Source organism: Pseudomonas sp. P1_C12, from assembly GCF_056406435.1.
Genome location: NZ_JBFUAE010000002.1, coordinates 287054 through 400700 on the forward strand (window position 1 = coordinate 287054; position 113647 = coordinate 400700).

Here is a 113647-nt window from a genome sequence, read left to right on the forward strand (position 1 = left end):
GCGCCCATCAGCAACAACCCCAACAGCGTGGTGTATCCAGCGGTCGCTGCAGCATGCCTTCCAGCGACTCGCTCATGGCGACGCGGGTGATCACCACCTGGACTTTGCGACAGTCGCCAGAGATCTCCAGCATCTGGTTCTCATTCGGGGAAATGATCCCCCCTTGATCGCGGTTGGATCTCACCACGCTGCCGTTCTTGCTCAGTTCCTGCTCGCCCACCAACGGCAAACTCAGGCTGTAGCTGCTGAAGTGTTCGGCGTCTTCGATATCGATGGTGACATCGGTGCCATATGAGAGAGTGCCCAGGGTCGTAGCCATCGACTTGAACACATTGGCGCTGTGATGAAAGCGGATCCGCTCAGGCGTCGAAGTCTGGAGGCGGTGCGGCCCGCAGATACCAGACATCCAGTTCCTTGCACCCTCGAGGTCATAGTGATCGATACAAATGTCGCGAAACTGCGGATCAGCGTTGCTACTCATCACGACGCACCCACGGCAATATTTTTCAGCGCGCTCTGATAGCGCGTATCAGGCTTGAAAAGAGCAAGTTCCACGCCACAAAACGGCTGTTTTGTCAGTTTAAAAAGCCCCGTAACTCATTGAATGTCGGGGCTTTTGTCAGGGGAAGGCTATTGAACCACCGGCAAGGCCCTATCCTTGGCCATACGCATCCGGTAAAAGCCGAAGATGATCAACATCCACACCGGTATGGCGAAGACTGAAGCACGTATCCCTGGAATCATCAGCATGACGCAGACGATCATGGCCATGAAGGCCAGGCACAGGTAATTACTGTAGGGGAACCAGAACGCTTTGAAACCCGGCACGATGCCTTGCTGGCCCATGACTTTGCGAAATTTCAGGTGCGTCAGGCTGATCATCGCCCAGTTGATCATCAGCGATGCGACCACCAGTGCAAAGAGCAACTCAAGCGCTTCATGCGGGGCGAGGTAGTTAACCAGCACGGACAGCATGGTGATCAACGCAGATACGCCCAGCGCCAGTAGGGGCACGCCCTGCTTGTTCAGTTTCATCAGCGCCTTGGGCGCGTCGCCCTGTTCGGCCAGACCATAGAGCATGCGGCTGTTGCAGTAGACGCCACTGTTATAGACAGAGAGCGCCGCGGTGAGCACCACGAAGTTGAGGATGTGCGCTGCGGTGTCGCTGCCGATCAAGGAGAAGATCTGCACGAACGGGCTGCCGCTATAGGCATCGCCCGAAGCGCCCAGTGTCTGTAGCAGTTGATCCCACGGATACAGCGATAGCAACACGGTGAGTGCGCCGACGTAGAAGATCAGCACGCGATAAACCACCTGGTTGATCGCCTTGGGAATCACTTTTCCCGGCTCGCTGGCTTCAGCGGCGGTGATACCGACCAGCTCCAGACCGCCGAAGGAGAACATGATGAACGCCATGGACATCAGCAATCCGGTGGTGCCGTTGGGAAAGAAGCCGCCGTGACTCCACAGATTGCTGACTGAGGCCTGCGGGCCGCCCGTTCCGCTGAACAACATGTAACAGCCCAGGGCAATCATGCCAATGATCGCTACGACCTTGATGATTGCAAACCAAAACTCCATCTCGCCGAAGACTTTGACGTTCATCATATTGATCAAATTGACCAGGACGAAGAACACCGCCGCGCTGACCCAAGAGGGGATTTCCGGCCACCAGAACTGCACGTACTTGCCGACAGCCGTCAACTCGGCCATGCCCACCAGCACATACAGCACCCAGTAGTTCCAGCCGGACAGAAAGCCGGCATAGCCGCCCCAGTACTTGTGGGCAAAATGACTGAAGGAGCCGGCTACCGGTTCCTCGACTATCATCTCGCCCAGCTGGCGCATGATCAGAAAGGCAATGAAGCCGGCAATCGCATAGCCGAGGATCATCGACGGCCCGGCCGATTTGAGTACTCCGGCAGAGCCGAGAAACAACCCGGTACCTATCGCTCCGCCCAATGCGATCAGCTGAATATGACGATTTTTCAGCCCTCGCTTGAGCTCGCCTTGTCGCAAGATTTCATCCGCCATCTGGTTACCTTCTAATTGTTATGGTCAGGCATGGTTTGAATGCATCAATTTATTCAATTGCCGCTCGGTTTAAGCGTTCAGACATTACTCTCGGTAAATTAGAGAGTTGAGCGCACTCGCCACAACTCCGGGAACAACACGGTATCGAGCATCTTGCGCAGATAACCGACACCTTCTGTGCCGCCAGTCCCTGGTTGAAAGCCGATGATCCGCTCGACTGTGGTCACATGCCGGAAGCGCCATTGACGGAACGAATCCTCAAGGTCGATGAGTTTCTCCGCCAACTGATAGAGATCCCAATAACGCGAAGGGTCGGTGTAGACCTCGCGCCAGGCTGCTTCGACTGACGCGTCATGCGCCGTCGGACTGGTCGGATCGCGCTCGAAACGCTGTGGGTCGATGGTCAAGCCAGCGCGGACCATCAAGCGAATCGCCTCGTCATACAGCGACGGTGTGGCAATCGCTTTTTCAAGCGACTGCAACAGTTCCGGCCGATGCGCATGGGGGCGCAACAGGGTCGCGCTTTTATTGCCCAGAATGAATTCGATCTCGCGGTACTGGAACGACTGGAAGCCCGATGACTGCCCCAGAAAGGGCCGTATCGCGTGGTACTCGGTGGGTGTCATGGTGGCCAACACCGTCCAGGCATGCACCAGTTGATCAAAAATCCGCGAGACCCGCGCCAGCATCTTGAAAGCGGGTGGCAACTCTCCCAGTCGAATGTGTTCACGGGCGGCTTTGAGCTCGTGCAGCATCAGCTTCATCCACAGCTCTGACGTCTGATGCTGGATGATGAACAGCATCTCGTTATGGTCCGGAGATAACGGGTGCTGTGCGCTGAGAATGCGCCCCAGATCCAGGTAGTCGCCGTAGCTCATGGAGTCGGAAAAATTCAGCTCGGCGTTATGCCATTCTTCCGTCTGGTTTGCAGGTGAATAGGGGCATTGGCTCATTGAGTCGGCTCCTCAAGTTGCAGTTTATTCAGTGGATTATTCAGTGGACGCAAAATCGCCCTGACCGGACTGGCGTCCAGATGGGCAAAACGCAGCGGCAGCGCGATCAATTCATAGTCCCCTTCCGGGACGTCATCGAGCACGATGCCCTCGAGGATGGCCATGCCATGTCGGGCTACGGCATTGTGCGAATCCATGGTTTTGGATTGCTGAGGGTCCAGCGACGGCGTATCGATACCGATCAAGCGCACGCCGAGGCTCGCCAGCAGGTCGACGGTTTCTTTGGCGACTGCGGTGAAATCCGGATCCCAGGAGCTCAACGGCGCTTGTCGCCAGGTGCGCAGCAGCACCCGTTCAGGCAGGTCTTGCAAGCGACCTTCAAGCTGCTCGGGGTGCACCAGCCGGCCGCTGTTCAGGCAATGCAGCACACGGCAAGGCCCCATATAGACATCGAGTGACACATCGCCAATGGCCGCGCCATCAGCGCTGTAATGCAGCGGCGCGTCGACATGGGCACCCGTGTGAGGCGACAGGGTGATACGCCCGACATTCACCGGACACTCGGGTCCGAAGCTCCACACACGCTCTTCCTGAAAAGGTGTGTCACCCGGCCAGGTAGGTGTAGCGGTGCTCAAAGGCGGGCTGATATCCCACCACGATAGTGTTGTTTTCATTGCAAAGCTCTCGGCTTGTTCCGAGAGAATGATACGAGTGATACCTGTGAATATTCTTGCGAAAATATTCGGCAATACCCAAATGTTTCGCACAAAATTCTAAAAAACAGGAATTTACCGGATGGAAATTTCAACGGGAAAAGCAGGCAGCTAAAAAGCTGTTCTGGGGCGAAAGTGCGGAGGAAAGTAGTTCGCGAATGGCTGCGCGAAATGGCGCAGACTTTCAGCTGGATGAGTCTGGGAGATTGCTTTCGCGAGCAAGCCCGCGAAAGCGGTAAATCAGACGCCGAAGATCAACCAGCCACCCCCGCATCTGCCTTCAACCCCTGCCCCTCGATCGCGCGGATCGCACATTGCTCGTCAACATCTGACAGATCCCCGCTGATGCCCACCGCCCCCAATACAGTCCCGTCCTGATCCCGAACCAACACGCCGCCCGGCACCGGCACGACGCTGCCCTGCCCCAGGCTGTTCAACGCGGCGATGAACGCCGGGCGTTGCTGGGCGTCCAGTGCCAGCAGGCGTGAACCCTTGCCCAGCGCGATGGCGCCCCAGGCTTTGCCGATGGCGACATGCGGGCGCAGCAGGCTGGCGCCGTCTTCACGTTGCAGGGTGATCAGATGCCCGCCGGCATCCAGTACCGCAATGGTCAAGGGCGCCGCGGATATTGCACGCCCTGCGGTGATGGCCTCGTTGACCAGGTTGACTGCGACTTTCAAGGTTAAAGCGCTCATGGTGCCGTCCTCATTTTGTTTTTCGGAAAGCCGGTGGGCTGCGCGGCAGCCCGATGCAACAAATAGAACACAATGAGTTATTTTTTTGTATACAATAATTATCGAAAGGCGCCACATGCGACGAAAAGCCACAGTAGATTGGCCTTCCGACGAATGAAACAAGCGCTTGAGAAAATGGATTGACCTGCGCCGTCCGCCGTGAATACACTCTGCGCAAAGCCACTTGTATACAATTACAAAACGTAAAGAGGCACAAAACCATGAGCAAAATGAGAGCAATCGAAGCCGCCGTTCTGGTGATGCGCCGTGAAGGGGTCGATACCGCTTTTGGCATCCCCGGTGCCGCCATCAACCCGCTGTACTCCGCCTTGCAAAAGGTCGGCGGCATCGATCACGTACTCGCTCGCCACGTTGAAGGCGCCTCGCACATGGCCGAGGGCTACACCCGCACCAAGGCCGGCAACATCGGCGTGTGCATCGGTACTTCCGGCCCTGCCGGCACCGACATGGTCACCGGGCTCTACAGCGCCTCGGCCGACTCGATTCCAATCCTCTGCATTACCGGCCAGGCACCCCGCGCCCGTATGCACAAGGAAGACTTCCAGGCTGTCGATATCACCACCATCGTCAAGCCAGTCACCAAGTGGTCGACCACCGTCATGGAACCGGGCCAGGTGCCTTACGCGTTCCAGAAAGCCTTCTACGAAATGCGCTCCGGCCGTCCAGGCCCGGTGCTGATCGATCTGCCGTTCGACGTGCAGATGGCTGAAATCGAATTCGACATCGACGCTTACCAGCCACTGCCACTGGCCAAGCCGAGCGCTACCCGCGTCCAGGTTGAAAAAGCCTTGGCCATGCTGGATCAGGCCGAGCGTCCATTGCTGGTGGCCGGTGGCGGCATCATCAATGCCGATGCCAGTGACCTGCTGGTGGAGTTCGCCGAGCTGACCGGCATTCCGGTGATCCCGACCTTGATGGGCTGGGGCACCATCCCGGACGATCACCCGCTGATGGTGGGCATGGTTGGCTTGCAGACTTCGCACCGCTACGGCAATGCCACGATGCTCAAATCCGACGTCGTGCTCGGCGTGGGCAACCGTTGGGCCAACCGCCACACCGGCTCCGTTGACGTGTACACCGAAGGCCGCAAGTTCATTCATGTTGATATCGAACCGACCCAGATCGGCCGCGTGTTCACCCCGGACCTGGGCATCGTTTCCGACGCCGCTGCCGCGCTGACCGTGTTCATCGAAGTCGCTCGCGAATGGCAAGCCGCCGGCAAGCTGAAGAACCGCAGTGCCTGGCTGCAAGACTGCCAGCAGCGCAAAGCCAGCCTGCAGCGCAAGACTCACTTCGACAACGTGCCGGTCAAGCCGCAACGCGTTTACGAAGAAATGAACCAGGTGTTCGGCAAAGACACCTGCTACGTCAGCACCATCGGGCTGTCGCAGATTGCCGGCGCGCAGTTCCTGCACGTCTACAAGCCACGTCACTGGATCAACTGCGGTCAGGCAGGCCCGTTGGGCTGGACCATTCCGGCAGCGCTGGGCGTGGTCAAGGCTGATCCGAGCCGTAAAGTCGTGGCCCTGTCGGGGGACTATGACTTCCAGTTCATGATTGAGGAATTGGCGGTCGGCGCGCAGTTCAAGCTGCCGTACATACATGTTGTCGTGAACAACTCGTACCTGGGCCTGATCCGTCAGGCGCAGCGCGGTTTCGACATGGACTACTGCGTGCAGCTGTCCTTCGACAACCTCAACGCTCCGGAACTCAACGGTTACGGTGTCGACCACGTCGCAGTGGCCGAAGGCCTCGGCTGCAAGGCACTGCGTGTGTTCGAACCGGCTCAGATCCAGCCTGCCCTGCGCAAGGCCCAGGAGCTGATCGAAGAGTTCAAGGTTCCAGTGATCGTCGAGATTATCCTGGAGCGTGTGACCAACATTTCCATGGGCACCGAGATCAACGCCGTCAACGAGTTCGAAGACCTGGCGCTGGTTGGCGACGACGCACCGACTGCGATTTCGTTGCTCGATTAACTGCTGACCGCTCCCCCTGTGGGAGCGGGCTTGCTCGCGAAGACTGCTTCACATCCAACAGAGATGTTGACTGACCCACCGCTTTCGCGAGCAAGCTCGCTCCTACAAGGGGCCTTCACACATTTACGGGAGACCACCATGCCGCGTTTCGCAGCCAACCTGTCCATGCTGTTCACCGAACAGGACTTTCTTGCCCGTTTCGAAGCGGCCGCCAAGGCCGGCTTCAGTGGTGTCGAATACCTGTTCCCGTACGACTTCAGCTCCGCCGAAATCAAGGCCAAGCTCGACGCCAACGGTCTGACCCAAGTGCTGTTCAACCTGCCGGCCGGTGACTGGGCCAAGGGCGAACGCGGTATCGCGTGCCTGCCGGACCGGGTTGAAGAGTTCCGTGCCGGTGTCGACCTGGCTATCGCTTACGCGCAAGTGCTGGGCAACACCCAGGTCAACTGCCTGGCCGGTATTCGTCCTCAGGGCTTTGACGATGCCACCGTGGAAAAAACCTTCGTCGCCAACCTCAAGTACGCCGCCGACAAGCTGCAAGCGGCGGGTATCAAGCTGGTGATGGAAGCGATCAACACCCGTGACATTCCAGGCTTCTACCTGAACAACACGGCGCAAGCCCTGTCGATTCGCGAGCAGGTCGGCAGCGCCAACCTGTTCCTGCAATACGACATCTATCACATGCAAATCATGGAAGGCGATCTGGCCCGCACCCTGCAATCGCACCTGGACGAGATCAACCATGTGCAGCTCGCGGACAACCCGGGACGCAACGAACCAGGTACCGGTGAAATCAACTACCGCTTCCTGTTCGAACACCTGGACCGCATCGGTTATCAGGGTTGGGTCGGTTGCGAATACAAGCCGCTGACCACCACTGAAGCGGGCTTGGGTTGGCTCAAGACCCACAACGCAATCTGATAGAACACGGTCATCACTGTAGGAGCTGCCGCAGGCTGCGATCTTTTGATCTTCAGCTTTAAAGTCAAAAGATCGCAGCCTGCGGCAGCTCCTACAGGGACCACATAAATACAAGAGAGGATTTTCTCATGGCTAAAATCGGATTTATCGGCACCGGCATCATGGGCCACCCAATGGCGTTGAACCTGCAGAAAGCCGGTCACAGCCTGTTCCTGTCGGCACACCACGACGCCGCCCCTGCCGACCTGGTCGCCGCTGGCGCCGTTGCCCTGGCGAACCCGAAGGAAGTCGCCCAGGAAGCCGAGTTCATCATCGTCATGGTGCCGGATACCCCGCAGGTCGATGACGTGCTGTTCCGCGCCGATGGCATTGCCGCCGGTGTTGGCAAAGGCAAAGTGGTGATCGATATGAGCTCGATCTCGCCGACCGCCACCAAGGCTTTCGCCGCGAAGATCAACGAAAAAGGCGCGCAATACCTCGACGCCCCGGTGTCCGGCGGTGAAGTCGGCGCCAAGGCGGCGACCCTGAGCATCATGGTCGGCGGCGATGCCGACGCCTTCGAACGCGCCCTGCCGCTGTTCCAGGCCATGGGCAAGAACATCACCCTGGTCGGTGGCAACGGCGACGGTCAAACCGCCAAAGTGGCCAACCAGATCATCGTGGCCCTGAACATCCAGGCCGTGGCTGAAGCCCTGCTGTTCGCTTCGAAAAACGGTGCCGATCCGGCCAAGGTGCGTGAAGCGCTGATGGGCGGTTTCGCGTCCTCGAAGATCCTCGAAGTGCACGGCGAGCGCATGATCAAAGGCACCTTCGATCCAGGCTTCCGCATCAGCCTGCACCAGAAGGACCTGAACCTGGCCCTGCAAGGCGCCAAGGAGCTGAACATCAACCTGCCGAACACCGCCAACACCCAGCAAGTGTTCAGCACCTGCGCGGCCATCGGTGGCAGCAACTGGGACCACTCGGCGCTGATCAAGGGCCTGGAACACATGGCGAACTTCTCGATTCGCAAGTAGGAGCTGCCGAAGGCTGCGATCTTTTGATCTTTCGTCCACACGCACACCGCGTTATCCGCAACAAGATCGCAGCCTGCGGCAGCTCCTACAGGATCCGGTTCATCCCACCAAATGGGTAACCGATCCAGAGTTGCCGCAGGTTGCGTTCCCCCCAATAACAAGAATTCCGGGAGCCCGCCATGTCGGTCGATCCGCAACAATTGCTGCGCGAGCTGTTTGCCACAGCCATCGACGCGGCGCATCCGCAACAAGTCCTCGAAGCCCATTTGCCTGCCGACCGCAGCGGTCGCGTGATCGTCATCGGTGCCGGCAAAGCCGCCGCTGCCATGGCCCAAGTGGTCGAGCGCTGCTGGCAGGGTGAAGTCTCTGGCCTGGTGGTGACCCGCTACGGTCACGGCGCACCTTGCGAAAAAATCGAAGTGGTCGAAGCCGCGCATCCGGTGCCGGACGCTGCTGGCCTGGCCGTGGCCAAGCGTGTGCTGGAACTGGTCAGCGACCTGAGCGAAAACGACCGCGTGATCTTCCTGCTCTCCGGCGGTGGCTCTGCCCTGCTGGCACTGCCCGCCGAAGGCATCACCCTGGCCGACAAGCAGTCGATCAACAAAGCCCTGCTCAAGTCCGGCGCGACCATCGGCGAGATGAACTGCGTGCGCAAGCACCTCTCGGCGATCAAGGGTGGCCGCCTGGGCAAAGCCTGCTGGCCGGCCACGGTCTACACCTATGCGATTTCCGATGTGCCGGGCGACCTCGCCACGGTCATCGCCTCCGGCCCTACCGTAGCCGACCCGAGCACGTCGGCCGAAGCCCTGGCGATCCTCAAACGCTACGCCATCGAGGTTCCGGCCTCGGTACGCAACTGGCTGCAAAGCCCCGAATCGGAAACCGTCAAACCCGGTGACCCGAGCCTGGCACGCAGTCATTTCCAGTTGATTGCCCGCCCGCAGCAATCCCTTGAAGCGGCGGCGGTGAAATGCCGTCAGGCCGGGTTCAGCCCGCTGATCCTCGGCGACCTCGAAGGCGAATCCCGCGAGGTGGCGAAAGTCCACGCCGGCATCGCGCGGCAGATCGTCCTGCACGGTCAGCCGCTGGCGGCGCCCTGCGTGATTCTCTCGGGCGGTGAAACCACCGTGACCGTGCGCGGCAATGGCCGTGGCGGGCGCAACGCCGAGTTCCTGCTGAGCCTGACCGACAGCCTCAAGGGCCTGCCCGGCGTCTACGCGCTGGCCGGTGACACCGACGGCATTGACGGCTCCGAAGACAACGCCGGCGCGATCATGACCCCGGACAGCTACGCCCGTGCTGCGGCAAAGGGCCTGAGCGCCAGTGACGAGTTGGACAACAACAACGGCTACGGCTACTTCGAGGCGCTGGACGCCCTGATCGTCACCGAGCCGACCCGTACCAACGTCAACGACTTCCGCGCCATTCTGATCCTTGAGAGCACTAAACATGACGCCTGATAAAAAGGTCAAAATCCTCGCCACACTCGGCCCGGCCACCGATGGCATCGACGCCATCCGTGAGCTGGTGCTGGCCGGGGTCAACATCTTCCGCCTGAACTTCAGCCATGGTGATCACGCCGACCACGCCCAGCGTTTTCAGTGGATCCGTGAAGTCGAGCGCCAGCTCAATTATCCATTGGGCATTCTGATGGACCTGCAAGGCCCGAAACTGCGGGTCGGCAAGTTTGCCGAAGGCAAGGTGCAACTGGTGCGCGGCCAGGCCTTGCGCCTGGACCTCGATGCCACGCCGGGTGATGAGCGCCGGGTCAACCTGCCGCACCCGGAAATCATCGCCGCACTGGAGCCAGGCATGGACCTGCTGCTGGACGACGGCAAATTGCGCCTGCGGGTAGTGACCAAGTACGCCGACGCCATCGACACCACCGTGCTCAATGGTGGCGAACTGTCTGACCGCAAAGGCGTGAACGTGCCGCAAGCGGTGCTCGACCTGAGCCCGCTGACCGCCAAGGATCGCCGCGACTTGACCTTCGGCCTGGAACTGGGTGTGGACTGGGTGGCGCTGTCGTTCGTGCAACGTCCCGACGACATCCGCGAAGCCCGCTCCCTGATCGGCGACAAGGCGTTCCTGATGGCCAAGATCGAGAAGCCCTCGGCCGTCGAACAACTGCGCGAGATCGCCGAACTGAGCGACGCGATCATGGTCGCCCGGGGTGACTTGGGCGTGGAAGTGCCGGCCGAAAGCGTGCCGCAGATCCAGAAGAACATCATCAGCACCTGCCGCCAGCTCGGCAAACCGGTGGTGGTGGCGACGCAGATGCTCGAGTCGATGCGCTTCTCACCGGCGCCAACCCGCGCCGAAGTCACCGATGTGGCCAACGCGGTGGCTGAAGGTGCGGACGCGGTGATGCTGTCGGCGGAAACCGCGTCCGGCGAATACCCGCTCGAAGCCGTGCAGATGATGAGCAAGATCATCCGCCAGGTGGAAAACGGTCCGGACTATCAGACTCAACTCGACGTCAGCCGACCGAAAGCCGAGGCGACCGTTTCCGACGCGATCAGCTGCGCCATTCGCCGCATCAGCAACGTGCTGCCGGTGGCGGTGCTGGTCAATTACAGCGAGTCCGGCGCGTCGAGCCTGCGCGCGGCGCGGGAGCGGCCGACGGTGCCGATCCTCAACCTGACACCGAACCTGCAAACCGCCCGTCGCCTGAGCGTGGCGTGGGGTGTGCACTCGGTGGTCAACGATCGCCTGCGTCAGGTCGATGAAGTCTGCTCGACGGCACTGGAGATCGCGCAGGCCCAGGGCATGGCACAGCGTGGCGACACGTTACTGATCACCGCCGGTGTGCCGTTTGGGCAGCCGGGATCGACTAACTCTTTGCGTATCGAGACATTGATCTAGCGCCCATACCGGCCTCTTCGCCGGCAAGCCGGCTCCTACAGAGACAGCGTATTTCTGTAGGAGCTGCGATGCGGCGATCCGACTTGCCAGCGAAACAGGCAACTCGGTCCCACTGACTTTCAGAACTGCCATGCCTGCCAACCATTTCAACACCCACTGCCCCGACTGGGCCGAAGCCTTGCTCAACGGCTTCAGCCAGATCTTTCTCCAGCGCAACCCGCTGTGCGGCCTGCTGTGCGTCCTGGCCATTTTGTTCACTGCACCCGCCTTGCTCGGCGGCGCCTTGCTCGGTGGTGTCGCCGGGCTGCTCACCGCGCAACGCCGCAACTATGCCAAGGCTGATCGTCAGGCCGGGTTGTTCAGCTACAACGGCGTCCTGCTCGGATTGTTACTGAGCCTGTATTTCCCCTGGTCGGCGATGATGCCGCCACTGATTCTGGCCGCCGGTGGCCTGAGCGCGATGATCACCCAGCAGTGGCTCAAGCGCGTCCGGTTCAGCCAATGCCTGCCTGCCTACACCGCCCCCTTCGTCGGGCTGGGCTGGTTGCTGCTGTGCTTCGCCACGCCCTCGACAGAGCCGCACCTGATCGAAGTCAGCACCCTGAACATGCTCGCCGCACCACTCAAAGGCCTCGGCCAGGTGATGTTCCTCGGTCATCCGCTGGCCGGTGCGATGATTGCCGCCGGTTTGCTGATCGCTGATCGCCGCGCATTCTGCTGGGCGTTGTTGGCGTCTGTCGCGGGCATGGGCTGGAGCCTGCTGAACCACGACTTCTATACCGCACTGCTCGGCCTCGGTGGCTATAACGCCGTGCTGGCCGCCCTCGCCTTCAGCTCGCAGCGTCGCCAACCGTGGCTGCCGCTGCTTGGCATCGGCCTGGCACTGTTGCTGACGCCGGTGTTTGCTGCCATCGGCCTGCCCACGCTGACCGCGCCGTTCATTCTTGCCGGCTGGCTGATTCGCAGCGTTGTGCAAATGCTCGGCAAAGCCACGGTCGAAAGCGCGTCTTGCGCTCCCGGGGAGAATCAACCTAGGCTGCGCTGATTTGCGGCCAAGGCGATGTGCATGAACAGCAACGACACGTGGCGTAATCGCCTGTACGTGATTATTTTCCAAACCGACACCGTTGCCGGTCGACGCTTCGACTCCACATTGCTGCTGATCATCCTCGCCAGCCTGGTGGTGGTGATCCTGGACAGCATCGATGACGTCCACCAGAACTACGCCAGCGTGCTTGCGTACATCGAGTGGGGCTTCACGATCATCTTCCTCGGCGAGTACATCCTGCGCCTGTACTGCTCGCCCAAACCGCTGCACTACGCGTTCAGTTTCTATGGGCTTGTGGACCTGCTGGCCATCGTGCCCGGCATCCTCGCGCTGTACTACAGCGATGCCCAGTACCTGCTGATCATCCGGGTGATCCGGATGCTGCGGATCTTCCGCGTGCTCAAGCTCGGTCCGTACCTCAAGCAAGCCCATTACCTGCTCGATGCCTTGCGCGGCAGCAAGCAGAAAATCCTCGTGTTCCTGCTCAGCGTCTGCACGCTGGTGATAGTGTTCGGCACCCTGATGTACGTGGTCGAAGGCCCGCAAAGTGGCTTCACCAGCATTCCCAAGGGCATCTACTGGGCGATCGTCACCCTGACCACAGTCGGTTATGGCGACATCGTGCCCAGGACCGCACTGGGCCAGGTCATCTCGTCGATGGTGATGATCACCGGTTACTCGATCATCGCCGTGCCCACCGGGATCTTCACCGCCGAACTGGCCACGGCCATGCGTGGCGGCCAGTTACAGCACGACTGCCCGGTGTGTGCGAAAGACAGCCACGAACAGGAAGCCTCGTTCTGTTCCCGTTGTGGCAATGCATTGTTCAAAAAACTGGAATAAGTAAAGAGCTTTTTAATCTTTAAAGGACTATACGAGCCCGGCTATAGTCGACACCTCATTGATAACTAATAAATAACCCGTAGGCTGCGATCTTTGGATCTTGAAAATCAAAGTCAAAAGATCGCAGCCTCCGGCAGCTCCTACATAGAACAGGGAATGCGCAGTGAAAAAACTCTTTGGCGCCTCACTTCTCGCCGCTGGCCTGGCCCTGGGCAACATCGCCCAGGCTGCACCGACGCTGCTCAACGTTTCCTACGACGTGATGCGAGATTTCTACAAGGACTACAACACTGCGTTCCAGAAACACTGGCAAGCCGAGCACAACGAAAACATCATCCTGCAAATGTCCTTCGGCGGCTCCAGCAAACAGGCACGCTCGGTGATCGACGGCCTGCCGGCCGATGTCATCACCATGAACATGGCCACCGACATCAACGCCCTGGCGGACAACGGCAAACTGGTCCCGGACAACTGGGTCACGCGCCTGCCCAACAACAGCGCGCCCTTCACTTCGGCCACCGTATTCATCGTGCGCAAGGGCAACCCGAAAGCCCTGAAAGACTGGCCGGACCTGCTCAAGGACGGCGTTCAGGTCATCGTCCCGAACCCGAAAACCTCCGGCAACGGCCGCTACACCTACCTCTCGGCCTGGGGCTACGTGCTGAAAAACGGCGGTGACGAGAACAAGGCCAAAGACTTCGTCGGCAAGCTGTTCAAGCAAGCGCCAGTACTCGACACCGGCGGCCGTGCCGCCACCACCACCTTCATGACCAACCAGATCGGCGACGTGCTGGTGACCTTCGAGAACGAAGCGGAAATGATCGCCCGCGAGTTCGGCCGTGATCAGTTCGAAGTCATCTACCCAAGCGTTTCCGCCGAAGCCGAGCCACCGGTGTCGGTGGTCGACAAGACCGTCGACAAGAAAGGCACCCGTGCGGCGGCCGAGGAATACCTGAAGTACCTGTGGTCACCGGAAGGCCAGGAGATTGCCGCGGCGAACTACCTGCGCCCGCGCGACCCGGCCGTGCTGGCCAAGTACACCGACCGCTTCCCGAAAGTGGACTTCCTGTCGGTGGAGAAGACCTTCGGCGACTGGCGCACCGTGCAGAAGACCCACTTCAATGATGGCGGGGTTTTCGACCAGATCTACAGCGGTCAGTGATGACCGGACGATAACGAAAAAGGCGACTGGTGCAGGTCGCCTTTTTTGTACGGATCAGAATTCACTGCAAATCCATTGTGGGAGCGAGCTTGCTCGCTCCCACAGGTTCTGCGACCTCCTGCTACATCGGCGGCGTCACGCCGTCCTTGCCCGCCGAGATGGATTGAGCGGTGAGCGTGCCATCAGCGCCCTGCGTGACAAAGGTCACGATCTTCACGCCCACCTTCAACAGGCTGCGATCGGCCGGCACCAGGTTGACGATGGGTACGTCCTCCGGCACCAGAATCTTCTGTTGGCCGCCCTTGTAATTGACGGTCAGCACTCGACCGTTGCTCACCACCAGGTCGCCAACGCTGCCGTTGGTCATGCTGCTGCCTTTGACCAGATCGAAGGGCCGATGACCGTCGCCACTGCCGGCCAGCTCCGGCGGGAAAACATGAACTTCAAGGGCCTTGAGGGTGCCATCCTCCTGGGGAATGGCCGCAGAGCCGATGTAGCTGCCGGGCTTGATGTCTTCGATGTTGGCCAAGGTCACGGCGCGGACCTTGGTGTCCTTGGTCAAATTGATCACCACGTTGTCGCCGCTGTTGGCGTGGACTTTCAGAACGTCCGGACTGACGCCGGTGATCTCGCCGCGCACACCGATGCGCGTGCCCGGTGCGTCTTCGGCCTGGGCCAGGCCAGCGTTGAATACACTGATCAAGGAGACGACTGAAACCCAGCGAATCAGCTGACGAAACTTCACATACATGGAGAGGCCCTCCGGTGACGGGACGTGGAGTGAGAACATAAGCACGCTATCGAACAGGATGTAAGTGAATGTATCATCTACCCTCGATGTTCTGATGCAAGGCACTTCGACACACACGTCCGTCAGTCATTCCGCAATGGAATGATTGCTATCACACCAATCTCACTTCCGCCGTTTCAGTCAGCCCATTAGCCTGCGCGCATTCCTTTCCGTACAGCGAGACCCGTTATGAACCCAGCGACCCAGGTGCCCCACGGCACTGCGACAATGACCCCAGGGATGGTGCTGCTGTTCGCCTTCTGCTGCGGCGCTATTGTCGCCAACATCTACTACGCGCAGCCGATCATCGGCCTGATCGCGCCGGACATCGGCCTGACCAACACCTTGGCCAGCCTGATCGTTTCCCTGACTCAGATCGGCTATGCGCTGGGGCTGTTTTTCCTGGTACCACTGGGGGATTTGCTGGAGAACCGCCGGTTGATGATCATCACCACGCTGGTGGCAATCGGCAGCCTGCTGGGCGCGGCGTTCACCGATCAGCCGAATGTGTTTTTGCTGATTTCGCTGTTGGTGGGGTTCAGTTCGGTTTCGGTGCAGATCCTGATTCCGCTGGCCGCGCACCTGGCGCCGGAAGAAACCCGTGGCCGTGTGGTGGGCGGGATCATGGGCGGTTTGTTGCTCGGTATTCTGCTGGCCCGGCCGGTGTCCAGCGTGGTGGCCGACCACTTCGGCTGGCGGGCGATGTTTGTGATTGCCGCCGTCTTGATGGCAGCCATCAGCATCGTGCTGGCAGTGACCATTCCCAAGCGTGAACCTGATCACAGTGCTTCCTATGGCCAATTGCTGGGCTCGCTGTGGACGCTGTTGCGCAAACAACCGGTGCTGCGCCAGCGTGCGTTTTACCAGGGGTGCATGTTTGCCACCTTCAGCCTGTTCTGGACCGCAGTGCCGTTGGAGCTGGCGCGCAACCATGGTTTGTCGCAAAGCGAGATCGCGATTTTCGCGCTGGTGGGCGCCATCGGCGCCATTGCCGCCCCTATCGCCGGACGCCTGGCCGATGCCGGTCACACCCGCATCGCATCGTTGCTCGCCCTGCTGTTCGCCAGCCTGAGTTTTCTGCCGGCGTTTATCCATCCGGCCTGGAGCGTCATCGGCCTGGCTGTGACCGGTGTGGTGCTCGACTTCTGCGTGCAGATGAACATGGTCCTCGGCCAGCGTGCGGTGTACGCCCTCGACGGCAAAAGCCGCAGCCGCCTGAATGCGCTGTACATGACCAGTATCTTCATCGGCGGCGCCTTCGGCTCTTCGGTGGCCAGCGCGGTGTACGAACAGGGCGGCTGGTTGTGGATCGTGATCGTCGGCAGCGCATTTCCGTTGCTGGCGTTGTTGCGGTTTTTGAGTGTTTCGCAGAAGGCTTCGTTAGCGACGGCATAGATCGCTAAAAGCTTCGTCGGATCGCCGCCCGGAGCAAGCCCGCTTCTACAGGTTATTCGCTAACCTTGTGGGAGCGAGCTTGCTCGCGATTGCTGCCACTCACTGCCGAACCAGCTTCTCCATCGCCGCATCCGCCAGGAAGGACGAGCGGCTTTTTACATTGTGCTCACGCACATACCGATCGATGCGTTGGATCACGTAGCCGGGTAGCGTGACATTGACCTTCTCGGTCTTGCCCATATACGGCGAAATATCTAGCTCGAGCATTCCCCAGCCCATGTCGGCGAACTCCGGATTACCACGATGCACCGCTGCTGAAGTCGGCATTGGAATCGTCTCTCCATCTGCCGCGATCTCTTGCAGCATGACGTGGGCAATTTCGACAGCAGCGTTATAGGCATCTTCAAAGGTATCCCCGGCGGTTACCGCGCCAGGAATATCGGGGATCTGAATACCGATGGCGGTGTGCTCATCGCCCCATTCGATACAGATTGGATATTGCATTATGGATCTCCTGCGTAACTGGCTGGCGGGCAGTACAGCCCGGCGCGCCTCCTGATGCTCTTGACCGTCCCGATCGGCAAATCCTTTTTCGGATGGGGGACGGGGATCGTGTATGGGTTGTATCGGTGAGTGAAGATGTGATGACTGCCAGTGACCCTGTCCAAAGTCCAACCTGCCTCCATCAATTCCTTGATCAATAGCCTGCTCTGCACCACCAGCCTCCTTGCTCCGGCCCAACAAAAGGTAACCCTAGAGTTATCTTTACTCAAGCACAAAATCTCGCAGTACGACGCTCGGTTGTTTTACAGAGTGTGATGCTGTCCATGCCGGGGCGTTATGTGACCGGCCGAGATGGTGTGATCCGTTACGCCGAGGTCAACCCGGATTACACTCAGCGTCCCGAGCCTGAGGCGATGCTGGATACAATTCGCGGTTCGCACTGACACCATTCATCAATTGTGGGGGCGAGCAGGCTCGCTCCCACAATTGATCTCTACAAGGACTTCCGATGGACCGCCTCGGCGCAATGGAAACCTTCGTCTACGTGGTGGAAACCGGCTCGTTTTCCGCTGCCGCCCGGCGCCTGAAGATCGGCCAGCCGGCCGTGTCGAAAACCATCGCGCAACTTGAATCGCGGCTGGCGGTGCGGCTATTGCTGCGTTCGACCCGGGGCCTGACGCCCACCGAGGCCGGGCAGGCCTTTTTCTAACGGGCCAAGCGCGCCATCGAAGAAGCCGACGAGGCCGATAACGCCGCGCGCGGTGCGGCCAGCGGGCTGACCGGCAACCTGCGCATCTGCGCGGCGGTCACCTTCGGCCGGCTGCACATCGTTGCGCACCTGGGCCCCTTCCTGGAGCAACACCCGGCGCTGAACATCGACCTGATGCTCGACGATCGCAACGTCAACCTGGTGGAAGAAGGCGTCGATATCGCCCTGCGCATGGGCGCCTTGAGCGACTCTGGCCTGACCGCCAGCAAGATCGCCGAATGCCGGCGCATGGTACTGGGCACTCCCGCCTACTTCGAAAAACACGGCGAACCCACCAGCCCCGCCGACCTGTGCAAGCATCAGGCAATCGTCTACAGCCTTGGCAGCGGCGCCAATTGGCAATTCAACAAGGCCGGCGAAGAGCAATCTGTGATCATCAGCGGCCGGATCCGCGTCAATGCCGCTGAAGGCCTGCGTGAAGCCGTGCTGGCTCATCAAGGCCTGACCATGGCCTCGCAATGGATGTTCGCGCCGGAACTGGCCGACGGCTCGGTCCGGGAAGTGATGAAGGACTGGGCATTGCCGAACCTGGATCTGTGGGCGGTGTTCCCCACGGGGAGAATGGCCAGCGCCAAGGCTCGGGCGTTTGTGGAGTATATGCAGGGGTTGTTGGCCTGACAGGCAGCTCAATCAAGATCAAGGATCGCAGGCTGTGCCAACTCCTGCATTGACCGCCTATGAAGGTAATTCCTCGTCGTTCGTTCCCGGCAATGTCAGACACATGGAGGTTGCTCGTCAAAGCAGGCCAGCAAACGTTCGACCGTTTGCTCAAGTTGTCCGGAGTTGTCAAGCAGGTGCACGGTCGGGTCTTGCGCCAGCAGTTGCTCGCTGAATCGGGCATTGCGTGCCAGGCGCTGATCGATTTCGACCAGCGATTCTCGCCCACGCTCCAGCAAGCGATGGCGCAGTACTGCTTGATCCACAGTCAACAACAGCACTAACACGTTCGGATAGCGCGAACGCGTGTTCTGCAAATGCCCCCGCGAGCCATTGACCAGCACGTCCTGCCCGGCGGCCAGCCAATCGTCGATTTCCCGCGGGATGCCATAGGACAACCCATTGGCGTGCCAGCTCAAGGCAAATGCGCCCTGGGCCTCCATATCGGCGAACTGCTGCGCACTGACACCCAGCGCCGCTTCGCCCACGGCTTCGGCCGAGCGAGTGATGACCCGCCGCACAATGCGGCAGCCGCGATCGGCCAACCGTGTTCGTGCAGCATCCAGCAGGCTGTCCTTGCCCGAACCTGAAGGCCCGATGAGATAGATCAACCTGCCTGACATCAAAACACCCTCGTTGCTTGTCGCCATACTTGCTGGACCACCGGCAGACCCTCTGCGGTCAGATCTGCGGCGGCCACGTTACCCGAGTGCGACTCGCCGCGCACGATGTTCGGTGTGCCCATCAATACATTCATGCCGCGCTCCCGGTAACCACGCCTCGACGGTCGTCGGGAACTCGGCGATGGTCATGCCGCAGCGTGATGAGTTCGTCCATCTGAGTCGTGGTCAGGTGGTACTTGCTGATGTAGCACTCACGGTACTTGGATTCCAGTACTAACTGGCGCTGTCCCGGCGAGTGGTCCATCACCGACACCAACTGCACCAGCGGGTTCTCCACCCGATCGCGGAACACGCTGAAAATGTCCGGGTGGCACAGCTCGCGGCGCAGGTGCAGGCGGTGTTCGGCTCGGGTCAGTTCGGCGTCGGAGGCTGTGGGAAGGTGGCTTGCCCGCGATGACTATGTGTTGGGCGCATCTGTTTTGATTGTGTACATATCCGTTTTAGCGGTAATGGCCACTATTGGTTCCGCCCTTACGGCGGGTCACTTGGAAAAGCCCCAAGTAACCAAGGGCTCTTGCCCCTGACATTCGGCCTCACGAGGGGGCGTACACCGCAACAGCGCCCGAGGCGGCCTTACCGGCCGGCCTGGTTCTGATGCGTGCGTGTTTCCCTGTAGGAGCTGTCGAGTGCAACGAGGCTGCGATCTTTTGGCCTTATTTTTTACAAACAAGATCAAAAGATCGCAGCCTTCGGCAGCTCCTACGGATTGATACATCCGCGAAACCAGGTCGGCTGGCAGGCCGTCATCGCGAGCAAGTCGGATCGCCGCACCGTCGCGCCTACAGAAGAGCAAAGGCAGACCGGCGTACACCCACGCTCCTCACCACTCAACAGGCCGAGCGTTAGCTCGCCTGCAGCTCTTGATCTTGATCCACCCGCCCCCTCGGGAGGCTGAGTGGAGGTGTTCATCCGGGGATTGGCGCGCAGCGCCGTTCGACGCAGTCGAACTCATTGCATGTAGGTCGAAGCGAAGCCGACCGGAGGGCAATGCCCCCGGATGAATACCGGAGCGAAGGAACCCCGAGCCTTAGCGAGGGGCCGGACGTTCGGGGCGAGACCTTTTGGTTCCTTTGGGCTGGGCCGGCACTCCGGCGTTTGCCAAAAGGGACTCGCCGTAAGGGCGAAACCATAAGCCGCCGTTACCGCAGAAACGGATATGTACACAATCAACAAAAGACAGGCCGGCTGTCAGGCCGCCTTCGCTGGCAAGCCAGCTCCTACAGGGATTGGGGGTTGAACCGGATTATTCAGCAGGCACAAAAAAGGCGACCCGAAAGTCGCCTTAGTGCGTTACTGCCCGAATTGCCGCCCCAGGCCACCCGGTACACCGTGAATATCCGTCTCCTCCCACGGCCCCTTCGGACTGATCGACCGGCTCCAGCCGTTATCCCAACGGTAATAGGTACGCTGGCGATAAAAGGTATTGGGCTGATCATCGAGCACATAGACCCCAAGCTTCGGATCCCAATGGCTGTTGCCCCCAGGTGGTGGCGCGAAGCTCGCAGAAGTGCGTGGCAACGGCTTGGAGGGTTTGGCCGGGATGCTCGGCTTGCTCGGTACAGGCGAAGTCGATGGCGTAGGGCTGGGCTGCGACGGCGGGAACGGTGGTGGTGCCTGTTGTTCCGGTGGTTGCTGGACCGCACAAGCGCTTAACCCCATAACGACGCTGAGCAGGGTGATACGAGCGAATGCGGTCATGATTGCGTTTTCCTGTTATTTGTCCGGGCTGTCGATGGTCAGTGTTTGCGGCGCGGTGGTGCTGCTGGCCAGGGGCTGGCTGCGACCGATCCATTCGCCGGCGGTCGGTTTGCCGGCGCGGGAAATGCGCGCAACCAGTTGGACTTCAGGGAAGTTCGACAGTTTCAATTGCGGCATCATCGCGTCGGCATCACCCAGTTCGACGGTCACCGGCAGGTCGGCCACCGTCATGCGCTTGACCGCCAGCGGGGCCGGAGGACCGGAGATCGCACGGGCGAAGATGAACACGCTGTCGCCAGGCTGGACCTTGGTCTTGAGGTCCGCTGCCAGATCGACGCTGACCTTGAGCAACGCCGAGGCCTTGGCCGCCGGTGCCTGCGCAACCTTGCCGCCACTGGCCACCAGTTTCTCCGTGGCCCGGGCAATCCCGCCTTGCAGCGCCTCGCGGGACTTGTCTTGCGGCGGCAATTGCGCCAACAGGCGATTCCAGTAATCGATGGCGTCCTGATAACGCTCGCTTTCAAACGCGGCAATACCGAGCAGGCCAAGGCTGGTGACTTCTTTCGGATCGGTCTTGAGCGCTTCGTCGGTCAGGGCCTGGACCTTGTCCGACCACTTCTTGTCATCGGCGAAGTACTGGGCCTGGGCCCATTGGCCGAGCAGCTCGGGCTGACGACCGGCCAGGTTCACCGTGCGTTCGAACATCTTCGCCGCGTCCGCCGGGCGATCCTGAGCCATGTAGGTGCGACCGAGGAAGTACATGCCTTCGGCGGAATCCGGTTGTGCGGCAACCGCGCGCTCCAGGCGTTTGGTCATCTCTTCCATCGTCTGCGGCGCCTGGGCGAACTCGCGGGTCAGCTCAACCTTGTCGCTGGCGCCGTAATGCATGTACAGCCCCAGGCCCAGCACCGGCACCAGAACGGCCGCCAGCAATGGCAAGGGTTTGCCTAGGCGCGAGACCTGCGGCGCTTCAGCGCCTTCGGTGTCCGCCAGCAACTCACGGGCAGCTTCCGCGCGACCGGCGTCCATTTGCGCCGCATCGAGCACGCCCTCTTCCTGCTGAGTCTGCAACTCAGCCACGCGTTCCTGAAAAAGCGCGACGTTCAGGGCGGTACGATCCTCTTCGCGCTGGGCGCGACGGCTGCGCAGCACCGGGATCAACAGAAAACTCAGGGCCACCAGAAGCAGCAGACCTGCAGCGAGCCAGAAATCAATCATTCTTGGTTTTATCCAACAGGTGGTCGAGGCGCGAGCGCTCCTCGGCAGACAGCGAGCCCGAGGTGCCGGCGCGTTGCACGCGACGACGGCGGACGATCACCGCGATGATCACGACACCGCCCAGCAACAGACCGGCGGGGCCGAACCAGAGCAAAGCGGTCTTGGCATTCAGGGCCGGTTTGTAGCGGACGAAATCACCGTAGCGATCGACCATGAAGTCGATGATCTGCTGGTTGTCCTTGCCCTCGCCCAGCATGCGGAAAATCTCTTTGCGCAGGTCGGCGGCAATCGGTGCGTTGGAATCGGCGATGTCCTGATTCTGGCACTTGGGGCAACGCAGCTCCTTGGTCAGCTCGCGGAAACGTTCGCGGTCACCTTCCTTGGCGAACTCGTAAGTGTCGATGGCCGCGTGGGCCACGCCCGCCAGGCTCAAGCCCAGGACAACGGCAGCAATCCAGCGCTTCATGGCTTGGCCTCGTCGACCAAGGCCTGGTACTTGGCCGCCAGTTTTTCGCGCCAGACCTGTTCGTCGATCACGCCGACGAACTTGTCACGGATGATGCCCCTGGCGTCGATGAAGAAGGTTTCCGGCGCGCCGTACACGCCGAGGTTCAGGCCCAGCGAGCCTTCGTCGTCACGAATGTCCAGTACATACGGATTGTGGAAGTCCGTCAGCCACTTCAAGGCATCGGCGTTGGTGTCCTTGTAGTTGATGCCGTAGATGACCACGCCCTGCTGGGCCAGCTTGTTCAACACCGGGTGCTCGACCCGGCAGGAAATGCACCAGGTGCCCCAGACGTTGACCAGCGCCGGTTTGCCCAGAATGTCAGCCTTGGTCAGGGCCTTGTCGCCCTGCACCGTCGGCAGGGAAAACTCCGGGAACGGCTTGTTGATCATGGCCGAAGGCAGCTCGGCCGGATCCAGGTACAACCCACGGTAAAGGAATACAGCAACCACCAGAAAAATCGCCAGTGGCAACAACATCAACCAACGCTTCATGCAGTGGCTCCCGACATGCCCAGTGCTTCGCGCACGCGGCTTTTGACCTTGACCCGATAACGCCGATCCAGCGCCGCCAGCAATCCACCGAAACCTGTCAGCAAACCACCGAACCAGATCCAGCGCACAAACGGTTTGACGTGCACGCGCACAGCCCAGGCGCCGTTACCCAAGGGTTCACCGAGGGCGACGTAGAGGTCGCGGGTGAATCCGGCGTCGATGCCCGCTTCGGTCATCACCGAGTTCTGCACGGTGTACAGGCGTTTTTCCGGGTGCAGCACGCTGACTTCCTTGCCGTTGCGGATCACCCGGACGGTGCCCTTGTCGGACGTGAAGTTCGGGCCTTCGAAGTGCTTGGCACCTTCGAAGATGAAGTGATAACCGGCCAGGTCCATGGACTCGCCCGGCGCCAGACGCAGGTCACGCTCGGCACTGTTCTGGCTCGACAGCACGACACCCAGCGCACACACGGCGATGCCCAGGTGCGCAACCTGCATGCCCCAGTAACTGCGGGTCAGGGTCGGCAGGCCCTTGATCAGGCCTTTGTGGCGGGTCTTGTCGAAGATGTCTCGCACACCGGCCAACAGCACCCAGGCAGCGAGCATGAAGGTTGCGAGCACCGCCCAGTTGAAATCGCCGTAGGCGACGCCGGCCACTACTGCCAGCGCGGCGCTGCCGAGCAAGACCGGGGTGAGCATGCTCACCAGCCATTTCACCGGGGTGTCTTTCCAGCGCACGATCACGCCGACCGCCATCACCATCATCAGCAACGCCATCAACGGAATGAACAGCGCGTTGAAGTACGGCGGGCCGACGGACAGCTTGGCGCCGGTCATGGCGTCCAGAATCAGCGGGTACAAGGTACCGAGCAGGATCATCGAGGCCGCGACCACCAGCACCAGGTTGTTGCCCAGCAGCAAGGTTTCCCGGGACCAGAGGTTGAAGCCGACCTGGCTCTTGACCACCGGCGCGCGCAGGGCGAACAGCGTCAACGAACCACCGACCACGAACAGCAGGAAAATCAGGATGAACACCCCGCGCTCCGGATCGGAGGCAAAGGCGTGCACCGAGGTCAGCACGCCGGAACGCACGAGGAAAGTACCGAGCAGACTCAAGGAGAATGCGGCGATGGCCAACAACACGGTCCAGCTCTTGAACACGCCACGCTTTTCCGTGACCGCCAACGAGTGAATCAGTGCAGTGCCCACCAGCCATGGCATGAACGAGGCGTTTTCCACCGGGTCCCAGAACCACCAGCCGCCCCAGCCGAGCTCGTAGTACGCCCACCAAGAACCGAGGGTGATGCCGATGCCGAGGAACGCCCAGGCAACAATGGTCCACGGACGCGACCAACGCGCCCACGCGGCATCCAGGCGACCGCCCATCAGCGCGGCGATGGCGAAGGCGAAGGCCACCGAGAAACCGACGTAGCCCATGTACAGCATCGGCGGGTGAACGATCAGGCCGATGTCTTGCAGCAAGGGGTTGAGGTCGGCACCGTCGCTGGGCACTTGCGGCAGGATGCGCTTGAACGGGTTGGAGGTCATGATAAGGAACAGCAGGAAACCGGTGCTGATCATGCCCATCACCGCCAGCACGCGGGCCAGCATGACCTGTGGCAACTGCCGGGAGAATACCGACACCGCGAAGGTCCAGCCGCCGAGAATCAAGGCCCACAACAACAAGGAACCTTCGTGGGCACCCCACACGGCGCTGAACTTGTAGTACCACGGCAACGCGCTGTTGGAGTTGTTGGCCACGTAGGCCACGGAGAAGTCATCGACCATGAAGGCGTAGGTCAGGCAACCGAAGGCGAACAGCAGAAAGGTGAATTGCCCCCAGGCGGCCGGCTGGGCCAGGCTCATCCACAGGCGGTCACCGCGCCAGGCACCGAACAGCGGCACCACGGCCTGAGCCAGGGCGAAGCACAGGGCCAGGATCATCGCCAGGTGGCCAAGCTCGGGAATAAAGATGCCGGATGTCATGGATCAACCCTCCTTCGCGGGCGTTGGAGCCGATTGACCGCTGTCTTTCAACGCCTTGGTCACTTCCGGCGGCATGTACTTCTCATCGTGCTTGGCCAGCACTTCATCGGCCACCACCACGCCATCGGCATTGAGCTTGCCCAGAGCGACGATGCCCTGCCCTTCGCGGAACAGGTCCGGCAGGATGCCGCGATAAGTGATGGTCACGGATTTGTTGAAGTCGGTGACGACGAACTTCACGTCCAGGGAATCACTGGAACGCTCCAGCGAGCCCTTCTCGACCATGCCGCCGGCACGAATGCGCGTGTCTTGTGGGGCTTCACCGTTGGCGATCTGGGTCGGTGTGTAGAACAGATTGATGTTCTGCTGCAGGGCGCTCAGGGCCAGGCCGACGGCAGCGCCGACCCCGACCAGGATCGCGAAAATGATGATAAGACGCTTTTTGCGCAGCGGATTCACTTGCCGTTCTCCCGGCGCAAACGACGCGCCTCTTGTTGCAGATACCGCTTGCGGGCCAGGATCGGCGCCGCCACGTTGAGGACCAACACCGCCAGGCAGATGCCATAGGCTGACCAGACATACAGGCCATGATGACCCATGGCGATGAAGTCGCCGAATGAAGCAAAACTCATCGAGCGACCTCCAGGCTGTTTTCCACTTCGGCTTTGACCCAACTGGCCCGGGCTTCGCGCTTGAGCACTTCAAGGCGCATGCGCAGCAACAGGACCGCGCCGAAGAAACAGTAGAAACCCAGCGCCGTCAGCAGCAATGGCAGCCACATCTCGGCAGGCATCGCCGGTTTTTCGGTGAGGGTGAAGGTCGCGCCCTGGTGCAGGGTGTTCCACCACTCCACCGAGTATTTGATGATCGGGATGTTGATCACACCGACAATCGCCAGCACCGCGCAGGCCTTGGCCGCGCTGTCACGATTGCTGATGGCGTTGCCCAGCGCAATGAGACCGAAGTACAGGAACAGCAGGATAAGCATAGACGTAAGGCGTGCATCCCAGACCCACCACGAGCCCCAGGTCGGTTTGCCCCAGATCGCCCCGGTGACCAGCGCCACCGCGGTCATCCACGCGCCGATAGGCGCCGCGCATTGCAAGGCGACGTCGGCCAGTTTCATCTTCCACACGAGGCCGACGATACCGCACACGGCCAGCATCACGTAGATGGACTGCGCCAGCATGGCGGCCGGGACGTGGATATAGATGATGCGAAAGCTGTTGCCCTGCTGATAGTCCGGCGGCGCGAAGGCCAGGCCCCAGACCACGCCAACACTGATCAGCAGCAACGCCGCGACGCTCAGCCAGGGCAACATTTTGCCGCTGATGCCGTAAAACCATTTGGGCGAGCCGAGCTTGTGAAACCACGTCCAGTTCATACTGTTTCCATCACGGTTGCTCTTTGCTATGAAGAGCTTGGGTCTTTACTGATCAAAAAATGACCAGACCTCATTATTCGCCGACGCTGATCTTCAGGCCAGCAGCTATTGCAAAAGGTGTCAGGGTTATCGCCAGGGCGGTCAGGCTACCAAGCCACAACAGATAACCGGTCGCCGGCATCCCCTGCAAGGCAGCCTGCAAGGCGCCACTGCCAAGGATCAATACCGGGATGTACAGCGGCAGAATCAGCAGTGCCAGCAATAGGCCACCGCGCTTCAAGCCCACCGTCAGCGCCGCGCCCACCGCACCGAGCAGGCTCAGTACCGGTGTACCGAGCAACAACGAAAGCAGCAACACCGGCAGACAGGCGGCAGGCAAACCGAGCATCAGCGCCAGCAAGGGCGCGAGCAAAACCAGTGCCAAGCCGGAAAAAGCCCAGTGTGCCAGCACCTTGGCCAAAACCAGAAGAGCCAGGGGGTGCGGCGAAAGGACCCACTGTTCAAGGGATCCGTCTTCGAAATCACTGCGGAAAAGCCCGTCCAGCGAGAGCAGAACCGATAAAAGTGCCGCGACCCAGACCAGCCCCGGAGACAAGGTTTGCAACAATTGAGACTCGGGACCGACCGCCAGCGGGAACAGGGAAACGACGATGGCAAAGAACACCAGCGGATTGGCCAGTTCCGCCGGACGGCGGAACAGCAGACGAGCCTCGCGGGCGACCAACAGGCCGAAAACACTCATACGGCCCAGCTCCCCAGATCGATGTCGCGATAACCGGCCGGCATCCGGCTCAGCGTGTGATGAGTGGTCAACACCACCATGCCGCCACGTTCGCAGTGGCCGGCCAGATGAGATTCAAGCTGTGCCACGCCCTGCTTGTCGAGGGCGGTAAAGGGCTCATCGAGGATCCACAGCGGCGGACTGTCCAGATATAGACGTGCCAAGGCGACACGGCGCTGCTGGCCAGCAGACAAGGTATGACAGGGAACATCCTCGAATCCGCGCAGCCCGACCGCGGCCAGCGCCTGCCAGATCGCCTCATGGGTCGCCGGATGGTGCAAGGCACACAGCCAGCTCAGGTTCTCTTCCGGCGTCAGCAAATCCTTGATCCCGGCCGCGTGGCCGATCCACAGCAGGTTGCGCGCCAGTTCGCCGCGTTGCTCGTTCAGCGGCTGGCCGTTGAGCAGCACTTGACCGGCGGTCGGCTGCATCAGCCCCGAGAGCAGGCGAAGCAGGCTGGTCTTGCCACTGCCGTTGGGGCCGCTGATTTGTACCATTTCGCCACTGGCCAGTCGCAAATCGAGATTTTCGAAGAGCAGCCGAAGGTCTCGCTCACAGGCAAGGGCAACGGTTTGCAGGACAGGACTGGTCAAGGGTTCACGGGCCTTATACGGTTCAAGTCGGCACTGGCGCGGCCGTTAAAGAGATGCAGCATAGATGCAATGACGTCTTGTTCTAGAGAGCTGCGTCAAACAATTGCAAAATTTTCGCCATTTTTGGATACAACGGCGCGGCATTATACATGCCAGCCCTTACTCCAAAGAGTGGATTTTCCTCAGGTTGTGACCGCGTATGACAGGCGAAATGAACATCCTCCCGCTACCGCAAGCCCTCCCGGCGACTTCGCGCCCGCCGGTGGTCAGCGGTGAGTTGCTCAAGTTGCTGACGCCGGTGGAGGGGCTGATCAGCATCGGTCAAACCGCCCAGGCCGAAGTACTGTCGCTCAAGCAGGCGGATCAGACTTTCCAGATGCTGCTCAAGGTCACCCTCGACAGCGGCCGCCAGACCACGGTCCAGACCACCAGCAATCAACCGCTGGCCCAGGGCACCACCCTGGTCGTCAGCCAACCCTCGGCCGGCAGTCTGGCCGTGACGGTGCAACAGGCCATTGCCGCCAGCGTTGCCACCCTCACCCGCCTCGACACCGCGCAACTGCCCGTCGGCACCCTGCTGCAGGGCAAAGTGCTGACCTCGCAAGTGCTGCCGCAGGTGCCCGGCCAACCCATGGTGTTTCGCTCGATGGTGGGTCTGCTCAATACCGCACTGAGTGGCAGCACCCTGAGCATCGACAGTCCGCAACCCTTGCGCATCGGCACTTTGTTGAGCGCGCAGGTGCAGGACGCCCAGACCTTGAAGTTCGTACCGCTGAGCAGCCGTCAGGAACAACTGGCGGTGACCCGGCAACTGGTCGACCAGCAAAGCCGCCAGGGTTCGCTGGATGGCTTGCTCAAGCTCCTGCAAAACCTGCCGGCTTCGGACCAGACATCCGTTGAGCTGCGTAGCGCCGCGAGCAGGCTCCTCGCCGGCCTGCCGGATGTTCAACAATTGAGCACCCCCAAGGGCCTGGTCCAGGCCCTGGCCAGCAGCGGTGTGTTTCTCGAAAGCAAACTGCTGACCGGGCAAAACCCGACACTCGCACCGGACATGAAAGGTGACCTGCTGAAACTGGTTGCGCAATTGAGTCAGGGGTTGCCGGCCAACACCAGCCTCGGCGCGATCATCGCCGCCAATACCCTGGCCCAGGCCATGCCGAATTTTGTCCGCAACGCCCTGGGCATGCTCGGTCAGGTCAGTGCCAAACCATCACCGACCGGTTTCCCGCTGCCCGAACGCCTGTTGCAAAGCGCCGACGCGGAAAACGACCTCGAACACCTGCTGCACCTGGCCGCCGCCGCAGTTTCACGCCTGCAAAGCCATCAACTGTCGAGCCTGGAACAAACCGGTGTAACCGCCGACGGACGGCTGATGAGTACCTGGCAACTGGAAATCCCGATGCGCAATCTGCAGGACATCGTGCCATTGCAGGTCAAGTTCCAGCGCGAAGATGCGCCCGAAAAAGAACAGCCAAAGGAGCGCCGCGAAGAACGCGAGCCCAAACAACAGCTGTGGCGTGTGGAACTGGCCTTCGCCATGGAGCCTTTGGGGCCGCTGCAAATTCAGGCGCAACTGATCAAGGGCAGCCTCTCCAGCCAGCTCTGGGCAGAACGGCCTTACACCGCCAGCCTGATCGAAAGCAACCTGAGCGGGCTGCGTGACCGCTTACTCTCCGCCGGCCTGAACGTCGGCGACCTCGATTGCCACCTCGGCACGCCACCCCAAGGCCCGCAAACCCGCCTCGAACAACGCTGGGTCGACGAAACCGCATGAAAAACCCCAACGCCCCACGCCAGGCCATCGCTCTCAAATACGACGGCAGCCATGCTCCTACCCTCACGGCCAAAGGTGATGAGGAACTGGCGGAAGAAATTCTGAAGATTGCCCGCGATTATGAAGTGCCAATCTACGAAAACGCCGAGCTGGTGAAGCTGTTGGCGCGGATGGAGTTGGGGGACAGCATTCCGCAGGAACTTTATCTCACGATTGCCGAGATCATTGCGTTTGCCTGGAATCTGAAGGGCAAGTTTCCCGAGGGGCAGAATCCGGATGCTCCGAGGGTGGAGAAGGATGTCACCGAACGCGGGGATGATTATTGAATCTGCGATCTTTTGATCTATTCAGTTTTTGTGCAACTTACTCATCAACTCTGCCGGCGTCACGTCATCAGACCTGAAAATGCGCAAAAGCTTGAGACTGCGACCAATAATCAATCCATTGATAAGGCCAGCCCCCATTGCCGACCCTGCCGTCATCGGCAATTCATTGGCCAGTTCCGGATACATCGCTGCCTGATAGCCAAGGTAGTAACGCCATGCAAAGAAGCCCCAATACACCATCAGAACCTTGATTGTGCCAGGCAGAACCAGATGTTCCCCTTCGCGCTGCACATTGCTGTACGAGAAAAAGCGCAGTGCCAGCAACCATCCCGCCAATAACCCGATTACATAGGCCGAGAGTGGAACGACTACACCTTGGGAGAGATTCAGCGAAGCCAGGGACAGGGTCACGAATATCACTGGTGTGATCTGCAATGACCTTTTCGACACGTGATTCTTGAAGCTGGCAATGACACCGTAATAAGTCAAGATCAGAAAAACCGCATAAACCCACAGCGGTGTACCGCGCAAAATGTCGATCATAAGCCTCCTTGGCACTGCATATTTTGAACAAGATGATCAAACTACTGATGGCGGGTTGCGATCACAAGATAGCGGGATCTGAAAAAGCTATAGGCAGGAGACTACGACGGCGTAGTACCCGTCTGAGGATAGAGAGGAATGCGTCGGATCGCGGGGAAGACTACTGAAATTTCGAGGATGCCTTCGCTGGCAAGCCAGCTCCTACAGTTCGGTATCGGCGCGAACCTGTAGGAGCTGGCTTGCCAGCGAAAGCGACTTCAGCCAGATCGCAAAACTCAGTTCTTGTGAAGCTTACTCATCAACTCCGCCTCAGCCTGGGTCAAGCCGCAGGACTGAGTCAGTTCGTCGACGCTGGCGCCCATCCCGACCAGCCGCGCTGCCTGGGCAAACGACAGGCTTGAAGGATCACGCTGTTCCAGCTGGGCGAGTTTGTCCGGCAATGGCGCGACTGTCGCGCGAAGCTCATGCAGGTCTTCACCCATGCGCACGTTGCCGTTCTGGTAATCGTCGACGCGCTTGCCCAGGTCCTTGATGCGCTGATCTCGCTGCGCATCACCCTTGGCCTGTTGCGCGGCGATCTGCTTTTGACCGCGAATGTACGCCAGGAACATCGCCAGCGTGCCTGCCCAGAACAGGAACAGGACAATGACCGCAACCTCGAGAATCAATCAGATACTCTCCAGTTCCGACCATTCTTCTTCGCTCATCATCTTGTCGAGCTCGACCAGGATGAGCAGTTCGTTGTTCTTGTTGCACACGCCTTGAATGAACTTGGCGGACTCTTCGTTACCCACGTTCGGCGCGGTTTCGATTTCCGACTGACGCAGGTAAACCACTTCGGCCACGCTGTCGACCATGATCCCGACCACTTGCTTGTCGGCTTCGATGATGACGATACGGGTGTTGTCGCTGATCTCGGCATTCATCAGGCCGAAGCGCTGGCGGGTGTCGATCACGGTGACGACGTTGCCGCGCAGGTTGATGATGCCCAGCACGTAACTCGGGGCACCCGGGACCGGGGCGATTTCGGTGTAACGCAGGACTTCCTGGACGCGCATCACGTTGATGCCGTAGGTCTCGTTGTCCAGCTTGAAGGTGACCCATTGCAGGATCGGATCTTCGGAACCCTTTGCCGCCGTCGCCTTGTCATTCATACCCTGATCCCCTCAAGAAACCGCCCTGGCGGTGTTGTTCTGTTATGTAGTTTTGTGGGTCGGCTTGTGGCCGTCCATGTGCTTTGCGCCGCCGCTGGCGATCAACTCGGCCAGCGCGGAAACGTCGAGCAACGCACACATGTGTTCAATCACCGTGCCCGCCAGCCATGGCCGTTGACCACGGTGACTGCGCCACTTGATTTCGTTCGGATCCAGGCGCAACGAGCGGCTGACCTGATGCACCGCCAGCCCCCACTCGTAGCCCTGGACGGAAATGACGTATTGCAGACCCTGCTTGAAATCGTCGCGGTAACGGTCGGGCATGACCCAACGTGCGGTATCCAGCACTTTCAGGTTGCCCGACTGACTCGGCAAGATGCCGAGGAACCACTCCGGCTGACCGAACAACGGCGTCAGTTCATGACCGGCCAGGGAGTAAATCGAACCCAGGCACACCAGCGGCACCGCCAGGGTCAAACCGGCGACATCGAACAGCAGGCATTCGAAGGGTTCGGCAGCCCAGGACGGACGACCATCGGTTTCCACCGGTGGCGGCGTATTGCTTGACGGCAGATGCACTTCGACGACGGGAGGCACCAGCGCCTGAGGCACCTCGATAACCAGCGTCACCGGCGCTGCAGGCTCTTCAATGGTTGGAACCACCAGGGTTTGCAACAGCGGTGCAAGGGTCGACACCGCTGCCAGAACGGGCTCCAGCGCTTCGGCCAAGGCAACCTGAGCCTTGGCCACCGGTGCTACCGGCGTAACCAACGGCGCGGTGTTCTGTGCATCCCGGGCCTGCTCTTCGAGCACGGCGGCCTGGAACTCGTCCAGCACGGCTTGCTCTTCGATGACATTCACCGTTTCGACAACCTCGGCCAGCGCCTCGATCTCCGGCGCCATGTCCTCGGTTGCTTCTTGCAGCAGGTTGTCCAGATACGACTGCAACGCCAGTTGCGGGCGCGATGAGAGCTTCAATGGCCGATTCATCGGCATCCCCCTGTAGGAGCTGCCGCAGGCTGCGATCTTTTAGCGATATCAAGGGTGCCGCCAAGCAAGATCAAAAGATCGCAGCCTGCGGCAGCTCCTACAGGAATTGGGCTCATGTCACGCCACCTGCGGAACAAGTTGTGCCGCCAGCAGATGCTTGAGCAACGCACGGTAAGCGAGAACGCCACGGCTCTTGCCGTCGAATTGCGAAGGCGTTAGACCGGCCCGACTGGCATCGCGCAGGCGCGTGTCCACCGGGATGTAGCCTTGCCAGATTTCGTCGGGGAATTTGTCGCGCAGCACGCGCAACGTGCCGAGGGACGCCTGGGTCCTTCGGTCAAACAGCGTCGGTACGATGGTGAACGGCAACGCCTGTTTGCGCGAGCGGTTGATCATCGCCAGGGTGTTGACCATGCGCTCAAGGCCCTTGACCGCCAGGTGTTCGGTCTGCACCGGGATCACCAATTGCTGGCTCGCCGCCAAGGCATTGACCATCAGCACGCCGAGCAAGGGCGGGCTGTCGATCACCGCGTAATCGAAGTCCTGCCACAGTTGCGCCAGGCTCTTGGCAATCACCAGGCCCAAACCACTCTGCCCCGGCGACTGGCGCTCAAGGGTGGCCAGCGCGGTGCTGGAGGGCAACAGGGAGATGCGTTCGTCGCTGGTCGACAGCAGCAGTTGACCCGGCAGGCCTTGCGGCACGTTGCCCTTGTGCAGGAACAGGTTGTAGCTGCTGTGCTCCAGGGCGTCGGGATCGTAGCCGAAGTAGCTGGTCATCGAGCCGTGGGGGTCGAGATCGACCACGACCACGCGCTTGCCCGCCTCCGCCAGTAAACCGGCTAAAGCGATGGAGGAAGTGGTTTTACCGACACCACCCTTTTGATTGGCGACTGCCCAGACTCTCATTCGGATTGTTCCTCCCGGCCGAATGGATCGACCGAGAAATAGCTCATCGTGTTAATGCGGGTGACGGAGAATTGACGGCGCTCTCTCGTACCGGCGACTTGACCGGGGTCGGTGCAGTTTGTGTGCCAGCACGCTTCAATGCGGCATCCGGTTGCGCATGGGCGGTTCCGGTGCCGGTCAGGCTGCGGCGCACATCGAGGTTGCGCGACACCACCAGCACCACGCGACGGTTGCGGGCGCGGCCTTCAGCGGTGGCATTGTTGGCCATCGGCTGAAACTCGCCGTAGCCCACCGACGCCAGGCGACCGGGGTTCACCCCCTGCATCGCCAGCATGCGCACGATGCTGGCCGAGCGGGCCGAAGACAGTTCCCAGTTGGTCGGGTACTGCGCGGTGCGGATCGGTTGGTCGTCGGTGAAGCCTTCGACATGAATCGGGTTGTCGAATGGCTTCAGGATCGCCGCAACCTTGTCGATGATGTTGAACGCGATGTTGCTGGGCATGGCGTCGCCGCTGCCGAACAACAGGCTGGAATTGAGCTCGATCTCGACCCACAACTCGTTGCCGCGCACGGTCATCTGGTTGGAGCTGATCAGGTCACCGAACGCCGCACTGATGTCGTCGGCGATGCTTTTGAGCGGATCGCTGGCGCCGGCGACACCGGCATCGACCAGGTCACTGTCCTTGACCAGCGGCTTGGCCGGGGTCACGGTCTTCGGCCGCTCATCCCCGATCGGGATCGGCTTGAGCGAACGATCGGAATCGGTGAAGACGCCGATCAGCGCTTCGGAAATGACCTTGTACTTGCCTTCGTTGATCGAAGAGATCGAGTACATCACCACGAAAAAGGCGAACAGCAAGGTGATGAAGTCGGCGTAGGACACCAGCCAGCGTTCGTGGTTGACGTGTTCTTCATGCTGGCGACGACGTGCCATAGTCAGGGCCTGCTCACAGTAAATGATGCAGCGCGTTGGCGCTGTGATTGTGCCAGGCAAGGCGCGTGACGCCGAGAATGGCTTCTCCCTTCTCAAGTCGCGCAACGCAGCCTGGCGCAATCACAGCGCCAACCCGGAGGGCAGCGCCCTGCGAGCCGCAATACGTCGTTACTCGTCGTTCATTTGAAGCAACCAAACCTCTCTCCTCGTGCCTAGTCTTGCGGCTCGCAGGGCGCTGCGCGCTCCATCATTTACTGTGAGCAGGCCCTGCTACCCCCATCAATCCATGAAGCCCTGAAGCTTCAACTCAATGGAGCGAGGGTTTTCACCTTCGGCGATCGACAGCAGCCCTTCCAACAGCATTTCGCGATAACGCGACTGGCGCAGCGCGATGGATTTGAGTTTGGCGGCGATCGGCAGCAGCACCAGGTTGGCACTGGCCACGCCGTAGATGGTGGCGACGAAGGCCACGGCGATGCCGTTACCCAGTTGCGACGGATCGCCCAGGTTGCCCATGACGTGAATCAAGCCCATCACCGCACCGATGATGCCGATGGTCGGCGCATAGCCGCCCATGCTTTCGAAGACCTTGGCCGCTTCGACATCGCGGCTTTCCTGGGTGTAGAAATCCACTTCCAGAATGCTGCGGATCGCCTCCGGCTCGGCACCGTCAACCAGCAGTTGCAGGCCTTTGCGCGCGTAGTTGTCGGGCTCGGCGTCGGCGATACCTTCAAGGCCCAGCAGGCCTTCCTTGCGGGCGGTCAGGCTCCAGTTCACCACGCGGTCGATGCCACCGGCCAGGTCGACACGGGGCGGGAACAGGATCCAGGCAAGGATCTGCATGGCGCGCTTGAAGGCGCTCATCGGCGATTGCAGCAGCGCGGCGCCAATGGTGCCGCCGAGCACGATCAGCGCTGCCGGGCCGTTGGCCAGGGCGCCGAGATGACCGCCTTCAAGGTAGTTGCCGCCGATGATGGCGACGAAGGCCATGATGATGCCGATCAGGCTTAGAACATCCATCAGATGCAGGCCTCGACCAGGTGCTTGCCAATGTCGTCGAGGCTGTACACCGCGTCGGCGAGTTCAGCCTTGACGATGGCCATCGGCATGCCGTAGATCACGCAACTGGCTTCGTCCTGTGCCCAGATCGAACTGCCGCCCTGCTTGAGCAGGCGCGCGCCTTCACGGCCGTCGGCGCCCATGCCGGTCAGGACCACCGCCAGAACTTTGTCGCCGTAGGACTTGGCTGCCGAACCGAAGGTGATGTCCACGCACGGCTTGTAATTCAGACGCTCGTCACCCGGGAGGATTCTCACCGCGCCACGGCCGTCGATCATCATCTGCTTGCCACCCGGCGCCAGCAGCGCCAGGCCCGGCCGCAGGATGTCGCCATCCTCGGCTTCCTTGACGCTGATGCGGCAGAGCTTGTCCAGGCGCTCGGCGAAGGCCTTGGTGAAGGCGGCCGGCATGTGTTGGACCAGCACGATCGGGGCCGGGAAGCTGGCCGGCAATTGGGTCAACACCCGTTGCAGCGCAACCGGGCCGCCGGTGGACGTACCGATGGCCACCAGTTTGTAGGCTTTGCGTTTCGGCGCGGGCGACGACGCAGTGGCCGCATGCGTACGCGCAGGGATCGGTGCCGGTGCCGGACGCACGGGCGCGCTGCTGCCAAAACTGCCAACGCTGGAAGGCGCAGGCGTCGGGGCTGGTGCAGCGACAGGCGTCGGAGCGCTGTAGGCGCTGACTCGACGATTGCTGCGCGCAATGCTGAGGATCTTCTCGCACAGCAGTTGCTTGACCTTCTCGGGGTTGCGCGAGATGTCTTCGAAATTTTTCGGCAGGAAGTCCACCGCGCCGGCATCCAGCGCATCGAGGGTGACGCGGGCGCCTTCGTGGGTCAGCGAGGAGAACATCAAGACCGGGGTCGGGGAGCGTTGCATGATGTGCCGCACAGCGGTGATGCCGTCCATCATCGGCATCTCGTAGTCCATGGTGATCACGTCGGGCTTGAGGGCCAGCGCCTGATCGATCGCCTCTTTGCCGTTGGTCGCCGTGCCGACGACCTGGATATTGGAATCCGCTGAAAGAATTTCCGAGACGCGGCGGCGGAAAAACCCCGAATCGTCCACCACCAGGACTTTGACTGCCATAAACACTCCATTAGATGGAGCGAGGCCAGGCGCCCCGCTCCACCAGAATCAAATACGCCGTGTGGCGTAACGCTTGAGCATGCTCGGAACATCGAGAATCAGCGCGATGCGGCCGTCACCGGTGATGGTGGCGCCGGACATGCCCGGCGTTCCCTGGAGCATTTTGCCCAATGGCTTGATGACCACTTCTTCCTGGCCCACCAGTTGATCGACGACAAAGCCGATCCGCTGCGTGCCCACCGAAAGGATCACCACATGGCCTTCGCGCTGCTCTTCGTGAGCGGCGGAGCTGACCAGCCAGCGTTTGAGATAGAACAATGGCAGTGCCTTGTCCCGCACGATCACCACTTCCTGGCCGTCCACAACGTTGGTGGTCGACAGGTCGAGGTGGAAGATCTCGTTGACGTTCACCAGCGGGAACGCGAATGCCTGGTTGCCGAGCATGACCATCAGCGTCGGCATGATCGCCAGGGTCAGCGGCACCTTGATGACGATCTTCGAACCCTGGCCCTTGGTCGAGTAGATGTTGATCGAGCCGTTGAGCTGGGAAATCTTGGTTTTCACCACGTCCATGCCCACACCGCGACCCGATACGTCGGAGATCTCGGTCTTGGTCGAGAAACCCGGGGCGAAGATCAGGTTGTAGCATTCGGTGTCGCTCAGGCGGTCCGCCGCATCCTTGTCCATCACACCGCGCTTGACCGCGATTGAACGCAGGACGTTCGGGTCCATGCCTTTGCCGTCATCGGAAATCGACAGCAGGATGTGATCGCCTTCCTGCTCGGCCGCCAGGATGACCTTGCCGCCACGAGCCTTGCCCGAGGCTTCGCGTTCTTCCGGCGATTCGATGCCGTGGTCGACTGCGTTGCGCACCAAGTGGACCAACGGATCGGCCAGGGCCTCGACGAGGTTCTTGTCGAGGTCGGTTTCTTCGCCGACCAACTCCAGGTTGATCTCTTTCTTGAGCTGGCGAGCCAGGTCGCGAACCAGGCGCGGGAAACGCCCGAAGACTTTCTTGATCGGCTGCATCCGGGTCTTCATGACCGCGGTTTGCAGGTCGGCCGTGACCACGTCGAGGTTCGACACGGCCTTGGACATGGCTTCGTCGCCGCTGTTGAGGCCCAGGCGGACCAGGCGGTTACGCACCAGCACCAACTCGCCGACCATGTTCATGATCTCGTCGAGACGCGCGGTATCGACGCGCACGGTGGTCTCGGCTTCACAGGCCGGCTTTTCCGCCGGTGGAGCGGCCGGGGCGCGGGCGGCAGCAGGTGCAGCGGCAGCAGCCGGCGTTTCGGCTTTTGGCTCGGGTGCCTTGGCCACCGGTTTCGGTGCCGCAGCCTTCGCGGCCGGCGCGGCAACGGACGTGTTCGATCCGCTGGCAACCGTCGCCTTGCCGACTTCGCTGAACTTGCCTTTGCCGTGCAACTCATCGAGCAGCGATTCAAATTCGTGATCGCTGATCAGATCGCTGCCGGCCGCTGCAGCGGTTGGCGCGGCAGCAGCCGGTACGGAAGCAATGGCCGACTCCAGCGCATCGACAGCGAAGTTACCCTTGCCGTGCAGTTGGTCGAGCAGTGCTTCGAATTCGTCGTCAGTAATATCGGAGCTGTCGCCGGCCGCTTTCGGGGCCTCTGGCGCAGCTGGCGCCGGGACCACCGCGTCAACGGCGAACTGGCCCTTGCCGTGCAGTTGATCGAGCAACGACTCGAACTCGGCGTCGGTGATTTCATCGCTGACCGGCGCAGAAACAGCCGCCGGCGCCTCGGCCTGGGCCTTGACGGCGTTCAGCGAGTCCAGCAGTTGTTCGAATTCATTGTCGGTGATATCGCCCGATTCGCTTTCAGCCACAGACGCTTCGACCACGGCGGCGACAGGTGCAGCAGCCACCTCGTCAGCCGATTGCGGCTCGGCCAGACGGGCCAGCGCCGCGAGCAGTTCAGGTGTCGCAGCCGTGATCGGGCTGCGTTCGCGGACTTCGCTGAACATGCTGTTCACCGCGTCCAGCGCTTCGAGAACCACGTCCATCAGTTCCGAGTCGACGCGACGCTCACCCTTGCGCAGGATGTCGAACACGTTCTCGGCGATATGGCAGCACTCCACCAGCTCGTTGAGCTGGAGGAAGCCGGCGCCCCCTTTTACAGTGTGAAAACCGCGAAAAATTGCATTGAGCAAATCCGCATCATCCGGACGGCTTTCCAGCTCGACCAGTTGCTCGGACAGTTGCTCTAGAATCTCGCCGGCCTCAACCAGGAAATCCTGAAGGATCTCTTCATCGGCGCCGAAGCTCATTAAGGGGGTGCTCCTACAGGTCTAAAAACCCAAAAAACCTAAAATTCTAAAATTTAGAATCCCAGGCTGGATAGCAAATCGTCCACATCGTCCTGACCGGACACAACGTCTTCTCTTTTATCGGCATGAATCTGCGGACCTTCACCCTGAGAGAGATGTTTTTGTGGATCTTTTTCAGCAAGCATCGCTTCACGGTCATGTTCGATGCCCGCAAAGCGGTCTACCTGACTGGCCATCAGCACGAGCTTGAGCAGGTTGCTTTCGACTTCGGTGACCAGCTGGGTCACTCGCTTGATCACTTGCCCCGTGAGGTCCTGGTAATCCTGGGCGAGCAGGATGTCGTTGAGGTTGCCCGACACCGCGCGATTATACGTGCCGCTGCGCACCAGGAAGCCGTCGACCCGGCGGGCCAGTTCACGAAACTCTTCGGCGCCGACTTCGCGACGCATGAAGCGTCCCCAGTCCGTGCTCAAGGCCTGGGCTTCATCCGCCAGGCCATTGACCAGCGGCGTGGCACTTTCCACCAGGTCCATGGTGCGGTTGGCCGCAGCCTCGGTCAGCTTGACCACATAGCCCAGACGCTCAGTGGCGTCGGTGATCTGGGACACTTCTTCGGCTTGCGGCATGTGCGGGTCAATCTGGAAATTGACGATCGCGCTATGCAGTTCGCGAGTGAGCTTGCCCACTTCCTGATACAGGCCGCGGTCACGGGTCTGGTTGAGCTCATGGATCAATTGCACCGCGTCGCCGAACTTGCCTTTTTCAAGGCTCGCGACCAATTCGACGGCGTGTTTTTTCAGGGTCGACTCAAAGTCGCCCAATGAAGTTTCGTTATTGCCCATAGCTCCCCCGTGGCGCACTCATCAACCGATGCGTTCGAAAATCTTCTCGATTTTTTCTTTCAACGCCTGGGCCGTGAAGGGTTTGACCACATAGCCGTTAACGCCGGCCTGGGCCGCTTCGATGATCTGCTCGCGCTTGGCTTCAGCGGTCACCATCAGCACCGGCAGGTGCTTGAGCTTTTCATCGGCACGCACGTGGCGCAGCAGATCGATACCGGTCATGCCAGGCATGTTCCAGTCCGTTACCAGAAAGTCGATGCTTCCGCTGTTGAGCACCGGAATGGCGGTAGTGCCATCGTCGGCCTCGACGGTGTTGGTGAACCCAAGGTCACGCAGCAGGTTCTTGATGATCCGCCGCATCGTTGAGAAGTCATCAACGATGAGGATTTTCATGTTCTTGTCCAATTCGACCTCCAAGCAGTCTTAAACGCGCCCAGCACCTGGACGCGCCATTTCAATCAATCCGGCAAAGCACTCAATGACTGTCTGGAGCACAACAGATCGCGACCGGCGCAGTTCAACACCACACCGGCCTCGTTCGCAGTGTCCCCCACACTGCCTTCAGCGCGCTCGCCACTCCCCCAAACGCCCCCGCAAACGGGCCGCGCACTGGCTGTGTAACTGGCTGACCCGAGATTCGCTGACCCCCAGGACCTCACCGATTTCCTTGAGGTTCAACTCTTCGTCGTAGTACAGCGCCAACACCAGTCGCTCACGCTCCGGCAAATTGGCAATCGCCTCCGCCAGCGCAGCCTGGAAGCGTTCATCTTCCAGATCGCGTGACGGCTCGATATGAGCACTCGCGCCATCCTCGTGCAGACCTTCGTGTTCGCCGTCCTGCAACAGATCGTCGAAACTGAACAGCCGGCTGCCCAGGGTGTCGTTCAAAATCCCGTAGTAATCGTCGAGACTCAATTGGAGTTCGGCCGCAACTTCGTGATCTTTAGCGTCACGGCCGGTTTTCGCTTCAATCGAGCGAATGGCGTCGCTGACCATGCGCGTATTGCGGTGAACCGAACGTGGCGCCCAGTCCCCCTTGCGCACCTCATCGAGCATGGCGCCGCGGATTCGAATGCCCGCGTACGTCTCGAAACTGGCGCCTTTGCTGGCGTCATATTTGGTCGACACCTCAAGCAGGCCGATCATCCCGGCCTGGATCAGGTCTTCGACCTGGACACTGGCCGGCAGGCGCGCCAACAAGTGGTAGGCAATGCGTTTAACCAGCGGCGCGTAACGCTCGATCAGCTCGTACTGCGCATCACGCGCCGATTTTTTGTAGAGGTTGTAACCGCTTGCTGTCATAGAACCGGTCCTGCTGTCTGCTGCACGAGGCGCTCGACGAAAAACTCCAGGTGCCCGCGCGGGTTGGCAGGCAGCGGCCAGGTATCGACCTTCTGTGCGATCGCCTTGAATGCCAGCGAGCACTTGGAACGCGGGAACGCCTCGTAGACAGCGCGCTGCTTTTGCACGGCCTTGCGCACGCTTTCGTCGTAAGGCACAGCGCCGACGTATTGCAGGGCGACGTCGAGGAAGCGATCCGTGACCTTGGTCAACTTGGCGAACAGGTTGCGCCCTTCCTGCGGGCTCTGGGCCATGTTGGCCAGGACGCGGAAGCGGTTCATGCCGTAGTCACGGTTAAGCAATTTGATCAATGCGTAGGCGTCAGTGATCGAGGTCGGCTCGTCGCACACCACCAGCAGCACTTCCTGGGCTGCGCGAACGAAACTGACTACCGAGTCACCAATGCCCGCCGCGGTATCGATCACCAATACGTCGAGGTTGTCGCCGATATCGCTGAAGGCCTGGATCAGGCCGGCGTGTTGCGCGGGGCTCAGATGCACCATGCTCTGAGTGCCGGATGCGGCCGGAACGATACGGATGCCGCCGGGTCCCTGCAGCAGTACATCGCGCAGTTCGCAGCGGCCCTCGATCACGTCGGCCAGGGTACGTTTGGGTGTCAGGCCCAGCAGAACGTCGACGTTCGCCAGCCCCAGGTCGGCGTCCAACAGCATGACGCGCCGGCCAAGCTCAGCCAGAGCCAGGGACAAGTTCACTGACACATTAGTTTTCCCGACGCCACCTTTGCCGCCGGTCACCGCGATCACCTGTACGGGATGCATGCTGCCCATGTTATTTCTTTACCTTGTCTTGCATAGACGGAGGCCACATTACTGGCTGCGCGTTCACAAACGGAACAATGCATGGCAGACCATCGATGTAGGTACAAAAACTGTTCATTACTACCTTAGCCAACCTGCTTGGTTTGGCTGTGGTAAATATCAGCGAACATGTCAGCCATGGCTTCTTCGCTGGGTTCTTCCTGCATTTGCACGCTGACGGCGCGACTGACCAACTGATGACGGCGCGGCAGATGGAGATCATCCGGAATCCGCGGGCCATCGGTCAGGTAGGCCACCGGCAGCTCATGACTGACGGCCAGGCTCAACACCTCGCCCAGACTAGCCGTTTCATCCAGTTTAGTCAGGATGCAGCCCGCGAGCCCGCAACGCTTGTAACTATGATAGGCGGCGGTTAGAACCTGTTTCTGGCTGGTGGTTGCCAGGACCAGATAATTTTTTGAGCGAATGCCGCGACCGGCCAGGCTTTCGAGTTGCATGCGCAGGGCCGGATCGCTGGCCTGCAGGCCGGCGGTATCGATCAGCACCACGCGCTTGCGCAGCAAGGGTTCCAGCGCCTGCACCAGGGACTGGCCCGGATCGACGTGGGTCACCGACACATTGAGAATGCGCCCCAGGGTCTTGAGCTGCTCCTGGGCACCGATGCGGAAGCTGTCCATGCTCACCAGCGCAATGTTCTGCGCGCCGTACTTGAGCACGTAACGGGCCGCCAGCTTGGCCAGGGTGGTGGTCTTGCCCATGCCGGCAGGGCCGACCATGGCGATCACACCGCCCTCCTCCAGCGGCTCGACTTCGGGGGTAACGATCATGCGCGCCAGGTGCGCCAGCAACATGCGCCAGGCCTGACGAGGTTCTTCGATTTCGCTGATCAGCGCCAACAGGTCGCGCGACAGCGGGCCTGACAGGCCAATGCGTTGCAGGCGACGCCAGAGGTTGGCCTGGTCCGGACGGCTGCCCTGCAGCTGATTCCAGGCCAGGGAGCCCAGCTGGACTTCCATGAGTTCGCGCAGGCTGTTGAGTTCGAAACGCATCGAGTCGAACGCGCGCGGGTCCACGCCAGTGGAGGCTGGTGCAGCGGCCGGTGCGGGGCGACGGGGTTCGGCGTAGGTCGGCTCGATCAACGGCTCGGCTGCGGTGAGCGGCAAGCCGGCGAACAACTGGCGATTGGTCGCATTATCGCTCTCGCCGACGCCACGCAGGCTCAGTTCGGCCTGGGCAGTGACGATCCGCGACTGAGTCTTGCGCAGCTCGTCTTCGAGTTCCATGTTCGGAACCCGCGGCGCCAGCGCCGACAACTTGTAATCCAGCGCTGCCGTCAGCTCGACACCCCCGGCGATCCGGCGGTTGCCAATGATGGCGGCATCAGCGCCCAGCTCATCGCGAACCAGCTTCATGGCCTGACGCATATCGGCGGCGAAAAAACGCTTAACTTGCATAAACCACTACCTCAGCCGTTGGGCCCTACTGTCGCAACGATGGTCACTTGCTTGTTGTCAGGGATTTCCTGGTAAGCCAACACGTGCAAACCCGGGACTGCGAGCCGGCCGAATCGCGAGAGCATCGCGCGAACCGGACCGGCCACCAGCAGAATCACCGGCTGACCTTGCATCTCCTGGCGCTGCGCTGCGTCGATCAACGAACGTTGCAGCTTCTCAGCCATGCTTGGCTCCAGCAGAACGCCCTCTTCCGAGCCTTGCCCGGCCTTTTGCAGACTATTGAGCAATATCTGTTCCAACCTTGGCTCCAGCGTGATGACTGGCAGCTCCGACTCAGTGCCTACAATGCTTTGCACGATTGCACGGGATACGCCAACACGCACGGCAGCCACCAGCGCGGCGGTATCTTGACTCTTGGCGGCATTGTTGGCGATGGCCTCGGCAATGCTGCGGATATCGCGCACCGGCACTTGTTCGGCCAACAGCGCTTGCAGCACCTTGAGCAGCTGCGACAGCGAAACCACGCCCGGCACCAGCTCCTCGGCCAGTTTCGGCGAGCTTTTGCCCAGCAATTGCATGAGCTGCTGCACTTCTTCGTGACCGATCAGTTCACTGGAATGCTTGTAGAGAATCTGGTTCAAGTGGGTAGCCACTACGGTACTGGCATCGACCACCGTATAACCGAGGGATTGCGCCTGGGCGCGCTGGCTGATTTCAATCCAGACCGCCTCCAGACCGAAAGCCGGATCTTTGGCGGTAATGCCGTTGAGCGTGCCGTAGACCTGTCCCGGGTTGATCGCCAGTTCGCGATCCGGGTAAATCTCTGCTTCGGCCAGGATTACCCCCATGAGGGTCAGGCGATAGGCACTGGGCGCCAGGTCGAGGTTGTCGCGGATATGCACGGTCGGCATCAGGAAGCCCAGGTCCTGGGACAGCTTCTTGCGCACCCCCTTGATCCGCGCAAGCAACTGGCCACCCTGGTTGCGGTCCACCAGCGGAATCAGGCGATAACCCACTTCAAGGCCGATCATGTCGATGGGCGTCACGTCATCCCAGCCAAGCTCCTTGGTTTCCTGGGCGCGGGCAGGCGACGGCAGCAACTCCTGCTGGCGCTTGACCTCTTGCAGGGCCTGCACCTTGGCGACGTTCTGCTTTTTCCAGAACAGGTAAGCGCCACCGGCCGCCAGGGCCGCCATGCTCAGGAACGAGAAGTGCGGCATGCCGGGCACCAGGCCCATGACCGCCATCAAGCCTGCCGCCACCGCCAGCGCCTTGGGCGAGGCGAACATCTGGCGATTGATTTGCTTGCCCATGTCTTCCGAACCGGAAGCACGGGTCACCATGATCGCGGCGGCTGTCGATAACAGCAGTGATGGCAATTGCGCCACCAAACCGTCACCGATGGTCAACAGCGCATACACCTTGCCGGCGTCGGCGAAGTTCATGTTGTGCTGGAAGATACCGACCGCCATGCCGCCGATCAGGTTGATGAACAGGATCAACAGGCCGGCGATGGCGTCACCACGGACGAATTTGCTGGCACCGTCCATGGAGCCGTAGAACTCGGCTTCCTGGGCCACTTCCGAACGGCGGGCTTTGGCCTGGGCCTGATCGATCAGGCCGGCGTTGAGGTCGGCGTCGATCGCCATTTGCTTGCCGGGCATCGCATCGAGGGTGAAACGCGCGCTCACCTCGGAAATCCGCCCCGCGCCCTTGGTCACCACGACGAAGTTGATGATCATCAAGATCGCGAAGACCACGATACCGACCACGTAGTTACCGCCGATCACCACCTCGCCGAACGCCTGGATCACCTTGCCGGCCGCCGCATGACCGTCCTGACCGTGGAGCATCACCACCCGCGTGGAGGCCACGTTCAACGCCAGGCGCAACAGCGTCGCCACCAGCAGAATGGTCGGGAACACCGCGAAATCCAGCGGCCGCAAGGCGTAGACGCACACCAGCAGCACGACGATGGACAGGGCAATGTTGAAGGTGAAGAACACGTCCAGCAGGAACGGCGGCACCGGCAACATCATCATCGCCAGCATGACCAGCAACAACAGCGGCACGCCCAGATTGCCTCGACTGAGGTCGGCAATGTTGCTGCGGGCACTGTTGATTAACTGAGAGCGATCCACCGATTTTCCCCGTTCCTTTAAAGCAAACTTTTGACGCCCGAAGCAGGCGCAGAGCGGCTACTGCAAGAAGCTTTCCAACTTTTGCAAGGGATTGGGATAGAGAGTTTCATTGCGCAATTCGATTGCCTGGACGGGCCTCTTCGCTGGCAAGCCAGCTCCTACAGGGTTATCGCCAAACCTGTAGGAGCTGGCTTGCCAGCGAAGAGGTCGGCAGAGACAACGCGAAATCAGGAATCGCGGCGCAGATCCGGCGGAATCGGCAGGTCATCCTTGAGCGGATCCGGTCGCTTGCCCTTGCCCGCCCGGTACTGTCGAATCTGATAAACGTAAGCCAGCACCTGCGCGACCGCCAGGTACAGCCCGCCGGGAATTTCCTGCTCAAGCTCGGTGGAGTAGTAGATCGAGCGCGCCAGCGCCGGCGACTCCAGCAGCAGGATCTCGTTGGCCGCCGCGATCTCACGGATCTTCAGGGCCAGGAAGTCGCTGCCCTTGGCCAGCAATACCGGCGCATTACCCTTTTCCGGGTCGTACTTGAGGGCCACGGCGTAGTGCGTCGGGTTGGTGATGACCACGTCAGCCTCGGGAATGGCGGCCATCATCCGGCGCTGGGACATCTCGCGCTGCAGCTGTCGAATCCGCTGCTTGACCTCCGGCCGCCCCTCTTGATCCTTGTGCTCGTCACGCACTTCCTGCTTGGTCATCAGCAGTTTCTTGTGGCTTTCCCAGAGCTGCACCGGCACATCCACCACAGCGATCAGGATCAGCCCGCACGCCATCCACAAGGTGCTCCAGCCCACCACTTGCAGGCTGTGAATGATCGCCCTGTCCAAGGGCTCATGGGCGATGCGCAGCAGGTCATCGATGTCCGATGACAACACCGCCAGCGCCACGAACAGGATGATGATGAACTTGGCCAAAGCCTTGAGCAGTTCGATCAGCGACTTGGTCGAGAACATGCGCTTGAGGCCGGGACCGGGGTTCAAGCGGCTGAATTTGGGCGCCATGGAACTCGCCGCGAACAGCCAGCCACCCAGGGAAATCGGACCGATGATGGCGGCCAGCACCAAGGTGATCATCACGGGCTGGATCGACCACAGGGCAATTTGCCCCGAGCGCATCAGGTAGGTGGCCATGGAGCGCTGATCCAGAATCACTTCCCGCGGCAGCGAGAAATTGATGCGCATCAGCTCCATCATGTCCTGCGCCATGGCGCCGCCAAAAATCAGCAGCGCCGAGGCACCGACCAGCATGATCGCCAGGGTGTTGAGTTCCTTGGACCGGGCTACCTCACCCTTTTCACGGGAGTCCTGCTTGCGCTTCTCCGTGGGGTCTTCTGTTTTGTCCTGACCGCTTTCGCTCTCAGCCATGACTCAGCTCGCCCGCGCCATTTCGCGTAATAACTGCAAGGCCTCGGAGGCCAGCGGTTGATACTGGTTGAGAATGTCCGCCAGCCCGACCCAGACGATGAACAGCCCAAGCACCAGGATCAGCGGGAAGCCGACCGAGAAAATATTGAGTTGCGGCGCCGCCCGGGTCATGACGCCAAACGCGATGTTGACCACCAGCAGCGCGGTGATCGCCGGCAGCACCAGCAACAACGCCGAACCGAGCACCCAGCCGAGCTTGCCGGCCAGTTCCCAGTAGTGATTGACCATCAAGCCGCCACCCACCGGCAACGTGGTGAAACTCTCGGTGAGGATCTCGAACACCACCAGATGACCGTTCATGGACAGGAACAGCAGCGTCACCAGCATGGTGAAAAACTGCCCGATCACCGCCGTCGATACGCCGTTGGCCGGGTCGATCATGGAGGCGAAGCCCATGCCCATCTGGATGGCGACGATCTGCCCGGCCACCACAAAGGCCTGAAAGAACAGCTGCAAGGAGAAGCCCATCACCGCACCGATGAGAATCTGCTCGGCAATCAGCAACAGCCCGCTCAGATCCAGGGCATTCACCGGCGGCATCGGCGGCAGGCCCGGCGCGATGACCACGGTAATGGCCAAGGCGAAATACAGGCGAATGCGCCGCGGCAGCAAGGTCGTGCCGAACACCGGCATGACCATCAGCAAGGAGCCGACGCGAAACAGCGGCAACATGAACGTCGCCACCCAAGTGCTGATCTGCGTATCGGTCAGCGCAAGCAGTGACATGGTTTAGCCGATGACCTGAGGAATGCTGCCGTACAACTGCAGGATGTAATCCATGAAGGTCTGCACCATCCATGGACCGCCGACGATCAGCGTCACCAGCATCACCAGCAGGCGCGGCAGGAAGCTCAGGGTCTGTTCGTTGATCTGGGTGGCTGCCTGGAACATCGCCACCAGCAAGCCCACCAGCAAACTTGGAATCACCAGGATCGCCACCATCATGGTGGTCAGCCACAGTGCTTCGCGAAAGATGTCGACTGCGACTTCTGGCGTCATGGCGAGACACCGCCGAAGCTGCTGGCCAGCGTGCCGATGATCAGCGCCCAGCCATCCACCAGCACGAACAACATGATCTTGAACGGCAGGGAAATGATCAGCGGCGAGAGCATCATCATCCCCATGGCCATCAACACACTGGCCACGACCAGGTCGATGATCAGGAACGGAATGAAGATCATGAAGCCGATCTGGAACGCCGTTTTCAGCTCGGAGGTCACGAAGGCCGGTACCAGGATGGTCAGCGGCGCCTGATCCGGCGTCGCGATGTCAGTGCGCTTGGACAGGCGCATGAACAGCTCCAGATCGCTGGTGCGGGTCTGGGCGAGCATGAAGTTCTTGATCGGCACCTGCGCCTTGGCGACCGCATCCTGGGCCGTCAGTTTTTCCGCCAGATACGGCTGCAAGGCGTCCTGGTTCACCCGGTCGAATACTGGCGCCATGATGAACAGGGTCAGGAACAGCGCCATGCCGGTAAGGATCTGATTCGACGGTGTCTGCTGCAAGCCCAGGGCCTGGCGCAGGATCGAGAAGACAATGATGATCCGGGTGAAACTGGTCATCAGCATGACAAACGCCGGGATAAAGCTCAGCGCGGTCATGATCAGCAGGATTTGCAGGCTGACCGAGTACTCCTGCGCCCCCTGCGCATTGGTGCCCAGGGTGATGGCCGGGATCGACAGCGGATCGGCGCCGAATGCCAGTGGCGCGGCCAGCATCAGGGCCAGCGTCAAGACGATGCGTAGCGCACCCATTACTTCTTATCCTTCTGATCTTTACCCAGCATCTCCAACAGGCGCTGGGCAAATTCCGGCGTCGGCTTCTCGGTACTCGGCACTTGCACCGGCTCCTTGAGCACATGCAGCGCAGCAATGTTGCCTGGGCTCAGGCCGAGCAGAATCTGCTCGTTGCCGACCTGCACCAGCATCAGCCGGTCGCGCGGCCCCAGCGCGCGGGAGCCGACAATCTCGATCACCTGCCCCTTGCCGGCCGGACCGGCCTGCTGGACCCGACGCAGCAACCAGGCGAGGAGAAAGATCAGCCCCAGCACCAGCAGCAAGCCGAACACCAGTTGCGTCAGTTGCCCAGCCACACCACTGCTCACCGCCGGCGCAGCAGCCGTGGTCGCCGTTGCGACCGGTTCGGCCGCCAGCACGCTGAACGGCATCGCCAGCAGCGATCCCAGCAAAGCTCCCAGAACCTTTTTCACTCAGCGCAGCTTCTTGATGCGTTCGCTTGGGCTGATCACGTCCGTCAGGCGGATGCCGAACTTCTCGTTGACCACCACCACTTCGCCGTGGGCGATGAGCGTGCCGTTGACCAGCACGTCCAGCGGCTCGCCAGCCAGGCGATCGAGCTCGATCACCGAACCCTGGTTCAGTTGCAGCAGGTTGCGGATGTTGATGTCGGTGCTGCCCACTTCCATGGAAATCGACACCGGGATATCGAGGATCACGTCCAGGTTCGGGCCTTCGAGGCTGACCGGGTCGTTGTTTTTCGGCACGCTGCCGAACTCTTCCATTGGCAGGCGGTTGGACGCGGAGCTGCCGGAGTCAGCGGCCAGCAAAGCGTCGATGTCGGCCTGCCCGGCATCGCCGGTTTCTTCCAGGGCCGCAGCCCATTCATCGGCCAGTGCCTGATCGTCCTGCATGTTCATATTGTCAGTGTCCTCGGCGAACAAAAATTCAGAATTCGGTTAATCGCGAATGGGTACGAGCGCCGGTCAACGGCGCTCGATCGGCTCGATCACTTGCAACGCCAGGTTGCCCTTGTGCGAGCCCATCTTGACCTTGAAGGCCGGCACGCCGTTGGCGCGCATGATCATTTCTTCCGGCATCTCGACCGGGATCACATCCCCCGGTTGCATGTGCAGGATGTCGCGCAGGCGCAACTGACGACGGGCCACCGTGGCACCGATCGGCACGTCGACGTCCAGCACGTCCTGGCGCAGGGCGTTGACCCAGCGCTCGTCCTGGTCGTCGAGGTCCGACTGGAAGCCGGCGTCGAGCATTTCGCGCACCGGCTCGATCATCGAGTACGGCATGGTCACGTGCAGGTCGCCGCCACCGCCATCGAGTTCGATGTGGAAGGTCGACACCACAATGGCCTCGCTCGGGCCGACGATGTTGGCCATGGCCGGGTTCACTTCCGAGTTGATGTACTCGAAGTTGACTTCCATGATCGCCTGCCAGGCTTCCTTCAAATCGACGAACGCCTGCTCCAGCACCATGCGCACCACACGCAGTTCGGTCGGGGTGAATTCACGCCCTTCGATCTTGGCGTGCCGGCCGTCACCGCCGAAGAAGTTGTCCACCAGCTTGAACACCAGCTTGGCGTCGAGGATGAACAGCGCGGTGCCGCGCAGGGGTTTGATCTTGACCAGGTTGAGACTGGTCGGCACATACAGCGAGTGCACGTATTCGCCGAACTTCATCACCTGCACGCCGCCGACCGCCACGTCCGCCGAGCGACGCAGCATGTTGAACATGCTGATGCGGGTATAGCGGGCAAAACGCTCGTTGATCATTTCCAGGGTCGGCATGCGTCCACGGACGATGCGATCCTGGCTGGTCAGGTCATAGCTTTTGACGGTGCCGGGTTCGGCAGCGTTTTCGGTCTGTACCAGACCATCGTCGACGCCATGCAACAGCGCGTCGATCTCATCCTGGGACAGCAGGTCCTGCACGGCCATGTCGTGTTCCTACTGCAGTACGAAATTAGTGAAAAGCAACTGTTCGATCACCACTTTGCCGAGCTCTTTCTGCGCCACTTCCTGGACGCTGGCGGTGGCTTTCTGCCGCAGCATTTCCTGTCCGACCGGCGAGGCGAGGGTCGCGAAGTCCTGCCCGGAAAACAGCATGACCAGGTTATTGCGGATCACCGGCATGTGGACCTTGAGCGCATCCAGGTCTGCCTGGTTGCGCGCGAGCATGGTGATGCTCACTTGCATGTAGCGCTGGCGACCGTTCTGGTTGAAGTTGGCGACGAAAGCCGGCGCCATCGACTCGAAAATCGCTGGCTGTTTGCCGATGGCAACGGTTTCCACCACGGCGGCGGCAGGCTTGCTCTGAGCGCTGTGCATGAAGTACCAGGTCGCCCCCACGGACACACCGATCGCCAGCAGCAGGGCCACCACGATCACGATAATCAGCTTGAGTTTGCCTTTGGTTGCGGGGTCTTTTACTGCTGCGTCGCTCTTCGCCATGCCAATAATCCGTCACTATTCGGGTTTTCACAGTCGCACGGCAAGGCAAGAGCAAGTGTTATGCCATGTAGGAGCGAGCCTGCTCGCGAAAGACGTGAGAGCGCCGCGTTTATTCAGATGGCCCTCGTCATCGTTTAACTCCATCGCGAGCAGGCTCGCTCCTACAGAGGGTTCGTTCCCATGCCATGGGAACGATTGGAGTGATGGCTTTGATCAGGCGTAGTAATCGACCACACTGGAGCCGATCACGCGGGTGGTATTGGCAGCCACTTCAGCGACGCCCGGGGCCACGTCGTCATCCATTGAATCGAGGCGACCGCCGCTGGCATTGGTCCGCCCGCTCTGGCTTTGCCGGGCCTGTTCCTGCCCTTGCTGCGAACCACGGGACTGGTCCGAAACGTTGACATCGACCTGCCCCATGCCCTGTTGCGCGAACATATCGCGCAAGCGATGGACCTGGCCATCCAGCGCCTCACGGACACCCGGATGCGCACTCATGAACGTAACCTGGGTCTGTTGATCGGGAACCATGTTCACCCGAATGTCCAGACGCCCGAGTTCAGCGGGCTGCAACTGGATGTCCGCCGCCTTGAGATTAGCGCTGGACAGGTACATGACCCGGTTCACCACCTCTTCGGTCCACCCGCTCTGATGCATGGCGATCGGCTGGTTCACCGGCAAGGCATTGGCGGTCTTCGGTGTGGCCGCCTGGGTCAGCGCGGCCAGACGGTTGGCGAAATCATCGACACGGGTGTCGCTGCTGGCGGACTTGAGATCCTTCAGGCCGTCATCGAGCAACCCGCTGAAAGCCTTGTCGTCGCCTTGACCGGTGCTGTTCTTGTCGGCCTGAACATCCAGCAGGGTCGCCATGCCGGCGGCAAAGTTTTGCGCCGATGTCAGCTCACCGTCAGTCTGGGCTTGAGTCTGTGTCGGTGCAGTCTTGGGCTGCGCCTGGCTGGAAGCCGATACGTGACCGCTCTGCTCCATTGCCAGGCGCACCGCTGGCAAGGCGTCGAGCGGATCGGTCTCGGGATCGAAATCGCCGTCAGTGCCGGTCGGCGCTGGAGCGTTTGTCGCCATGATCGCCGCCGCAACCGGCGCTTCAGCCGCTGGCTGCGCCGCATCGGCCACGGCAGGCGTTGTCGGTGCCGACGCAGGCGCAGGCGCTACTGGCTGTATGACTTGCAGCAGTGAGGGATCAAGCGCCGGATCGAGCGGTGCGGTATCGACGACCGGAGCACGGTCGACATCTGACGCCTCATTGTCGGCGGTCTTGTCGTCAGCCTGCACCGGCGTATCGGAAGGCAAGGATTTGCCGCCATCGGCAACCACCGGCTCCCCGGCGGCAGACTTGTCGTCGCCAGCGTCTTTTTCTCCTGCGACATCGGAGCTTTTTTCGCGACTCGGCTTGACCGAGGCATCCGCCGACGCATTGGGCTTGTTCTGGGCCTGATTGGCATAGACATGAGCGAAGCTTGCGGCCTTGTCCCCAGGCTCAGCGGTCAGCGCCGGAGGATTGGCGCAGGCCGCTTGAATCTTGGCCTGCCTGGAGGCCTGAAGCAGAATATTGGGGGTAACGGGCATGAAACAGTCTCCGCTGCACGGGGCTCGTAAGTACAGTTGGACGAGTTAAGTGCAAAGGTCGAGCCAGTTTCACTCGAAGGAGACAAAATGCAGCGCATGCTCAGATTTTCGCTGGGCAACGCTGTCGTTCAGCTTCGTACAGAGGCCGGATAGCGGCGAATTCGCGGTCGATTTCGCCGACCAGTTCCTGAACGGCGGCACATGGCAAATCTTTGGCCCGCTGTTCAAGTTGATGGCAGAGCTCGGTCAGCCTGACTGCACCCATATTGCTGCTGCTGCCCTTGAAGCTATGGGCGGTTGCAACGAGCAGTGCAGTACTGTCAGTCGTTCGCAAGACGTTAATGCGCTCTTCGGAGTCCGCAAGAAAGATATCCAGCAAATCCGCATAGCCCTCTTCCATCACTTCCTGCAATGCACTCAGCACGCCGCGATCCACATGTTTGTCGTTTTTGTCGTTCATTTGCTCACTCCTTGATCAAGAATGCGCGGATTACTGCGCAGCCTTCCAGATAAACTCCACACGTGCACTTCGACCATCGTCGGTCCAGCGGGCATTACGCCCCAACTGGCGGATCAGACTGACTCCACGTCCCGACAGGCGGATGTCATCCACAGGTCTTTTCATCACCCGCTCGACATCGAAACCCTTGCCGCTGTCTTCGATGTGAATGGTCAGGCAACCGCCGTCGTCTGTTGGCGTCACCTGCAAATGCAACCGTACATAGCCTTCCTGGAGTTCGTCCAGACGGGTATTACGCTGCTGATAATAACGCGCAAAACCCGATGCATCGCGCTTGAGGCTCGAGTCCAGCCCCAGCACGCCATGCTCCAGCGCATTGGAATAGAGTTCCGCCAGCACACTGTAGAGCGCACCGCTCTGGCCCCGCAGACCATGCACCTCAAGCAGCAATTGCAACAGATAGGGCAAGGGGTTGAAACGCTTCAGTGTGGCGGCGCGAAACTCGAAACTCACCGACCAGTCCAGCGGGCACGACTGGCCGCTGTCGGAGTAGACCAACGCCGGCGGCGTGATCTGCGCCGGCTCCAGCAGGCTGATTTCGACCATGCTGACATCGTCGCGCGCTTCACCGCCAAACTGTCGCAGCGCATGCTCGATCTCTTCGAACAGCACATCCGGCTGGCGATTGGCGGCGAACACCTGCTGCAATCGCTGCACGCCAAACAACTGATCATTGGCGTCGCAGGTGTCGATCACCCCATCAGACAGGAGAAACACGCGATCCCCGAGCACCATGGGAAACACCTCGGTACGCTCATCGAAGGACTCCGGACTCAGCACCCCCAAAGGCAGGTGCCGCGCCGACAGAGGCGTTCGCTCGCCACTGGCAATGCAATGCAGATAACCGTCGGGCATGCCGCCGTTCCAGACCTCCACTGAACGACGCTGAAAACTCAGGCACAGCAACGTGGCACAGCAGAACATGTCCACCGGCAGAATGCGCTTGAGCTTGGCATTCATCTCGCGCAGGGTTTCCGCCAGGCCATAGCCCTTGGCGGTCATTCCGTAGAAGACTTCGGCCAGGGGCATGGCGCCCACCGCCGCCGGCAGACCGTGGCCGGTAAAGTCGCCCAGCAGCACGTGCATGTCGCCGGCCGGGGTGAACGCGGCCAGCAACAGATCGCCGTTGAACAGCGCATAGGGCGATTGCAGATAACGGATATTCGCAGCGGCATTCAGGCAGCCGGAGTGCGCCACCTTGTCGAAAACGGCCTTGGCCACGCGCTGTTCGTTGAGCAGGTAGTCGTGGTGCCGGGCAATCTGGTCACGCTGTTGCAGCACGGTGTCCTGCAAGCGCCGCAAGCGATCCATCGCCTTGATCTTGGCGGCGAGAATCACCTGGTTGTACGGCTTCGCCAGAAAGTCGTCACCGCCGACTTCCAGGCAACGGGCCAGGGCTTCGCTTTCGGACAACGAGGTGAGGAAGATGATCGGCACCAGGGTTTCCCCGGCCAGGGCCTTGATTTGCCGGGCCGCCTCGAAGCCGTCCATCACCGGCATCATCGCGTCCATCAATACCAGGTGTGGTTGCTGCTGGCGAAACGTGTCGACCGCTTCGGCACCGTTGGCCGCAGTCAGCACATCGTGCCCCAGGCGGCGCAGGATGCTCGACAGCAACAGGCGATCGGCGGCGCTGTCCTCGGCAATCAGGATCTTCAGCGGCTGCATGGCAATCAACTGATGTCGAACAGCTTGTCGAAGTTGGAGATGGCGAGGATTTTGCGCACGTCGGTATTGCTGTTGACGACGCGCACATCGGAGTCGTCGCCGCCGGCGTGATCGCGCAGCAACAGCAGCATGCCCAACGCAGAGCTGTCGAGGTAAGTGGCCTCTTTCAGGTCGACCACAACCGCCGATAGCTGTTTATCTTCGTAGGACTCACGAAACTCCTGATGCTTGGCGAAATCGAATCGTCCTTTGACTGATATCGTCAACTTTTGCCCATCAGGGGACACTTCGGCAACGACTGGCATTCAATGGCTTCCTTGTCTTTGGAGAACGTACGTGTAGAAGGTTTAGCACTTGGTGGGAATAGGAGCAAGATCAAAAGATCGCAGCCTGCGGCAGCTCCTACATGAGAATGCAATCCCCTGTAGGAGCTGCCGCAGGCTGCGATCTTCTAATACGGATCCTGACGCGGCAAGCGCTGGGACAACTCATCCAGCAGCTTCTGCTCGCGCTTGTCCTCCAGCCGTCGCGCCTCATCGGCATAGCGTTCGACCAATTTGCGCAAACCTTCGACCCGGGCAAACGCCTGCTGCCAGGTTTCCCGAGCCTTGTTCAGGTTGTTCTGATGCCAGGCCAGGCTTTGCCGCTGCTGGTCGATGGCCGTGCCCAATTGCGCGAGAAAGCCCTGATAGCCCAGCAGCCATTGGCCCGAGACGCCGCCGCTGCCGCGTACGATCCATTGTTCCTGATAGTCGAGACGGAAGGCTTCAAGGTCGGCGAGTTTGCTTTGTGCCAAACGCACTTGCCCCTGAAAGTGCCCCAGGCGCTGGACCGCGGTTTTCTCGGCCTTTTCGGCCATTTCCACCACCGGCGCCAGCCTTCCTGCCCGACTCAGGGCCATGATCGCTTAACCGCCCGCCGCGGGCGCGAAGATCGAGGCGAGATACGCTTCGCTTTCACCCAGGCTGATGCTGTCGTTGAGACCCTGACGCAGGTATTTGACCAATTGCGGCTGCAAGGAAATCGCCAGATCGGTCTCGCGGTCACCGCCAGCGACGTAGGCACCGACGCTGATCAGGTCGCGGCTCTGCTGATAACGCGACCACAACTGCTTGAAATACTGCGCACGGGCCATGTGTTCCGGCGACACCACCGCCGGCATCACCCGGCTGATGGACGCCTCGATATCAATGGCCGGGTAATGCCCTTCCTCGGCCAGGCGCCGGGACAGCACGATGTGCCCGTCGAGCACGCCCCGTGCCGAGTCGGCAATCGGGTCCTGTTGGTCATCGCCTTCGGACAGCACGGTGTAGAACGCGGTGATCGAACCACCGCCCTTCTCCGCATTACCGGCCCGCTCCACCAGTTTCGGCAGCTTGGCGAATACCGACGGCGGATAGCCCTTGGTCGCTGGCGGCTCGCCGATGGCCAGGGCGATTTCCCGTTGGGCCTGGGCAAAACGGGTCAGGGAGTCCATCAGCAACAGGACATTCTTGCCCTTGTCGCGGAAATACTCGGCGATGCGCGTGCAATACATCGCCGCGCGCAGACGCATCAGCGGCGCATCGTCCGCCGGGGACGCCACCACCACTGAACGCTTGAGCCCCTCTTCACCGAGGATGTGCTCGATGAACTCTTTAACTTCACGGCCTCGCTCACCGATCAGCCCGACGACGATGATGTCGGCCTCGGTGAAGCGCGTCATCATCCCCAGCAACACCGATTTACCGACACCGGTACCGGCAAACAGGCCCAGCCGCTGGCCGCGCCCGACCGTCAACATGCCGTTGATGCAACGGATGCCCACGTCCAGCGGTTCACTGATCGGTTCGCGCTTGAGCGGGTTGATGGTCGGGCCATCCATTGGCACCCAGTCTTCGGCCTTCATCCCGCCCTTGCCGTCCAGTGCACGGCCGGCGCCATCCAGCACCCGCCCGAGCATGCTCATGCCCATCGGCAAACGCCCGGTATCGGACAAGGGAACTACGCGGGCACCGGGTGCGATGCCAGCGACGCTGCCGACCGGCATCAGAAAGACTTTACTGCCGGAGAAACCCATCACTTCGGCTTCGACCTGCACGGGGTGATAGCTGTCGTCGTTGATGACCATGCAGCGACTGCCCATGGCGGCGCGCAGACCTTCGGCTTCGAGGGTCAGGCCGACCATGCGCAGCAAGCGGCCCTCAAGGATCGGCGCGCCGGCAAGCGTAGTCGCCTCGGCGTAACTGCCCAGGCGCCTGGCGAAGCTGGTGCGCTCAAGGCGCATCAGGCACATCCGCTTCTGGCGCGGCAGCGGGCTTGCTGTCGACCGGCAGTTCCAGGCTCAAGTCCGGTGCGGCCGGGTGCAAGGACTGTTCGTGCAACTGGTCGAACAGCTTGTCCATCACCTGCGCAATGCGGGTTTCGACTGTGGCGTCGATGCGGCTGTGTTCTGTCTCGACCCGGCAACCGCCGGGCAACAACGACTCGTCCTCGACGATGCGCCAGGTTTCTTCATGGCGTTCGCGAAGGGCTTTGACCTGTTCGAAATCCTGCGGATTGATGTACAGCCGCACATTGCCCACGCCCAACGGCAACAGCTTGAGCGCCTCGCGCATCACGTGTTCGATCTGTGTCGAGTCGATGGCCAGTTCGCGCTGGATCACCTGTCTGGTGATGTGTTGCACGAGGTCGACCAGGGACTTTTCGATCTGGGTGTCCTGCTCGGCGATGGGCTCGAACAGATGGCTCATCAATTGCTCCAGCGCTGCAATCTTGGCGGCCAGGACCACCTCGGCTTCCTGGCGGACCTTGAGCGTGGTGCTGTGGAAACCTTCCTTCTCACCCACCGCAAAGCCTTCGTTGTAGGCTTCCTGGCGAATGCTTTCGAGCTCTTCGAGGGTCAGCGGCTGGACTTCCTCCAGCGGCACTTCCTCCATTTCCGGCGGTTCGGGTTCCGGCGTTGGTTCCGGCTCGGGTTCCGGCGGGTCGAAACTGGGCAGCGCCCAGGACTCGAAGCCACCGACATCCCTGGCCCGGATCAGGTCAGTGGGTGCATCATCATTCTTGACCATGGTGTTAGATCATTTCCTCGCCGCCCTTGCCGCCGAGAACGATTTCTCCGGCTTCGGCCATACGGCGGGCGATGGTGAGGATTTCCTTCTGCGCGGTTTCCACGTCGCTGACGCGCACCGGGCCCTTGGCTTCCAGATCGTCGCGCAACAGTTCGGCCGCACGCTTGGACATGTTCTTGAAGATCTTCTCCTTGACGCCTTCGTCCGACCCCTTGAGGGCCAGCACCAGCACGTCGGAGGACACCTCGCGGAGCAGCGCCTGGATCCCGCGGTCGTCGACATCGGCCAGGTTGTTGAAGACGAACATGAGGTCTTCGATCTGGCCGGACAGGTCTTCGTCGACTTCGCGGATCGAGTCCATGAGCTGGCCTTCAATGGAGCTGTCGAGGAAGTTCATGATGTCCGCTGCGCGCTTGATGCCACCCAGGGTGGTGCGCGAGGCGTTCGAGTTGCCGGAGAACTGCTTCTCGAGAATCTGGTTGAGTTCCTTCAGGGCCGCTGGCTGTACGGTGTTCAGCGAGGAAACCCGCAGAATGATGTCCAGTCGCACCTTGTGGTCGAAGTTGCCGAGCACTTCACCGGCCTGGTCCGGATCGAGGTACGCCACCACGATTGCCTGTATCTGCGGGTGCTCATAACGGATCACGTCGGCGACGGCGCGCGGCTCCATCCACTTCAGGCTGTCGAGGCCGCTGGTGTTGCCACCGAGCAGGATGCGATCGATCAGGCCGTTGGCCTTGTCTTCGCCCAGGGCCTGGGTGAGCATCTTGCGCACATAGTCGTCGGAGCCGACGCCCAGGCTGGTCTGGTCGCCGACGATATCGACGAACTCGCTCATCACCTGCTCGACCTGCTCGCGGTGCACATTACCCATCTGGGCCATGGCCACGCCCACGCGCTGAACCTCTTTGGGGCCCATGTGGCGCAGCACCTGGGCAGCGTCGGTGGAGCCCAGGGACAACAACAGGATTGCGGCCTTGTCGACCTTGGACAGTTTGGCGGCAACGGCTCGGTTATCACTCATCTGCGTTAATCCACTCTTTCACGACCTGGGCCACACGACCCGGATCTTCTGCCACCAGACTCTTGATTGCGTTCAACTGAGCGTCATAGCCTTCGCTCGGGCTCGGCAGCAGGATGCTTTGCGGACCGCCGAGGCTGACACGGTCGTTGGCCAACTCGCCATCCAGACCGCCCATGCCGCCCAACTCGACGTCGCTGCCGATACCGGCCAGCTGCTTGCCCTTGCCGCCCCCGGTGATGTTGTTGAGCACCGGACGCAGCACACCGAACACCAGCACCAGAATGAACAGCACACCCAGCACTTGCTTGACGATGTCCCAGAACCACGGCTGGGAATAGAACGCAATATCGGTAATCACTTCACCGCGCTCGGCGGAGAACGGCATGTTGATCACGCTGACGCTGTCACCACGGCTGGCATCGAAGCCGACCGCGTCCTGCACCAGGCGAGTGAAGCGCGCCAATTCATCGGCGCTCCAGGGCGCACGGGTGGTTTCGCCGTTGGCCGGATTGATCTTGACCTGATCATCGACCACCACCGACACCGACAGGCGATTCAATCGGCCCTGCTGCTGCTTGGTGTGGCTGATGGAACGGTCGAGTTCGAAGTTCCTGGTCGATTGTGAACGCTTGTCCGCCGGGTACGGTGCGAGCATTGGCTGACCGGTGGCCGGGTCCATGATTTGCTGGCCGTTGGCGTCGATCAGCGGCTGGCCTGGCTGCACCATGCCGGCCGACGCGGTGGCACCACCGGTGGTTTGCGGAGCGGAGGCCGGCGACGGCGGCTGGTTGCTCAAGGCACCCGGCACACCTTGCGGGCCGTTGCTGGCGGTACGCTGCTCGTTGACCGACTGCTCGCTGCGCAACGCCGGTTGATCCGGGTTGAATTGCTCGGAAGTCGACTCGACCGCACTGAAATCCACGTCGGCCGAGACTTCGGCCTTGTAACGGTCGTTGCCCAGCACAGGCTGCAGAATGTTGTGCACGCGCTGGGTGAGCATGCTTTCCATGCGACGGCTGTAGTCGAATTGCTTGCCGGCCATGGTCAGTTCGGAGTTTTCCGCCTGATCCGAGAGCAGCGTGCCCTTCTGGTCGACGACGGTGATCTGCGACTTGCTGAGTTCGGGAACGCTGGTCGCCACCAGGTTGATGATGGCCACGACCTGGCCGGGTTCGAGGGAGCGACCGGAATAGAGCTCAACCAGAACCGAAGCGCTCGGCTTGCGCTCGTCGCGTACGAACACCGAACTTTTCGGGATCGCCAGGTGCACGCGGGCACCCTTGACGTTGTTCAGGCTGGAAATGGTCCGGGCCAGTTCGCCTTCGAGGCCGCGACGATAGCGGGTCGCTTCCATGAACTGGCTGGTGCCCAGTCCCTGCTCCTTGTCGAGGATTTCAAAACCGATATTGCCATCGCTGGGAGTGACACCAGCGGCCGCAAGCTTGAGCCGCGCGCGGGACAGGTCATCGGCCTTGACCAGCAAGGCACCGGAATTGGGTTCGACGGTGTACGGGATATCGGCGGAGGCCAGGGTTTCCATGACCTGCTTGGCGTCCATGCCGGCAAGGCTGCCGTACAGAGGCCGGTAGTCCGGTTGCTGGGACCACAACACCACGGCAAAACCAATCGCCACGCTCGCCGCCAGGCCGACCAACAGGCCCACCTGACGCAACATGGTCATCTCGGAGAGGTTTTCCAGGAAGGACAACCCGAACAGCGGCGGCTTGCCGTCTATTGGAGTGGCCTTGGCCGGAACGTTATCGGCGACTGCTTCTGCCATGACTCAATCTCGTCCTTTAAACAGGCATCTGCATGATGTCTTGGTAAGCCTGAACCAGCTTGTTGCGCACCTGGGTCAATGCCTGGAATGACACACTGGCCTTCTGCGAGGAAATCATCACGTCTGTGAGGTCGACGCCGCTTTTGCCGATTTCGAAGGCGCTGGCCAACTGAGTGGAAGCCTGTTGCGTGTCGTTCACTTTATTGACGGCCTGGCCGAGCATGTCGGAAAAGCTGCTGCCCGCCACTTCAGGGACGGCCGTCGATTTCGGCGCAGACATGGCATCCATTTGCATGGCGCGCATGTCGAGCATCAACCGATTGAATTCAATACCTTGGCTCATGGTCTCTCTCTTTGACGACCCGCAATTTTTTGACACTCACTCGGCGGGTAATGAGGTGTTAGCAACAAGGGTGCCAGCTCTTCCCGGACTCCACGCAATTCTCTGTAGGAGCTGGCTTGCCAGCGAAGGCTGCGTCACTACAACCATCGATTCGCTGGCAAGCCAGCTCCTACAGGGATTGCGTTGCGGCATGACGCATCAGGTGGCGAACAAATACGCTTCCACATCCATGCCGGCATCGCGCATCTGCGCCAGCTTGTAGCGCAGGGTTCGCGGGCTGATACCCAGGCGCTCGGCCGCCTCTTTGCGACGACCGCGCTCGGCGCGCAAGGTATCGATGATCATCTGGAATTCACGGCGACGCAGGTCATCGCCCAGCGCACCGACCGACTCGGACTCGACTTCCACGGGGCGTACCGGCGCCTGCGCCAACGCACGCAGTGGCGCGCAAGCCACCGGCCCGGCGAGGCAGAAATCCTGCGGCTGGATCAAGCCACCCTGCTGCAGAATCAGCGCACGCTGAATCGCGTTGTCCAGCTCACGAACGTTACCCGGCCATGGATAACCGATCAGGCACGCCTGAGCTTCGGGCGACAACCTGGCAGGCGAATGCTTCATTTTATTGACGTGCCTGGCCAGCAGACGCCCGGCCAGCGGCAGGATGTCGGCGGTACGCTCGCGCAACGGGCGCCAGGCCAGGGGAAACACCGACAGGCGATAATAGAGGTCCTCGCGGAAACGCCCCGCCGCCACTTCACCCGCCAGGTCGCGATTGGTGGTGGCGACCACGCGAATATCCAGCGTGATCGGTTTGCGCGCACCAACCCTTTCGACCTCGCGCTCTTGCAGCACACGCAGTAATTTGGCCTGGAGCCCCAGGGGCATTTCGGAAATTTCATCGAGCAAAATGGTGCCGCCGTCGGCCTGCTCGAACTTGCCGGCTTGCGCGGCAATGGCGCCGGTGAAGGAACCCTTCTCGTGACCGAACAACGTCGCTTCGAGCATGTTGTCCGGAATCGCTGCGCAGTTGATCGCGATGAACGGCTGATTGGCTCGATGAGAATGCTGATGAATATAACGCGCCAGCACTTCCTTGCCCGTACCCGACTCGCCCGAGATCAACACCGTGGAATCGCTGCGTGCGACCCGCGCCGCCAACTCGAGTAACTGCGCGCTCGCCGGCTCGAACGCTACCGGCCCTTCGCCCTCGGTCAGGCCGAGACTGCCCAGGGCATGACGCCCCACCAGATCGAGCAACGCCTTGGGCTCGAATGGCTTGACCAGATAGTCCGCCGCCCCCTGGCGCATCGCATCGACCGCGCGCTCGACCGCACCGTGAGCCGTCATCAGCAACACCGGCAACTGCGGCTGCCGCGCTCGCAGCATGCCAAGCAACTGGTGGCCGTCCATGCCCGGCATATTGACGTCACTGATCACCAGGCTGAAGACCTCGCCGCCGACGGCAAGCAACGCCTCCTCTGCCGACCCCACCGCCTTGTAATCATGCCCCGCGAGCAGCAGCGTATCAGCCAGTGCCTCGCGCAAAGCGCGGTCGTCCTCGACCAGCAGAACCTTGATACCCATCGGCGTCACTCCGCGCCTTGAGCGCTGCTGAACAACGGCAGGATGACCTGCGCGCAGGTGCCGCGACCGAGCCGCGAGCGCAGCTGCAATTCGCCCCGATGAGCACGCGCCACGGCCTTGACCACGGTCAGGCCAAGACCTGTACCGGTGCTCTTGGTGGTAAAAAAGGGTTCGCCCAATCGCGCCAGAACGGCGGCGTCGATACCGCTGCCACTGTCACTGACGCACAGGCGCAGGTTGTTGCCGCGGGTGTAGAGGTGAATCTTGAGGCGCAATTGACCGGCACTGGCCTGGATGGCGTTCTCGATCAGATTGAGGATCGCACCGACCAGGGTGTCGCGATTGCACAGCAACTCCCCCGAGTGACTGTCGCACTGCCAGCGGATCGGCAGATCCTGCACGTGGGTCAGCGCCGCCGCTTGCAACGATTGCATCAGTTGACCGGGGGTCACGCGGTCGGTCAGCGGCAACTCGCCACGGGCGAAGACCAACATGTCGCGCACCTGGTGTTCCAGTTCGTGCAGGCGCTCCTTGAGACGCCCGGCAAAGCGCTGCCGGGTAGCGACCGGCAGCTCTTGCTCGGTCAAGTGACTGGCATACAGCAGCGCGGCGGACAACGGTGTGCGTATCTGATGAGCCAACGAAGCGACCATGCGCCCCAGCGACGACAGACGCTCATGACGGGCCAGTTGATCCTGCAGATGGCGGGTTTCGGTCAGGTCATTGAGCAGCACCAACTGGCCCGGCTCGGCGTCCAGCGAGCGCGTGGCGATCGACAGACGCCGACCATCCTTGAGGGAGACTTCATGACCATCGTCTTCGCGCGGCGCAAAACAGCGGGCAATGACGTGGCGCCACAATTCACCTTCCAGCGGCAGGCCCAGCAGCTCGCTCGCCGCCGGATTGGCTTCGCGCACGATGCCCTGGGCGTCAATGACGATGACACCGCCGGGTAACAGATCAAGGAGGTTTTGCAGACGGTTGGCCAGGCGTTCCTTTTCCGCCAGCTCCTGCATGCGCTGGGCACTGACCACCGCCAGTTCACCCTTGAGCTCGGTGACCCGGGCTTCAAGCATGCTGTAGGAATCAGTCAACTGAGTGGACATCTGATTGAACAGTGCGAATGCCTGCTCAAGGCCCTGCCGACTCGCCTGCTCTACGGACGACGGCTGCCGCGAAACATCAGGGACAGGAGACATCTGGGCGGCTTGGGGCATTGTGCTCTCTCGCTTGGCTGACCGTCAGTGAAACGGAACGTTGCGAGGGACGTAGCAATACCCGTGCCTAAAAAAACTTCTTATAAATGAATGACTTGAAAAACAGGCGTCAATCATCCGCCTGTTCGTCTCCATCACGACGGCTCATGCCGTACTTGCGCATCTTTTCCACCAGCGTGGTACGACGGATACGCAACCGCTCGGCCGCGCGCGCCACAATGCCATTGGCGTCATCCAGCGCCTGCTGAATCAAGCCTTGCTCCAGACCACCGAGGTAGTCCTTCAGGTCCAGACCCTCCGGCGGCAACATGGCGTTGGCCGTGAAGTCCGGCGTATGACCGTTGATGGCCACGCGCTCTTCCAGATCGCTGCGCAGGCTGTCGACCATTTGCTCGTCTTCATCGTCGACGTAGCGGAATTTCTTCGGCAACTCGACCACGCCGATCACGCCGTATGGATGCATGATTGCCATGCGCTCCACCAGGTTGGCCAGTTCGCGGACGTTGCCCGGCCAGCCATGCCGGCACAGCGACATGATCGCCGCCGAGTTGAACCGGATCGAACCGCGCTTCTCGTGCTCCATGCGCGAGATCAACTCGTTCATCAGCAGCGGAATGTCTTCGACGCGCTCACGCAGCGGCGCCATCTCGATCGGGAACACATTCAAGCGGTAGTACAGGTCTTCGCGGAAGGTGCCGATCTCGATCATGCTTTCGAGATTCTTGTGGGTCGCCGCAATGATGCGCACGTCGACGCTCTGGGTCTTGTTGCTGCCCACGCGCTCGAAGGTGCGCTCCTGCAACACGCGTAGCAGCTTGACCTGCATCGGCAGCGGCATGTCGCCGATTTCATCGAGGAACAGGGTGCCGCCGTTGGCCAGTTCGAATCGACCGGCGCGACTGGTGATCGCCCCGGTAAAGGCGCCCTTCTCATGACCGAACAGTTCGCTTTCCAGCAACTCGGCCGGGATCGCCCCGCAGTTGACCGGCACGAACGGCGCTTCGCGGCGCTTGGAATGGTAATGCAGATTGCGCGCAACCACTTCCTTGCCGGTGCCGGACTCACCGAGGATCAGCACGCTGGCATCGGTATCGGCGACTTGCTGCATCATCTGGCGGACGTGTTGAATCGCCCGGCTGGTGCCGACAAGACTGCGGAAAAGATTGGGTTCGCGATGCCGACCGCGCTCGCGGGCCTGGTCGTACATCTCGCGATAGACCTGGGCACGGTGCAGCGAATCGAGCAATTTGCTGTAGCTGGGCGGCATTTCGAGGGTCGAAAGCACTCGCCGACGCTGGTCTTCCGGCAGGTCAATGGAAGAATTATCGCCCATTAACAAAACCGGAAGGAACTCATCCCATGTCGAGAGTGTCTTTAACAAGCCCAGAAGTGAACCAGGAGCATTGACTGTCCCGATGAGGACACAGATTACTTCACGACTTGACGACAAAGAGCCGACAGCCTGCTGCCAGTCATGGCTACCGCAGGGTAAATTTTCTTCACCGAGAAAATTCAAAATCACCGCCAGGTCGCGGCGGCGGACGCTATCGTCATCAATCAGCAGAATTTTGGTTTCACGCCACATGCAATAGCAACTTCCCTAGTCAACTCAATGCCCAAAATGCTGGGGCAAGCTAGACGCTTGCAGACATGTTATGCCTGAAGACGACTGAAATCTGGAACCAGCCACTAGTTAAGTCAAAAAACCGCGCACAGTCAAATTTATGGCGCACATATCTGGATTAACTTGGGGTTAATTAACCAAACAGATGGTAAACCTTTGCCGCGTTCCGCGCTTGCTGGATCTGAGACATTTCATCGACTATCGCCTGCCTCTCCCCCATCGCTACCTCAAGTAGCTGCTTGTAGACATACAGCAACTCCTCAAGATTGCTACGCAGAACTTCTTCGTCCAGCGAAGCCTCGCTCAAGACGTCTTCCATGCAGGAACGGCAATCCAGGTCCAATTGACCGATGGCCTCCCAGTCGCGCTCGGCCAAAGCACCGACCAGCGCTTCGCGAGTTTGTTCTATTCGCTGCAATACAAGACTCATGGCGATCTCCCTAGAACTGCGGACCTGGCGCAGCAATGCCGTCCCAGCCTTCTTTCACCGTGCGCAGCAAGCCCGCGACCTCATCGAGAATCCTCGGGTCGCTGCTGATGTTCGCCTCGGCCAGGCGCTTCATCATGTAGATGTAAAGGCTGTCGAGTTCGCCCACGGTATCGGCGCATTTTTCAAGATCCAGGCCTTCACGCAAGCCACCGATGATGCCAATCGCCTTGCTGATCGACACACACTTGCCGGGAATATCCTTGCGCTCCAGGGCACCTTTGGCCTGAGCGATACGGTCCAGGCCACCTTCCATGAGCATTTGCACCAAACGATGCGGACTCGCTTCGGACGTCTGGGCGTGCGCGCCCACTTTCTGATACTGCCGAAGGGCTAACATTGGATTCATGTTCTACCTCATTACCACAATGACTCGTATAGCCAGTGTATCGTCCGCGCACCGGGAAACTTTAGATCAAAAGACAAAAACCCGGCACACGCGAAAATGCGTAGCCGGGTTTTGTCGACAGCTTAAAACTAGCTGTTGGACTTCTGGGCGTTCAAGGAAGTGAAGAACGAGGTGATGTTCGTCGCCGTCGCCTTCATTTGCCCGACCAAAAGGTCCATTGCGTTGTATTTGGCGGTCAACGTCTTGGTCATGTTGGCGACACGAAAGTCCAACGCAGTCTGCTGAGTTGAAAGGTTCTTGCTCACGCTCTGCAGGTTGGTATTGCGCTGGTCCAGCAACCCGCCCGTCTGCACATAAGGCTTGATTGCGGTACCCATGCGCGCCAGCAGGCCGTTGGTAGCATTACTACCGTTGAACAACTGCTGCATCTGGCCGCTCATGCCGTTGATGGCCATCTTCTCGTTGAACGCCGTGGTGTTGAACGCCAGGTTGCCGGTTTTCTCGTTCGTCAACACGCCGATCTGTGACAGCACGGCCAATGGACCGCCCGCCCCGGGAGCCGTCAGCACACCGCGGATATCGGAAATCAGCGTGCGCGACATCGAGTCGCCGGTAAACGCCGCCTGAACCGTCAGGCTGCCATCGGCATCCGCTGTCGCCTTGGACAGGGAGTTGATGGTGTTCATCAGGGTGTTGTAGGAATCAACGAACGACTGGATCGAGGTTTGCAAACCGGCGGTATTGGTCGCGACGGTGACGGTCGCCGCAGCCGGCGGCGTACCTGGACTCACCGACGCCAGGTTCAGGGTCAGGCCGCTGACTGCGCCGGTCACCGTATTGCTCTTGCTGGTCACTGCCAGGCCATCGATGGTCAGCGATGCATCCACCGCAACCCCGTTGACAGCCCCCGAACTGGTAGCCGAAGGGTTAGCGCCCATCGGTTGGGTGCCGTCGATATCAAGGCCGGCGATACCGCTGACCGTAAGGTCGGAACCCGCGCCGGTCTTGCTGGAACTGATCACCAGCCGTGACGCACCGCTGCTGTCGGTCACGATGTTGGCAGAAATACCATTACTCGCCTGCGCAGTGTTGATGGCATCCCGGGTGCTCTGCAAAGTCGCATTGGCTGGAATCGTGACATCGTAATCAGTGCCATTCTGACTGATTTTCAAAGTACCACTCGGAATGGCACTGGCCGCACCGCCGGCGAAAGAAGCACTGGCGACTTTCGAGCTGGTGGCCAGGTTATTCACAACAACGCTGTAGGTACCGGCAACAGCGGTGTTGTCGGAAGTCGCACCCAGAATCGACGGGGTACCCGAAGTGGCGGTATAGCCCGCAAACACGGGATTGGTCTTGCTACCGAGATTGGTCAGCGCCGTCTGAAAGGCCGTCAGTGCGCTTTTCAGGGAACCGACACCGGAAATCTTCAGCGTGTTGGTTTTGGTCTGAGTATCGATCTGCGTCTGTTTCGCCGATTTGTCGGCGTTGACCAGCGCAGTGACGATCGCACCGATATCCAGGCCAGAGCCTAAGCCCGCACCCGGTAAAATTGGACTTGCCATTTTTCGTCTCCCTTCAGGTTGCTGCCACTCTTTTGACCAATACCTGCGCCCAATAACGTACAAACACTATTCATGCCAGCTATCAGACTTTGGCGTCGAACAATACGTGACTCGCATTGCTCAGGCTTTCTGCCAGCTTGAGGGCTTCTGCGGAGGGGATCTGTCGCACGACTTCACCCGTTTCGCTTGCAATCACTTTGACGACGACCTTTCCGGACTGCTCGTCTATCGAGAACTCCAGATTGCGCTTGATCGACTGTACAAACTTTTCGATCTGCTGCACCGCCTGCTTCAGGTGGACGTCATCCGCATCCGGTTTCTTATCCGCCGCTGGAGTCACGCTGGCGGCTTCAGGCTTTTCCGGCGCTTTATCCGAAACGGTGCTCGCTGGCTGGGGAGCCGGATAAGACACGCCAAGCTTTACGCTCATCTCCATGTCCATCACCTCTTAACGTAAAAAGCGAGAGAGCGTGACCAGCACACTCCCCCGCTCAAACTTATTCCGAAATTACTGAAGCAGCTTCAGTACAGCGGAAGGCAGTTGGTTGGCTTGAGCCAGAACCGAGGTAGAAGCCTGTTGCAGGGTTTGCTGCTTGGTCAGGTTCGCGGTTTCTGCGGCGAAGTCGGTGTCTTGTACACGGCCTTGTGCAGCGGTGGTGTTTTCCACGATGTTCTGCAGGTTGGAGATGGTGCTGGTCAGACGGTTCTGCGAAGCACCCAGGTTTGCGCGGGTGGCGTTGATCGATGCCAGAGCGGCGTCGATCGCGGTGATCGCGTTGTCGATGTTGGCAGACAGGGTAGCGGAAGTCGCACCGGTCAGAACAACAGTACCGCTGCCTACGGACAGGGATACGGCGTCGAACTTGGAGCTCAGTACCAGGTCGATGCGGTTGGCCGAACCAGTGTTGGCGCCAACTTGCAGTTGCATGGTACCCGCCGTACCGTCCAGCAGGTTTTTGCCGTTCAGGTTGGTAGAGGCAGAGATACGAGTGATCTCGTCAGACATCTGAGCGAACTCAGAGTTGGTAGCGGTCTGGTCAGCAGTGCTGTTGGTACCGTTACGTGCTTTAACAGCCAGTTCACGCATACGCTGCAGAATGTCGGTCGAAGCTTGCAGCGCGCCTTCAGCGGTCTGGGCAACGGAGATACCGTCGTTGGCGTTCTGCACTGCCTGGTTGCCACCACGAATCTGTGCGGCCATGCGAGTTGCGATCTGCAGGCCAGCGGCGTCGTCTTTGGCGCTGTTGATTTTCAGGCCGGAAGACAGACGAGCCATCGAAGTCGACAGAGCGTCGGTAGCACGGTTCAGGTTCTTCTGAACGTTCAACGACGTGGTGTTGGTGTTTACTGTTAAAGCCATGACGAATTCCTCGTTGGTTGGGTACTGCGGCTTCCGGCCCTGGCAACCGCCGGGTATGGCCTAGAGAACCTTCGTAATAGTTATCGTCGGGTTGGCAGGTTGCTTGAGGGCTTTTTTTAAAAAAAATGCCATCACCCTGCCATCTCCGAGAAAACAAGGGCTTAGCGCCCCTCAACCGCGAAAAAATGACGCCATAAAACTGTCCAGCCCACAAACGCCCGCGCCAAAGCTGTCGCCACCCCTCAAGCCGGCAGGTTTTCGAGCAACTCGATCAACTCATATTCCATGAAGTCGGCGAGCCCCAGCCAATCCTGGCGCTCCTGACAGGCCAGCATCTGCCTGAGCATCAAGGCCCACGCCTGCTGAACCTCCTGGGGCGCCTGCGCAAACAGTCGCTGCGCCTCATCGAACAGATCGACCATGTTCAATGCCGCTTCGACATCACGTCCCAGGCGAAAAAGCCCAGCGCACTGCCGGTACTCGTCGATGCCTTTCACTTGAGGCTTCATTGCACGAAATCCTGATTGAACTGTGTACCGGCAATCATTGCCCCAGCCCGACTGCTGTTGAAAAAAAGCACCTCGGGATGCCTGGCAATGTAACGCTCGAGCTCGCACAGGTAACTGCGGAAATTCAATTGCGTCTTGACCTTTTGCCCATGACCATCGTGCACCCAGTGCCTGGCCTGGTTCACTGGCGGCCCCAGGTCACCATCGTTCCAACCGGTATGGGTGCGGTTCATCGGAAAGGAAAAATCCGCACCGAAAAGCGTGATGCGCTGCGCGCCCATCTTCACCGCCAGATCGACCGCAGGATGGATCACGCTGCCACTGACGTAGAGCTGCGCACGCGGCTGTTGCTCACGCAACGCAGCGTAGATCGGGCTGGCGGAATAACCGCCATAACGCTTGCCTTTCCAGGCCTTCAGCATGTGTGGATCGCTCAAAGGCAAGTACACCAGCGGAATGCCTTCGGAGCCCTCGCCCGGCAAGTGCAGCACGCTGATGCGCTGATCGATGCTCACGACCAGGTCAGGCTTGATTCCGTGCTCGCGAAGGGGCCGGTAAGCGGTATCTACGCTGATGAACAGCGGTCGCGGCGTTTGATTGCGCACCGCTGCCAAACGCTCGAAATTCCCTTCAAGGCTGGGCCCTGTGGCGATCACATAGATTTCACGCTCGGAACACGTGCCAAACAGCTGTGCCACATCATCATCGGCCAGCAGCACTTCAAGGGTGTCCTGCAAGCGCTGCTGAATGACGGGAGACTGCGGGTCGAACTCACGATTGTTGAAACTCAAGTGCACTTCGCTGACCAGGCGATCACGAATCTTCGCACTGAAGTCATCCGCCAGCAGCATCTCGGCAGGCAATGCAAAGAACGGTGTGCAGATGTCCGACAGATCGCCGGCATACAGCAATTGCACACGCGGATCGCCCAGCCACTGGCGCTGATCGATCAGCTGCAACACCAATGCGAAAAGCGCGCCGTTGAGGATATGGACATAGAGTTTCTCAAGCCCGGCACGCTCCAGCAAAACCGAAGGCAAATCGCCAAAACCGGTGCCGTAGACGTGCAGATGAGGCTTGTCGAACGCAAGACTGGCAGCCTGTAAACGGGCCTCGCGCAGGCGATCATGGCGGCTGGTGAGCTGGATGCCGCCCACACACAACGTCGAGTCTCGTCCTTCGATCAGGTCAACATCGATGGTCAGGCGATCTTCCGTATTCAATCGCGCATACAGCGACGGCCAGCGCCGCTGGATAACCTGAGCATTGTCTTCAAAGCATTCGCTCATGCTACCTCGCATTCCCTACAAGCAAAAAAGCGCTCAAGGTTAACCCTTGAGCGCTTTTTTGTACCGGCCTTTTTATTAAAAAACTTTCACTCAAGGACGATAGATGATCGCCGAACCCCATGACAGCCCCACACCGAAACCGCTGAGCGCAACGCGCTTCCATTCGGAATCGAGAATATGCTTTTCCAGCAGCAATGGAATGCTCGACGACACCGTGTTACCGGTCTCGACCATGTCCTTGATGAACTTCTGCGGGCATTCTTCGAAGCGCCGCGCGACCGCATCGACAATCGCCGCACTGCCCTGGTGAATGCAGAACGCGTCGATGTCATCCGCGCTCAATTGCGACTCACCGAGCAACTCATGCAAATGTGCCGGCACCTTGAGCAGTGCGAAGTTGAACACCTGGCGACCGTTCATGAAAAACACGCCGTCGGTGACTTTCAAATGTGGAGCGCCGGAACCATCGGTGCCGAACTTGGCCTTGCCCAGTGCCCAGGTCGGGTTTTCGCCCATCCAGGTCGCGGTGGCCGCATCGCCGAACAACATGGTGGTGTTACGGTCTTCCGGGTCGACGATCTTCGAATACGGGTCGGCAGTGATCAGCAGGCCGTTCTTCAGGCCAGCGGCCTCCATGAAGCCCTTGATCGCATAGATGCCGTAGACGTAACCGGAACAGCCCAGGGAAATATCGAACGCGGCGACGCTGGTCGGCAGGCCGAGTTTGTCCTGCACGATGGCCGCGGTATGCGGCAGGCCTTCTTCGTCACCGTTCTGGGTGACGACGATCAACGCATCGATGGATTCACGTTTCAGATCAGGGTTGCTGGCAAACAGCGCATTGGCCGCTTCAACGCACAGATCGGAAGTTTCCTGATCAACGCCCTTGCGCGGCAGGAAAGCCGAACCGATCTTGCCCAGGATGAATTCTTCATCCTTCTCGAATTTTGCACCTTGTGCGTAATTGTCCACGCCGGCTACAGGAACGTAGCTCGCAATGCTTTTTATGCCAATCATTACGGCTTCCCAATAATAAACAGCCCAATACCACCACCCGCAGGAATCGAGGGGCGCCGACAAACCTGGATTTCTGTCGCCCCAAGGCGACGGCCGGGAAGCGTAAAGGACCATCACTGAACCCGATAAAGGGTCAGGCGCCATCTTCCCGGTCAATACAATACAGTGAAGATGCCCGTTATGACTCGCAGGTCACGCTATTTTGCCGAATCAGCCCGGCAATGGGTCATTCGACCAACGACCAGTCCAGTGGTGTTCCACGCTTGATAGCCTGACGGGCACGGCGTTCCAGGAGGCTTTGCGCATGCTTGGGCGCCAGCCCGAGCCCCGGACGGATGGCTCGCAGATTTGTCGCATTGAAGGGCTCGCCAGCCGCCATGTCCTGGGTGACATACAACGATCGACGGTACACCAGGGATTGGCGCTCCGCCTCGGTGACGCCGTAATGCACGTGTCCCATGGCTTGCCAGGCGCGTTCGGTTTCGATCACCAGGCTGGCCAGCTCCGAGGGCTCCAGCGAGAAACTGGCGTCGACGCCACCGGCCGCACGCTCGAGGGTGAAATGCTTTTCCACCACCGTTGCGCCCAGTGCCACCGCCGCCACGGACACACCGACGCCCATGGAGTGGTCGGACAGCCCCACCTGGCAATCGAACAATTCCCGCAAATGCGGGATCGTGCGCACATTGCTGTTCGCGGGAGATGCCGGATAGGTGCTGGTGCATTTGAGCAGCACCAGATCCTTGCACCCGGCCTCGCGGGCGGCGCGCACGGTTTCATCGAGCTCGGCGATGCTGGCCATGCCGGTGGAAATGATCAGCGGCTTGCCCGTCGCGGCCACCCGGCGTATCAGCGGCAAATCGGTGTTTTCGAAACTGGCGATCTTGTAGGCCGGCACGTCGAGGCTTTCGAGGAAGTCCACGGCGCTCTCATCGAATGGCGTGGAGAACGCCAGCAGCCCCAGTTCTTTGGCGCGAGCGAAAATCGGCGCATGCCATTCCCAGGGCGTGTGGGCCTTCTCGTACAGCGCGTACAACGAAGTACCGGCCCACAGACTGTTGGGGTCCTTGATGAAAAACTCGCCTTCGCCCAGGTCCAGGGTCATGGTGTCGGCGGTGTAGGTCTGCAGCTTCAACGCATGGGCACCGGCCTTGGCCGCGGCCTCGACGATTTGCAGCGCCATGTCCAGGGACTGGTTATGGTTGCCGCTCATCTCGGCAATGATGAATGGCGGCGCATCGGCACCGATCAGACGCTCGCCAATCTTGAAGCTAGTCATCTGTGTGATCCTTCAATACGCGCGTGAACGCGCAGGCACTCTGGGTAAAACCGGCTTCGCGAAAGACCTTCAGCGACGGCTGGTTAGCGGGCAAGACCTGGGCCGTGAGTGACTCCAGTTCTGGCCAGTGGGCCTTCACAAAGGTTTCTCCACGGTCCAGCAGCGCCCTGCCCCAGCCCAGGCCGAACCGGCCTTCGAACAGGTAAATCGACACCTCGGCGGTAAAGCCACGCAGGTCATAACGCAGCACACCGACCGGACCGTCATCGGCCTCGGCAATCAACAACAGCCGCCGGGGATTGCTCAGGCTCGCCGTCAGCCAGTTTTGATGCGCAGGCCACTCGATCACGCCGGTCTCCAGCGACGAGCGGCGCACGGCCTCGGTGTTGCGCCCCTCGAACAACAACTGCGCATCACCCAAGGTCGCCGGGCGCATCCTCAGCACCGCGCCGGCCAGCGCCGCCGCTACCCGCTGCGCGCCACGACCATCGACCAACAGTCGAGATTGTTGCGCCAGGCTCTGGCGCAAACCCTGGTTATCCGCGACAAAGCCAATGGCCAGGCGCAGCTGCTCGACGCTGACATGCTCGCGGGCCCCCATGAACACATGGGCGCCCGCGGCCGCCATCACCTCGCCGTTGGCCTGCTGGTTGTTCGATACGGCAATGCAAATCGTCGGCAGCCCCATGGCCGCCCGCTCCCAACTGGTGCCACCACCCGCCCCGACAAACAGGTCGGCTTCGGTCATCAATCGATAAAAGTCGCTGACAAAACTGTGCAGGCGCCAATGCGGGCGACTCGCCGCCAACGCCTGCATCTGCGCCCAGGCCGGATTACCCGCACCGGCGACAAAATCGACTTCCAGCTCGGCAAAGTCCGCCAGCGCCAGCATCGCATGATGGGTCTGCATGGCCGCGTCGAAACCGCCGAAATTCACCAGCACACGCCGGGCCTGGGGCTTGATTTCGATGGCCGGGCAACGGAACTCGTCGCGCAGCATGGCAAACCGGGGGCCGAACAATGTCCGGCAGCCTGGCGCCAGCAACGACGCATAAGCTTCTGGCGTACCCGAAAGATTCTGGTTCAGCAGCAAATCGGCGCTGTAGGTCCGCGTGGCGAGGTCATCCACCACGGCGATCCGTGGCGCAAAGCGCCGCGCAGCCGTCTGCCAGTGATGATCGAGGCCGTAGTGGTCGACAATGATCCAGTCGAACGCCGGCTGGTGTTCCAGCAGCGGCTCGAGCGCGGCGATGTCCGCCTGCCAGGGCAGCATGGATTCGATGGCTTGCTGCGGGTCTTCATCCTCGTAGCGCTCGGGCAGCGCGAAGGTTTCAAAACCTTCGGCCCGCAGTGCCTCCACTCGATGCCCCGGTAACAGGCGACAGGCAAAAGCCACGTGACTGCCCTGCCTGCGCAATACGCGGGCCAGGCACAGGCAGCGCGCGATGTGGCCACTGCCGATGTTCGGCGAGGCGTCGGAACGAATCAGCACTCTCATTGCAGCTCACCTCCGGCTTTGAGCGCGGCATACAGGTACTCCGCGCGTTTCCAGTCCTGCGGCGTGTCGATGTCCTGCACCAGATGACGCGGCAGAATAACCGGCAGGCTGTACGGTGAATACAACACCTCGCCACGCAGCCACGCATCGCTGCGGCCCCAGTAGAACTGCCCGGCATCCTGATAGGCCACCGACAAATCCTGGGAGCGGGTATCACGATACTGCGGATACAGTGCCGTCAATGCGCCGTGATCATCAAGGGTCAGGGCTCGCTGAACCGGGAAACCAAAGTCGCACACCGAGAAGGCGAAAGACTTGTCGGGATGCTGTTCCAGCAGGCTTAGCCCCTGGGCAAGAAATCGCGATTGCAGCAACGGCGCGGTCGCGTAGATGCAGCAGGCGCGATCAAACGTCTCCCCTTGCTCACGCAGTGCTTGCAGGGCATGGGCGATCACCGCTGCGGTACCCGTGAAGTCATCGGCCAGTGCCGCCGGGCGCATGAAGGGCACCTGGGCGCCACAGTCCCGCGCCAGCCCGGCGATTTCTTCGTCGTCGGTGCTGACCACGATCCGGGAAAACAACCCGGACTTCATCGCAACCTGAATCGAGCGGGCAATCATCGGCACACCGGCGAACGGCTTGAGGTTCTTGCGCGGTATGCGTTTGCTGCCACCGCGGGCCGGGATGATGGCGACGTTGTTCAACGGCGTTTTTCCAGGACAAACCAGGTGATGTCATCCACCGGGAATTGCCGATCGCGGTGGTAGCCAAAACCGTAATCGAGCAGTTGCAGGTCGTCATAGCGATCAAGCATTTCACCGGCAAAATCGCACTTGAACAACTTGCCGCTGTTGCCACGATACGGGACCTCGACCGGCGCCGGGTTGTAGTACTCGGCGATCAGTATGTAGCGCTGGCTCAGCTCATACAGTTGCGCGTACGCGGCCGGCAGCAACTCCGGCGCCAGGTGAATCAGCACGCCTTTGCTCAGGGTCAGGTCGAAGGTGCGTTCCCGGGGGAAATCGAACAGCGAACCGTGCCAGATCTGTGCAATACCCAACGCCTGGGCAGCGGCGCAAGCACCGGCATTGATCTCCACGCCGAACAACTCGCAGCGTGGCAACAGCTGCCGCAATGCCTGCAGGTTGTTGCCGGCATTGGTGCCCAGTTCCACCAGGCTGTCGATGCGCCCGACCCGGGTCAGCGCCTTGGCAAACAATGCCAGGTTAGCCGCCACCAGTGGCTGCCCGAGATTGCGGTCAACGTACTGGTTGCCGAATTCGCCCTGCCAGAAAGTTTCCTGCTCGGTCAGTTCACGCATCACACATTTCCCACCCGCCGCAATGGCTGGATTATTTCGATCAGCTGCCGCATCTGCTCGACCACATAGTCCTGTTCTTCATCACTGAGCAACGGGTACAACGGCAGGCTGATGGCTTCAGCGTAGTAACGTTCGGCCTGCGGAAAATCACCTTCGGCGAACCCGAGATCACGATAGTAAGGCTGCAAATGCACGGGAATATAGTGCAGGTTCACCCCGACCCCGGCAGCTCGCAAGCCCTCGAACACCTCACGATGCGTGAGATTGATCTGATCGAGTTGCAGGCGCACCACATACAGATGCCATGACGACTCGGCCTCGGGTTGTGCAGCGGGCAGGGTCAGCGGTAAATACGCCAGCAAGCGCGCATAACGCGCCGCCAGTTCACGCCGACGCTCGATGAACTCATCGAGTTTGTTCAACTGCGACAAACCGAGGGCCGCTTGCAGGTCGGTAATGCGGTAATTGAAACCGAGCTCCACCTGTTCGTAGTACCAGGGGCCGTGGCTGGGTCCGGTCATTTGCTGCGGATCCCGGGTCATGCCGTGGCTGCGCAAGCGTTGCAAACGCTCGGCGAGCTCCGGGCTGTTGGTCATGACCATGCCGCCCTCGGCACTGGTGATGATCTTCACCGGATGGAAGCTGAACACAGTCATCGCGGCAAACTCGCCACAACCCACCGGGCGCCCGGCGTAGGACGCACCAGCAGCATGGGCCGCGTCTTCGATCACGGTAAAGCCATAGCGCTTGGCCAGGGCGGCGATCCTGCGCATGTCGCAGCTCTGCCCGGAGAACGCCACCGCCACCAGGACTTTCGGCAGCCGACCTTCACGCTCGGCCTGCTCCAGCTTGACGGCCAGCGCAGCGGCATCGAGGTTCCAGGTCAGCGGGTCGATATCGACAAAATCCACCTCGGCACCGCAGTAGCGACCACAGTTTGCCGAAGCGAGAAAGGTATTCGGTGTCGTCCACAGCCGATCGCCCGGGCCGAGCCCCGCCGCCAGGCAAGCGATGTGCAAGGCCGCCGTGGCATTGCACACCGCCACGGCAAAACCGGCCTCGCAGCGTTCGGCCATCGCTCGCTCGAAGCGCTCGATGGTCGGCCCCTGGGTCAGCCAGTCAGACTGCAATACACCGACCACGGCGTCGATATCCGCCTGATCGAGGCTTTGCCGAGCGTAAGGAATCATGCTGGCAACCAGGCACGCACCAGCGCGTCCCGGATGATCTGACGCCCGAACGAACCGGTCCGGCCTGCGATGAAAATCGAATTACCGTTGAACATGCCTTGAATCCCTTATACCTTTTCGCCGGGCCTAACCGAGCATCTGCGCCCAGTTCACCGAAGCACTTTCGCCCAGGGCAAAGCCCTTGCCGCTCAAGGCCAGGTTGGCGTTATAGGCCTGGTCCTGGGCAAAGGCTGGCGCCCACTTGTGACGCAGCGCATCGAGGGCCTGCGGCGCCTGTGGCACTGCACCCGAATGAATGACCTGTACCAGCGGCGTCCACACGGTGAGGTAACCGGCCTGACCGGCCCGCAAGCACAGATCGACGTCGCTCAAGCCGTCGGCGAAGGTCACGCTGTCCAGACCGTCCAGGTCGTCGAACAACGCTTTATGCACCATCAGGCACACCTTCGACACCGCCGAGTAGTTCTGCTCCAGGGCCAACCGGTGCAGGTAACCTTCGGCGTCGTGTTTTTCCCCGACAAAGGCTGAGCCCACACCACCGTTCATGCCGAGAATCAGCCCGGCCTGGGTGACCTTGCCGTCGCGGTCGATCAACTTGGGACCGACCACGCCGACTTCCGGACGCTGGGCGTGATTGAGCAGCGACTCAAGCCAGTTCGGGTTGACCACTTCACTGTCGGCGGCCAACAGCACCAGGTACTCGCCCTGCGCCTGCTGGCTGGCCGTGTTGTACAACGCCGCGTCGCTAAGGGTCTGGTCGGCACGCAGCACGCTGACTTTCGGATGCTGGTAAGTACCCAGCCAATCGTTGACCTCGGCTGACTGATTGGGGTTGAGCGCGATCAGCACTTCGTACTGGATGTAGCGGGTACGCAGCAAGACCGCTTGCAGGCACTGTTGCAGGGCCGCCAGGTCATCCCCGGCCGGCAGGATGATCGACACCAGCGGGCGCTCGGTGTGGCGGTAGTCGATATGATAAGTGCCAGGCACCGTCGAAGTGACCTTGGCCTTGTAGCCACGATTGCCCAGGTGACGCAGCAACGCCAGGCGCTCATCGGCGTTTTCTTCCAGCACCGGTGCCTGGCTGATCAGCAACGGCTCGTCCAGGTGGGCCAGCCCGTTGAGGCCACCCTGCTCGATGATGCGCAGCAGCAGGTCGAATTCCAGGGCCTTGCTGAAGTCAGGCTGGTAGCCGCCGACTTCAATGAACACTTCCCGGCGGATCAGCCAGTGACGCGCCATCAAGGCCGGCAGGCTTTGCAGCAAGTCAAGATTGAAGCCAGGGCGGAACACGTCCACCAGTGCGCCTTCGGCGGTGCGCAGGATTTCGTCGGTGGCGACGGCGCGGCAGTCTGCGGCGGCCAGCAATTCCAGGCTGGCACGCAACAGGCCACCGGCAGTGAACTCGTCGCCGGCTTCAGCCAGCAGCAGCCAGTCGCACGTCGATTGACGAGCACTCTGGTTCAGTTTGTCGACGTAGTTGCTTTGCGTGACCCGGACAAAGTGCAGGGTGTTCTGCGCCGTGGTCGCCGCCGGTGCTTCACCGGTGGTGAAGACCACAATCCTGAACGCCTTGCTGTGACCTTCGAGCAGGCTGTCGAGAGAGACTTGCAGCTTGTCGATATCGTTATCCAGGTCCAGCAGGAAGATCCCGAACTGTGGACCACCGTCGTTGGCCGCCAGGTGTTGGGCGATCGACTCAGCCTCAAGTGCATCCGGCTGACGGGGCGCAAGCCACTTGAGCAAACGACCGGAGAGCATCTTGTCGAACGTCGCACCGTTGCCCTCGACCGACACCGCGTCAAGACGTGCAGCCCAGTCGTTCAGGGGCTGCGCCTCTTCTTCTTCGCCCAGCAGTTCCAGCTGAGCCACCAGACGCTTGACCACCGTGCGGTTGAACACATTACTGTCGTGGGCCTGCCACAAACGGTCGACCACACTTTCCGGCGTGTCATTGTTACGCGCCAGCATCAGGCTCTGCTGGCGGGTCCAGATACCCTCCAGGCCTGCCAACTGAACGCGACCGGCCGGCATGGCGTGCAACAGGAATTCGAACTGGGTCAACTGATCGAAAAACTGCTGATTGTAGAACGGCATTTCGACGTATTGCTTGGGGCCGAAACGGCGCTCCGGGCCTTTCTCGACGCTCGTCCAGGCGGACTCGATAATCAGCTCGGTGGTCAGTGCGCGACCGGTGCGCAAGCTATCGGCCAGGGCTTCAAAACTTTGCAGCGCGAACTGTTTGCCTTGCTCCGGGTTCTCGCCTTGAACTTGAGTCGGCAGCCCGAAGAGGAACGCGGCAAAGGCTTCACGCTCGGCGACCGTCTTGGCATCGGTATGAGCCAGCGTGTGGAAGATCTCGGTGTTGTGGTCCGAGTACCCGTAGTTCATCTCCCGCACGACATACGGGATCGGCAGAATCCGCGCCTTGCCCCGCGCCAGCATGTAATACGTGTGACCGATTTCCTGCCATTGGAAGGACGTATCCTGAGGCATCACCTGATACCAGTCACGTACCAGGTCGGTACGCTGTACGGCATAGAAAGGCGGCAGGTACTGGTGCATGTAATCCAGTACACGCTCCTCGGCATTCTCGGACGAATAGTCCTCGCAGACCTTCTTGTCACGCCGAAAGTAGCTGACGCTGTTGGGTTGCGACAGGTACATCATGCTGTAACCGTGGCACAGGCCGTAATCGGGATTGGCCTCCATGAATGCCACGGCGGCGCGCAGGGCGTCATGCACATGGAAGTCATCGTCGGCGGCGAACACCATGAACGGCGTGGTCACTTGCTCCACGCCAAAAGCCAGCTTGGCGCGAACGCCCCAGTAGCCAAACTGCGGGACATGCTGGTAATCCACATTTTCAAACTGCCCGGCCAGGCTTGGCTGGCCTTCGGTCGAAGAGTCCAGAACCAGAATCCTGCAAGGCAAGCCGCTGTAGAAACGTGCCGCCCGGCGCAAAAATGCCGGCCGCTCGTGAGACATCAGCACCACGGTCAACTGTTCGTTGAGTGCCAACCCGTGTTCAGAATTGTTCTTGCCTTGCATACCTTTCCCCACAACGGCGTATCGCCGAAAAAACCCAACGATGTCTTGTCGATTACCGCACGCGACGCAAATAGCCATCCGGCGCGACGGTGATCAGCAGCTTGCTGTGAATGGCCTGGTCGATTTCAAAGTCGCGGTTTTCTTCCAGGTAAGCCCATACCGCGGTTTTCGGGTTGTCGCCCTTGCCCCACGGGCGGTCCGGGAAGGCGTCTTCGGGCATGTCTTCCACCACGGTATCCATCACCACGCAGTAGCTGCCTACCGAGGTCATCGGCGCATAGGCCCGCAGTTCTTCAAGCACATGCTCGTGGGTGTGGTTGGAGTCCAGAACCACCAGCACTTTCTTGCCTTCGACGCGCTGGCGAACCTGTTCGACAATCGCCGGATCGATACTCGAACCCTGGATCATCCGGATCCGCTTGCTCATCGGGTGCGCTTCGATTGCCTCACGGTTGTGCTGGCGGATATCGATGTCGACGCCCAGCACTTCGCCGTGGCCGATCAGTTCCAGCATCGAGGCGTAAAACACCAGCGAGCCGCCGTGGGCGATACCGGTCTCGACGATGATGTCCGGCCGCAGCGCCCAGATGATTTCCTGCATGGCGACCATGTCCTGGGGGAACTGAATGATCGGGCGGCCCATCCAGCTGAAGTTGTAGGTGTACTTATGTCTGGCGGTCGTGCCAACCCAATCCAGCGACGTGGCTTGCAAGGCTTTGTCCTGTCGCAGGCCTTCGATGTTCTCTTTTACTTCTTCACGAAACTGCTCATGAGGATTCATTACAGACTCTCCGGAAATTAGTCGCGGTGGTTACTTGAAAACCCGACCGTCTTGAAAGGAAGCAGGATTGGTCTTGATGGTCCTGGCGGGGCTGCCCACCACAACCGCATAGTCTGGAACGTCTCTGGTCACCACGGCGCCCGCACCGATGGTGACCCAACGACCGATGCGCAATCGCGGCAGGATCGTGGCGTTGGTGCCGATAAAGGTGCCGTCACCGATCTCGACACAACCGGCAATGCAGACGCCCGGCGCCATGAACACCGAATGGCCGATCTGCCCTTCATGCCCGACCAGGCTGCCGGCGCTGATACTGGTGTTGTCACCCAGGCTGACTTGCGCCTGCATGATCACGCCCTCTTGCAGATACGTGCCGACGCCCATCGTAATCATCGTCAGATCGATGCCCGGGTGGATGAAGTTACCCAGGCTGCCACCGGCCTCGACGATCTCGCAGGTGGTCCGGTAACGCAGCGCCGTGCTGCCAGTGATCAAATTGACAAAGCGTGTGTCGGGGCCTTTCAGCTCGGCCACCTTGTCGGTGCCACCCACCACCGGCACGCCATGAAACAGCGTGCCTTGTTTCGCCGGATCGTTATCGAGAAAGGCGAATTGCACGTCCGGCTGGCTGCGTTGCAGGGTGAGGATCATCCGTACCGCTTCAGGATTGGCCGCCCCCAGCAGGTAAACCTTCATAGCCGGGTCCTTTTGAGTACCAGCGCGCGCAGCACCTCGATGACCCGGTGCTGATCGTCATCGGTCATGTCGTGGTAACTCGGCAGATTGATCGCGCGTTCCGGCAGCGCATGCGCCACGGGTGAGTCGGCCGTCAGTTCGCTGAACATCGGCAAGGACGACAGCGGCCAGAAGAACACCCGCGCGTCGATATCGGCGGCCTGGAAGGCGGCGCTCAACATGTCCCGCGTGATCCCCAGCTCGCGGTCAAAGACCACGGTAGGCATCCAGTAACCGTTGCGCGCGTGTTCCGGTTCAGGGTTCATGGACAAGCCCGGCAATGCAACCAGGACGCCGGCGTAGTTGGCGAAGATCGCACGCTTGCGCTCGATCAACTCGTCGATCCGCTCAACCTGCGCGCAACCGACGGCGGCTTGCAAGTTGCTCATCTTGTATTTGAAACCGAGGAAATCCGGCCAGAACTGTTTGCTGCTGCCGGCCACGCGGCCATGGTTGGACAGGGTCAGCACACGGTCATACAGAACCTTGTCCGACGTCACGAAGATGCCGCCTTCGCCGGTGGTCATGGTCTTGGTGCCATGAAAGGAAAACGCGCCGAACGCGCCCAGGGAACCGGCGGCCTGACCACGCCACTGCGAGCCAATCGCCTCGGCGGCGTCTTCGATGACCGGCAGGCCAAACTCGCGACCGATGGCCAGCAACGCATCCATGTCGCAGAGATTGCCGTAGAGGTGCACCGCCAGAATCGCTTTGGTTCGTGGGGTGATCGCCTGGCGAACCTGCTGCGGGTCGAGGCACCAGCTGTCGGCCAGTACGTCGACGAACACCGGCGTCGCGCCCAGATAGGTGATGGGCGCGGCCGAGGCGATCCAGTTGGTATCGGCGAGGATCACCTCATCGCCGGCACCGATGCCCAGCGCCGCCATGCCCATGTGCAGCGCGCCGGTGCAACTGGACGTGGCAATCGCGTACGTCGCACCCACGTGCTCGGCAAAGGACTTTTCGAAGCGCGTCAGGTACTCGTAGCAGCGCTCTCCCCAACCATGGCGGACGGCATCGAGTACGTAGTCAGCTTCCAGCTCACCGACACTGGGTTTGGTGTAATGAATTCGACTCATCGAATGATCAACTCGGGAATGGCAATGACAAAACGACCGTCCCATGCACGAATGCCGGCAAAGGCCTGGGTGATCTCATCCAGCAGGTTCCACGGCAGTACCAGCACGTAGTCCGGTTTTTCGATGTCGATCTGTGCCGGCGACACGATCGGAATGCGGCTGCCGGGCAGGTATTTGCCTTGCTTGTGCGGGTTGGCATCGGCCACCCAGGCCAGCAGGTCCGGCTTGACCCCGGCGTAGTTGAGCAGGGTGTTGCCCTTGGCGGCGGCGCCGTAGCCGACCACGCGTTTGCCATCGGCCCTGGCCTGCAACAGGAAGCGCAGCAGGTCATGCTTGATGCGCTCGGCGGCGGGCGCCAGGGTCGCGTAGAACCCAGGGGTTTTCACCCCGGCGACGAGTTCCGCCTGCAGTTGTTGCCGGACCGCCGGTTGCACTTCGCGACGCTCGCCATCCAGTCGCTGCACGAACACCCGCAACGAACCGCCATGGGTCGAGAGCTGGCTGACGTCAAACACTTGCAGGCCATTGCGCTCGCACAAGGTCTGCACAGCAGTCAGCGACAGGTAGGAATAATGCTCGTGATACAGCGTGTCGAACTGCTGGCCGGCCATCAGGGTCAGCAACTGCGGGAACTCGAAGGTCGCCACGCCCGTCGGTTTGAGCAGGGTCGCGAAACCGCCGAGAAAATCATTGATGTCCGGCACATGCGCCAGCACGTTGTTGGCAGCCATCAGGTCGGCGCCCCAGCCTTCGTTTTTCAACTGCGCGGCGGTGTCGCGACCGAAAAACAGTTCACGAATCTCCAGGCCTTTTTCCCGCGCCGCTTGCGCGGTGCTGCGGGTCGGCTCGACGCCCAGGCAAGGGATGCCGCGCCTGGCCACGTACTGCAACAGGTAACCGTCATTGGCCGCAACTTCCACCACACGGCTGTCGGCGCTCAGGCCGAAGCGCTCGACCATCTCGGCCACATAACGCTCGGCATGGGCCAGCCAGGTGCTGGAGAACGAACTGAAATAGGCGTACTCGGCATCGAACAGGCTGTCGGCGCTGGTGTAATCCTCGGTTTGCACCAGCCAGCATTGCTGGCACACGGCAACCTTCAGTGGCACCCATTGTTCGGCCTGCTCCAGCTGGTCGACACGCACATAAGCGTTGGACGGTGGCGAGGTGCCCAGGTCGATCAGCGGCAGGGTCAGCGCAGTGGCGCAACCACGGCAGTTCATAGACGCACTCCGGCAAAATGTTCATCGAGCGCCGGATGACTCGCATCGCGCACCGACAGATTATTGACAGGCAACGGCCAGGCAATCGCCAGCCGTGGATCGAGCACCGACAACCCGCCTTCGTGTTCCGGCGTGTAGTCGTTGCTGTGCAGGTAAAGCAGCTCGGCGTCGGCACTCAGGGTCTGGAAGCCGTGGGCGAACCCGGCCGGAATCAACAGACTGCGGCCATCGCCGGCACGCAAGTGTTCAGCGTGCCAGTGCAGGAAGGTCTCGGAGTCGGGACGCAGATCCACCGCGACATCCCAGACTTCACCGCGCAGGCAGGTGATCAATTTGGCTTCCGGCGCACGGGCATTCTGGTAATGCAGGCCACGCACGCTGCCGCGTTCGCGGGTGCAGGAGTGATTGATCTGGCGGATATGAAACGCCTGGCCAAATGCACTCAGGCTGCCTTCGCAAAACAACCGGGAAAAGTGCCCGCGCTCGTCCTCGAAGCGTTTGTGCTGCACGCAGAACAAACCGCTCAGCGGCAATGCCTTCAGCAGAAATTCACTCACAGCGCGCCTCGGTACAGGTTCAATTGCGCCAGGCTGATGGCGCGCATGTCATCGCCGTTCTGCCACGCCAGATGCCAATCCAGGGTCTGGGTCAGGCACTGCTGCAACGACCAGCGCGGTTGCCAGCCGAGCAATTGACGGGCGCGGCTGCTGTCCAGGCGCAGCAGGCCGGCCTCATGCAAATCGCTCGGTTCGATGCGCAGCCCGCGTGCCTGCGGCCAGCGGCTGGCAAGCAGTTCGACCACTTCACCGACGCTGCACATGTCCGCTTCGCCGGGACCGAAATTCCACGCCCCGGCGAATTGCGGGCCTTGCTCAAACAGGCCGGCTGCCAGTTGCAGATAGCCAGCCAGCGGTTCCAGTGCGTGCTGCCACGGGCGCACGGCTTGCGGGTAACGCAAGGTCACCGGCTCGTCCGCCGACCAGGCCTTGAGTACATCGGGAATCAACCGCTCCGGGGCGAAATCGCCACCACCGAGTACGTTGCCGGCACGGGCCGTGGCCAACGCCAGACCATGCTCGGCGTGCTTTTGCGGCGCAAAGAACGAGGCGGCATAGGATTGCGCCAGCAATTCGCAGCAAGCCTTGCTGCTGCTGTAGGGATCGTGACCGCCCAACGCTTCGTTTTCGCGGTACGGCCACAGCCATTCCTGATTGGCGTAGACCTTGTCGGTGGTCACCAGCACACAAGCACGCACGCCGCCGACCTGGCGGATCGCTTCGAGCAGGTTGAGCGTCCCCATGACGTTGCTGGAGTACGTGCCCAACGGGTCGCGATAACCTTCGCGCACCAGCGGCTGTGCCGCCAGGTGCAGGACGATTTCCGGCCGGGTCTCGGCGATCAGTTCCAGCAAAGCGCCCAGGTCACGCAAGTCGCCGCGCTGATCATTGATGCCTTCGTGAACGCGGGCCAGTTCGAACAGGCTCGGCTCGGTGGACGGATCGAGGGAAAACCCGCTGACTTCGGCACCCAGGCTTTGCAGCCACAACGTCAGCCAACTGCCCTTGAAACCGGTGTGGCCGGTGACCAGCACCCGCTTGCCGCGCCAGAATTGCGGGCTCAGTCCCATTGCTTCCATGGGGCCTCCCCGCTCTGCCACAACGCCTCGAGGTGGTTTTTGTCACGCAGGGTGTCCATCGGTTGCCAGAAACCGTCGTGCTGGAACGCCATGAGTTCGCCGCGCTCGGCCAGACCATCCAGCGGCCCGGACTCCCACGAGGTCTCGTCGCCGTCGATCAACGGCAGCACCTTGGGCGACAGGACGAAGAACCCGCCATTGATCCAGCCACCATCGCCGCGAGGTTTTTCAGTGAAGCCCAGGACCTTGTCGCCATCGCGATTGAGCGCGCCGTAGCGGCCGGGTGGTTGTACTGCGGTGACGGTCGCCAGTTTTCCGTGCTGGAGATGGAAATCCACCAACGCGCCAATGTTGAGGTCCGACACGCCGTCGCCGTAGGTAAAGCAGAACGCCTGTTCGTCTTCGAGGTAGCGTCGGGCGCGGCGCAAACGGCCGCCGGTCATGGTCTCTTCGCCGGTGTCGATCAGCGTGACGCGCCATGGCTCGCTGTAGTTCTGGTGAACATCCATGCGGTTGTTGCACATGTCGAACGTGACGTCGGAGGTGTGCAGAAAGTAGTTGGCGAAAAAGTCCTTGATCGCATAGCCCTTGTAGCCAAGGCAAATCACGAAATCGTGGATCCCGTGAGCGGAGTACTGTTTCATGATGTGCCAGAGAATTGGCTTGCCGCCGACCTCGATCATTGGCTTGGGCTTGAGGTGCGACTCTTCGCTGATCCGCGTACCCAGGCCACCCGCCAAAATAACTGCCTTCATCCCTTCCCCTCTTGTTCGTCACAGGGCTCAGCCAAGCTGTATCAAGCTTTTGCGGGCCATCCGGGTTAAACCTGCCGCCGTTCAGGGCACGTCCGGGCTCACCGGAAGTGCTCGTTTTATGGCGATATAAGGGGGACTTGCAGGAAACGCGCCAGCTCTTTCAATCCGCTACCGGGCAATGCTTGGCGGGCATCTTCAACGCTGATTGCAAAGTCTGGCGGCAAAAAAAAGGCAGGCGACTCAACGTCGCCTGCCTGGTCGGGATCGATGCGCGAACGGTCAGTCCGCCAGCCAGCCATTTTCCCAGTAACGCAAATTGTCGCCGCGCAGCACGTAGTCACGCAGCACGATCTCGCGCAACTCATCGCCCATGCGATAGCTGGCATCCGGATCGTCCAGATGCATGCGGATCGCTTGCAGCCATTCATCCGTGGAGTTGGTCTTGATCCGGGTGCACGGCAGGTAGCCGCGATAGGCTTCGGTGTCGGTGCAAATCACCGGGTAACCGCAAGCGCCATACTCCAGCAGGCGCAGGTTGCTCTTGCAGTCGTTGAAGATGTGGAACTCCAGCGGCGCCAACGCCAGATCCAGGTTCAGGCTGGCCAGTTTCGCCGGATAGACATCCAGCCCGATTACCCCGTGGAACTCATGCATGTACGGGCGCAGATCGTCCGGGCACATGCCGAAGAAGACCCAGTCGACTTCATTGGCCAGTTCGCGAACCACATCGGCGATCACTGCCAGGTCACCGTGGTGGCTGGTGCCGCCGCCCCAGCCGACCCGGGGCTTTTTCGAGGTTCTGCGCTGACTGCGCAGGTCGGTCCACAAGTGCGACGCCAACATGTTGGGCACCACGCGAATGTCCTGATGCATGTCCGACAGCGCGTTACCCAGCGGCTCGGTGGAGACCACCACGCGATCGCACATGCCGATGGCGCGCCGCACCAGTTTTTCCATTTCATCCTTGCCCGGCATATTGCGGATATGCGCATTGCGGTGCGGGACGTTGATCACGAAGTCATCCAGCTCATAGATACGCCGCGCACCGGAGTATTTTTGCAGGCTCGGGATTTCGTTGATCGGACCTTCGGAATAGCGCCCCTGCAGGATGATCACGTCAGGCGAATGGCGCTCGACTTCGATGATGGTCGGCAGGTTGTAATGAATGCGCCCGTGCGCCCTGCCGGCGGCCTCCAGCTCGATCAACGGTTGCGTGACCCGGTAATGGCCGATGGCAGACGCATTGACCGGCAACGCGAGAATCTTCGGCAGCTGCGCCCTGGAAAACGGGCTCCAACCGGATCGCAAGCCGGGCTCGAGACTGAAGCTTGCCCCGCCCAATCCCTGCAACGCCAGGTTGGTGTTGTAGGCCGGATCACGGGCCACGATCGGCAGCCAGCGCTTATAGAAAACTTCCTGCTCCTGCTCGCTTCGAGCCTGGTCACCCTCTCGCGCAACCACCGCCGGCTGCGCGCCCAACGCCAGTTGCGCGTGAGGCGTCCAGACCACCAGATAACCTTCCTGGCCAACCCGCAAACACAGATCCACCTCATTGAGGGACTGCGCCAGGCCCTGCTCGTCCAGGCCGCCGACCGCGTCAAAGACCGCCTTGCGCACCATCAGGCAATCGCCGCCGACGGCACTGAAATTGTGAGCGACCTGCAAGCGGTACATGTACCCCGCCGCCTGCAGCGACTCACCATGGAACGGCACGCCAGCCGGCCCTTGCAACCCGAGTATCAGGCCGGCATGCAGCACGCGGCCATCGGGGTTGAACAGCTTGGCGCCTACCACGCCGACTTCCGGACGTTGCGCATGATTGAGCAGCTCGCCCAGCCATTCACCTTGGGTTATCACCGTGTAGGGGTTGAGCATCAGCACGTACTCGCCAGCGGCCTGCTGCGCGGCGAAATTACGCGCCGCCGCATTACCCTGCAACTCGCAGCGCAGTACCCGGATCCGCTCGCTGCCCAATTGCGCCATGCCGGCGAACCAGTCGAACGCCTCGACGCTCTCGCTGCCGTTGTCCACCAACAGCAACTCGTATTCGCCGTAGGCGGTTTTCTCCAGCAGACTCTCGACACAACGTTGCAATGCCAGGGTCTGGTCCTTGCTGACGATCACGATCGACACCAGCGGCCGATCAGCATGCTGATAGTCGACTCGATTGAGCAGCGCCGAACTGCCCTCACGAATGTCGTGGGCGACACCCAGGCGCTGCAAGTGCGCCTCGAGTAACCGCGGATTGGTGTCCATCACTTGCGGCAGCGACAGCCATTTGGCCAGGTCGAACGCCGACTCCAGCAACACCTCTGAAATGTGCCCGACCACATGCGTGCCAGCACTCTCGACCATTCGCCACAACATATCGTGTGGCGCCAGTTCGCCGTACACCGAATCGAACCCGCCCAGCGCCAGGAACTGTTCGCGCTCGAATGCCAGCGCTCGCCCCACGTAGGGATAGCTGCGCATCAGGTCCAGGTTGAAGTCCGGCTTGAATGCAGGCTCGGCCGACTCACCCTGATGCAGCCCACCTTCGTCGCTGTACAGGCAGGTCAGCGAGCGCGACAGCGCAATGCGTTCAGCCATGACCAGCAAGGCCGGCGCCACCAGACGATCACCGGCACGCAGCAGATAGAACCAGCCAGTGCCTTCCAGTTGTGGTAACAGGGCGTTGATCTGCTGCTGCCAATCGTCCTGCAGCGGCAAGCGGAACACACGCTCATCCAGCGCGGCCTCAGTGCAGGATGCCGACAGCACCAGTGTCAGTTCAGGGGCGTAATCCTGATCCTCCAGCGATTGCAGGGTGAGTTCCAGCGCCGAACGGCTGCCTTGCTCATCGATGATGACCGGAACGATTTTGGGTCGGGTTGGCCAAGCCTCCAATGTATCCGCCAGCAACTCGCGCTGACCGTCGGTGAGCGTGCGGCACGCCAGCCACTGGGCATACAGTTGCGCGAAACTGACACTGGCGATGCCGACATGCCAATCCTGGGTGGTCTGCTTGGTGCCCAGGGTCCGGCTCAGCGGCAACTCTTCCCAAACCCGCGGTGACTCGTCCACTTTGGTCAGTGGCACATAGCGCACCCAACCCTGGGCCGGCGCAGATTCGCCGCCACGGGCCTTGAGCATCTGCGACAGCCATTGCCGCTCGGTTTCGGCCGCGTCTTTCATCGACTGCTGGCCGCTCAGACGCTCGGGGTACAGGCGCTCGACGCCGAGCACATGATTGGACACCGCCAGATTGCCGCGCCGCATCAGGCAGACGTACAAGGCAAAATCGAGGGTCGCGACGAAACAATGGCCGGGCTGCGTCAGTGCCGGGAACAGTTCGAGCACGTCAGCCCGCCGGAACATCGCGTTGCTGAAGCCACCGAGAATGTTGACCGGGAAGTTTTCGAAGATCGCCAGCAGGTCCTCGCCCTTGAACACTCCGCCCACCGGGGAAAGCGGAGTGTTTTCCAGGCGCGACGGCAGCGGCATGTCGTCGGCATCCCAGAGCAGACGCTGGGCCACGACCAGATTGACGTCAGCACAGTCGATCAGCACCTGGGCCTGACGCTCGATGCAGGCCGAGAACAACTGATCGTCATCACACAGAAACTTGATGTACTCGCCTTGCGCCACTTCCAGGCAGGCTTGCAGATTACCCACCAGCCCCAGGGTTCGCGGATTTCGCACATAACGTACGGTCGCGCCCTGCTCGACCACCGAAGCCACGATCTCTTCGATCTCATGCCCGCGACTGTCATCGCAAACGATGATCTCCAGGTTGCCGTAGCTCTGGTTCACAGCCGTGTGCAAGGCACGACCGAAAAAGCGTGGATTGAAGGCGGGAATGACCAGGCTGACAAGCGGAAGTGAATTCACGGCGGGCTCACAGGCGGCGCGAGCCCGCCCTGAAAAGCGAGCCCTTGATTACCGCAAAAAAGACGATAAATACTGAAGGGGCACGGCCATCGGGCGCCTGCGCGCCCGACCACGGTCACATCTTGTTGAACAGGCCCAGTTGAGAAATCTTGCTGAACGCCAACTGCGCCGCCTGCAACATGGTCTGCTGCAAGGTCAGGCGAGTCATGACTTCAGCCGGGTCCGAATCGCGAATCGACTTCTGGCTGGCGCTGTTCGCCAGGGTCAGGCTCTCGTTGGTCGCGGTCTGGTTATCCAGTGCCTGACCGCGGGCACCGATCGTGGTGATGGCCGAGCCGATCTGGTTGGCCGCACTGTCGATGTTGCCCATTCCCGACTCCATGGTGCCCAGCAACTTCTGCTTGGCCACCGGGTCGCCATCGATCGGCGTGTTCAACGCGGTGATCATCTGTCCGAGAGTGTCGAGCACGTTCTGGGTCTGATGGTTGTTGGACTGAATCACGAACTGGTCGCCGGACGCCGGGGCGCCACCGCCCAGGGCAAAGGTCACGCCTGCTGCGGTGGCGTTGCCGCCCGCCACTGTGCCCGACGAAACCGGTTTGCTGTCGGCGGTGATCGGCGCGGCATACAGGTCGAAATTGCTGGCACTGGTGAACTTGAGGATCGCCCCGCCCGACGGGAAGGCGTTGGCGTAATCCATCGGGTTGGTCACGCTGGAACCGGTGATGACCGCGGTTGACGAGTTACCGGCGCTGCGCGACGTGTTGAAGGTGTCCGACGTGGAAGACAGATTGAAAGTATGGCCGGCGATCACCGCATCCGGGTTGGTATCACCGGTTTTGAGGTTGATGTTCAACTTCAGGTCGACGCCACGGAAACTGACCGTCTGGTTGGCGCCATTGGAGTTACTGACCAGGCCGTTCTGACTGGCTTCGGCGGTCACGTCGTTGCCCAGCGAGTCGGTGATCTTCAACTGGGTGCTGCTGAGGAAACTGACGGTGTAGGGCTGGCCGCCAGTGAACTTCGCGTTGTAGGTGGAGCTGGTGCCGACCGTACCGTTGGACAGCACCACGCGACCGTCATCCACCACCGGAGCGGTCATGGTGGTCTGGGTGCGACTGGTGTTGATGGTCTGCTGGAACGCACTCCAGCCAGTGGTGTTGGTCCCGACCGTCATGCCATCGCCAATGCCAAGGTCGATGGTGGTCTGGTCACCGTTGTAGCTGTAGGTGCCGTCCGAGTTTTTCGAGTAAGGCGCGGTGTCGGTTTTCGAACCGGAGAACACGTAGTTGCCGCTGGCATCCTTGGCGTTCATCAGGCCCAGCACTTGTTGCTGGATCTGGCCCAGCTCTGACGCATAGGCCTTGCGGTCCGCGTCGGTGGCAATGCCATTGCTGGCGGCGAGGGCCAGTTCCTTGGCGCGCTGCAAAGCGGTACCGATGGAGTCGAGCGTCGTTTCCTGCAGGCTCAACGCACTCTTGGTGGTGTTGATGTTGGTGCCGTACTGATCAAGCATCGCGCTCTGCTGACCCAGTTGCAGCAAACGACCGGCACCGATCGGATCATCGGCGGCAGTGTTGACGCGGATCTGGCTGCTGATTTCGTTGCTGGTCGCGATGGCCTTGTTGAAGTTGCGCTGGTAGTTGGCAGCGGTGATTTCGTAATACTGGGCGGTGGAAATGCGCATGAATTACGACTCCTTAAAGGCTGTTGATCAGCGTGGTGAAAATTTCCTGCGCAGCCTTGATGATCTGCGAAGACGCGGTGTAGTACTGCTGGTACTTGACCAGGTTGCCGGTTTCTTCATCCAGGTCGACCCCGGAGTTCGAATCCCGTGCCCCTTTGGCGTTGTCCAGGATCGCCGTGGTGGCGTCGCTGTCGGACTTGCCCTGGGCAGCCTTGGCGCCGACGTTGGTCACCAGTTTGTTGTAGGCATCGGTCAGGCTGATACCCTTGCTCGCCGTGCCGGTGTCTACGGTCTGTCTGGTTTGCAGCCCCACCAGCGCCTGAGCGTTGCGGTTGTCCGAAGACGCCGCGCCAGTCAGGTTGATGGTGAAGCTTTCGCCGCTGGCTGGCGTGGCGCCGACCGTGGTCTGCACGGTGAAGGTCTTCTGCACGGCTGGCGTGACGCTGGTGTCCATGACCGGAGCACCGCTGGCATCGAGCATGCCCACTTTCAGATTCAGCGTGTTGCTCTGGCCGGGAACGATGGTGCCGGTGCCGATCGAATTGCCCTTGGCATCGACCATGTTGTAGCTCTGGCTACCGCCGCTGGCCGCGCCGAACACCAGTTTGACCGGCGTCGAGTTCTTGAGCGCGGTCTGCATTTCTGCCTGGGCCGTCGGGTTGTAGATGTCGAGGGTGCTGGTCAGTGTCGGCTGGGTGTAGGTGCCGGTGTTGTTGGCAGTGGTCACGCCGGTCAACGGTGCTGCGGCCGCGATTTTTTTCGGGTCGGTGAGCACGGTCTGGATACTGGTCGCCGCGCCACGGGTCGGCGTCACCTTGAACGAATCGCCGGCGCTCAGCGCACCGCCGTTCAGGTTCAGGCTGAAACCGTCGATTACCGGAGCCGGGGTCGTCGTGGTGCTGAACGCGCCCATGTCGGTGCCGTCCGAGCGCTTGACGGTGTAGTTGGTCGCGCTGGTGAACGTCACCTGATAGTCGCTGGTGGTCAGCTTGCCGGTGTCCTTGATGGTGACATCCAGGTTGCCGGAGCCGGCACTGTTGCCTGCCGCCGCAATGCTACGCTGACTGACCAGCGCGGCACTGTTGATGTTGTTGAAGATCGCCGCGCCGAAATCACCGTTCTTGTCGATGCCCTGCGCCTGCTGGCTGTTGATCTGGTCGGCCACCACCAGTGCCACGCGCCCCAGCTCATTGAGCGAAGGGTCGAGGACTTCCTTGCGATACGTCAACAGGCCGCCGATTTCACCGCCGCTGACCACCGAGGTCACGTCGATGGTGCTGGAGCCACGGTTGAGCTGTAGCGCCATGCGCGATGGATCGTCCTTGCCTGGCACGGTTTGCAGTGTATTGGTGGTGTTGCCGACCACCAGTGGCTGGCCGCTGCCGATGTAGACGTCGTAGCTGTTGCCGCGCTCGACCACCTGGGTACCGACCAGCTCGGACAGTTGGCGCACGGCTTCGTTGCGCGAGTCCAGCAGGTCGTTTGGCTGGTTGGTGCCGGTGGAGAGCTCGGAAATCTTCTGGTTGAGTGTGGCAATCGTGGTGGACAGCTTGTTCACCTGGTCCGCCATGTCGCCCAGGCTGCCGTTCAGGTTGGTGTTCTGGTCGTTCAACTGCTTGGCAATCGAATTGAAGCGGGCGGACAAGGCCTGGGCACCGGTCAGCACCGACTGGCGGGACGTGTCGTCGGTGGCCGAGGTCGAAACGCCTTGCATCGAGGTGAAGAATTTTTGCAGCACACCGGTCAGCCCGGTGTTGGAATCGGAAAGCGTGGCGTCCAGCGGCGTGGCCTGTGCGTTGTACGACGTAGCTTCGCTGTCGAGCGAGGTAGCGGTACGCAGCTGCGAATCGAGATACGAGTTATACACGCGACGCACATCGGCCAGCGTTGTGCCGGTACCGATGAACACGTTGCCGTACTGAATCGAGCCTTTGGTGCTCTGCACAGATTGCTGGCGCGAGTACCCGGCGGTGTCGACGTTGGCAATGTTGTTGCCGGTCGTCACCAACGAGTTATGGCCAGCACTCAGCCCCGACATCCCGATATTGAGCAAACTCATGGTTCAGACCTTATACCTTGTGCCTATAAAGGCGTGGTGGAAACGCCCGCCGCAGCGTAGTTCTGGTAACTCGTCATCTGCTTGGCTATCTGCGAAATCTTGCTTGCGTAGTCCGGGTCGGTTGCGTAACCGGCCTTCTGCAACTCGCGTACAAACTGTTCTGGGTTATCGGCCGACTTCACGACATCTTGATAGCGATTATTGGTCTGCAGCAAAGTCACAAGGTCATGGAAACTGTCCTTGTAGGAATCGTAGGAGCGGAACTCGGCCGTCTCCTTGACCATCTGCCCATTGCGGAATTCGCTGGTGATCGCCCGCGCCGAATTGCCCTGCCAGCTGTTGCCGGCCTTGATGCCGAACAGGTTGTGGCTGCTGCTGCCGTCCTGCTGGCGCATGACCGACTTGCCCCAACCCGTTTCCAGGGCCGCCTGGGCCACCAGGTAACGTGGATCGACACCGATCCGGGCCGCCGCGTCCTTGGCCATCGGCAACATGGTGTTGACGAAATCGTCGGCGGAGCTGAAAGCCTTCTTCGGTGGCGCCAGAGGAATCTGCGCCATGGCGCGACCGTAAATCTGCATGCCGCCCGCGGAGGATTGCTGTGCGTTCGCCAGCCAGTCGCCGTTGTACAACGGACCCGAACCGGTAGAGGCCGTGCGCTCCGGCAACTGCGTTTTATTGACTGCCACAGCGGTGGTCGTCGCCGAAGGCACCAGCCCGGCCAACAGACGATCAGCCAGCTTCGGCGGCAATGCCAGGCGCCGCTGATTGATCAGCACCATGTCATTGCGATGAGCGCCCTCGCCCGCCTCTTGCTGCGCATGGACCGAGCGCGAGGCCCACAACGGACGCTGGCCGTTGACCCGCGACAACGGCCCGTTGAGCGCAACCGTGCCAGCCGCCACCGGCGTTTGTGCAGCCGCTTTCGCCGCTTCTTGCCTGGCAGCCGACGCGGCGGCGGCCTCGCCCGGAGCCAGCGGTTTGTTCTTCGACATCTGGCGCATCAGCACGTCCGCCAGGCCGATACCACCGCCCTCGCGGGACATGGAGACGGCCAGCTGCTGGTCGTACATTTCCTGGTACTGCTTGGCCGCCGGGGTGTTCATCGGATTGTCCTGACCCAATGCTTCGGTGGCCGAGCGCATCGACTTGAGCATTTCCCCGAGGAACAGCGACTCGAACTCCTGCGCCACCTTGCGCATGTTGCCATCGCTGTTCGTGTCGCCGACCTTGAGCTGATTCAGACGATTGAGGTCCGAATAGGAGCCCGAATCGCTGCTGCTGACCAGACCACTCTTGCGCATATCCACGATGGCCGTCCTCAGATCACGATCAGGTCGGCTTGCAGGGCGCCTGCCTGCTTCAGCGCTTCGAGGATGGCCATCAAGTCACCCGGTGCCGCGCCGACCTGGTTCACCGCCCGCACGATCTCGTCGAGGGTGGTGCCCGGGCCGAACTTGAACATCGGCTTGGCTTCCTGCTGGGCGTTGACCTTCGAACGCGGCACCACCGCCGTCGTGCCATTGGACAGTGGGCCGGGCTGGCTGACGATCGGGTCTTCGGTGATGGTCACGGTCAGGCTGCCGTGGGTGACGGCGGCCGGAGAAACCTTGACGTTCTGGCCGATCACGATAGTGCCGGTGCGGGAGTTGATGATGACTTTCGCCACCGCCTGGCCCGGATCGATTTCGAGATTTTCCAGGATCGACAGGTAGTCGACACGCTGGCTTGGATCGAGCGGCGCGGTGACGCGAATCGAACCGCCGTCGATGGCCTGGGCCACGCCAGGGCCGAGCATGTCGTTGATCTTGTCGACGATGCGCTTGGCGGTGGTGAAGTCGGAACGGTTGAGGTTCAGCGTCAGGCTGTTGCCCTGGTTGAAACCGCTCGGCACCGCACGCTCCACCGAGGCACCACCGGGGATGCGACCGGCCGACGGAACGTTGACGGTGATCTTCGAGCCGTCGCGACCTTCCGCATCGAAACCACCGACTACCAGGTTGCCCTGAGCCACCGCATAGACGTTGCCGTCGATACCCTTGAGCGGTGTCAGCAGCAAGGTGCCGCCGCGCAAGCTCTTGGAGTTACCGATGGACGAAACGGTGATGTCGACCTGCTGCCCCGGCTTGGCGAACGCCGGCAAATCGGCACTGATCGACACCGCCGCGACGTTCTTCAACTGCACGTTGCCCGAACCCGGCGGCACCTTGATGCCGAACTGCGAGAGCATGTTGTTGAAGGTCTGCAGGGTGAACGGAGTTTGCGTCGTCTGGTCACCGGTGCCGTTAAGCCCGACCACCAGGCCGTAACCGATCAACTGGTTGGAACGCACGCCGGAAATGCTGGCGATGTCCTTCAGGCGCTCGGCGTGCGCGTTGAACGCGGCGGACAGCATCAAGGCGGCCACCATGAGGTGTTTAAGATTCAAACGGACCACCTAGAAAGGGAACAGCGGGCTGAGGAAGAAACGGTCGAACCAGCCTGGCTGACTCGCATCGGCGAACGAACCGGTGCCCGAGTAGGTGATGCGCGCATCGGCGACACGAGTCGACGACACGGTGTTGTCGGTAGAGATGTCATCGGCGCGAACAAGGCCGGCAATCCGCACCAGCTCATCGCCAGTGTTGAGCGTCATCCACTTCTCGCCGCGTACCGCGATGATGCCGTTGGGCAACACATCGGCGACGGTCACGGTGATCGAGCCGGTCAGGGTGTTGCCCTGGGCTGCCTTGCTGTCGCCCTTGGTCGCGCGGTCGCCTTCATAGCTGGCGTCCAGACTCAGGTCACCACTGCCAAACGGATTGTTGGTGTTGGGCGTGGAGCCGAACAGCGAGGTCAGGCCGATGCTGGCCTTGCTGTTCTTGCCAATTTGCGAGTTGGCGTTTTTGCTGGCCTGGGTCCTTTCGTTCAGGGTGATGGTGATGATGTCACCGATCCGGAACGCCTTGCGGTCGCTGTAGAGGTTCTGTTCGAAACCGGCCTGATAGATCGAGCCGTTGTTCGCCGCCGCCGGCAATGGCGTACGCGGCAACACCGGCGCGTAGTAAGGGTCATTGGGCTTGGGCGTCGCAGGCACGCAACCTGCGAGCGCGGTGATCCCACTCAGTGCCAGAACAGATACATAGCGATTCATGACCCTACCTCACGGTGTTGCAGGCAGCCTCATGGCCGCACATAGACTTGATTACAGATTCTGCGTTACGAACGAGAGCATCTGGTCGGCGGTGGAGATCACCTTGGAGTTCATCTCGTAGGCGCGCTGGGTGGTGATCATGTTGACCATCTCCTCAACGGTGCTGACGTTGGACGTTTCCAGGGTGTTCTGCAGCGTGGTGCCGAAACCGTTCAGACCCGGAGTGCCGACTTGCGGCGCGCCACTGGCGGCGGTTTCCAGGAACAGGTTGTTGCCCACTGCCTGCAGGCCGGCCGGGTTGATGAAGTCGGCGGTTTGCAGGTTGCCGATCACCTGGGCAGCCGGGTTGCCGGCAACGGTGATGGACACGGTGCCGTCGCGGCCGACCGTGAAGGTCTGCGCGTCGTTCGGAATGACAATCGCCGGCTCCAGGGCAAAGCCGCTGGCGTTGACGATCTGGCCGTTGGAGTCCAGGTGGAACGTACCGTCACGGGTGTAGGACGTGGTGCCATCCGGTTGCAGGATCTGAAAGAAACCGCGACCGTCGATGGCCATGTCCAGTGGCTGCTCGGTGGTTTGCAGGCTGCCGGCGGTGAAATTTTTCTGGGTGCCGACGATGCGCACACCGGTACCCAGTTGCAGACCCGACGGCAGTTCGCTGTCCTGGGTCGACTGGGCGCCTGGCTGGCGCTTGATCTGGTAGAGCAGGTCCTGGAACTCGGCGCGGTCACGTTTGAAACCCGTGGTCGACACGTTGGCCAGGTTGTTGGAAATGGTGGTCAGGTTGGTGTCCTGAGCGGACAGGCCTGTCTTGGCAACCCATAGAGCCGGAAGCATTCGATTCTCCTCGTGCGCCTGTTTTACGGCGCGACGTTCTGGTAATTAGCTGATCTGCAAGACCCGAGCCATGGCCTGGTCATCGTCTTTGGCGGTGTTCATCATCTTGATGTGCAGCTCGAACTGCTTGGACAAAGCCAGAACCGAGGTCATCTCTTCCACGGCATTGACGTTGCTCGACTCGAGGAACCCGGACACCAGCTTGACGCCGGCATCGGCCTGCGCAGGCGCGCCGTCCTTGGTGTGGATCGAACCATCCAGGCCCTTGGTCATGTTCTTGAGGTCCGGGTTGACCAGCTTGATGCGGTCGACTTCAGCCATCACCCGGGGACCTTCGCCCATCGCACGGATGCTGATGGTGCCGTCCTCTCCGACTTCGATCTGCTGCTCCGGCGGCACCGCAATCGGCCCGCCATTGCCCATGACCGGCATGCCGTTGCCGGCGCGCAGCACGCCCAGGGCGTCAACGTTCAGGCTGCCGGTGCGCACATAGCTTTCACCGCCATCGGGATTCTGTACGGCAATCCAGCCGTTGCCTTGCACGGCAACGTCGAGGTCGCGGCCGGTTTCCACCAGTGAGCCAGGGGAGAAATCGGTGGCCGGGCGTTCGGACATGGCAAACGCACGCGCCGGAAAGCTGTCACCGAACACCGGCATTGAACGAGCTTGCTCCAGGTCTTTCTGGAAGCCGTTGGTGGAGATGTTCGCGAGGTTGTTGGCATGCGCCTTTTGCGCCAGTGCATTCTGGCTGGCGCCGGTCATTGCCACATAAAGGTACTTGTCCACACTCTTTCCTCTGCCTGCCGGACGTTTGCCGCCCACTGCTGTACTGCTGAGCCATAAGCAATTTGCAGACCAACTTGTTTTTGGCGGCGCCAGGCCCGGCAAACAGGGGACTTGGGGGATTCAGAGGGGATTTGTGATTTGTATCAGAGACGAAAAACCGGCGGTGTCATGCCGGTGGGTGGCAAGTGCCGGCCTCTTGAGTGACTGATCTATCGCCTTCGCGAGCAAGCCCGCTCCCACATTTGGAATGCGTTCCCCTGTGGGAGCGGGCTTGCCCGCGAAGAGGCCGGCACAAACGCAGCAGGCCTCAGCTATGACTCAGTCTTGCCCACCTCATATTCACGCAACTTGTTGGCAATGGTGGTATGCGAAACCCCGAGCCGCTTGCCCAGTTGCCGACTGCTCGGATGCTCGGAATACAGCCGCTCCAGCACCGCCTTCTCGAAACGCCCGACGATCTCGTCCAGCCCACCCTCCAGCGAAAAATCGCCAAGGGGTTGGCGCACACCATAGTCCGGCAAACGAATGTGCTCGGCCTTGACCGTCCCGCCGTCGCACAAAGAAACAGCCTGGAACAGCACGTTCTCCAGTTGCCGCACGTTGCCCGGCCAATGGTAGTGACTGAGCCGCTCCATGGCCGCCGGGGCGAGTTTGGGCAGCGGGCAACCAATCTGCCGGCTGGCCTGATCGAGGAAGTGCTCCACCAGCGGCGTCAAGCCGTCGAGGCATTCGCGCAGCGGCGGGATGTGCAGCGACAACACATTCAAGCGGTGATAGAGGTCCTGGCGGAACTCACCGCGAGCGCACAGTTCAGACAGATCGACCTGGGTCGCGCAGATCACCCGCACATCAAGGTAGACCTCTTCATCACTGCCCACACGACGGAAGCAACCGTCCTGCAAAAAGCGCAGCAACTTCACCTGCAAGCGCGGGCTCATTTCGCCGACGCCATCGAGAAACAGCGTGCCGCCCGCCGTCAGCTCCAGCAACCCGAGCTTGCCTTCGGCCCGCGCCCCCTCAAAGGCACCCGGGCCGTAACCGAACAACTCCGTCTCGGCCATGGACTCCGGCAGACCTGCGCAATTGAGTGCCATCAACGGCGACTGCCCACGAGGACTGGCCAAATGGCAGGCCCGCGCCAGCAACTCTTTGCCGGTGCCGGTCTCCCCTTCGATCAACAGCGGCGCATCCAGTGGCGCCATGCGCCGCGCTTCGCGCACCACGGCGGCCATGACTTTCGAGCTTTGGAAGATGCTGTCGAAGCCACGCAATTCCTGCTTGCGCACGTTGTAGATGCGCTCGCCCACCCGGTCCGCTCGATGCAACGTCAGCACCGCACCGGCCATGGCTTCGCTGTCGTCATGCTCCGATTGCAGTGGCGCGATGTCGGCCAGGAACACGTCACCCTTGACCTTGACCCGCAGCCCGTTGATCCGCGACTTGTTGGCGCGCACCAGTTCCGGCAAATCGAAATCCTCGGCGTAGCGCGACAGGGGAATCCCCGGCACTTCGTCGACCCGCACCCCGAGCAACTGCGCCGCTGCCCGGTTGGCCGCGACGATGGAACCGCCCATGTCGATCGACAGCACCGGAAACTCCAGCGCACCGAGCAGAGCGTTGAGCTCCATGTGCCGACGCTCGCTGGGCATCAGCCCTACACGCTTGACGCCAAAGACCCCGGCAATCGCTTCGAATTTCGGGCGCAAGGCCTGGAACTGAATGTTGATCAGGTTCGGGCAATGCAGGTAAATGGCGTTGCCATGCTCACCACCCACCTCACCGCGGGCCACGTTGATCCCGTACTCCACCAGCAGATTGAGAATGTCGCGCAGGATGCCGATGCGGTTCTGGCAGTGGACTTTGATACGCATATAAATGGCCTGAAAAAACGGTGAGTAAGGTGCGCAGGGATAATTTCTGCTGAGGCGCTCAGATAGTCGTCAAGATTATGTGACAGATGTAGGGCTTTTCCCACCCACCAATCTCAACATCTGCGCGATGACGGCCGATACGTAACGAAATCTTTACGATAATTAAGGGGTTTTCCCGCACAGGACGCCGCTCACCTGCTGCAACGATGCAATTGATGGAGTATTTCTAGGTCCATAGCAGTACATAACAAGAACGAAATCCCCTAGCAGGAGAGCAGCATGAAGCAGACGCAATACGTGGCTCGCGAGCCCGATGCGCAAGGTTTTATCGACTACCCCGCCGAAGAACACGCGGTGTGGAACACGCTGATCACCCGTCAACTGAAGGTGATCGAAGGGCGTGCGTGCCAGGAGTACCTGGACGGTATCGAAAAACTCGGTCTGCCCCACGACCGCATTCCTCAACTCGGCGAAATCAACAAGGTCCTCGGTGAAACCACCGGCTGGCAAGTTGCCCGGGTTCCCGCACTGATTCCCTTCCAGACTTTTTTCGAATTGCTGGCCAGCAAGCAGTTTCCGGTGGCGACCTTCATTCGTACCCGCGAAGAACTGGACTACCTGCAAGAGCCGGACATTTTCCACGAGATCTTCGGTCACTGCCCGCTGCTGACCAACCCGTGGTTCGCCGAATTCACCCACACCTACGGCAAACTCGGCCTCAAGGCGTCCAAGGAGGAACGTGTGTACCTGGCGCGCCTGTACTGGATGACCATCGAGTTCGGCCTGGTCGACACCCCGCAAGGCCAGCGCATCTACGGCGGCGGCATTCTGTCTTCTCCGAAAGAGACCGTGTATTGCCTGTCGGACGAGCCTGAGCATCAGGCGTTCGATCCGCTGGAATGCATGCGCACGCCCTACCGCATCGATATCTTGCAGCCACTGTACTTCGCGTTGCCAAATCTCAAGCGTCTGTTCGACCTCGCTCACGAAGACATCATGGGCATGGTCAAGCAAGCGATGCAGATGGGTCTGCACACACCGAAATTTCCGCCAAAACCAAAAGCCGCGTGATCCGCCGCTTTTAGAATCAAGTGAGCCTGTCAGAAACCATCGCTTTGGATTAGCGTGGTAGCACTGAGGGCCGATTTCCCAACATTCGATTTCAGGAACACATCATGACCGCATTAACTCAAGCCCATTGCGAAGCCTGCCGCGCCGACGCCCCACAGGTCAGCGACGAAGAACTGCCGATCCTGATCAAGCAGATCCCGGACTGGAACATCGAAGTACGTGACAGCATCATGCAGCTGGAAAAGGTCTTCCTGTTCAAGAACTTCAAGCACGCCCTGGCGTTCACCAACGCCGTCGGTGAAATCTCCGAGGCCGAAGGCCATCACCCGGGCCTGCTGACCGAGTGGGGCAAAGTCACCGTGACCTGGTGGAGCCACTCGATCAAGGGGCTGCACCGCAACGACTTCATCATGGCCGCGCGCACTGACGAAGTGGCGAAGGACGCCGAGGGCCGCAAATAATGCATTTCGACGCCATCGGTCGAGTACCTGGCGACCCGATCCTCGGCCTGATGGAGGCCTACGCGCAGGACCCGAACCCGCGCAAGTTCGATTTGGGCGTGGGCGTCTACAAAGACGCCCAGGGCCTGACACCGATTCTCCAGTCGGTGAAGCTTGCCGAGCAACGTCTGGTGGACAGTCAGTCCACCAAGACCTACATCGGCGGTCACGGCGAGCCGGCGTTCGGCAAAGCGATCAATGAGCTGGTGCTGGGCGCCGACTCGAAGCTGATCAGCGCACAACGCGCCGGCGCCACCCAGACTCCGGGCGGCACCGGGGCTTTGCGCCTGAGCGCGGACTTTATCGCCCAATGCCTGCCGGGCCGCGGCGTGTGGCTGAGCAACCCGACCTGGCCGATCCACGAAACGATTTTTGCGGCAGCCAAGGTCAAGGTCAGCCACTACCCGTACGTGGGCAGTGACAACCGGCTCGACGTCGATGGCATGCTGGCGGCGCTCAATGAAGCGCCCAAGGGTGACGTGGTCTTGCTGCACGCCTGCTGCCATAACCCGACCGGTTTCGACCTGTCCCAGGATGACTGGCAGAGGGTACTGGAGGTGGTACGCAAGCGCGAACTGCTGCCATTGATCGACTTCGCGTATCAAGGATTCGGCGATGGCCTGGAGCAGGATGCCTGGTCGACCCGGCTGTTCGCCGCCGAGTTGCCGGAACTGCTGATCACCAGCTCTTGCTCGAAGAACTTCGGCCTGTACCGCGACCGCACCGGCGCACTGATTGTCTGCGCGAAAACCGCCGACAAGCTCACCGACATTCGCAGCCAACTGGCCAACATTGCCCGCAACCTGTGGTCGACGCCGCCGGATCACGGGGCGGCCGTGGTCGCGACCATCCTCGCTGATCCGGAGCTGAAAAACCTCTGGGCTGACGAAGTGGAAGCCATGCGCCTGCGTATCGCCCAACTGCGCAGCGGTCTGGTGGAAGCGCTGGAGCCTCACGGTTTGCGCGAGCGCTTCGCGCACATTGGCGTGCAACGCGGGATGTTCTCCTATACCGGGTTGTCGCCTGAGCAAGTGAAGAACCTGCGGGACAACCACAGCGTGTATATGGTCAGTTCGGGACGGGCTAACGTCGCAGGTATTGATGCCACGCGTTTGGATCTGCTGGCCGAGGCGATTGCGAAGGTCTGCAAATAACCTTCAAACACTGCAAATCCCCTGTAGGAGCGAGCCTGCTCGCGATAGCAGAGTGTCATTCAACATTGATGTTGACTGATACACCGCTATCGCGAGCAGGCTCACTCCTACAATTATTTCTGCGCCAGTGTTATCGATCTGTCTATACAACCCCATCCGTCGAAACAAATGGATATAAAAGTCCGTTTGTCATTTTCAGTGCGGTATCCTGCCCAGGCTTTTTTTAAAGCGCGGATCTACCAGATCTATCAACAGACTTAGCGAGGAGCGCGACTATGCACGAGATTCCTAATCTCCCCTTCCCAAGCCTGCACGAACCTGAGCAGACGACCACGCAGCAAGCCGGAGCCCAACAGCCCGAGCCGAAAGAAGCCACTGACAGCCGCCAGGCTGACAGAGAAGACTGAAACACCCGCCGTACAGACCGTGTGGAAAGCGCTAACATGCGCTTTCCACACTGCCTGAAACGAGAACTCTATCCATGACCGATGAATTCAGCGAAGCGCAGGCCAGCGTCCTGATCGGCACCGCCGAGAAAATGATCGAGATCTGGAATCGCCTCTCTCCCGAGAAACAAACCGCCTTGCTCGCCCGCTTCGGCACCCAGGAAAATGCGCTGGCCGCCCTGGTCACCACGCAGCTGGTCGCTCCCGTCAAACCTGAATGACAGCGCCCGGCAAATAGTTTTACTTTTTCACAACCTGCGACTGTCCACACCGCTATCATAAGCAGCCTATCTATCCTGCTTTACCGTGGACCTTTACCCATGTCTGAAAACCAGCGCCCCCTGGCGGTCACGCTGCAAGTTGTTTCCATCGTCCTGTTTACCTTTATCGGCTACCTGAACATCGGCATTCCCTTGGCCGTATTGCCCGGCTACGTCCACAGCGACCTGGGCTTCGGCGCGGTGATCGCGGGCCTGGTGATCAGCGTGCAATACCTGGCCACCCTGCTCAGCCGCCCCTATGCCGGGAAGATCATCGACAACAAGGGCAGCAAGCTGGCTGTGATGTATGGCCTGGCCGGTTGCGGCTTGAGCGGTGTGTTCATGCTGGTCTCGGCCTGGACCCAGAACCTTCCGGCCTTGAGCCTGTTCAGCCTGTTGATCGGCCGTCTGGTGCTCGGCAGCGCGGAAAGCCTGGTGGGCTCGGGCTCGATTGGCTGGGGCATCGGCCGCGTCGGCGCGGCGAACACGGCCAAAGTCATCTCATGGAACGGTATCGCCAGCTATGGTGCACTGGCTGTCGGCGCGCCCTTGGGGGTGTTGCTCGTCCATCGACTGGGCTTGTGGAGCATGGGCGTGAGCATTGTGTTGCTGGCCGTGCTCGGCCTGCTGCTGGCCTGGCCGAAAACCGCCGCACCAATCGTTGCCGGTGAGCGCCTGCCGTTCATGCATGTGCTCGGGCGGGTCTTCCCCCACGGCTGTGGCCTGGCCTTGGGTTCCATTGGTTTCGGCACCATCGCCACCTTCATCACTCTGTATTACGCCACGCAACACTGGGACAACGCGGTGCTGTGCCTGAGCCTGTTCGGCGCCAGCTTCATCGGCGCGCGCTTGCTGTTCGGCAACCTGATCAACCGTCTCGGTGGCTTTCGCGTGGCGATTGCCTGCCTGTCGGTGGAGACCCTGGGCCTGTTGCTGCTGTGGCTGGCACCCGACGCTCATTGGGCACTGGCGGGCGCGGCGCTGAGCGGGTTCGGTTTTTCGCTGGTGTTTCCGGCGCTGGGCGTGGAAGCGGTCAATCTGGTGCCCGCCTCCAGCCGTGGTGCGGCGGTGGGTGCTTATTCGCTATTCATCGATTTGTCGCTGGGGATCACCGGGCCATTGGCCGGTGCGATTGCGGCGGGATTCGGCTTTGCTTCGATCTTCCTGTTCGCCGCACTGGCCGCGCTCAGCGGTCTTGCGCTCAGCGTCTACCTGTACCGGCAGGCGCCGAAGCAACGCGAAACGCGAGACGTGCGTTAGAAATCGACCTTGCCGCGCCCGGCCTTGATGTTGCCTCGCTTGGATTTGGATTCGAGCCGACGGGTTTTTGAGCCGAGCGTCGGCTTGGTCGGGCGGCGTTTCTTTTCGACCTTGGTGGCACTCTGGATCAGCTCTATCAAACGTTCCAGCGCATCGGCACGGTTCTGCTCCTGCGTCCGGTACTGCTGGGCCTTGATGATCAACACACCGTCGCTGGTGATGCGACTGTCGCGCAGCGCCAGCAGCCGCTCCTTGTAGAACTCGGGCAAGGACGACGCCGGAATGTCGAAGCGCAGGTGCACGGCACTGGAAACCTTGTTGACGTTCTGCCCACCGGCCCCCTGGGCGCGAATGGCCGTCAACTCGATCTCGGCATCCGGCAGGTGCACGTTGTTGGAAATCACCAGCATGGAAAAGCGTCCGTATTCAGAACGTGCAGGATACCGCGAAACGATTGGAGGAATGCGGCCCCTGTAGGAGCGAGCCTGCTCGCGATGAGGCCGTATCAGTCAGCATAACCTTTGCTGACCCACCACCATCGCGAGCAGGCTCGCTCCTACAGGGGATGTGTGTGTGAAGTGCAGAAACGACAAACCCGGCACTTGGCCGGGTTTGTTGTTTCTGCGCGGAGTTACTCCACTGCGGCCTGCAAGGCACGCTGAGCACTGCGCTTGTTCTTGATGCCGTAGCAGACCCACATGAACACCAGCCACACCGGAATCGCATACACCGATGTCTGAATCCCCGGAATCAACAGCATCACGCCAAGGATGAACACCACGAACGCCAGGCAGACGTAGTTCCCGTATGGGTACCACAAGGCCTTGAACAGCGGCGTCTGTTTGGTCTTGTTCATGTGCTGGCGGAACTTGAAGTGCGAGTAGCTGATCATCGCCCAGTTGATCACCAGGGTGGCCACCACCAGCGACATCAGCAGTTCCAGCGCGTTTTGCGGGATCAGGTAGTTCAGCAGTACCGCGATCAGGGTCACGGCGGCCGAGGCCAGGATCGAACGCACTGGCACGCCACGCTTGTCGATCTTCGCCAGGCCCTTCGGCGCGTCGCCCTGCTCAGCCATGCCCAGCAGCATGCGGCTGTTGCAGTAGGTGCCGCTGTTGTACACCGACAAGGCAGCGGTCAGAACCACGAAGTTGAGGATGTGCGCAGCGGTGTTGCTGCCCAGCATCGAGAACACTTGCACGAACGGGCTACCGCTGTAGGAGTCACCGGAGGCGTTCAGGGTGGTCAGCAAGCTGTCCCATGGAGTCAACGACAGCAGGATGATCAGTGCACCGATGTAGAAAATCAGGATCCGGTAGATCACCTGGTTGATGGCTTTCGGGATCACGGTTTTCGGCTTGTCGGCTTCAGCTGCGGTGAAACCGAGCATTTCCAGACCACCGAAGGAAAACATGATAAACGCCATGGCCATCACCAGACCGCTGACGCCGTTCGGGAAGAAGCCACCGTGGGACCACAGGTTGCTGACCGCCGCTTGCGGGCCGCCATTGCCGCTGACCAGCAGGTAACTGCCCAGGGCGATCATGCCGACGATCGCCACGACCTTGATGATCGCGAACCAGAACTCGGCCTCGCCGAACACTTTGACGTTGGCCAGGTTGATCGCGTTGATCAGTACGAAGAAGGCAGCTGCAGAGACCCAGGTCGGGATGTCCGGCGCCCAGTAGTGGATGTACTTGCCGACGGCCGTCAGCTCGGACATGCCCACCAGAATGTACAGAATCCAGCAGTTCCAGCCCGACAGGAAGCCAGCAAAGCCGCCCCAGTATTTGTGCGCGAAGTGGCTGAAGGAACCGGCCACTGGATCTTCGACGATCATTTCGCCCAGTTGGCGCATGATCATGAAGGCGATGAAGCCGCAGATGGCATAGCCGAGGATCATCGACGGGCCGGCGGACTTCAGTACCCCGGCCGAGCCGAGGAACAAACCGGTACCGATCGCGCCACCGAGGGCGATCAATTGAATGTGGCGATTTTTCAGGCCGCGTTTCAGCTCGCCTGATTGCGGGTTTTGTCCACTCATGAAAAGGGTCTCACGCAAGGTTTGATGATGTTCAGTAGACGTTGCTGCTCAGGAAAGGCGTTAAGCGGCACCGATCAAACCCCAGCGCAGGCACCAGGAGTTCAGCGTAATTACAACGGTCATGCGTCACCTGTTTGTTTTTATCTGTGACGAAATCGAACCCGACACGCTCGTGACGCGACGGAGTGAACAAGGCGGATAGCCTTGAGGTTTGCGCAGATGCGCAGGAGGTCACAGGTAAAACGCGGCGCATTGTACACCCGTAACCCCCTGCTGCCAGACCCGCTGGACAAGCGTGTCTATGGCCGGGATTGCCTGTGTCCGCCCCGAGGAGCTCGGGCGGCTGCAAAAAATGGGTCAGATCCTTGCGGATCATCGACGGGAAAGGCAGGAAAACCGCCTCTCGCAGAGAGATGGAGATGGTATACGGCGTTCATTGCGCCTCCTTTTTGTTATGCACCTGCACGACAGGCATGGCGCGCATAACACCCTGCATGGCGCGATGAAACAAGCGGGCTAGAGCGTTGAGAGAAGGATGCAAGGTAATGACGCGTAAGAATTTTCTTACAACATTCGAGGAGGGGCGATTTCATGGGGTTAATCTGTTGATTTCGTCATGATTTCTTTACAGCATGTAATTCTGGCTTTCCACTTCGGACATCCCGGTGCGGCGACTGGCGCTTTCGCGGGCAAGCCCGCTCCCACAGGGTATGAAGGTGCACACGCAACTTTGTGAACAACCACAACCTCTGTGGGAGCGGGCTTGCCCGCGAAGGCGGCCTCAAAAACGACACAGACATAAAGCCAGGCCATAAAAAACGCCAACCCGAAGGATTGGCGTTTTTTATGAAGCGCTCAGCCGATTATTCCGGCTTGCGACGCCCAAAGCCCGGACGCTGGCCGGAACCGGCCGGTGCGCCACGGCGCTTGCCCGACGGCGTGTCGCCGTCGACCAGCTTGATCCCCGGACGCTTCGGTGCAGGCTTGGCCGGGCGCTTGGTGTCGGCCGGACGATCGGCTACCGGCGTACCACGACCTTCGCCACGCTCCGTACGGCCGTTGGCCGGACGTGGCGTGCGTGGACCGCGCTCGCTGCGCTCGCCGTCCTGACGCGCAGCAGGCTTGCGCCCTGGACGCTCGCCTTCGATCTGCGGCTCGCGGCTGGCACGTGGCGCGGCAGGTGCGGCGGCTGCGCCAGCGGCCGGACGCAGGGTACGCACGCGCTCGGTCTTGGCCATCGGACGCGAGGATTTGCGCTGCATCCGGTCAAGCTTGTCCTTGCTCTTGGCGTTCATCTGCGGCATCGCGACCGGTGTCAGGCCGACCTCGGCACTCAGAATGTCGACTTCGTACTGGCTCATTTCACGCCAGCGGCCCATCGGCAGGTCGGAGTTGAGGAACACCGGGCCGAAACGCACGCGCTTCAGACGGCTGACCACCAGGCCCTGGGATTCCCACAGGCGACGCACTTCACGGTTACGACCTTCCATCACCACGCAGTGGTACCAGTGGTTGAAACCTTCACCGCCTGGCGCCTGCTTGATGTCGGTGAACTTGGCCGGGCCATCTTCAAGGACAACGCCAGCCTTCAGACGCTCGATCATCTCGTCGTCGACTTCACCGCGTACACGCACGGCGTACTCGCGGTCCATCTCGTAGGACGGGTGCATCAGACGGTTGGCCAGTTCACCGTCAGTGGTGAACATCAGCAGACCGGTGGTGTTGATGTCCAGACGACCGATGTTGATCCAGCGACCCTCTTTAGGGCGCGGCATCTTGTCGAACACGGTCGGACGGCCTTCCGGATCGACACGGGTGCAGATCTCGCCGTCGGGCTTGTTGTACATGATCACGCGGCGCACCGATTCGGCGGCCTCTTCGCGCTTGATCACCTTGCCATCGATGGTGATGGCGTCATGCATGTCGACGCGCTGGCCAAGGGTGGCGTCTTTGCCGTTGACCTTGATGCGGCCGTGGCTGATCCAGGCTTCCACGTCACGGCGCGAGCCGACGCCGATACGGGCGAGGACTTTCTGCAGTTTTTCGCCTGCTGGGCCGATTGGCTGGTCGTCTTGCTGGTCTTTGATACTCATCTGGGCACCTCCCGGTGTGGTCTGAAAACTGGGTACTTGGGCGAAGGGATCGCCGAAGGGTCGCGAATCATACGCGCATGAGGGCGTTTGCGCATCAGAGACTAGCTGATCAATGCAAGGTTATTTGTTTTTCCGCTGACCGGTCCGCCGCTTTCCGGCGAACACATAACCCTGTAGGAGCGGCGGTGCGGCGATCCGACTTGCCCGCGAAAGCGGTGGGCCAGCCAATAAAGATGTCGACTGACACTCCCTCTTCGCGGGCAAGTCGGATCGCCGCACCGCCGCTCCTACAGGTTATTCAGTGCCCGAAAATTTGTGGTTAGTCTTCGAACTGGCGACGTTCGGCTTCGATGGCTTCGGCCAATGCCTGGGCTTCGGCCTCTTCGTCCGACAGTTCGGGCTCGGGCTTCGGCTGTTCGAGGGCGGCAACGGCGGCCAGGAGTTTTTCCCGGGCTTCGGCAACGCCGAGGATGTCGTCTTCTTGCTCCGGTTCAATTTCCGGCTCAGGCTCAGGCTGTGCCGCTTCGATTTCTGGCTCGATAACCGACTGTTCCGAATCGAACTCAGGCGACGCCCCATCACGCAGCAAGTCGTCGAAGTCGGTCTTGAGCCCCTCCTCCATGCTGTCCAGTTCCAGCAACAGCGTGTGGAAACTGGTTTCTTCCTTGGGCTCTTCCGGCTCGGCGCTGGCGTCGGCCAACTCTTGCAGACCGGCAGGTACGGGCGCGTCATCGAAATCGAGCACCGGATCCGGTTCCAGCTCGCGCAGTTCCGCCAGCGGCGGCAGGTCGTCGAGGTTTTTCAGGTTGAAGTGATCGAGGAACGCCTTGGTGGTGGCGAACATCGCCGGTTTGCCGGGCACGTCGCGGTAGCCGACGATGCGGATCCACTCGCGCTCCATCAGCGTCTTGACGATGTTGCTGTTGACCGCCACGCCCCGCACGTCTTCGATTTCGCCACGGGTAATCGGCTGGCGATAGGCGATCAGGGCCATGGTTTCCAACATGGCACGGGAGTAACGCTGCGGGCGCTCTTCCCACAGACGCCCGACCCAAGGCGCAAATTTCTCGCGAATTTGCAGGCGATAACCCGAGGCCACTTCCTTCAGTTCAAACGCGCGGCCATCGCACGACTTGGCCAGAATCGTCAGGGCCTTCTTGAACACCGGCGGCTCCGGGCGCTCGCCTTCTTCGAAGAGTTCGAACAGGCTTTCCAGAGATTGCGGTTTTCCCGAAGCCAACAGAAAGGCTTCGAGCAAGGGTGCCAGATCACGGGGTTCAGTCAGGTTCATGTTTCGACTCGTTATTCGGCTCGCGCTCGCACGTGGATCGCGGCAAATGGCTCATTCTGCACCAGCTCGACCAGGGATTCCTTGACCAATTCAAGGATCGCCATAAAGGTCACCACCACCCCCAGGCGCCCTTCTTCAGCGGTGAACAGCTCGACGAACGGCACGAAACCGCCGCCCTTGAGCCGTTCCAGCACATCGCTCATGCGTTCGCGGGTCGACAGCGCCTCGCGGCTGACCTGATGGCTTTCGAACATGTCGCCACGGCGCAACACCTCGGCCATCGACAGCAGCAACTCGGACAGACGCACGTCTGGTAGCAGCTTGCGCGCCCGGGCCTCTGGGGCGTCAAGCCTGGGCACCACCACATCACGACCGACGCGGCTCAGGCCATCGATGCCTTCGGCGGCAGCCTTGAAGCGTTCATATTCCTGCAAGCGGCGGATCAGTTCGGCGCGCGGGTCTTCCTCTTCGTCTTCGATGGTTTCTGCCCGCGGCAGCAACATCCGCGACTTGATTTCGGCCAGCATCGCAGCCATCACCAAGTACTCGGCGGCCAGCTCCAGGCGCACCGACTGCATCAACTCGACGTAGCCCATGTACTGGCGAGTGATTTCCGCCACCGGGATGTCGAGGATGTTGATGTTCTGTTTGCGGATCAGGTACAGCAGCAGGTCGAGGGGCCCTTCGAAGGCTTCGAGGAAGACCTCAAGGGCATCCGGCGGGATGTACAGGTCCAGCGGCATTTCCATGACCGCCTGGCCATAGACCATGGCAAAGGGCAGTTCCTGCTGGGCTCCGGCCTGACTGTCGACGGGTTCTACTGCGGACATCTAGGCCTCGACCATGAACGGCGCAGGGTCGCCGCAACCAACGCGAATGACTTCCGGCTCGCCGTCGGCGAGGCTGATCACGGTGGACGCCTTGATCCCGCCGAAACCGCCGTCGATGATCAGATCAACCTGGTGTTCGAGCAGTTGGCGCATTTCGTGTGGGTCGCTCAACGGATCTTCATCGCCAGGCATGATCAGGGTCACGCTCATCAACGGTTCGCCCAGTTCAGCCAGCAGCGCCAGGGCAATCGGGTGGCTCGGCACACGCAGGCCGATCGTACGTTTCTTCGGGTGCAACAACAGCCGCGGTACTTCGCGGGTGGCGTTGAGAATGAAGGTATACGGTCCCGGCAGATGGGCCTTGAGAATACGGAATGTGCCGGTGTCGATCTTGGCGAACAGGCCCAGTTGCGACAGGTCGCTGCAGATCAGCGCGAAGTTGTGTTTTTCATCCAGCTGTCGCAGGCGCCGAACGCGCTCCACGGCCACCTTGTCGCCGATCTGGCAACCAATGGCGTAGGAAGAGTCCGTGGGATAAATCACCACCCCGCCCTTGCGGATGATCTCGACTGCCTGTTTGATCAGGCGCGCTTGCGGGTTTTCCGGATGAATCTGGAAAAATTGACTCACATTCTCTACCTGTTCAGACGGCGGCAATAACTGGGTCATGTTTGAATCGACACCATAGTGGTGGCAGATCCTCCGGGAGTGGCCGGTATTCACCGATCTCCGACCACCCTCCAGGGCCATGAAAATCACTGCCGGCGCTGACCAGCAGACCGAATTCGCGGGCCAGAATGGCCAGGCTGCCCACTTGCTCGGCAGGCTGGTAACCATTGACCACTTCGATGGCGTGGCCCCCTGCTTGAATATAGTCGGCAATCAGGCGACGACGCTTGCTTCGGGTGAATTCGTAGTGCCAAGGGTGTGCCAGGCTGACCCAGGCTTTGGCTGCGCGCAGGGTTTCGACGGTTTCTTCCAGGGTCGGCCAGTGTTGCTTGACGTCGCCCAGCTTGCCGGCGCCCAGCCATTTGCGGAACGCCTCGGCGCGGTCCTTGACGAAACCCTCACGCACCATCCAGTCGGCGAAATGCGGGCGGGCCGGCGCATTGCCGCTGTCGCCCAGCTCCTGCTGGATCTTGCGGGCGCCCTCCAGCGCCCCCGGCATGCCTTTGAGCGCCAGTTTGCGGCTGATTTCCTCGGAGCGTAGCCAGCGGCCATCATGCAATCTGGCGATGGCCTCGACCAACGGCGCGGCGTTCACGTCAAAACCGTAGCCCAGGACATGAATGGTCGCGCCGCCCCAGGTGCAGGACAATTCGACGCCGTTGACCAGTTGCATTCCCAGCGCGGTGGCCGCGTGGCGGGCCTCGTCAAGGCCTTCAAGGGTGTCGTGATCGGTCAGGGCCAGGACTCGCACGCCTTTCTCGAACGCCCGCGCCACCAGAACCGCAGGCGCCAGGGCGCCATCGGAGGCCGTGCTATGGCAGTGCAAATCAACATTCACAGGGCTTTGTAACCTCAAATCAGCTGGCGCTATCGCGCGCCCATATGTTTGTTATTATGCCGCCACATCCTGCTTCTGGCTGCCACTGTGAAACAATTCATCGATTTCATCCCGCTCCTGCTGTTTTTCATCGTCTTCAAGATCGATCCACGGGTCGTCGACATCGCCGGTCATGAGCTCACTGTAGGCGGTATTTACAGCGCCACGGCGATGCTGATCGTCAGTTCCCTGGTGGTCTACGGCACGCTGTTCATCAAGCAGCGCAAGCTGGAGAAGAGCCAGTGGCTGACCCTGATCGCCTGCCTGGTCTTCGGCAGCCTGACCCTGGCGTTCCACAGCGAGACGTTCCTGAAGTGGAAAGCCCCGGTGGTCAACTGGCTGTTCGCCCTGGCGTTCATCGGCAGCCACTTCGTCGGTGACAGCCTGCT

General features: G+C 60.7%; 109 protein-coding genes and 4 pseudogenes (2 of these 113 cut by a window edge). 19 read left to right on the plus strand and 94 right to left on the minus strand.

Translation table 11 applies throughout. The features are described 5' to 3' along the window. From AC1D19_RS04280 to AC1D19_RS04305, 6 genes and pseudogenes are all read right to left on the minus strand, one after another. Positions 1 to 35: pseudogene (locus AC1D19_RS04280) on the minus strand (amino acid permease); its annotated part reaches 148 nt to the left of the window's first position; the annotation flags it as partial. Continuing rightward, positions 29 to 481: pseudogene (locus AC1D19_RS04285) on the minus strand (cupin domain-containing protein); the annotation flags it as partial. The pseudogenes AC1D19_RS04280 and AC1D19_RS04285, both read right to left, overlap by 7 nt. A 149-nt stretch (positions 482 to 630) precedes the next feature. Further along, positions 631 to 2034 carry an amino acid permease gene (locus tag AC1D19_RS04290; RefSeq protein ID WP_477762485.1) on the minus strand — a complete coding sequence of 468 codons (1404 nt, stop codon included), beginning with the start codon at positions 2032 to 2034 and terminating at the stop codon, positions 631 to 633. A 98-nt stretch (positions 2035 to 2132) separates the two neighbouring features. After that, positions 2133 to 2987 carry a tryptophan 2,3-dioxygenase gene (gene kynA / locus AC1D19_RS04295; RefSeq protein ID WP_477762486.1) on the minus strand — a complete coding sequence of 285 codons (855 nt, stop codon included), beginning with the start codon at positions 2985 to 2987 and terminating at the stop codon, positions 2133 to 2135. Continuing rightward, positions 2984 to 3661 (minus strand): arylformamidase, encoded by a 678-nt coding sequence (gene kynB / locus AC1D19_RS04300; RefSeq protein WP_477762487.1) that lies wholly within the window; start codon positions 3659 to 3661, stop codon positions 2984 to 2986. Before kynB ends, kynA begins: the two co-directional genes overlap by 4 nt. 293 nt (positions 3662 to 3954) lie before the next feature. Continuing rightward, positions 3955 to 4395 carry a GlcG/HbpS family heme-binding protein gene (locus AC1D19_RS04305; protein WP_477762488.1) on the minus strand — a complete coding sequence of 147 codons (441 nt, stop codon included), beginning with the start codon at positions 4393 to 4395 and terminating at the stop codon, positions 3955 to 3957. A gap of 260 nt (positions 4396 to 4655) precedes the next feature. On the opposite strand from AC1D19_RS04305, the gene gcl reads away from it, so the two are divergent. From gcl to AC1D19_RS04345, 8 genes are all read left to right on the plus strand, one after another. Further along, entirely contained in the window at positions 4656 to 6431 is a 1776-nt protein-coding gene (gcl, locus tag AC1D19_RS04310; protein ID WP_477762489.1) for a glyoxylate carboligase, read from the plus strand. 138 nt (positions 6432 to 6569) lie between these two features. Continuing rightward, on the plus strand, positions 6570 to 7352 hold the full coding sequence (hyi, locus tag AC1D19_RS04315) for a hydroxypyruvate isomerase (RefSeq protein ID WP_477762490.1): 783 nt from the start codon (positions 6570 to 6572) through the stop codon (positions 7350 to 7352). A 128-nt stretch (positions 7353 to 7480) separates the two neighbouring features. Further along, a complete protein-coding gene (locus AC1D19_RS04320; RefSeq protein ID WP_477762491.1) occupies positions 7481 to 8368 on the plus strand; it encodes a 2-hydroxy-3-oxopropionate reductase in 888 nt (295 codons plus the stop codon). A gap of 179 nt (positions 8369 to 8547) precedes the next feature. Further along, entirely contained in the window at positions 8548 to 9828 is a 1281-nt protein-coding gene (locus tag AC1D19_RS04325) for a glycerate kinase type-2 family protein (RefSeq protein ID WP_477762492.1), read from the plus strand. Further along, positions 9818 to 11233 (plus strand): pyruvate kinase, encoded by a 1416-nt coding sequence (gene pyk, locus AC1D19_RS04330; protein ID WP_150716449.1) that lies wholly within the window; start codon positions 9818 to 9820, stop codon positions 11231 to 11233. Before AC1D19_RS04325 ends, pyk begins: the two co-directional genes overlap by 11 nt. Before the next feature lie 130 nt (positions 11234 to 11363). After that, complete coding sequence (locus AC1D19_RS04335; RefSeq protein WP_477762493.1) at positions 11364 to 12278, plus strand: urea transporter; 915 nt, start codon at positions 11364 to 11366, stop codon at positions 12276 to 12278. A gap of 21 nt (positions 12279 to 12299) precedes the next feature. Next, the gene (locus tag AC1D19_RS04340) at positions 12300 to 13124 is read left to right on the plus strand and encodes an ion transporter (protein WP_477754872.1); all 825 of its coding nucleotides are present in this window, start codon (positions 12300 to 12302) and stop codon (positions 13122 to 13124) included. A 163-nt stretch (positions 13125 to 13287) separates the two neighbouring features. Then, positions 13288 to 14286 carry a sulfate ABC transporter substrate-binding protein gene (locus AC1D19_RS04345; protein ID WP_223460723.1) on the plus strand — a complete coding sequence of 333 codons (999 nt, stop codon included), beginning with the start codon at positions 13288 to 13290 and terminating at the stop codon, positions 14284 to 14286. A gap of 121 nt (positions 14287 to 14407) precedes the next feature. Here AC1D19_RS04345 and AC1D19_RS04350 read toward each other — a convergent pair whose 3' ends face one another. After that, entirely contained in the window at positions 14408 to 15037 is a 630-nt protein-coding gene (locus tag AC1D19_RS04350) for a hypothetical protein (RefSeq protein ID WP_477762494.1), read from the minus strand. Between the two features lie 228 nt (positions 15038 to 15265). On the opposite strand from AC1D19_RS04350, the gene AC1D19_RS04355 reads away from it, so the two are divergent. Beyond that, positions 15266 to 16471 carry an MFS transporter gene (locus AC1D19_RS04355; RefSeq protein WP_477762495.1) on the plus strand — a complete coding sequence of 402 codons (1206 nt, stop codon included), beginning with the start codon at positions 15266 to 15268 and terminating at the stop codon, positions 16469 to 16471. 99 nt (positions 16472 to 16570) lie between these two features. Here the strand turns inward: AC1D19_RS04355 and AC1D19_RS04360 are convergent, their stop codons facing one another. Together AC1D19_RS04360 and AC1D19_RS04365 are read right to left on the minus strand one after the other, a co-directional pair. After that, a complete protein-coding gene (locus AC1D19_RS04360) occupies positions 16571 to 16975 on the minus strand; it encodes a type II toxin-antitoxin system HicB family antitoxin (protein ID WP_477762496.1) in 405 nt (134 codons plus the stop codon). Continuing rightward, positions 16975 to 17187, minus strand: coding sequence for a type II toxin-antitoxin system HicA family toxin (locus AC1D19_RS04365; RefSeq protein ID WP_477754880.1), 213 nt, complete (start codon positions 17185 to 17187; stop codon positions 16975 to 16977). Before AC1D19_RS04365 ends, AC1D19_RS04360 begins: the two co-directional genes overlap by 1 nt. Before the next feature lie 102 nt (positions 17188 to 17289). On the opposite strand from AC1D19_RS04365, the gene AC1D19_RS04370 reads away from it, so the two are divergent. Together AC1D19_RS04370 and AC1D19_RS04375 are read left to right on the plus strand one after the other, a co-directional pair. Then, positions 17290 to 17418, plus strand: a complete 129-nt coding sequence (locus AC1D19_RS04370; protein ID WP_477762497.1) for a hypothetical protein — start codon at positions 17290 to 17292, stop codon at positions 17416 to 17418. 65 nt (positions 17419 to 17483) lie between these two features. Further along, positions 17484 to 18362 (plus strand): annotated as a pseudogene (locus AC1D19_RS04375) (LysR family transcriptional regulator). A gap of 95 nt (positions 18363 to 18457) precedes the next feature. On the opposite strand, the gene phnN reads toward AC1D19_RS04375, so the two are convergent. The 12 genes and pseudogenes from phnN to ccmA all read right to left on the minus strand — a co-directional run bounded on the left by phnN (position 18458) and on the right by ccmA (position 27742). Then, positions 18458 to 19024: a phosphonate metabolism protein/1,5-bisphosphokinase (PRPP-forming) PhnN gene (gene phnN / locus AC1D19_RS04380; protein WP_477762498.1), complete on the minus strand. Its 567-nt coding sequence runs from the start codon at positions 19022 to 19024 to the stop codon at positions 18458 to 18460. A gap of 44 nt (positions 19025 to 19068) precedes the next feature. Then, positions 19069 to 19454 (minus strand): annotated as a pseudogene (locus AC1D19_RS04385) (alpha-D-ribose 1-methylphosphonate 5-triphosphate diphosphatase); the annotation flags it as partial. A gap of 920 nt (positions 19455 to 20374) precedes the next feature. After that, on the minus strand, positions 20375 to 20782 hold the full coding sequence (locus AC1D19_RS04390) for a hypothetical protein (RefSeq protein WP_477752442.1): 408 nt from the start codon (positions 20780 to 20782) through the stop codon (positions 20375 to 20377). Between the two features lie 15 nt (positions 20783 to 20797). Then, on the minus strand, positions 20798 to 22000 hold the full coding sequence (gene ccmI / locus AC1D19_RS04395; RefSeq protein WP_477762499.1) for a c-type cytochrome biogenesis protein CcmI: 1203 nt from the start codon (positions 21998 to 22000) through the stop codon (positions 20798 to 20800). Next, positions 21993 to 22466 carry a cytochrome c-type biogenesis protein gene (locus tag AC1D19_RS04400; RefSeq protein ID WP_477762500.1) on the minus strand — a complete coding sequence of 158 codons (474 nt, stop codon included), beginning with the start codon at positions 22464 to 22466 and terminating at the stop codon, positions 21993 to 21995. Before AC1D19_RS04400 ends, ccmI begins: the two co-directional genes overlap by 8 nt. Beyond that, on the minus strand, positions 22463 to 22999 hold the full coding sequence (locus AC1D19_RS04405; protein WP_477762501.1) for a DsbE family thiol:disulfide interchange protein: 537 nt from the start codon (positions 22997 to 22999) through the stop codon (positions 22463 to 22465). The genes AC1D19_RS04400 and AC1D19_RS04405 overlap by 4 nt, the downstream gene beginning before the upstream one ends. Beyond that, positions 22996 to 24984 (minus strand): heme lyase CcmF/NrfE family subunit, encoded by a 1989-nt coding sequence (locus AC1D19_RS04410; protein ID WP_477759854.1) that lies wholly within the window; start codon positions 24982 to 24984, stop codon positions 22996 to 22998. The genes AC1D19_RS04405 and AC1D19_RS04410 overlap by 4 nt, the downstream gene beginning before the upstream one ends. Positions 24985 to 24987: 3 nt before the next feature. Next, on the minus strand, positions 24988 to 25443 hold the full coding sequence (gene ccmE, locus AC1D19_RS04415; protein WP_477752437.1) for a cytochrome c maturation protein CcmE: 456 nt from the start codon (positions 25441 to 25443) through the stop codon (positions 24988 to 24990). After that, entirely contained in the window at positions 25440 to 25616 is a 177-nt protein-coding gene (ccmD, locus tag AC1D19_RS04420) for a heme exporter protein CcmD (protein ID WP_092271396.1), read from the minus strand. The genes ccmE and ccmD overlap by 4 nt, the downstream gene beginning before the upstream one ends. Beyond that, the gene (locus tag AC1D19_RS04425; protein WP_007980756.1) at positions 25613 to 26368 is read right to left on the minus strand and encodes a heme ABC transporter permease; all 756 of its coding nucleotides are present in this window, start codon (positions 26366 to 26368) and stop codon (positions 25613 to 25615) included. The genes ccmD and AC1D19_RS04425 overlap by 4 nt, the downstream gene beginning before the upstream one ends. 73 nt (positions 26369 to 26441) lie before the next feature. Continuing rightward, complete coding sequence (gene ccmB, locus AC1D19_RS04430) at positions 26442 to 27110, minus strand: heme exporter protein CcmB (protein ID WP_007980754.1); 669 nt, start codon at positions 27108 to 27110, stop codon at positions 26442 to 26444. Beyond that, entirely contained in the window at positions 27107 to 27742 is a 636-nt protein-coding gene (gene ccmA, locus AC1D19_RS04435) for a cytochrome c biogenesis heme-transporting ATPase CcmA (RefSeq protein ID WP_150724488.1), read from the minus strand. Before ccmA ends, ccmB begins: the two co-directional genes overlap by 4 nt. 199 nt (positions 27743 to 27941) lie before the next feature. Here ccmA and fliK point away from each other — a divergent pair, with 199 nt between their 5' ends. Further along, positions 27942 to 29516 carry a flagellar hook-length control protein FliK gene (gene fliK / locus AC1D19_RS04440; protein ID WP_477762502.1) on the plus strand — a complete coding sequence of 525 codons (1575 nt, stop codon included), beginning with the start codon at positions 27942 to 27944 and terminating at the stop codon, positions 29514 to 29516. Then, positions 29513 to 29842, plus strand: coding sequence for an EscU/YscU/HrcU family type III secretion system export apparatus switch protein (locus tag AC1D19_RS04445; protein ID WP_477762503.1), 330 nt, complete (start codon positions 29513 to 29515; stop codon positions 29840 to 29842). The genes fliK and AC1D19_RS04445 overlap by 4 nt, the downstream gene beginning before the upstream one ends. A 21-nt stretch (positions 29843 to 29863) precedes the next feature. On the opposite strand, the gene AC1D19_RS04450 is transcribed toward AC1D19_RS04445, so the two are convergent. From AC1D19_RS04450 to AC1D19_RS04775, 66 genes are all read right to left on the minus strand, one after another. Continuing rightward, complete coding sequence (locus AC1D19_RS04450) at positions 29864 to 30385, minus strand: hypothetical protein (protein ID WP_477762504.1); 522 nt, start codon at positions 30383 to 30385, stop codon at positions 29864 to 29866. 275 nt (positions 30386 to 30660) lie between these two features. Further along, positions 30661 to 31053 carry a DUF2802 domain-containing protein gene (locus AC1D19_RS04455; protein WP_477762505.1) on the minus strand — a complete coding sequence of 131 codons (393 nt, stop codon included), beginning with the start codon at positions 31051 to 31053 and terminating at the stop codon, positions 30661 to 30663. After that, on the minus strand, positions 31054 to 31539 hold the full coding sequence (locus AC1D19_RS04460) for a chemotaxis protein CheW (RefSeq protein ID WP_007980742.1): 486 nt from the start codon (positions 31537 to 31539) through the stop codon (positions 31054 to 31056). A 42-nt stretch (positions 31540 to 31581) separates the two neighbouring features. Further along, positions 31582 to 32529: a CheW domain-containing protein gene (locus AC1D19_RS04465; protein WP_477762506.1), complete on the minus strand. Its 948-nt coding sequence runs from the start codon at positions 32527 to 32529 to the stop codon at positions 31582 to 31584. Positions 32530 to 32646: 117 nt separating this feature from the next. Beyond that, a complete protein-coding gene (locus AC1D19_RS04470; RefSeq protein WP_477762507.1) occupies positions 32647 to 33435 on the minus strand; it encodes a ParA family protein in 789 nt (262 codons plus the stop codon). Positions 33436 to 33478: 43 nt separating this feature from the next. After that, the gene (gene motD / locus AC1D19_RS04475) at positions 33479 to 34369 is read right to left on the minus strand and encodes a flagellar motor protein MotD (RefSeq protein WP_477759852.1); all 891 of its coding nucleotides are present in this window, start codon (positions 34367 to 34369) and stop codon (positions 33479 to 33481) included. 279 nt (positions 34370 to 34648) lie between these two features. Further along, complete coding sequence (locus AC1D19_RS04480; protein WP_085716992.1) at positions 34649 to 35389, minus strand: flagellar motor protein; 741 nt, start codon at positions 35387 to 35389, stop codon at positions 34649 to 34651. Next, the gene (locus tag AC1D19_RS04485; RefSeq protein WP_477762508.1) at positions 35389 to 36519 is read right to left on the minus strand and encodes a protein-glutamate methylesterase/protein-glutamine glutaminase; all 1131 of its coding nucleotides are present in this window, start codon (positions 36517 to 36519) and stop codon (positions 35389 to 35391) included. The genes AC1D19_RS04480 and AC1D19_RS04485 overlap by 1 nt, the downstream gene beginning before the upstream one ends. Before the next feature lie 48 nt (positions 36520 to 36567). Then, positions 36568 to 38811 carry a chemotaxis protein CheA gene (locus AC1D19_RS04490; RefSeq protein WP_477762509.1) on the minus strand — a complete coding sequence of 748 codons (2244 nt, stop codon included), beginning with the start codon at positions 38809 to 38811 and terminating at the stop codon, positions 36568 to 36570. 53 nt (positions 38812 to 38864) lie between these two features. Beyond that, on the minus strand, positions 38865 to 39653 hold the full coding sequence (locus tag AC1D19_RS04495; RefSeq protein ID WP_477762510.1) for a protein phosphatase CheZ: 789 nt from the start codon (positions 39651 to 39653) through the stop codon (positions 38865 to 38867). Positions 39654 to 39674: 21 nt separating this feature from the next. Continuing rightward, positions 39675 to 40046 (minus strand): chemotaxis response regulator CheY, encoded by a 372-nt coding sequence (locus AC1D19_RS04500; RefSeq protein ID WP_003183998.1) that lies wholly within the window; start codon positions 40044 to 40046, stop codon positions 39675 to 39677. A 168-nt stretch (positions 40047 to 40214) separates the two neighbouring features. Further along, positions 40215 to 40955, minus strand: a complete 741-nt coding sequence (gene fliA, locus AC1D19_RS04505; protein ID WP_223461391.1) for an RNA polymerase sigma factor FliA — start codon at positions 40953 to 40955, stop codon at positions 40215 to 40217. Beyond that, the gene (fleN, locus tag AC1D19_RS04510) at positions 40952 to 41782 is read right to left on the minus strand and encodes a flagellar synthesis regulator FleN (RefSeq protein ID WP_008001746.1); all 831 of its coding nucleotides are present in this window, start codon (positions 41780 to 41782) and stop codon (positions 40952 to 40954) included. The genes fliA and fleN overlap by 4 nt, the downstream gene beginning before the upstream one ends. Positions 41783 to 41898: 116 nt before the next feature. Beyond that, positions 41899 to 43227 carry a flagellar biosynthesis protein FlhF gene (gene flhF / locus AC1D19_RS04515; protein WP_477762511.1) on the minus strand — a complete coding sequence of 443 codons (1329 nt, stop codon included), beginning with the start codon at positions 43225 to 43227 and terminating at the stop codon, positions 41899 to 41901. Positions 43228 to 43238: 11 nt separating this feature from the next. Continuing rightward, positions 43239 to 45368 carry a flagellar biosynthesis protein FlhA gene (gene flhA / locus AC1D19_RS04520; RefSeq protein WP_477752423.1) on the minus strand — a complete coding sequence of 710 codons (2130 nt, stop codon included), beginning with the start codon at positions 45366 to 45368 and terminating at the stop codon, positions 43239 to 43241. A gap of 227 nt (positions 45369 to 45595) precedes the next feature. Beyond that, complete coding sequence (gene flhB / locus AC1D19_RS04525) at positions 45596 to 46735, minus strand: flagellar biosynthesis protein FlhB (RefSeq protein ID WP_477752422.1); 1140 nt, start codon at positions 46733 to 46735, stop codon at positions 45596 to 45598. A 3-nt stretch (positions 46736 to 46738) separates the two neighbouring features. Then, on the minus strand, positions 46739 to 47521 hold the full coding sequence (gene fliR / locus AC1D19_RS04530) for a flagellar biosynthetic protein FliR (protein WP_108218653.1): 783 nt from the start codon (positions 47519 to 47521) through the stop codon (positions 46739 to 46741). Positions 47522 to 47524: 3 nt separating this feature from the next. Beyond that, positions 47525 to 47794, minus strand: a complete 270-nt coding sequence (fliQ, locus tag AC1D19_RS04535; protein WP_007983364.1) for a flagellar biosynthesis protein FliQ — start codon at positions 47792 to 47794, stop codon at positions 47525 to 47527. Further along, positions 47791 to 48549 carry a flagellar type III secretion system pore protein FliP gene (gene fliP / locus AC1D19_RS04540; protein ID WP_429487482.1) on the minus strand — a complete coding sequence of 253 codons (759 nt, stop codon included), beginning with the start codon at positions 48547 to 48549 and terminating at the stop codon, positions 47791 to 47793. The genes fliQ and fliP overlap by 4 nt, the downstream gene beginning before the upstream one ends. Beyond that, positions 48549 to 49004 carry a flagellar biosynthetic protein FliO gene (fliO, locus tag AC1D19_RS04545; RefSeq protein ID WP_477762512.1) on the minus strand — a complete coding sequence of 152 codons (456 nt, stop codon included), beginning with the start codon at positions 49002 to 49004 and terminating at the stop codon, positions 48549 to 48551. The genes fliP and fliO overlap by 1 nt, the downstream gene beginning before the upstream one ends. Then, positions 49005 to 49451: a flagellar motor switch protein FliN gene (fliN, locus tag AC1D19_RS04550; protein WP_477752420.1), complete on the minus strand. Its 447-nt coding sequence runs from the start codon at positions 49449 to 49451 to the stop codon at positions 49005 to 49007. Positions 49452 to 49517: 66 nt separating this feature from the next. Continuing rightward, positions 49518 to 50486, minus strand: coding sequence for a flagellar motor switch protein FliM (fliM, locus tag AC1D19_RS04555; RefSeq protein WP_057398369.1), 969 nt, complete (start codon positions 50484 to 50486; stop codon positions 49518 to 49520). Between the two features lie 9 nt (positions 50487 to 50495). After that, the gene (gene fliL / locus AC1D19_RS04560) at positions 50496 to 50999 is read right to left on the minus strand and encodes a flagellar basal body-associated protein FliL (protein ID WP_477762513.1); all 504 of its coding nucleotides are present in this window, start codon (positions 50997 to 50999) and stop codon (positions 50496 to 50498) included. Between the two features lie 213 nt (positions 51000 to 51212). After that, positions 51213 to 52583 carry a flagellar hook-length control protein FliK gene (locus AC1D19_RS04565; protein WP_477762514.1) on the minus strand — a complete coding sequence of 457 codons (1371 nt, stop codon included), beginning with the start codon at positions 52581 to 52583 and terminating at the stop codon, positions 51213 to 51215. A 100-nt stretch (positions 52584 to 52683) separates the two neighbouring features. Continuing rightward, positions 52684 to 53043 carry an Hpt domain-containing protein gene (locus AC1D19_RS04570; protein WP_477762515.1) on the minus strand — a complete coding sequence of 120 codons (360 nt, stop codon included), beginning with the start codon at positions 53041 to 53043 and terminating at the stop codon, positions 52684 to 52686. 30 nt (positions 53044 to 53073) lie between these two features. Next, the gene (locus AC1D19_RS04575) at positions 53074 to 54771 is read right to left on the minus strand and encodes an ATP-binding SpoIIE family protein phosphatase (RefSeq protein ID WP_477762516.1); all 1698 of its coding nucleotides are present in this window, start codon (positions 54769 to 54771) and stop codon (positions 53074 to 53076) included. 5 nt (positions 54772 to 54776) lie between these two features. Next, positions 54777 to 55076 (minus strand): STAS domain-containing protein, encoded by a 300-nt coding sequence (locus AC1D19_RS04580; RefSeq protein WP_477762517.1) that lies wholly within the window; start codon positions 55074 to 55076, stop codon positions 54777 to 54779. 146 nt (positions 55077 to 55222) lie between these two features. Further along, a complete protein-coding gene (gene fliJ / locus AC1D19_RS04585; RefSeq protein WP_477762518.1) occupies positions 55223 to 55672 on the minus strand; it encodes a flagellar export protein FliJ in 450 nt (149 codons plus the stop codon). A gap of 6 nt (positions 55673 to 55678) precedes the next feature. Continuing rightward, on the minus strand, positions 55679 to 57037 hold the full coding sequence (gene fliI, locus AC1D19_RS04590) for a flagellar protein export ATPase FliI (protein WP_223461365.1): 1359 nt from the start codon (positions 57035 to 57037) through the stop codon (positions 55679 to 55681). Beyond that, the gene (fliH, locus tag AC1D19_RS04595) at positions 57027 to 57824 is read right to left on the minus strand and encodes a flagellar assembly protein FliH (RefSeq protein ID WP_477762519.1); all 798 of its coding nucleotides are present in this window, start codon (positions 57822 to 57824) and stop codon (positions 57027 to 57029) included. The genes fliI and fliH overlap by 11 nt, the downstream gene beginning before the upstream one ends. A gap of 4 nt (positions 57825 to 57828) precedes the next feature. After that, positions 57829 to 58848: a flagellar motor switch protein FliG gene (gene fliG, locus AC1D19_RS04600; RefSeq protein WP_007983391.1), complete on the minus strand. Its 1020-nt coding sequence runs from the start codon at positions 58846 to 58848 to the stop codon at positions 57829 to 57831. Beyond that, on the minus strand, positions 58841 to 60628 hold the full coding sequence (gene fliF / locus AC1D19_RS04605; protein WP_477762520.1) for a flagellar basal-body MS-ring/collar protein FliF: 1788 nt from the start codon (positions 60626 to 60628) through the stop codon (positions 58841 to 58843). The genes fliG and fliF overlap by 8 nt, the downstream gene beginning before the upstream one ends. Positions 60629 to 60644: 16 nt before the next feature. Further along, the gene (gene fliE, locus AC1D19_RS04610; RefSeq protein ID WP_008021337.1) at positions 60645 to 60971 is read right to left on the minus strand and encodes a flagellar hook-basal body complex protein FliE; all 327 of its coding nucleotides are present in this window, start codon (positions 60969 to 60971) and stop codon (positions 60645 to 60647) included. A gap of 198 nt (positions 60972 to 61169) precedes the next feature. Then, positions 61170 to 62555, minus strand: coding sequence for a sigma-54-dependent transcriptional regulator (locus tag AC1D19_RS04615; RefSeq protein ID WP_477762521.1), 1386 nt, complete (start codon positions 62553 to 62555; stop codon positions 61170 to 61172). Positions 62556 to 62560: 5 nt separating this feature from the next. Beyond that, positions 62561 to 63754, minus strand: coding sequence for a sensor histidine kinase (locus AC1D19_RS04620; protein WP_477762610.1), 1194 nt, complete (start codon positions 63752 to 63754; stop codon positions 62561 to 62563). A gap of 127 nt (positions 63755 to 63881) precedes the next feature. After that, positions 63882 to 65357: a sigma-54 dependent transcriptional regulator gene (locus AC1D19_RS04625; RefSeq protein ID WP_477762522.1), complete on the minus strand. Its 1476-nt coding sequence runs from the start codon at positions 65355 to 65357 to the stop codon at positions 63882 to 63884. Positions 65358 to 65529: 172 nt separating this feature from the next. After that, positions 65530 to 65826 carry a flagellar protein FliT gene (gene fliT, locus AC1D19_RS04630; RefSeq protein WP_015096255.1) on the minus strand — a complete coding sequence of 99 codons (297 nt, stop codon included), beginning with the start codon at positions 65824 to 65826 and terminating at the stop codon, positions 65530 to 65532. A gap of 10 nt (positions 65827 to 65836) precedes the next feature. Next, a complete protein-coding gene (fliS, locus tag AC1D19_RS04635; protein ID WP_151213381.1) occupies positions 65837 to 66232 on the minus strand; it encodes a flagellar export chaperone FliS in 396 nt (131 codons plus the stop codon). Positions 66233 to 66360: 128 nt separating this feature from the next. After that, positions 66361 to 67797 carry a flagellar filament capping protein FliD gene (fliD, locus tag AC1D19_RS04640; RefSeq protein ID WP_477762523.1) on the minus strand — a complete coding sequence of 479 codons (1437 nt, stop codon included), beginning with the start codon at positions 67795 to 67797 and terminating at the stop codon, positions 66361 to 66363. 82 nt (positions 67798 to 67879) lie between these two features. After that, positions 67880 to 68233, minus strand: a complete 354-nt coding sequence (locus AC1D19_RS04645) for a flagellar protein FlaG (RefSeq protein WP_477752407.1) — start codon at positions 68231 to 68233, stop codon at positions 67880 to 67882. A 72-nt stretch (positions 68234 to 68305) separates the two neighbouring features. Continuing rightward, positions 68306 to 69157, minus strand: coding sequence for a flagellin domain-containing protein (locus AC1D19_RS04650; RefSeq protein WP_057715895.1), 852 nt, complete (start codon positions 69155 to 69157; stop codon positions 68306 to 68308). A 242-nt stretch (positions 69158 to 69399) separates the two neighbouring features. After that, positions 69400 to 69666 (minus strand): hypothetical protein, encoded by a 267-nt coding sequence (locus AC1D19_RS04655; protein WP_477752406.1) that lies wholly within the window; start codon positions 69664 to 69666, stop codon positions 69400 to 69402. Continuing rightward, positions 69663 to 70955 (minus strand): motility associated factor glycosyltransferase family protein, encoded by a 1293-nt coding sequence (locus AC1D19_RS04660; RefSeq protein WP_477762524.1) that lies wholly within the window; start codon positions 70953 to 70955, stop codon positions 69663 to 69665. The genes AC1D19_RS04655 and AC1D19_RS04660 overlap by 4 nt, the downstream gene beginning before the upstream one ends. Before the next feature lie 90 nt (positions 70956 to 71045). Beyond that, entirely contained in the window at positions 71046 to 71972 is a 927-nt protein-coding gene (locus AC1D19_RS04665) for a ketoacyl-ACP synthase III (protein WP_477752404.1), read from the minus strand. Between the two features lie 226 nt (positions 71973 to 72198). Beyond that, entirely contained in the window at positions 72199 to 73251 is a 1053-nt protein-coding gene (gene pseI, locus AC1D19_RS04670) for a pseudaminic acid synthase (protein WP_477762525.1), read from the minus strand. Further along, positions 73244 to 74749 (minus strand): UDP-2,4-diacetamido-2,4,6-trideoxy-beta-L-altropyranose hydrolase, encoded by a 1506-nt coding sequence (gene pseG / locus AC1D19_RS04675; protein WP_477762526.1) that lies wholly within the window; start codon positions 74747 to 74749, stop codon positions 73244 to 73246. Before pseG ends, pseI begins: the two co-directional genes overlap by 8 nt. Beyond that, entirely contained in the window at positions 74746 to 75453 is a 708-nt protein-coding gene (pseF, locus tag AC1D19_RS04680; protein ID WP_477762527.1) for a pseudaminic acid cytidylyltransferase, read from the minus strand. The genes pseG and pseF overlap by 4 nt, the downstream gene beginning before the upstream one ends. After that, a complete protein-coding gene (locus AC1D19_RS04685; protein ID WP_477762528.1) occupies positions 75450 to 76070 on the minus strand; it encodes a pseudaminic acid biosynthesis-associated methylase in 621 nt (206 codons plus the stop codon). Before AC1D19_RS04685 ends, pseF begins: the two co-directional genes overlap by 4 nt. After that, positions 76070 to 77260 carry a UDP-4-amino-4,6-dideoxy-N-acetyl-beta-L-altrosamine transaminase gene (gene pseC / locus AC1D19_RS04690; RefSeq protein WP_477762529.1) on the minus strand — a complete coding sequence of 397 codons (1191 nt, stop codon included), beginning with the start codon at positions 77258 to 77260 and terminating at the stop codon, positions 76070 to 76072. Before pseC ends, AC1D19_RS04685 begins: the two co-directional genes overlap by 1 nt. Before the next feature lie 126 nt (positions 77261 to 77386). Then, positions 77387 to 80311: a glycosyltransferase family 2 protein gene (locus AC1D19_RS04695; RefSeq protein ID WP_477762530.1), complete on the minus strand. Its 2925-nt coding sequence runs from the start codon at positions 80309 to 80311 to the stop codon at positions 77387 to 77389. Between the two features lie 52 nt (positions 80312 to 80363). Further along, positions 80364 to 81092, minus strand: a complete 729-nt coding sequence (locus AC1D19_RS04700; protein WP_477762531.1) for a cephalosporin hydroxylase family protein — start codon at positions 81090 to 81092, stop codon at positions 80364 to 80366. Between the two features lie 30 nt (positions 81093 to 81122). Then, positions 81123 to 81788, minus strand: a complete 666-nt coding sequence (locus AC1D19_RS04705; RefSeq protein ID WP_477762532.1) for an acetyltransferase — start codon at positions 81786 to 81788, stop codon at positions 81123 to 81125. Continuing rightward, entirely contained in the window at positions 81785 to 82906 is a 1122-nt protein-coding gene (locus AC1D19_RS04710; protein WP_477762533.1) for a DegT/DnrJ/EryC1/StrS family aminotransferase, read from the minus strand. Before AC1D19_RS04710 ends, AC1D19_RS04705 begins: the two co-directional genes overlap by 4 nt. Further along, on the minus strand, positions 82903 to 84129 hold the full coding sequence (locus AC1D19_RS04715) for a methyltransferase domain-containing protein (protein WP_477762534.1): 1227 nt from the start codon (positions 84127 to 84129) through the stop codon (positions 82903 to 82905). Before AC1D19_RS04715 ends, AC1D19_RS04710 begins: the two co-directional genes overlap by 4 nt. Then, on the minus strand, positions 84126 to 84686 hold the full coding sequence (locus tag AC1D19_RS04720) for a dTDP-4-dehydrorhamnose 3,5-epimerase family protein (RefSeq protein WP_477762535.1): 561 nt from the start codon (positions 84684 to 84686) through the stop codon (positions 84126 to 84128). Before AC1D19_RS04720 ends, AC1D19_RS04715 begins: the two co-directional genes overlap by 4 nt. Continuing rightward, positions 84683 to 85765 carry a CDP-glucose 4,6-dehydratase gene (gene rfbG, locus AC1D19_RS04725; protein ID WP_477762536.1) on the minus strand — a complete coding sequence of 361 codons (1083 nt, stop codon included), beginning with the start codon at positions 85763 to 85765 and terminating at the stop codon, positions 84683 to 84685. Before rfbG ends, AC1D19_RS04720 begins: the two co-directional genes overlap by 4 nt. After that, a complete protein-coding gene (gene rfbF / locus AC1D19_RS04730; RefSeq protein WP_477762537.1) occupies positions 85747 to 86520 on the minus strand; it encodes a glucose-1-phosphate cytidylyltransferase in 774 nt (257 codons plus the stop codon). Before rfbF ends, rfbG begins: the two co-directional genes overlap by 19 nt. Positions 86521 to 86799: 279 nt before the next feature. Beyond that, positions 86800 to 90390 carry a glycosyltransferase gene (locus tag AC1D19_RS04735; protein ID WP_477762538.1) on the minus strand — a complete coding sequence of 1197 codons (3591 nt, stop codon included), beginning with the start codon at positions 90388 to 90390 and terminating at the stop codon, positions 86800 to 86802. 115 nt (positions 90391 to 90505) lie between these two features. Continuing rightward, a complete protein-coding gene (locus AC1D19_RS04740) occupies positions 90506 to 92077 on the minus strand; it encodes a flagellar hook-associated protein 3 (RefSeq protein ID WP_477762539.1) in 1572 nt (523 codons plus the stop codon). A 13-nt stretch (positions 92078 to 92090) separates the two neighbouring features. After that, entirely contained in the window at positions 92091 to 94136 is a 2046-nt protein-coding gene (gene flgK, locus AC1D19_RS04745) for a flagellar hook-associated protein FlgK (protein WP_477762540.1), read from the minus strand. Between the two features lie 23 nt (positions 94137 to 94159). After that, positions 94160 to 95446, minus strand: a complete 1287-nt coding sequence (gene flgJ, locus AC1D19_RS04750) for a flagellar assembly peptidoglycan hydrolase FlgJ (RefSeq protein WP_477762541.1) — start codon at positions 95444 to 95446, stop codon at positions 94160 to 94162. 11 nt (positions 95447 to 95457) lie between these two features. After that, positions 95458 to 96546, minus strand: a complete 1089-nt coding sequence (locus AC1D19_RS04755) for a flagellar basal body P-ring protein FlgI (RefSeq protein ID WP_477762611.1) — start codon at positions 96544 to 96546, stop codon at positions 95458 to 95460. 27 nt (positions 96547 to 96573) lie between these two features. Continuing rightward, positions 96574 to 97269 (minus strand): flagellar basal body L-ring protein FlgH, encoded by a 696-nt coding sequence (gene flgH, locus AC1D19_RS04760; RefSeq protein WP_223547427.1) that lies wholly within the window; start codon positions 97267 to 97269, stop codon positions 96574 to 96576. A 51-nt stretch (positions 97270 to 97320) separates the two neighbouring features. After that, a complete protein-coding gene (gene flgG, locus AC1D19_RS04765) occupies positions 97321 to 98106 on the minus strand; it encodes a flagellar basal-body rod protein FlgG (protein ID WP_007975316.1) in 786 nt (261 codons plus the stop codon). 45 nt (positions 98107 to 98151) lie between these two features. After that, on the minus strand, positions 98152 to 98892 hold the full coding sequence (locus AC1D19_RS04770) for a flagellar basal body rod protein FlgF (protein WP_477762542.1): 741 nt from the start codon (positions 98890 to 98892) through the stop codon (positions 98152 to 98154). Positions 98893 to 99203: 311 nt separating this feature from the next. Next, complete coding sequence (locus tag AC1D19_RS04775) at positions 99204 to 100763, minus strand: sigma-54-dependent phenylalanine hydroxylase transcriptional regulator PhhR (protein ID WP_008021363.1); 1560 nt, start codon at positions 100761 to 100763, stop codon at positions 99204 to 99206. Between the two features lie 279 nt (positions 100764 to 101042). Between AC1D19_RS04775 and phhA the strand changes: the two genes are divergently transcribed. The 5 genes from phhA to AC1D19_RS04800 all read left to right on the plus strand — a co-directional run bounded on the left by phhA (position 101043) and on the right by AC1D19_RS04800 (position 105454). Then, on the plus strand, positions 101043 to 101834 hold the full coding sequence (phhA, locus tag AC1D19_RS04780; RefSeq protein WP_104449926.1) for a phenylalanine 4-monooxygenase: 792 nt from the start codon (positions 101043 to 101045) through the stop codon (positions 101832 to 101834). 104 nt (positions 101835 to 101938) lie between these two features. Next, a complete protein-coding gene (locus AC1D19_RS04785) occupies positions 101939 to 102295 on the plus strand; it encodes a 4a-hydroxytetrahydrobiopterin dehydratase (RefSeq protein ID WP_046037728.1) in 357 nt (118 codons plus the stop codon). Further along, positions 102295 to 103488 carry an amino acid aminotransferase gene (locus AC1D19_RS04790; RefSeq protein ID WP_477762543.1) on the plus strand — a complete coding sequence of 398 codons (1194 nt, stop codon included), beginning with the start codon at positions 102295 to 102297 and terminating at the stop codon, positions 103486 to 103488. The genes AC1D19_RS04785 and AC1D19_RS04790 overlap by 1 nt, the downstream gene beginning before the upstream one ends. A gap of 481 nt (positions 103489 to 103969) precedes the next feature. Continuing rightward, positions 103970 to 104155, plus strand: a complete 186-nt coding sequence (locus AC1D19_RS04795; RefSeq protein ID WP_477752385.1) for a hypothetical protein — start codon at positions 103970 to 103972, stop codon at positions 104153 to 104155. Between the two features lie 99 nt (positions 104156 to 104254). After that, on the plus strand, positions 104255 to 105454 hold the full coding sequence (locus AC1D19_RS04800; RefSeq protein WP_477762544.1) for an MFS transporter: 1200 nt from the start codon (positions 104255 to 104257) through the stop codon (positions 105452 to 105454). On the opposite strand, the gene arfB is transcribed toward AC1D19_RS04800, so the two are convergent. The 7 genes from arfB to AC1D19_RS04835 form a co-directional block, all read right to left on the minus strand. Then, positions 105451 to 105864, minus strand: coding sequence for an alternative ribosome rescue aminoacyl-tRNA hydrolase ArfB (gene arfB, locus AC1D19_RS04805; RefSeq protein ID WP_108218603.1), 414 nt, complete (start codon positions 105862 to 105864; stop codon positions 105451 to 105453). The two genes, AC1D19_RS04800 and arfB, sit on opposite strands and share 4 nt — an antisense overlap. 221 nt (positions 105865 to 106085) lie before the next feature. Continuing rightward, positions 106086 to 107498, minus strand: coding sequence for an amino acid permease (locus AC1D19_RS04810; protein ID WP_477762545.1), 1413 nt, complete (start codon positions 107496 to 107498; stop codon positions 106086 to 106088). An 863-nt stretch (positions 107499 to 108361) separates the two neighbouring features. Then, positions 108362 to 109591: a 23S rRNA pseudouridine(2605) synthase RluB gene (rluB, locus tag AC1D19_RS04815; RefSeq protein ID WP_477762546.1), complete on the minus strand. Its 1230-nt coding sequence runs from the start codon at positions 109589 to 109591 to the stop codon at positions 108362 to 108364. A 319-nt stretch (positions 109592 to 109910) separates the two neighbouring features. After that, positions 109911 to 110882 (minus strand): SMC-Scp complex subunit ScpB, encoded by a 972-nt coding sequence (gene scpB, locus AC1D19_RS04820; RefSeq protein WP_477762547.1) that lies wholly within the window; start codon positions 110880 to 110882, stop codon positions 109911 to 109913. An 11-nt stretch (positions 110883 to 110893) separates the two neighbouring features. After that, positions 110894 to 111652 (minus strand): segregation and condensation protein A, encoded by a 759-nt coding sequence (locus AC1D19_RS04825; protein WP_477762612.1) that lies wholly within the window; start codon positions 111650 to 111652, stop codon positions 110894 to 110896. Positions 111653 to 111712: 60 nt separating this feature from the next. Then, positions 111713 to 112342 (minus strand): L-threonylcarbamoyladenylate synthase, encoded by a 630-nt coding sequence (locus AC1D19_RS04830; protein ID WP_032829738.1) that lies wholly within the window; start codon positions 112340 to 112342, stop codon positions 111713 to 111715. 13 nt (positions 112343 to 112355) lie between these two features. After that, complete coding sequence (locus AC1D19_RS04835; RefSeq protein ID WP_218432616.1) at positions 112356 to 113219, minus strand: PHP domain-containing protein; 864 nt, start codon at positions 113217 to 113219, stop codon at positions 112356 to 112358. 87 nt (positions 113220 to 113306) lie between these two features. Between AC1D19_RS04835 and AC1D19_RS04840 the strand changes: the two genes are divergently transcribed. Next, positions 113307 to 113647, plus strand: partial view of a septation protein A gene (locus tag AC1D19_RS04840; protein WP_477752380.1) — the 5' portion only. Its footprint extends 256 nt past the window's final position; the window shows 341 of its 597 coding nt (coding positions 1-341); its start codon is at positions 113307 to 113309; its stop codon lies beyond the right edge, outside the window.

What these genes read in the sequence shown, in the direction of transcription:
- AC1D19_RS04465 (WP_477762506.1), bottom strand. Translation starts at nt 32,529, where the DNA reads ATGAATCGGCCATTGAAGCTCTCATCGCGCCCGCAACTGGCGTTGCAG.
- ccmI (WP_477762499.1), bottom strand. Translation starts at nt 22,000, where the DNA reads ATGATTGATTTCTGGCTCGCTGCAGGTCTGCTGCTTCTGGTGGCCCTG.
- rluB (WP_477762546.1), bottom strand. Translation starts at nt 109,591, where the DNA reads ATGAGTATCAAAGACCAGCAAGACGACCAGCCAATCGGCCCAGCAGGC.
- fliT (WP_015096255.1), bottom strand. Translation starts at nt 65,826, where the DNA reads ATGAGTCTTGTATTGCAGCGAATAGAACAAACTCGCGAAGCGCTGGTC.
- AC1D19_RS04825 (WP_477762612.1), bottom strand. Translation starts at nt 111,652, where the DNA reads ATGGTCTATGGCCAGGCGGTCATGGAAATGCCGCTGGACCTGTACATC.
- AC1D19_RS04445 (WP_477762503.1), top strand. Translation starts at nt 29,513, where the DNA reads ATGAAAAACCCCAACGCCCCACGCCAGGCCATCGCTCTCAAATACGAC.
- flgK (WP_477762540.1), bottom strand. Translation starts at nt 94,136, where the DNA reads ATGAGTTTGCTCAATATCGGGATGTCGGGGCTGAGTGCTGGCCATAAC.
- AC1D19_RS04500 (WP_003183998.1), bottom strand. Translation starts at nt 40,046, where the DNA reads ATGAAAATCCTCATCGTTGATGACTTCTCAACGATGCGGCGGATCATC.
- fliD (WP_477762523.1), bottom strand. Translation starts at nt 67,797, where the DNA reads ATGGCAAGTCCAATTTTACCGGGTGCGGGCTTAGGCTCTGGCCTGGAT.
- gcl (WP_477762489.1), top strand. Translation starts at nt 4,656, where the DNA reads ATGAGCAAAATGAGAGCAATCGAAGCCGCCGTTCTGGTGATGCGCCGT.
- fliJ (WP_477762518.1), bottom strand. Translation starts at nt 55,672, where the DNA reads ATGGCCCTGAGTCGGGCAGGAAGGCTGGCGCCGGTGGTGGAAATGGCC.
- fliG (WP_007983391.1), bottom strand. Translation starts at nt 58,848, where the DNA reads ATGAGTGATAACCGAGCCGTTGCCGCCAAACTGTCCAAGGTCGACAAG.
- AC1D19_RS04685 (WP_477762528.1), bottom strand. Translation starts at nt 76,070, where the DNA reads ATGCGTGAACTGACCGAGCAGGAAACTTTCTGGCAGGGCGAATTCGGC.
- AC1D19_RS04625 (WP_477762522.1), bottom strand. Translation starts at nt 65,357, where the DNA reads ATGTGGCGTGAAACCAAAATTCTGCTGATTGATGACGATAGCGTCCGC.
- arfB (WP_108218603.1), bottom strand. Translation starts at nt 105,864, where the DNA reads ATGCTGGTGATTTCCAACAACGTGCACCTGCCGGATGCCGAGATCGAG.
- AC1D19_RS04695 (WP_477762530.1), bottom strand. Translation starts at nt 80,311, where the DNA reads ATGCAAGGCAAGAACAATTCTGAACACGGGTTGGCACTCAACGAACAG.
- fliF (WP_477762520.1), bottom strand. Translation starts at nt 60,628, where the DNA reads ATGGCAGAAGCAGTCGCCGATAACGTTCCGGCCAAGGCCACTCCAATA.
- flgH (WP_223547427.1), bottom strand. Translation starts at nt 97,269, where the DNA reads ATGAATCGCTATGTATCTGTTCTGGCACTGAGTGGGATCACCGCGCTC.
- AC1D19_RS04660 (WP_477762524.1), bottom strand. Translation starts at nt 70,955, where the DNA reads ATGAGCGAATGCTTTGAAGACAATGCTCAGGTTATCCAGCGGCGCTGG.
- AC1D19_RS04460 (WP_007980742.1), bottom strand. Translation starts at nt 31,539, where the DNA reads ATGAATGACAAGGCGACGGCGGCAAAGGGTTCCGAAGATCCGATCCTG.
- AC1D19_RS04575 (WP_477762516.1), bottom strand. Translation starts at nt 54,771, where the DNA reads ATGCAGCCGCTGAAGATCCTGATTGCCGAGGACAGCGCCGCCGATCGC.
- AC1D19_RS04790 (WP_477762543.1), top strand. Translation starts at nt 102,295, where the DNA reads ATGCATTTCGACGCCATCGGTCGAGTACCTGGCGACCCGATCCTCGGC.
- AC1D19_RS04485 (WP_477762508.1), bottom strand. Translation starts at nt 36,519, where the DNA reads ATGGCAGTCAAAGTCCTGGTGGTGGACGATTCGGGGTTTTTCCGCCGC.
- AC1D19_RS04405 (WP_477762501.1), bottom strand. Translation starts at nt 22,999, where the DNA reads ATGAAGCGTTGGTTGATGTTGTTGCCACTGGCGATTTTTCTGGTGGTT.
- AC1D19_RS04580 (WP_477762517.1), bottom strand. Translation starts at nt 55,076, where the DNA reads ATGCCAGTCGTTGCCGAAGTGTCCCCTGATGGGCAAAAGTTGACGATA.
- AC1D19_RS04390 (WP_477752442.1), bottom strand. Translation starts at nt 20,782, where the DNA reads ATGACCGCATTCGCTCGTATCACCCTGCTCAGCGTCGTTATGGGGTTA.
- AC1D19_RS04410 (WP_477759854.1), bottom strand. Translation starts at nt 24,984, where the DNA reads ATGACATCCGGCATCTTTATTCCCGAGCTTGGCCACCTGGCGATGATC.
- ccmD (WP_092271396.1), bottom strand. Translation starts at nt 25,616, where the DNA reads ATGAGTTTTGCTTCATTCGGCGACTTCATCGCCATGGGTCATCATGGC.
- AC1D19_RS04470 (WP_477762507.1), bottom strand. Translation starts at nt 33,435, where the DNA reads ATGAGAGTCTGGGCAGTCGCCAATCAAAAGGGTGGTGTCGGTAAAACC.
- AC1D19_RS04705 (WP_477762532.1), bottom strand. Translation starts at nt 81,788, where the DNA reads ATGAAGGTTTACCTGCTGGGGGCGGCCAATCCTGAAGCGGTACGGATG.
- AC1D19_RS04400 (WP_477762500.1), bottom strand. Translation starts at nt 22,466, where the DNA reads ATGAAGCGCTGGATTGCTGCCGTTGTCCTGGGCTTGAGCCTGGCGGGC.
- AC1D19_RS04305 (WP_477762488.1), bottom strand. Translation starts at nt 4,395, where the DNA reads ATGAGCGCTTTAACCTTGAAAGTCGCAGTCAACCTGGTCAACGAGGCC.
- fliA (WP_223461391.1), bottom strand. Translation starts at nt 40,955, where the DNA reads ATGACAGCAAGCGGTTACAACCTCTACAAAAAATCGGCGCGTGATGCG.
- pseC (WP_477762529.1), bottom strand. Translation starts at nt 77,260, where the DNA reads ATGATTCCTTACGCTCGGCAAAGCCTCGATCAGGCGGATATCGACGCC.
- AC1D19_RS04715 (WP_477762534.1), bottom strand. Translation starts at nt 84,129, where the DNA reads ATGAACTGCCGTGGTTGCGCCACTGCGCTGACCCTGCCGCTGATCGAC.
- kynB (WP_477762487.1), bottom strand. Translation starts at nt 3,661, where the DNA reads ATGAAAACAACACTATCGTGGTGGGATATCAGCCCGCCTTTGAGCACC.
- AC1D19_RS04480 (WP_085716992.1), bottom strand. Translation starts at nt 35,389, where the DNA reads ATGGATGTTCTAAGCCTGATCGGCATCATCATGGCCTTCGTCGCCATC.
- AC1D19_RS04710 (WP_477762533.1), bottom strand. Translation starts at nt 82,906, where the DNA reads ATGAGTCGAATTCATTACACCAAACCCAGTGTCGGTGAGCTGGAAGCT.
- AC1D19_RS04615 (WP_477762521.1), bottom strand. Translation starts at nt 62,555, where the DNA reads ATGGGTATCAAGGTTCTGCTGGTCGAGGACGACCGCGCTTTGCGCGAG.
- kynA (WP_477762486.1), bottom strand. Translation starts at nt 2,987, where the DNA reads ATGAGCCAATGCCCCTATTCACCTGCAAACCAGACGGAAGAATGGCAT.
- fliR (WP_108218653.1), bottom strand. Translation starts at nt 47,521, where the DNA reads ATGTCACTGCTTGCGCTGACCGATACGCAGATCAGCACTTGGGTGGCG.
- AC1D19_RS04800 (WP_477762544.1), top strand. Translation starts at nt 104,255, where the DNA reads ATGTCTGAAAACCAGCGCCCCCTGGCGGTCACGCTGCAAGTTGTTTCC.
- AC1D19_RS04795 (WP_477752385.1), top strand. Translation starts at nt 103,970, where the DNA reads ATGACCGATGAATTCAGCGAAGCGCAGGCCAGCGTCCTGATCGGCACC.
- rfbG (WP_477762536.1), bottom strand. Translation starts at nt 85,765, where the DNA reads ATGGAAGCAATGGGACTGAGCCCGCAATTCTGGCGCGGCAAGCGGGTG.
- AC1D19_RS04290 (WP_477762485.1), bottom strand. Translation starts at nt 2,034, where the DNA reads ATGGCGGATGAAATCTTGCGACAAGGCGAGCTCAAGCGAGGGCTGAAA.
- AC1D19_RS04320 (WP_477762491.1), top strand. Translation starts at nt 7,481, where the DNA reads ATGGCTAAAATCGGATTTATCGGCACCGGCATCATGGGCCACCCAATG.
- flgG (WP_007975316.1), bottom strand. Translation starts at nt 98,106, where the DNA reads ATGCTTCCGGCTCTATGGGTTGCCAAGACAGGCCTGTCCGCTCAGGAC.
- AC1D19_RS04775 (WP_008021363.1), bottom strand. Translation starts at nt 100,763, where the DNA reads ATGCGTATCAAAGTCCACTGCCAGAACCGCATCGGCATCCTGCGCGAC.
- fliE (WP_008021337.1), bottom strand. Translation starts at nt 60,971, where the DNA reads ATGAGCCAAGGTATTGAATTCAATCGGTTGATGCTCGACATGCGCGCC.
- fliL (WP_477762513.1), bottom strand. Translation starts at nt 50,999, where the DNA reads ATGGCGAAGAGCGACGCAGCAGTAAAAGACCCCGCAACCAAAGGCAAA.
- fliH (WP_477762519.1), bottom strand. Translation starts at nt 57,824, where the DNA reads ATGGTCAAGAATGATGATGCACCCACTGACCTGATCCGGGCCAGGGAT.
- AC1D19_RS04570 (WP_477762515.1), bottom strand. Translation starts at nt 53,043, where the DNA reads ATGAACGACAAAAACGACAAACATGTGGATCGCGGCGTGCTGAGTGCA.
- AC1D19_RS04740 (WP_477762539.1), bottom strand. Translation starts at nt 92,077, where the DNA reads ATGCGCATTTCCACCGCCCAGTATTACGAAATCACCGCTGCCAACTAC.
- AC1D19_RS04810 (WP_477762545.1), bottom strand. Translation starts at nt 107,498, where the DNA reads ATGAGTGGACAAAACCCGCAATCAGGCGAGCTGAAACGCGGCCTGAAA.
- fliN (WP_477752420.1), bottom strand. Translation starts at nt 49,451, where the DNA reads ATGAACATGCAGGACGATCAGGCACTGGCCGATGAATGGGCTGCGGCC.
- AC1D19_RS04700 (WP_477762531.1), bottom strand. Translation starts at nt 81,092, where the DNA reads ATGAATCCTCATGAGCAGTTTCGTGAAGAAGTAAAAGAGAACATCGAA.
- pyk (WP_150716449.1), top strand. Translation starts at nt 9,818, where the DNA reads ATGACGCCTGATAAAAAGGTCAAAATCCTCGCCACACTCGGCCCGGCC.
- phhA (WP_104449926.1), top strand. Translation starts at nt 101,043, where the DNA reads ATGAAGCAGACGCAATACGTGGCTCGCGAGCCCGATGCGCAAGGTTTT.
- ccmB (WP_007980754.1), bottom strand. Translation starts at nt 27,110, where the DNA reads ATGAGTGTTTTCGGCCTGTTGGTCGCCCGCGAGGCTCGTCTGCTGTTC.
- flhF (WP_477762511.1), bottom strand. Translation starts at nt 43,227, where the DNA reads ATGCAAGTTAAGCGTTTTTTCGCCGCCGATATGCGTCAGGCCATGAAG.
- fliS (WP_151213381.1), bottom strand. Translation starts at nt 66,232, where the DNA reads ATGAATCCAATGTTAGCCCTTCGGCAGTATCAGAAAGTGGGCGCGCAC.
- fliK (WP_477762502.1), top strand. Translation starts at nt 27,942, where the DNA reads ATGACAGGCGAAATGAACATCCTCCCGCTACCGCAAGCCCTCCCGGCG.
- fliP (WP_429487482.1), bottom strand. Translation starts at nt 48,549, where the DNA reads ATGGGTGCGCTACGCATCGTCTTGACGCTGGCCCTGATGCTGGCCGCG.
- AC1D19_RS04360 (WP_477762496.1), bottom strand. Translation starts at nt 16,975, where the DNA reads ATGCAATATCCAATCTGTATCGAATGGGGCGATGAGCACACCGCCATC.
- phnN (WP_477762498.1), bottom strand. Translation starts at nt 19,024, where the DNA reads ATGTCAGGCAGGTTGATCTATCTCATCGGGCCTTCAGGTTCGGGCAAG.
- AC1D19_RS04450 (WP_477762504.1), bottom strand. Translation starts at nt 30,385, where the DNA reads ATGATCGACATTTTGCGCGGTACACCGCTGTGGGTTTATGCGGTTTTT.
- AC1D19_RS04370 (WP_477762497.1), top strand. Translation starts at nt 17,290, where the DNA reads ATGCTGTCCATGCCGGGGCGTTATGTGACCGGCCGAGATGGTGTGATC.
- AC1D19_RS04785 (WP_046037728.1), top strand. Translation starts at nt 101,939, where the DNA reads ATGACCGCATTAACTCAAGCCCATTGCGAAGCCTGCCGCGCCGACGCC.
- AC1D19_RS04650 (WP_057715895.1), bottom strand. Translation starts at nt 69,157, where the DNA reads ATGGCTTTAACAGTAAACACCAACACCACGTCGTTGAACGTTCAGAAG.
- fliM (WP_057398369.1), bottom strand. Translation starts at nt 50,486, where the DNA reads ATGGCCGTGCAGGACCTGCTGTCCCAGGATGAGATCGACGCGCTGTTG.
- fliQ (WP_007983364.1), bottom strand. Translation starts at nt 47,794, where the DNA reads ATGACGCCAGAAGTCGCAGTCGACATCTTTCGCGAAGCACTGTGGCTG.
- scpB (WP_477762547.1), bottom strand. Translation starts at nt 110,882, where the DNA reads ATGAACCTGACTGAACCCCGTGATCTGGCACCCTTGCTCGAAGCCTTT.
- AC1D19_RS04565 (WP_477762514.1), bottom strand. Translation starts at nt 52,583, where the DNA reads ATGCCCGTTACCCCCAATATTCTGCTTCAGGCCTCCAGGCAGGCCAAG.
- hyi (WP_477762490.1), top strand. Translation starts at nt 6,570, where the DNA reads ATGCCGCGTTTCGCAGCCAACCTGTCCATGCTGTTCACCGAACAGGAC.
- AC1D19_RS04425 (WP_007980756.1), bottom strand. Translation starts at nt 26,368, where the DNA reads ATGAACTGGACGTGGTTTCACAAGCTCGGCTCGCCCAAATGGTTTTAC.
- AC1D19_RS04645 (WP_477752407.1), bottom strand. Translation starts at nt 68,233, where the DNA reads ATGGAGATGAGCGTAAAGCTTGGCGTGTCTTATCCGGCTCCCCAGCCA.
- AC1D19_RS04325 (WP_477762492.1), top strand. Translation starts at nt 8,548, where the DNA reads ATGTCGGTCGATCCGCAACAATTGCTGCGCGAGCTGTTTGCCACAGCC.
- AC1D19_RS04355 (WP_477762495.1), top strand. Translation starts at nt 15,266, where the DNA reads ATGAACCCAGCGACCCAGGTGCCCCACGGCACTGCGACAATGACCCCA.
- fliI (WP_223461365.1), bottom strand. Translation starts at nt 57,037, where the DNA reads ATGCGCCTTGAGCGCACCAGCTTCGCCAGGCGCCTGGGCAGTTACGCC.
- AC1D19_RS04490 (WP_477762509.1), bottom strand. Translation starts at nt 38,811, where the DNA reads ATGAGCTTCGGCGCCGATGAAGAGATCCTTCAGGATTTCCTGGTTGAG.
- AC1D19_RS04335 (WP_477762493.1), top strand. Translation starts at nt 11,364, where the DNA reads ATGCCTGCCAACCATTTCAACACCCACTGCCCCGACTGGGCCGAAGCC.
- AC1D19_RS04350 (WP_477762494.1), bottom strand. Translation starts at nt 15,037, where the DNA reads ATGTATGTGAAGTTTCGTCAGCTGATTCGCTGGGTTTCAGTCGTCTCC.
- pseI (WP_477762525.1), bottom strand. Translation starts at nt 73,251, where the DNA reads ATGACTAGCTTCAAGATTGGCGAGCGTCTGATCGGTGCCGATGCGCCG.
- AC1D19_RS04665 (WP_477752404.1), bottom strand. Translation starts at nt 71,972, where the DNA reads ATGATTGGCATAAAAAGCATTGCGAGCTACGTTCCTGTAGCCGGCGTG.
- AC1D19_RS04620 (WP_477762610.1), bottom strand. Translation starts at nt 63,754, where the DNA reads ATGTCTCCTGTCCCTGATGTTTCGCGGCAGCCGTCGTCCGTAGAGCAG.
- AC1D19_RS04340 (WP_477754872.1), top strand. Translation starts at nt 12,300, where the DNA reads ATGAACAGCAACGACACGTGGCGTAATCGCCTGTACGTGATTATTTTC.
- AC1D19_RS04495 (WP_477762510.1), bottom strand. Translation starts at nt 39,653, where the DNA reads ATGGGCAATAACGAAACTTCATTGGGCGACTTTGAGTCGACCCTGAAA.
- rfbF (WP_477762537.1), bottom strand. Translation starts at nt 86,520, where the DNA reads ATGAAGGCAGTTATTTTGGCGGGTGGCCTGGGTACGCGGATCAGCGAA.
- fleN (WP_008001746.1), bottom strand. Translation starts at nt 41,782, where the DNA reads ATGGGCAGCATGCATCCCGTACAGGTGATCGCGGTGACCGGCGGCAAA.
- AC1D19_RS04755 (WP_477762611.1), bottom strand. Translation starts at nt 96,546, where the DNA reads ATGGTGGCCGCCTTGATGCTGTCCGCCGCGTTCAACGCGCACGCCGAG.
- pseG (WP_477762526.1), bottom strand. Translation starts at nt 74,749, where the DNA reads ATGAGAGTGCTGATTCGTTCCGACGCCTCGCCGAACATCGGCAGTGGC.
- motD (WP_477759852.1), bottom strand. Translation starts at nt 34,369, where the DNA reads ATGGCACGTCGTCGCCAGCATGAAGAACACGTCAACCACGAACGCTGG.
- flhB (WP_477752422.1), bottom strand. Translation starts at nt 46,735, where the DNA reads ATGGCTGAGAGCGAAAGCGGTCAGGACAAAACAGAAGACCCCACGGAG.
- AC1D19_RS04655 (WP_477752406.1), bottom strand. Translation starts at nt 69,666, where the DNA reads ATGAAGCCTCAAGTGAAAGGCATCGACGAGTACCGGCAGTGCGCTGGG.